Genomic DNA, 115,343 nt, shown 5'->3' on the forward strand with positions numbered 1-115,343 from the left:
GACGGCATGAAGATCGTGGTCCCTGGCAAGGAAGAGGTGGAAGCGGCGAAGGCCAGGGGAGAGATATCCCTACAGGCAGAGGCTTCATCCAACGTACAAAAAACCAAGGTGAATTTAAATACAGCCACCAAAGAGGAACTGATGACCCTGCGGGGAGTCGGAGAAGCTAAGGCAGCTGATATCCTTAAGTATCGGGAGAGCCAAGGCGGATTTCAGAAGATCGAGGATATTATGAAGATATCCGGCATCAAAGATGCGGCGTTTCAGAAAATAAAAGATGATATAACGGTTTGAAATAGAGGATAGAGGTGTAGTATGGCAAGCGTTTTAGTAGTTGATGATGAAAAACTCATCGTAAAAGGAATGAGATTCAGTCTGGAACAGGACGGTATGGAAGTGGACTGTGCCTATGACGGAGAGGAAGCCATTAATCTGGCAAAGCAGAAAGAGTATGATGTGGTCCTGTTGGATGTCATGCTTCCCAAATACGACGGATACGAAGTGTGTCAGGCCATCCGGGAATTTTCCGAGATGCCTATTATCATGCTTACAGCAAAAGGCAATGATATGGATAAGATCCTGGGCCTGGAATACGGTGCCGACGATTATATCACAAAGCCTTTTAATATTCTTGAGGTAAAGGCCAGGATTAAGGCTATCCTGCGCCGGAATTCAAAGAAGAACAAGCGGGATAACCAGGAAGACAGCCAGGTGATAAAAGAAGGCGATTTAAAGCTGGACCGGGACAGCAGGAGAGTGTTTATTGCTGAGAAAGAGATTAATTTAACTGCAAAGGAATTTGATCTTTTGGAACTTCTTACCTGCAATCCGGGTAAGGTTTACAGCAGGGAACAGCTTCTTACTTACGTATGGGGAAATAAAGCCATGGATACGGGGGATGTACGGACGGTAGACGTTCATGTAAGGCGTCTGCGGGAGAAAATTGAACCCAGTCCCAGCGATCCTAAATATGTGCATACCAAGTGGGGCGTAGGATATTATTTCCGCGTCTAGTAAAAAAAGAGGAGGATTTCTGACGGGTGACCGGGGAAATCCGCCTTTTCTTTAAATTTTGGGAAGAAAATTCCATAGATTAGAATCAATTTTGGAAACGGGGAAACGATAAGATGGATTACAGCATCAGAAGAGTAAAGAAAGAAGATTTGGACCGGGTCGTGGAAGTGGAGGCTCTTTGCTTTCCGCCGGAAGAGGCGGCAGGGAGGGAATCCATAAGGCAGAGAATCGATCAATTTCCTGAAAGCTTCCTTGTGGCAGAGCATTCTGACGGGACAATCATCGGTTTTATAAATGGCTGTGTTACAAATGGGAATACGATCTGTGACGAAATGTTTGAGAAAGCAGATTTTCATAATCCAGATGGCGCTTACCAAAGCGTGTTTGGACTTGATGTGATAAAAGAATGGCGGGGCCGGGGTGTTGCCGCTGCTCTTATGAAACGTTTTATTGAAGAAGCAGGGAAAAATGGCAGGAAAGGAATGATACTTACCTGCAAGGACAGGCTGATTCACTATTACGAAAAATTCGGATACAGGAACATGGGAGTGTCCGGATCTGTGCACGGAGGAGCCGTCTGGTATGACATGCGGCTTGATTTTATAGATACAGGGAAGTGAGGCACCGTCAATATGAAGAAAAGCCCCCAGGGAGAGCGGTGGAGACGGCTTGACAATACGGCAAAGATATTTCCGGTCATAGCAAGTGAGAATTTAAGCAATGTATTCAGGATTTCCGCAGTTTTAAAGGATGAGGTGGATCCGGGCACCCTGCAGCGGGCACTGGAAGAGATCCTTCCTCAGTTTGAGGGATTTTCGGTGAGGCTGCGTAGGGGATTTTTCTGGTATTATTTTGAGGACAATAAGAGGATGCCGGTCATTGAACGGGAAACGACTTACCCCTGCAAATTCATTGATCCTCACAGCAATCAGCTTTATTTGTTCCGGGTCACATATTTTGACAGGCGGATCAATCTGGAAGTGTTCCATGCGGTTACAGACGGCCTGGGAGCGGTGAACTTTTTAAAGGCCCTTGTTTACCGGTATCTGGATATTAAACGAAATTCCAGAACCGGTCATCGGACGTCTCAGAAGATATCATCAAATGTATCCATGAATGTGGAGGACAGTTACGTCCGTCATTATAAAAAGACCGAAAAGCGCAAATACAGCACCAGAAAAGCTTATCATCTGGCAGGAGAAGCCCTTCCTCTTGATGAGGAAAATGTTCTTCACGGTTATGTGGACTTAAAGATGCTTAAGACGGTTGCCAAAAGCTATGGGGTCAGCATCACCAGATTTTTGACGGCGGCCCTGATCTGGGCGATCTATCAGGAATATCTTGGTGGGAAGCCTTGTGAGGAATCCATCGGCATCAGCATTCCCATTAATTTGCGGACCTTTTTCGGCTCGGAGACGACCGCTAATTTTTTTGCTGTGACGCTTATTGATTTTTTATCCACCAGTGAGGAGCATACATTTACTGAGGTACTGGAAGCAGTAAGCAGCCAAATGGATTCAAAGATCACAAAGGAAAAGATGGAGCAAATCATTTCCTATAATGTTTCCAATGAAAAGAAGTGGTATCTGCGGGCCGCTCCCCTTTTTGTAAAATGGTGTGCGTTAAACCTGGTTTTCCGGAACAACGAGAAAGCCTACACCATGACACTTTCTAATATCGGTCCGATTGATATTGAAGAGGATTACAGGAAGGAAATCGAGCGGTTTACCATAATGATCGGAGTTTCCAAAAGACAGCCCATGAAATGTGCGGTCTGTTCCTATGGAGAAGAGGTCATTGTGACCTTTACTTCCGTATTTCAGGACACCAGGCTTCAGGATCGTTTTTTCGGTTTTCTTAGAGAGATGAAGATTCCGGTAAGTCTTGAGAGCAACGGCGTTCCGGATCGCCGGGATGATATGGGAAGGTATCCTCAAATCCGGTATGACCAGAAACGGCTTAAGAAGCTGGCAGCCATTTTTTATGGATTGTTGTTTTTTGTGGGGGCTATTTTAGGGGTTATTAATTATGCCACCTATTCCGGCTCTTTGTGGTCCATCATTGCAATCGGACTTATGGCCTATACGGCTCTTACGGTCGAATATTCCATTCTGCGCCATGCGAATCTGGCATCTAAGATCCTTATGCAGACGGTAGCTGCGCAGGTACTTTTAGTGGCTCTGGACCATTCGACGGGTTATAATGGCTGGTCAGTGAATTACGGAATTCCGAGCACCATTTTGTTTGCGGATCTATCAGTGGTTTTTTTGATACTGGTAAACCGGATGAACTGGCAGAGTTATTTTATGTATCAGATTGCTATTACAGTATTTAGCTTTATTCCTTTGATTTTATGGGCGGCCGGTCTTCTAACCAGGCCGTTTCTGGCCCTGTTCACTGTAACAGTGACGGTGATCATTCTTGCCGTTACCATTGTGCTTGGAGATAGAAGTGTGAAAACGGAACTGAAAAGGCGGTTTCATGTATAAAAAAGACGCCGGAAAAGGAGGGAGTTGTTGATGAGTCAAAGAAAAGTGAGCATAAGAGGAAATCTTGTAAGGGAAATGATGCAGAATGTAATGGAAACTTCTCTGAAACAGCCTATCCGGACCGGAGAACTGAGGAAAAATCCGGTGGAGCCTGCCTGGGTCCGCCCTGCAGGTTATGAATATGAAATTATAGAGCTGGAACATTTGAAAATGGAATATCTGCGTCCTGTGGGAGTGGTAACGGATCGGGTGATCTTACAGCTTCACGGCGGCGGATACATCGGGCCGATGAAGAACATTTACCGGAGATTTGCGGTCCGCTATTCCAAGCTGAGCTATGGAGGGGACGTTCTGACCCTTGACTACCGGGTGGCCCCGGAATATCCATTTCCGGCTGCTTTGGATGATGCAGTGGCAGCTTATCAATGGCTTATAGAAGAAAAAGGATACCGGCCGGAGCATATTGTGGTGGCCGGAGATTCTGCAGGAGGCGGATTAAGCCTGGCCTTAGGACTGTATCTGAAAGATCATGGAATTGCCCTTCCCGGAGGTTTTATCACCATGTCTGCCTGGACAGATTTAACTAACAGCGGGGAAAGCCATGTATCCAATTACGACATCGATCCGTTGTTTGGAAATTCTACAGATAATATGCTTTACAATTCAGAATATATCGGCGGAGAGGACCCTCACCTTCCTTATATTTCTCCGGTATTTGGGGAATATGGGGGTTTTCCACCTGTTCTTATGCAGGTTGGCAGCTATGAAGTGCTTCTTAGCGATACGCTGACTGTTGCTGACAAGTTAAAAAATGCAGGCGTGAAGCGGCAGGTTTCCGTTTATGAGGGAATGTTTCATGTATTTCAGATGGGACTGGACTTGATTCCCGAGAGCCGGGAAGCATGGGACGAGGTGGAGTCGTTTTTGCGGATCATTTTTCATATCAATGTCAAACCCGATGGAAAAGTGGTGCGGAAGGTGAAAACAAAGCACGCAAAGTCGGCAAGAGATATGGCTAAGCTTCTCATTGCCATGATGAAGAAAGAACTTGACACATAAAGGAGATACCAATGAAGATTACTTTGGTAACTGTTGGAAAAATAAAGGAGAAGTTTTATACAGATGCCATTGGGGAATACAGCAAACGCTTGAGCCGCTACTGCAAACTGGATATTGTACAGGTGGCTGATGAGAAAACACCAGACTCGGCCAGTGAGGCAGTTGAAAGACAGATAAAGGATAAAGAAGGGGAAAGAATCCTTTCTTCTATTAAAGACGGGGCTTATGTGATCGCGTTGGCCATTGACGGGGAAATGCTGGATTCGGTTGAACTGTCTGAGAAAATAAATGGGCTTGGAATCGGAGGAGTGAGCCAGATCGTATTTGTGATCGGGGGCTCTCTGGGACTTTCTGATGCTGTCTTAAGGCGGGCAGATTATAAGCTGAGCTTTTCTAAGATGACATTTCCGCATCAGCTGATGAGAGTTGTTTTACTGGAGCAGATTTACCGGAGCTATCGGATTATTAGTGGGGAGCCGTACCATAAATAAGCGGAGAAATTCGGAATGGATATGTAATTGATAAAGGAAAGAATTGGATTAAAAATCCTGTCAGAGCTTTTAACAGCTTTGATGGGATTTTTTGTTGCCCAACTTCTGGACAGGCGATAGATTATGATAGATTGGAAGAGATAGGGGAATTTACGTTCATAAATGTGAGGAATACCAGGCCATGATAAGAAAATCCGGGGTTGCCAATAGCAGGCAACCCCGGATTTTTTCTTTATGCCTAACGCACATTCTAGTAAGTCGCTAACATGATATTACTAAATTTCCATGAGGCAAGGCCCCCAACTTACATCTCACTCAATTCTGCCAAATCTTCCGTCCATTTCCGATAAACAACCAAAAGCCTTTCATACAACACATTGGCTTCCTTATCCGGAAGCAGGATATCTTCCGTCTGATGGATTTCCGTAATGCGGTCATATCCTTCCCACAGTCCGCACCCATTAGCCGCCAGTGCAGCAGCACCCAGAGAAGCGGCATTCTGGTCAATGTTGGTTTTTAAAACAGGCAGATTATAAACATCTGCAAAAATCTGCCGCCATACCGCACTTTTGCTCCCGCCCCCGCAGATCAGCATTTCTCCGTTTATGGAGGTCTTAGTCAGCAGGATATCAAGGGTACAGCGCAGGGCCATGGCAATGCCCTCCATGGATGCACGCACCAGATCTTCCCGGGTATTGTGAAGGGCCAATCCCATAAATCCGCCCCGAAGGCCGGAGGACGGCTCCTGGGCGCTTCCGCCTGCCAGGGAGGGATTAAACAGCACCCCATTGCTTCCGGCAGGGACACGTTCTGCCATCCGGTTCATGGCATCGTATGTATCCGTATCATCTGTAAAATCCCGGCAAAGGTTATCCCGGATCCAGCGGAAAGAGTTTCCGGCGGAGAAAATGGATACCGCGGAAGTATAATATCCTTTCTTTGCATGGGCAAATACAAAAGGCCTGGTTACCGGATCCACAACTGGTTTGGAAGAGGTAACGGCAATCCAGCTGGAAGATCCCAGGGACGTATACGCCACCCCTTCCGCCAGTCCCCTGGCGCCAAGGGCCATGCAGGTGTTATCCACTGCCCCGCAGGCAACCGGGGTTCCTTCCGCCAGGCCGGTCATCTGTGCCGCAGTCTGTGTAACCCTCCCGATGATGGAGTCGCTAGGCCGGATTTCCGGGAATATATCCGGACTGATACCTGCAGCATTCATAAACCTGGGTTCATAATCCCATGCAGTAAGATTGAATACGCCAAATCCCGACGCATAGGAGGGGTCCGTACACATGGTTCCGGTCAGCATATAGTTGATAAAGTCCTTGGAGCCCAGAATTTTGTAAACCCTGGAGTACAGTTCTGGCTGGTGCTTTTTCATCCACATCAATTTGGTAACTGTGTAGCATTCCGCCGGATCTCCATTTCCGGTGGTAAGATACCACTGGTCATAGTCCAGATCCTTAAATAACTCCACTGCTTCTTCCTCTGCCCGCATGTCGCACCAGATGGGCACCTGGTCCGCCAGCAGAGTTCCATTCCTGTCAAGAGGCACTGCCACCAGACTGTGGCCCGACAGGGCGACACCGGCGATATCCGCTGCATCAGATTCTGATTTGTCAAGAAGCTGCCTTGTTGCCTGACAGACATGATTCCACCAATCCATTGGGCGCTGTTCCACAAAGCGTTCTTTGGGAAATAAGGTGTCATACTGAATAAATACATCTGCCAGTGATGCCCCGTTTTCAGAGAAAAGTGAGGCTTTGATGCCTCCGGTACCCAAATCATAAGCAATTAATTTTTTCATACAATTATTCCTTCTCCTGTTATGTAGAAATTAAAATGGCCGCTCCATTATAAAATGGAATATAGAAAATCGCTGGTTATGGTATCTGCAGGGTACAGCCCCACCTGTTCCCCTGCTTTTAACAGCAGGATCCGGTCACACATGCCGATAAGCTCTGAGAAATCCGAGGAGATCAGTATGATGGAAGCGTTCCGGGACAATAGGGCATTGTAAATATTATAAAGCTCGCTTCTGGACATTAAATCTAAGTAGCTGGAAGGCTCATCAAAAATATAAAGCCGGGCCTCCTGGTGGAGGGAGCGGGCGATGAGCATCTTCTGCAGCTCTCCCCGGCTTAGCTGCTCCACAGGAACGTGGCAGGAGACTTTCCGTATATTCAGACGGTCCATGAAATCCCGGGCATATAAATCCAGCTTCTGGCCGGAAACCATATGAAAGCGCGCAGCCTTCCGGACATTGGAGGCTGTGATGTTGAAGCTTAAATCCTTTCCCGTAAAAAGGGTCTGACTTCCGCAATCCCCCGGAAGGAAGCTGATGGCTCCGGAGCGTTCCAGCACAGGCGCATAATACATATGGCCGGAGGTGATTTCCCGTTCTTTGGAAATGGCCTGGATCAAGGTCGTGCGGCCGGAGCCTACGATCCCTGCGATTCCTAAAATTTCCCCTTCCTGTAGGGAAAAAGAAATGTCATGGAGATTTCCGCTTGAAATATGGTCTGCGGCAAGCAGCAGCTTTCCGGGCGTATGGGGCAGCTTTGGATAGGAAAAGTCCTTTTTAAATGACAGCACCCGTTTTACAAATGCCTCGTCTCCAAGTTCCTTTCTGGAATAGGACTCCGTGATCTCTCCCTGTTCCATGACGGAGACGCAGTCACAGTGCCGGATCACGGCCGGGTATTCGTGGGAAATAAGTATGACACAGATATTTTTCTTTTTTAATTCTGTCAGAAGATTCATGATCCTTCTGGTTTCGTGGTTGGTCAGGGAAGCGGAGAATTCGTCCATAATCAGAATTTTTGGGCGACATAAAAGAACCCTGCCGATCTGAAGCAGGCATTTCTCCCCTTGGGATAAGCGGTCCACAGGCTGGTTTAATTCTAAATCCAGCCCCAGCTCCTTAAGGATGGAGCGGCAGACGGCTTCCTTTTTTTCTTTTGCCGGGTAAAACAAACGCTTATGGAAAATAAGCTCTTCGATACCCAGCAGAAGGTTGTCCATAATGCTTTTGCCTGAAAAAAGCTGAAGGGATTCCTGAAGCATATAGATCCCGTTTCTTTGGGCGCTTGTTATGCTGTGGATATCCAGCTGCCTGCCGTCTATCAGGATTTTCCCGCCAACTCTGGGAACGATGCCCGCAAGAATCCTGGTAAGAGTAGTTTTCCCCTCGCCGTTGCTTCCAACAATCGCAGTGATATCTCCGGAAGCTGCCTGGAAGTTGATATGGCTTTCCGGAAATTGCTTTGCACAGACATTTTCCATACGAATTACAAACTTATCCATAAACATTCCTCATGAAATTATATTAGCTTAAAGGTTTTAAATTATAGGAGGTGTATGCCCGTATTCCGTGTTCCATGTAGTACTGATGGTAATCCTGGGGAATCTTATTGTTGGTAACTATGGTAGAAATGCTGGTTAAATCCCCAAGACGGATAAAAGAACGCTGTTCAAACTTTTTGCTGTCCAGGCAGATGATTGCCTCATGGCAGCGGTCTGACACTGCCCTTATGATATCCACCACATTCATATCCGTAAGAGTATAGCCTCCTTCCATACTGGCTCCATCTACGGAAAAGAAAAACTTGCTTAAATAAATATGCTCCAGCTCCCGGTTTAAATCCTCCGGTATGGTATACATTCCGGAATTCTGCATCCGCCCGCCCAGAAACAGAAGCTGCACGGAAGCATTGCTTCCGAAAACATTGGCAACATAAAAATTGTTGGTCATTATATTTAAATTCTGCCGTTTGGACAGGGCCTTTGCAATATAGTAGCTGGTGGTGCCTGGGCCCAGGAAAATCCATTCCCGCTCCCGGACCAGTTGGGAAGCCACCAGTCCCAGCTCTTCCTTTTCCTTATCGTAAGGAATATTTAAGCCGTCCATCCGATCCGTATGAAGCTGCTCCTCTGGAAAGGCGGAGGCATTTAACGTAGCGCCTCCATGATTGCGGGTCAAAAAGCCACTTTTTTCCAGCTGCTCTAAATCGTTTCGAATTGTTACCTCTGTTACATTTAAAAGAGAGCTGAGAGTGGCAACGTCTATCTGTTTGCGCTCAAATATAATCTCTTTGATCCGCTGTATTCTTTCTGCTTTAAACATTTATGCCTCCTCCCGATAATAATTGTTTTCATTATTAAGATAGCATAAAAAACGAAAAAAATCAACAAAAAAAGAAAAAGATAAACGAAAATAATAAAAAATAAAAGCAAGAAAACAAAAGAAAATAGTTGAAAAACGAAAAAACGTATGTTATAATGACGAAAACGGGAAAGAAAAAGCGCATTTCTTTCCACTGTTTGGCCAAATTAGTATCGTTTTTGTTAAAAATTTGTCATGTTTGCATCTGATTTATGCAGAACAGTACAAAAGCACCGGGGCGTTGTTACAAGATTATTGGAAAGGTATTTAAGAAAGAGAGGGTTATTATGAGGAAAGCATTAGCAGTATTCATGGCATTGACAATGGCGGTTTCCATGAGCGGATGCCAGGCAGCGAATAAGGCGCCGGCAGAGAGTCCGGAAGGAACGGGTGTGACCACTGGGGAAGCAGCGAAAGAAGCAGGAGCAAAAGCAGAGACGGAAGCCGGAAAGAAATACAGGATCGGATTTGCCAACGCTTCCATATCCAACAGCTGGCGTGTAAAGATGAGGGACATGCTGGTGGAGGAATGCAACCGGCTGGGAGTGGAGCTGGTGGAAACAGATGCCCACGATGATGCCAACACCCAGAACAGCAACATTGAAGCCATGCTCCAGCAGAACCTGGATGCCATTTTGATTACTCCGTGTGTGGAAGACGCAGCAAATCCCGGCATTGAGGCGGCATTTGAGTCGGGAATTCCGGTAATCATCTTCGACCGCACCTGCACCACAGAGGATTACACCCATTTTGTAGGATATTCTGATAAGCAAAACGGTGCGGAATGCGCCAGGATGCTGGTGGAAGCCCTGACAGAACGCTACGGCGAGCCAAAGGGGAATATCATAGCTCTGGATACCATGGCAGGCTCCAGTACGGATAATTTCCAGAAAGAAGGGCAGGACTCCGTATTTTCCAAATATCCTAACATTAAGATCATCGCGAGACAGTATACGGATTTTGAGGTCAGCAAGGGTAAGAGCTTTATGGAAGACTGTCTGGCGAAGTTCGGGCCGGGAGAAATTGACGGATTCATTTCACAAGATGGCGGCGTTACTCTGGGGGCAGTGGATGCCATCCGGGAGGCAGGGAGAGACAAAGAGGGCATTGTCTTTACAAATGCGGACGGTATCAACGGCGTGGTGAAGATGATCAAGGATGGCAGCTGCGTGGGACTGACCCAGTTCCCCTGTGCAGCCAGCGTGGATGCCCTTCATGTGGCCATTGACTGCATCGATGGTCAGGGTCCAAAGGAGAAGGATGTCATGATGGACTCCATTGTTGTAACAAAGGACAATATGGGCCAGTACATGATTCCGGATGGGGATGATTATGACTGGACCTATTAATCAGGCAGTGACAGCAATAGTAAGCGTTACGCAGCAAAAACAGTCAGGATGACCAGGAGGGATACATAGATGAAAATCGGATTTTGCGTAGTAAACTACTCGGAAAAGCCACTGGAAGAGGTGGTAAAGCTCGCGGCAGACAATGGATACGACTGCGTGGAACTGCCCACTTATGTGGGCAACGGCCAGGTTGATGTGGAAGATATCCTAAAAAACAAGAAGGCAGGGGAAATCAAAAAGATGGTGGAAAGCCATGGCCTGACCATCGCCTCCTTAAGCAACCATGCGGATTCCCCTTTGATCATGGGACCTTACAGTGATGGGACCGTATCCTCCTGCAAGGGGACCAGGGAGGAGAAGATACTCTTTGGAACGGAAAGCATGATCCGCAGCGCACAGCTTGCAGCAGAGCTTTCTGTACCTGCTGTAGTGGCCTTTTCCGGCATGGAAAATTACGGACACATCAACGATTGGCCGGAGCCAAACGGCTGGAAATATGAAGAAGAGCAGTTTGCACTAAAATGGGGCAAAGTGCTTGATAAATACAAGGAATACGGCGTAAAGGTGGCGTTTGAACCGCATCCTAACAATGTGGTGTATGATACTCAGTCCGCACTAAGGCTTTTGGAGGTGGTGGATCATCATCCGGCCTTTGCCATCAATTTAGATCCGGCAAATATCCTGTTCTCCGGTGTGAACATCCAGACCTTTGTGGATGAACTGAGGGGAAGGATCGCGCTGGTTCATGCAAAGGACTGTGAAATCGTCCATCACAACCTGGCAAAGGGCGGGTTAAATATGTACATGCAGGATGGCTGGGGTCGTTTGGACCGCTCCTTCCGCTTCCGGATTCCCGGCTGGGGCGACGTGGATTGGAAGCGTTTGATCAGCGAGCTGTTCCTCACCGGATATGACGGCGTATTTAATTACGAACATGAAGATGTAATCATGAGCAGGGCAGACGGAGTGAAAAAGACCATAGAATTCCTGCGCCCCCTGATGATCGACGCTCCCTATGAAGGCCGCAGTGATGCGCTGTTTACAAAATAAAATCAGACATTTACAGAGCAAAGGAGAAAATATATGAGAAAAATGAGAGCACAAGTGCTGACCCAGCCGTATCACTATGAACTTTCAGAAGTTCCGGTACCGGAGATTTCTGAGGATGAAGTCCTGATTAAGATCAAATATTGCGGAATCTGCGGTTCTGACTGGGGTTCCTATACGGGAAAGTATGCGGATGAGGTGGCTTGCCTGCCGTTAATTACAGGCCACGAGTTCTATGGAACCATTGAAGAACTGGGTGCCAATGCACAGGGATTAAAGTTAGGAGACCGTGTTACCTGCGATATCTGCAAGCCATGCGGTACCTGCTATCATTGCCGCATCGGAGAGCCGCTTCTGTGTACGGAATTCAAACAGATCGGGATCCATGTAAACGGCGGGTTTGCAGAGTATGTAAAGGTACCGTGGAAAAATGTATATGTGGTGCCGGATGAAGTATCCGATGAGAAAGCGGCTTTTGTAGAGCCTTTGACCGCCTGCATTAATGCTTCAAGGAAAATGGACTGCGTCATGGGAAGAAGCGTGGTAGTAATCGGCGCCGGGCTTGGAATCCTCCATGCCTGTCTTGCAAAGCTTAGAGGCGCTGCGCCGGTGATCATCATTGACGGCAATGAGGACAGGCTTGCCATGGCTAAGGACATGGTGGCAGACTATGTAATCAACTTCAAGGAGACACCTGACGTAATAGCTGAGGTCATGAAGCTGACAAACGGCATAGGCGCCGATTTTGTTCTGGAAGCCGTAGGCAGCTCAAAGACCTATGAACAGGCATTCCAGATGGTGAGAAAAGGCGGAAAGGTAGAGGCTTTCGGAATCTGTGCAGATGACGATTACGCCAGTCTTCCTCCGGTGAAGTTCGTACTGGAGGAGAAAAAGGTCAGCGGAAGCTGCGCCGGCATTGGATACGACTGGGGCGACGTTCTGACCCTTCTCAAATATAACCGGGTAGATCCTACCCCTCTGATCTCTATGATTGTTCCCCTTGAGGAACTGGAAGACGCTGTCAATGAAATTCGCAGAAATCCGAAATTGGTCAAGGTTTTAGTAAGCCCAGAGGCCAAAGAGCGGGTTGTACTGTATCAGTAAACCGATAAGGGGGACATTTCAGTCATGAAACAAAAAAGTGCTTCGGGAATGGTGAAAAAAATATTAAACAATCCCATCAGCGGCCCCTATCTTGCGCTGATCATCCTGCTGCTGATTGCCAGCATGATTTCACCGATTTTTCCCACATTTAAAAATATTACAAACATCCTACGGCAGGCATCCATTGTGGGCGTGGTCAGCATTGGCATGACAATGGTACTGCTCATAGGAGGAATTGACCTTTCCGTCACCAGTATTATGGCGATTGCAGCCTGTGTGATGGCAAGAATGTCAGAGCCCTATGTGCAGGCCGGCGGTACCGGCATCTATTTAGGACCGGTGCTTCTGGTGATGTTATTCGGCTTTATCATCGGCCTGATTAACGGCAGTATCATTGTGTGCAGGGGGGTAGAGGCTTTCATCATCACCCTTGGCACGGGGCAGGTGCTGCGGGGACTTAATTACATATATACCAATGGAGCGCCGGGAGGCTCGGTTTCCCAGTTCTGGTCCAACTTTGGTTCCAAGTCCCTGGGAGGGATCATCCCCTATGCCGTGGTGCTGTATGCGGTCCTTATGATCATTTTCATGGTGCTGCTTCACAAGACGGTATTCGGGCGCCATATCTATGCCATAGGCAGCAATTCGGAGGCGGCCAGACTCTCCGGTGTAAAAGTGAAATTCCATAAAATTATGGCATACGGTCTTTGCGGCCTGACCGCATCCATCGCCGGCGTCATGCTGGCAGCCAGAGTCCGGGTAGGAGAGCCAAACGGCAGTACCGGCTATGATATGGACGCCATTGCGGCGGTGGTCATCGGCGGAACCTCCATGTCAGGAGGACGGGGGTCCCTAATCTGTACCCTGGCAGGCGTGCTGATCATGGCGGTAATGAACAACATACTGAATCTTTTGGGCGTGAATCCTTACCTACAAATCGTGATTAAAGGTCTGATTATACTGGTGGCGGTACTGATTCAGAAGAAAAACAAATAATGCAGGACTGCTATGAGAAAACAGAGGTGAGCATATGAGCGAATACGCATTGGAAATGCTTGACGTGACCAAAACATTTTCCAAAGTGACCGCTTTAAATCATGTGGACTTAAAGGTAAAGGAAGGAGAGATACACGCTCTCATCGGAGAAAATGGTGCAGGAAAATCTACCCTTATGAAGGTTCTGTCCGGGGTTTACCAGGCAGATTGTGGGACTGTGCGCATTTTTGGGGAAGAAATGCATTTTCATAACCCACAGGATGCCATTGATAAGGGAATTGCCATCATCTATCAGGAGTTAAGCCTTGTCCCTGATTTAAATGCGGTCGAGAATCTGATGCTGGGTCATGAGATTCATAAGAACCATTTTATAAAGAAAAAAGAGGAAGAAGAGTTTGCGAAAAAATGGCTGGATTATGTGAGTGCCGGGACCATCCCGGATTATCACACTCCGGTCCGCTGCCTAAGCGTTGCACAGCAGCAGATGATCGACATCGCAAAAGCAGTATCCTATCATGCCAAAATCATTATTATGGATGAGCCTACGGACAGTCTGACCCAGAAAGAAATTGATGTGCTGTTTCAGATTGTGAGAAAGCTTAAGCAGGATGGAATCACGGTGATTTACATATCCCACAGGCTGGAGGAGCTGTTTGAAATCTGTGACCGGATCACGGTACTTCGGGACGGTGCTTATGTGGACTGCGCAAATATTGCGGATGTGAATAAGGACTGGCTCATCGGAAAGATGATTGGCCGGGACCTAAAAGATACCTTTCCGCCCAGACGCCGGGTCCATTCAGAGGAAGTGGTGCTTGAGACCAGCAATTTATGCGGGGAACGGTTCCAAAATGTATCCTTCCGGCTTCATAAAGGGGAGATCCTGGGATTTTCCGGCCTGGTGGGCGCAGGAAGAACGGAGGTTATGCGTGCCATATTCGGGGCGGACAAAATCTGCTCCGGAGAAATGAAGCTTTTTGGTCAGACGGTGCATATGACCCACCCCTGTCAGGCGGTGGAACGTGGCATGGGATTTGCCACGGAGGACAGGAAAGCACAGGGGCTTTTCCTAAACCAGACAATTAAGGACAATATCGCAATCGCATCCCCAAAGCGGGTTTCTACCAAAGGCTTTGTAAGCGGAAAAGAAGAAGTAAAGCTTGCAAACCAGTATATGAAGGAGTTAAAAATTGCTGCGCCGGATATTCATAAGGTCTGTAAATTCCTCTCCGGAGGAAACCAGCAAAAGGTGGTGCTGTCCAAATGGCTGGCATCGGAATGCAGGATATTGATCCTTGATGAACCCACAAGAGGAATCGATGTAGGGGCAAAGTTTGAAATTTACTTACTGATGGACCAGCTGGCCAATGCGGGAGTCAGTATCATCATGATTTCTTCCGAAATGCCGGAGATCATGGCAGTATCAGACCGCATGATCGTAATGCACGAGGGGACTGTGACAGGGGAAATTACTCATGAAGATTATACGGAAGAAAATATTATGAAGCTTGCCAGCGGCGAAAAACGGAAAAAGGAGAGTTGACTTATGGGATACAAAGAGACATTATTTCAGCCGGTCATGATCGGCAGCAGGGAGTGTAAAAACCGGTTCTTCGCACAGCCCATGGAATGCGTGGATTCTGATGCAGAGGGAAATCCAACGGACCTGACCTATGAACGGTATGAAAACCTGTATAAGGGCCAGTTTGGCCTGGTGGATTTAGAGGCGATCACGGTAACCAATGAAAGCCGCGCCAGAAAGACCCAGCTGGAGATCATGCCCCGTAATGAAAAAGCCCTGGAAAAATTTATCCGCAGACTGAAAGAAGTAAATCCCGACGCACTGATTGTATTCCAGCTGACCCACTCAGGAGAGATCAGCGTGCCGGAGTTTTCCAGAAGGGTCTGTGTGAAACCGATGTACGGGCTGGGCGGTGACATCCTGACAGAGGAAGAAGTAGAAAATATCATGGACCAGTTTGCCCTGGCATCAAAGATCTGTCAGAATGTGGGCGCAGACGGCGTAGACATGAAGCTGTGTCATGGATATTTAGGTTCCCAGATTATCCGCCCTTATAATGACAGGGACTGGAAATACGGCGGCTCCTGGGAACGGCGTTCCGCTTTTGCATACGATCTCATGGAACGGATCCAGAAAGCGGTAAATTTTGACAAAAACTTCCTGATTGGTTCCAAAATGTCCATGTGGGAAGGCTTCCCCGGAGGCTTCGGTTCCGCAGGTCCGGACTCTCCGTTAATGGATATGACAGAGCCCATCGATTTAATTCAGGGGCTGGAGAAAATGGGAGCTTCCTATTTTGTGGAATCCTTAGGCAACGTCCACTGCAGCATGAGCTTTATGGAAGCAGCCACCAATGATCCTTACTTCTCTTATCTGCATATTTATTTTTCAGATTTAATGAAGAAAGCGCTGAAGCCGGAAACAGTTGTAATCGGTTCTCATTTTTCATCCTTCCGCGGAGGAAAGAACAAGCTTCTGTCCATTGAACCGGAGAAATCCTCCCTGTTTGCAATGGGAGCCAGATGCATTGAGGACGGCATGATGGATATGGTAGGTTTAGGGCGCCAGTCCTTTGCAGATCCTCTTACTCCTTTAAAGCTTAAGGAGGGCCGGGAACATGAGATCAAGTATTGTACCCAGTGCATGAACTGTGAAGAACTGATGATACGTCAGCAGCCGGTCGGCTGTGTGGCATTTAATAAACCGTATACCCAACGGTTTGTGGACATTCGTAAGACCATGGGAAAACTGACAGAGCTGCATACCTGATGTCTAACAGTTATATGGGATCCCGGAATTCCCAAAGAATCCGGCTGATCCATGATTCCGTTTATCTAAAAAATTTACATACAAAGAAAGGCAAAGAAAATGAAAGAATTAAGAAAAGACGTATTGACAGCAAAGGATATTGCTTACATGATGGACCCAAGTGTACTGAAATTGGATACGTCAATCAAAGATGTAGAAGCCATGGTAGAAGCATGTAAAAAGTATGATTTTGGCTCTTGCTTCTGCTGGCCATGCTATTACCCTGAGCTGGTGGAACTGTTAAAGGGAACAAACACTGCTTTCGGTACCTCCCTTGCATTCCCTTCCGGCCAGGAAACCACAGAAACAAAAGTATACCTGGCTCATGAGTTTATGAAGCTGGATCCGGTGGAAAATGATATGGTAATGAATGTAGGCTGGCTGAAAGCAGGACTTTATGACCTGGTACTTGAGGATATCAAGGCAGTTCGGGAAGCTACTAAGGGTACTTCTTTAAAGGTAATCATTGAAGCAATGCTCTTAACGGATGAAGAAATCATAAAAGCCAGTGAGCTTTGTATTGAAGGCGGCGCAGATTATGTCAAGACAGGAACCGGATTCTCCCAGAATCCTACGACCCTTCATCATGTAGAACTGATAAAGGCAACCGTAGGCGACCGTGCAAAGATTAAGGTTGCAGGCGGAGTCAGGGATTTAGACACACTTCTTAGAATGTATAAGAGGGGAGCATGCAGATTCGGTATCGGCTTAAGTAATGCAATTAAGATCATCGAGGAAGTGATTGCAATGGGACACGATATTGATATGTCAACAATTGATTAAAAGCTGATGAGAGGCTGTTGCAAAATAAACTGAATATGCCTGATATTGTATATAAGAAGTAATACGATTGCAAGAAAGCGCATATATCATAGTTTTGCAACAGCCTAAAGCTTTTTTAACCTCATCAGGTAAGTTGGGATATCAGCTATGAGGTTATGAGCAAGCAGCGCAGCGGATTGCGAATATCCGATTAATAAGGAGGAATGAAAACAATGGGAAAACTTACAGGTAAGACCGCATTGATTACAGGTGCTTCACGAGGCATTGGGGAGGGAATTGCAAAGGCGTTTGCAAAACATGGTGCAAAGCTGATCCTTCTTGATATTTCTAATGATGTAGACAGACTGACAGAGGAGCTAAAGGCAGAGGGAGCTTCCTGTGTGGCGGTACGGGCGGATGTCCGGGATCTTAAGGCAGTTGAGGCTGCGGTTGCAGAAGGCAAGCGTCAAATGGGAGATATTGATATCCTGGTGAATAATGCAGGAGTATGCAGACTGGGAAATTTCCTGGATATGAGCGAGGAAGACCGGGATTTCCATATTGATATCAACATAAAGGGTGTATGGAACGTAACCCAGACCGTGCTTCCGGAAATGGTGGAACGAAAGGATGGACGGATCGTTATCATGTCCTCCGTAACAGGGGATATGGTAGCTGACCCTGGTGAAACAGCGTATGCACTGTCAAAGGCAGCCCTGGTAGGGTTCACAAAATCCCTTGCAGTAGAATTTGCCGGATCCGGCATCCGTGTCAATGCCATATGTCCTGGATATGTGCGTACACCTATGGCAGAGAGCATTGCACAGCAGTCGAATCCCACTGATCCGGAGTCTGTGCTGACAGAGATGGCAAAAGCAATCCCCATGAGACGGCTGGCGGCTCCTATAGAGGTTGGAGAACTTGCGGCATTTTTAGCATCGGATGAATCCAGCTATCTGACTGGCACCCAGACGGTCATTGATGGGGGAAGCACTTTGCCGGAAAGTGTCAGTGTCGGGGTGTAGTTCATGATCATTTCAAAGGGAATTGTACTTCTTATGGCCTTGTTTCTGCTTGCAGGCGGCCTGGATAAAATCGCAGGCAACCGTTTGGGCCTTGGGGAAGAATTTGAAAACGGCTTCCATGCCCTGGGTCCTCTGGCCTTAACAATGGCAGGGCTTACCAGCTTGTCACCCCTGCTGGCCCGGTGGCTGTCCGGGGGAGTAGGAGCTCTGGCGGCAAAGGCAGGAATAAATCCTGCCATGGCCCCGGCGCTGCTGATACCGGTTGATACGGGCTGTTACCCCCTGGCCCATGCCATGACTTCTGATGGAGCGGCAGCCGATTTCGCTTCCCTTATCGTTGCCTCCATGCTGGGGGCAACGGTTACGTTCAGCGTGCCGGTGGCCTTATCGATTATTAGGAAAGAGGACTATGGCTGCATGGCTATGGGGACAATGGCAGGGCTTATCGCCCTTCCTGCCGGATGCTTTGTCGGTGGACTGATGATAGGGCTTCCTCCCGGAACCGTTTTATGGAATCTGCTCCCGGTGCTGGCGTTTGCTTTGATTCTGGCAGCAGGCCTGTTTCTTTTTCCCCAGAAGACCATTCGGTTCTTCGTATGGTTTGGCAGGGGTGTGGTGGCAGTCATTACCATGGCCCTTATTACAGCATGTATCCAGGAAGTGACCGGGTTCGTTGTGGTGGAAGGCATGGCCCCCTTAAAGGATTCCTTTATCATCCTTGGAAACATCGCGGTGATGCTGGCTGGTGCTTATCCCATGATGGCATGGATCCGAAAAAGACTGCTGAAGCCCCTAAAGAAAGCCGGCGGGTATCTTGGGGTGAATGAAACCGCTATGGCAGGCTTTCTGTCCACCTTGGCCAATAATGTCCCCATGATGGCAATGGTGAAGGATATGGATGACAGAGGAAAGGTATTAAACTTTGCCTTTGCCACCTGCGCCGCCTTTACCCTGGGGGATCATTTGGGCTTTTGCTCCGCTGTTGCGCCGGACCGGATCCTGGCCATGGTTTGCGGGAAAATGGCAGGCGGTATTCTGGCTGTAGCCATAGCTTCTATTTTGCCTGGGATGGGCCCGAAGAAGAGCGCTGTAAGACCTTCCGCCTGAATTCACGGATTTATATATATTTACTTTGCTTAAGGTGTATGCTATGATGAAAAAACTCGTCATAATAGATGGAGAGCAGCTTGAATGATTTATAGAGATGCTGTATATCAAATTTGAGCCGGACAGGATGAGAACCTGATGATGACATAATGGAGTAGAAAAACATGAAAAAAGCACTTATATTTGGTATTATCGGATCTTTCTTTTTTGCATTTACATTTGTGCTGAACCGTAGCATGCATCTGTCCGGAGGAAGCTGGATATGGAGTGCAAGCCTCCGCTACCTGTTTACTTTTCCAATTCTTGCTTTGATAGTGGGTAAACAGCACGGGTTTCAACAAGTCCATAAAGTTATAAGAAAGAATCTTTTAAATTGGCTTATATGGAGTACCGTAGGATTTGGCCTTTTTTACGCACCGATCTCTTATGCGGCCGATTATGGGGAATCCTGGTTGATTGCGGCATCTTGGCAGGTAACAATCGTAATGGGAATTTTACTATCTCCTGTATTCCACAAGCGCGTACCTATAAAAAATTTATGCATATCAGGATTTATTTTAATCGGAGTTTTTCTTTTACAGGTACATAATATTGCAGATTTGGATATTAAAATAACCCTTATGACGCTGCTTCCTATTCTTGTAGGGGCTGTCTCTTATCCTTTGGGAAACAGAAAAATCATGGAGGCAAGCGGGGACCAGCTATCTACAATCCAGCGAACTTACGGTATGACGTTATGCAGCCTTCCCTTCTGGTTCATTTTATCTGTACTCGGTCTGGTAAATGCCGGGGTACCTTCTGTAAGTCAGACGGTACAATCCTTCTGTGTCGCGGTTTTTTCCGGAGTGATCGCAACGTTGCTGTTTTTTAAAGCCACCGATTTGGTTAAGTCTAACCATAAGCAGCTTGCTGTGATAGAATCCACACAGTCGGGCGAGGTCATATTTACCTTACTGGGAGGCATCTGGCTTCTTGGGGATTCCCGGCCTGATGAATTGGGAATTCTCGGCATATCGTTTATTGTGTTTGGTATGATATTTAACAGTATGATTGTATCCTTTTCTAAAAAATCAGAGATTATTAACCCATAACGAAATAGTTTTACCTGCCAGCCTATGTACTTTTGCTGGCAGTTTTTATATTGATGTTTTGATCCGTAAGAACTTGAAAGTCTCTTAGTTGTCTGGTAATATTAGGAACAGATCATGTTGTTTGCAGCCGTCAAATGATAAAGAGGCTGAAGTAAAAGAGACGGCCGGGCATGGAAAGGAATAACAGCCGGGTATGCCCAAGATAAATAAAGATAGGAAAGGAATGGGCATATGAGCCAGAAACTTCTTACCCCCATCCTTCCGGAGGCGATGGATTTTGCTCTGGAAGATGTGGATGAATTATACCGCAGGAAAGAGCAGGAGGAAGCGGTAAGCGATGTTCTCATAAGAAATCTTCATGTAACAGAGGAAGATCTTTCCCACATGCGTTTTTCTGCCGTCATATTTGAAAACTGCATATTTCAGAATTGCAGCTTTGAAAAAGGAGAATTTACTGACGTAGCATTCCGGGCCTGCGACATATCCAACTGCAATTTTGAGGACAGCTATTTTAACCGGGTGGAATTTTCTTCCTCAAAGGGTATGGGAACAAAATTCTGCGGGAATACCATGCTCCATACCGTAATAAAAGACTGCAATTTCAACTATGCCAATTTCGATTCTTCCAGACTGGAGCACATCCGCTTTACTGATTCCCAGGTCCGGGGCGGATCCCTGACCCAGTGCCGCTGCAAGGCGTTTGAATGGAACCGGGCAAATCTGGAAAATGCCAGTTTTTTTAAGACTATGATGAAAGGAATGGATTTTACCGACAGCACCATACAGGGGTTGGTGATGTCTGATAACTGTGCGGAGATAAAGGGTGCCGTGGTGGACCTATACCAGGCGGCTGAACTGGCAAAATATCTTGGCATTATTATAAAAAACTGACCGTTTATTGCTCTAACACATTTCTGGATCAAACATGAGGTTTACAATGAACCTTTATGTGATAAAATGGTTATAATTATGTTGCAAGATAAGCGTTTATTTAAGGAGGCGAGCTTTTTTATGATGGAACCCTCAAAAGCTGCGTAGCACGGGTTATGCAGTTAAACTAAATAAGTAATTGTATAGCCTTTGCTATTCCTGACAGTAAAAATATGTTTGGGAGGCAGCGATGCGCTATCAGAAAGCGAATGAGATTTTACCGGAAGAGCTGGTGGAATTAATTCAGAATTATATAGACGGGGAGTATGTTTATATCCCCAGAAAACAGGAAAATAAACGAACCTGGGGTCAGAGGACAGGTGCAAGAGAGGAAAGAAAGCTCCGGGACTTATCCATCTATGAGGATTACCTTTCCGGCGTATGCGTGAGGCTTTTAGCGGAGCGCTATTATCTGTCCGAGAAAAGCATCCAAAGGATCGTGCTTCAGGAAAAGAAAAATAATAAGGCGGCGCATCAGTAAGAAAATGGTGTGCTGTCTTTTTTTTGTTCCATAAGAGAGTATGAGGTGGGAGAAAGAAAGAGGGCGTGTTACAGTTGTCGATAGTAACAATTGTAAAAATGGAGAAAGAACATGAATCGAAATTTACGAAGACAATGGATCGTAACGCCTGACCAGCTTCCAACTATTATAAGAAGATGCCCGAAATGTGGGAAAAAGACGGATTTTATAAACAGCGGAAAATTCAGGGTCAATGCCAATGGACGCCTCATAGATGTCTGGATGATTTACCGATGTGAACAATGTAATACTTCCTGGAATATGGCCATATGGGAGAGAAGATCGGCAGGCAGCCTGGAGAAAGAAGAATATGAGGGATTTTTAAATAATGATCCTGATCTGGCGGCAAAATACGGAAATGACAGGGATTTATTTGCGAGAAACAAGGCAGAAGCAGCTGCCTCAAAGGCGGAATATCACGTGACAACCGTTGATACTGCATTACCCTGCGGGGAGGATCATGCCATGGAGACCGAGATAAGAATTCCGCCTGGATTTGATTTGAGGGCAGATATTTTTTTAATGCAGCAGTTGTCCGTATCCAGGAGCAGGATAAAAAAGTGGTGTGAGGACGGGCTGATTCTAAGCAGTGGACAGGTATTGTCTCCGAAAGAGAAAATCAAGGACGGGATGCTTCTGCAGATAAAAAAGGAAGCCTACCGTTCGGAACAGGAAGAAGCTATTAAGATGATTCAGTATCATATGATCTAAACTCCTGCTTTTCAAGCTTTTTCTCGCCTGATCCGGTCCTTTTTGCCACAAGAAACAAAGTCGTAAAAATCGTATATCCGATCAATAATGCTCCTGCAGTCAGCCATAACCCGGATATAGCAATCCGGTCTACAAACAGACTGCAAAAAAGGGACGCACACATGGAGCCTGTCTGCAGAAGAAAAGAACCTAAAGAAAGAACACTTGCTCTGAAATACCCCGGAGTATATTGATTGATCAGGGTGTTTTCAGCAACACTTCCGGTTCCGAGGAGGAGATAAACACTGCCATATCCCAGGATAAAGAGCCAAGCATTTTTATGAAGAGCCAGAACAAGCAGGGCGCAGCCAAGGAAAAACCGGCTGATGCTGTAAATCCGCCATTGGCGGCCGGGAAATTTCTTTAACAGCCTTTGGCAGAAGGAATTACCCATCGCTGCCAGTATAAATCCGGCAAAGGACAGAATGCCCAAGACCCAGGTTCCTTCTGTATGTTTTGAAATCTTAAGATAAGCCGGCTGCCAGTAGGTCTCAATGGAGATGAGGAAAAAACCGGTAAACAGCATACCAGCCAGAATCAGAGGAAAGTCCTGTTTCGACAGGACTGTTTTTACGCCTCTCTTTATATGACTGGTGAGGGGAATCCTTTCTCCCCGGTGGCCGCAGATTTTATCCTCCCGGATGCCAAACAGGCAGAGTCCGAAGGTAACTGCTGTAAATACACCGCGGGTCAGTATATTTCCGGTGAAAGAATCTCCTATACAGGAAAGAAACCCTCCAAGGATACATCCGGCTGCAAGCCCGGCCTCTTCCAGAATGCCAAGGCGGGCAGCTACTGCAGGAAGGCAGGCTTCTCCCTTTTCTAACAGAGCCTGATCCACGATGAGGGCATCTAAGCTTCCGGTTGAAAAGGCTCTGCTGATTCCATTAAGAAGAATGTAAAACAACAGCCAAATCCAGTTGTCAGCAAACAGAAGCAGGATCAGAGACAGCATCTGACATGCACCGGAAATAAGGAAAACTGTCTTTCGCCCGTACAAATCCGCACAGATCCCGCTGGGAAGTTCGAAGCAAAGTACTGCAGCGGAATATGCAGCGATCAAAAGAGGCAGTGTCTTTAGATCAGCTCCCCGGTTTAAAAGAATTAAGTTCAACACTGGCAGAAGAATTCCCAGGGATGCATAATTGAGAAAAATAACCAGCTGCTTTGTCTTACTCATGAGGATTCTCCTCCGCATTGTAAAGAATAAACGCATATTCCCAGGGAGATTTTTCTTCAGAAGGAATGGCATGCCGGTCCAGATAATCCGTGATCATCATCAAAAGCTCTTTGCCTTCCCCTTCGGATAGATGTATGACACCGGTCAAGATATCCCCTAAATTCCACGTACTTTCCGGCTCGGCAGAATCGTAACGTTCCAGATACTTTTTTTTCTGAGTCAGAAATCCCTCATAGGTTCTTGCAATCTGCTCTTGGACCAGAACTTCCTTCTGCATATTGTTCTCATCGGGATGATCCAGTCCAATCTGGACATTGACATAGGTAGGTTTGTAATATCTGGCGGTAATTCCATTGATCATTTCAGTATGATCCAATTCCACGACTCCCAGCGAACTTAGTTTTTTAATATGATGCTGAACACTGGAAGGGGATATCTCCAGTTTATCCGACAGCTGCTTGGGTGTCATAGGGGTTTTGGACCGCCCCAATAGTCTAAGAAGTTTCTGCCTTACAGGATTCATGTAAATTTCCAGTTCCTTTTTTGTAGATAACGTAATTTTGTCCATATTCCTTTCTCTCCTTATTCTTGTTTTATCGTTACATTAATTGTAACATTACATATTATGTAACGTCAAGGGAAAAGTGAAAAAGGTCTTATAAGTTTTGCAAATACATATCTTAAGTATTGATGAAAGAGCAAATATGAATTAACATTTTTGGAAAAGCTACTTGACAATTAGGGAATAATATTATATTATAAATACAGTTGATAATGATAATTATTACTGATATTATTTATCAATAAGGTGAAGCGGATATTCTTCTTTCTCTTTGCCATAGTCAAAACATACACACAGCGATACAGCTGTTTTCGCGGGGGCTTGGCCACCACGGAAAAAGTACAGTTTCCGCCCATTTAAAAAGCGGAAATTCCTGATAAGTTCATATTAAACAAAATATAAAAATCATAGGAGGTAATTTATTATGTCATTAATCGGAAGCGAAGTAAAACCATTCAAAGCACAGGCTTATCATAACGGAAAGTTTGTTGAGGTCACAGAGGAAGACTTTAAGGGCAAGTGGAGCATCATCTGCTTTTACCCTGCAGACTTCACGTTTGTTTGCCCGACAGAGCTGGAAGATTTGCAGAACAATTATGAGACATTTAAGAATCTGGGAGCGGAAGTTTATTCCGTATCTACGGATACTCATTATACCCACAAGGCATGGCATGACAATTCAGAGGCTATACGAAAATTAACCTATGTTATGATTGGAGATCCTTCACACACAATTTCCCGTAATTTCGACGTACTGATCGAAGCAGATGGACTTGCGGACCGTGGTACTTTTATCGTTGACCCGGACGGCATCATTCAGTCAGTAGAGATCAATGCCGGAAACATTGGCCGTGATGCAAACATTCTTATTGATAAGATTAAGGCTGCCCAGTACGTGAGAAAGAATCCTGGCGAAGTTTGCCCGGCAAAATGGAAAGAGGGCGGAGCAACACTGAAACCAAGTCTTGATCTGGTAGGAAAAATTTAAGGAGTAAAGATTATGATGCTGGATGATGATATAAAGAAACAACTGGCTGAGTATCTCCAGCTTCTGGAAAACGATGTGCTGATCAAAATCAGCACAGGATCTGACAGTATATCAAACGACATGGCGGCTCTGATGGATGAGCTGACCGCACTGTCACCGAGAATAAAGACAGAACAGGTGAAACTGCCCAGAACACCCAGTTTTACCATTAACCGAATGGAAGAAGACTTTGGGGTCACTTTTGCAGGCATCCCTTTGGGCCATGAATTTACTTCCCTTGTACTGGCTCTTTTACAGGTAAGCGGGAGGCCCCCCAAAGTTGACGCTAAATTAATTGACCAGGTAAAGAGCATCAAAGGCGAATACCATTTTGAAACCTACATCAGCTTAAGCTGTCATAATTGCCCGGAGGTGGTGCAGGCCCTTAACTTAATGAGTGTTTTAAATCCTGGCATCACCCATACGATGATTGACGGTGCAGCCTTTAAAGAAGAGGCGGAGAGTAAAAATATTATGGCTGTGCCTACGGTTTTGTTAAACGGTGAGGAATTTGGCAGCGGGCGCATGACACTGGAAGAGATTCTTGGGAAATTAGGCAGCGGGCCTGATATGTCAGAATTTGAGAAGAAAGATCCGTTTGATATACTTGTTATCGGAGGCGGTCCCGCAGGAGCCAGTGCAGCCATTTATGCGGCGCGCAAAGGCATACGTACAGGGATTGTGGCGGAACGCTTCGGCGGTCAGGTAAGAGAGACACTGGGAATTGAGAATCTGATCAGTGTCGGATATACCGAAGGCCCCAGATTAGCAGAAGTTCTGGAGCAGCATGTTAGTAATTATGATGTAGATATTATGAGTGCACAGCGTGCCAGACGCTTGGAAAGAAAAGAACTCATTGAGGTGGAACTGGAAAACGGCGCTGTCTTAAAAAGCAAGGCGGTAATCCTTTCCACAGGAGCCCGCTGGAGAAATGTGGGGATACCGGGAGAGGAGGAATTCAAGAACAAAGGAGTTGCTTATTGCCCTCATTGTGACGGACCCCTTTACAAAGGAAAGCATGTGGCAGTAATTGGAGGCGGTAATTCAGGCATTGAAGCTGCAATTGACCTTGCAGGGATTGCCAGCCATGTAACGGTGTTTGAATTTATGCCTGAGCTGAAAGCGGATGACATACTACAGAAACGACTTTACAGTCTGTCTAATGTAACAGTCTTAAAGAATGTTCAAACAAAAGAAATTACCGGTACCGATAAGGTAAACGGAATTACCTATATGGAGCGTGAGTCCGGAGCAGTTCATCATATGGAATTGCAAGGAGTATTTGTTCAGATCGGTCTTATAGCCAATACAGACTGGCTGGGTGAAACCATTGAACGCAACCGCATTGGTGAGGTTATTGTTGATAGCCGCAATGCAACCAGCCTGCCGGGAGTTTTTGCAGCAGGAGACTGCACGGACAGTGCTTATAAACAGATTGTAATATCAATGGGATCCGGGGCCAGTGCTGCATTAAGTGCTTTTGATTATTTGATTCGAAATTGATTTTGAGTAAGGTGATACCTATGAAACCCGTAGCATCGGCGGTTATAAATTTGACTAGCCGGACTAGAAACGGTATAAAATACTTAACAAGAGAGCCGAAAGCCAGATGAACCTAGCCGCCGGTTGTATGTACTATAAAAATAGCGCCTTACTTTACCAGAGCAGGGGCGCTATTTTTTGTGCTTAACAAGTGCTGCCCGAAACCTTGACATGTCCTGCCTGTAACGGTATAATTTTACATGGACAGGATTGGAAAATGACTGGAGTGATTAATATGCAATATAGCGCATTAGAGCAGATGCTCATGAACTCAATAAAAGAAGTACAGATAAAATTAGGATATGAAAGAGAACCGATTCGCTTCTATTACCCTGAACGCGCACTGGTGAACATTCTGAAAATCCGCGAAGGCTCTCCTGAGGAGACAAAAGCAGCCATGGAAGGCTTTAAGGAATATGTGAAAGAGCGTTTGGGAGACATCAGGATCACAAAAAGTCAGGAACGCTTTTGCTTTGAGATTCCTCAGGAAGGAATCGAATACGTATATTACCATAAAAAAGACAATGGCTTCTTAAAAGAATTCATTGAAACCGTAGAAAAAACCAATACGACCTTAGAGGATATCTTGAAAGTCTTTCATAAATTCGCCGACGGCAAGGTTGCCTGCATAAAATCACAGGAAGAAGATTTTGATTACATTATATTTTTTGAGGATTCCTCGATAGACAATTACCGGTATTACATTAAATTTCATGGAAATCACGCCACATACCACAGATTCTTATCTGAAGATGCAGCGGATATGGGCATATAACGATAACATATCAGGAGAAAAGAACAATGCAGAGAAAAAGGTGGATTGCAACCCTGTTTACGGGCCTTATATTTATAGCCTCTAATAGTTTTACTGCAAAAGCAGATACGGCCGCCAATATGGTAATTCCCCTCGTGGCTCCGCCGCCTTTTGAGCAGCAGACTGGCCCTGGAGTAAGCGGGGGAAAAGAATTTTCCCAGACAGCGCCGGATATTTACACAGGTACAGGTGAACAGGTTGTGGCTTTTGCAAAGCAGTTTCTTGGAAATCCGTATGTGTATGGCGGGACAAGCCTTACATCAGGTGCAGACTGTTCCGGTTTTGTACTAAGCGTTTATAATCAGTTTGGCATTAATCTCCCAAGGACCTCCGAAGCCCAGGGAGAGGCAGGATTTGATGTGGGCGGAATCGAAAATGCCCGGCCAGGCGATGTGGTATATTACATCGGGCATACCGGGATTTACATAGGGCAGAATCAGCTGATCCATGCAAGCGGCCCAAAGGATGGAATTAAAATATCCGCTGTGGATTTTATGCCAATTGTATCAGTCAGAAGAATACTAGGGAATGAAACAAAATAAGGTAATCTTTGAGTTTATTCAGATGCTTCGTCAGAATCATCAGGAATAAGCTCTTTTTTTATGCACCGGCGTGATGGAATGCCTTTCACGAAGTCAAAAGTTTTTCAGTCATAATTTGTCCCACCACACATATATTGAGGTAAGAGGAGGGATGAAGGTGGAGAGGAAAGACGAGCTTATCAATATATTTTCCAGGAGCATAAGAGAAATTTTAAACCGGGTGACAATTGACTTTGACGAGGTACAGGAAATCAGGCTCCGGGTAGGGGCTCCTCTTTTAATGGTATACCGGAATGAAGAGTATTATGTGACTTCCAGGGGTTCTTTGAATAAGGAAGGAAAGGATGCCTATGTCGTCTCGAAAAATGAACTTAAGGAAACCATGGAGTACATGAGTAACTATTCTCTGTATGCTTTTGAGGAAGAGATGAAGCAGGGGTTCATTACCATTCAGGGAGGACATCGGATCGGAATCGCAGGAAAAACCATTTTAGACGAATCCGGGATTAAAACCATGAAATACATATCTTTTATCAACGTCCGGCTGTCCCATCAGGTAAGGGGCTGTGCCTCTGAGGTTTTGCCTTATCTTTATGAGGAAGGGAGAGAAATCTATCACACTCTGATCATTTCCCCTCCCAGATGCGGGAAGACCACTCTGCTGAGAGATTTGATCCGCCAGGTTTCCAACGGTTCTGAAGAGCATGCAGGCCTTACTGTGGGTGTGGTTGATGAACGTTCTGAGATTGGGGCCTGTTATCAGGGGATCCCTCAGAATGAACTGGGGATCCGTACCGATATCTTGGACTGCTGTCCAAAGGCAAGAGGAATGATGATGCTGATACGGACCATGTCCCCCAGGGTGATCGCCGTGGACGAGATCGGAAGCCGGGAGGATCTGGAAGCAATGGAATACGTAATGAACTGCGGCTGTAAGTTGATTGCTACGGTTCACGGAAACTCTATAGATGATTTAAAACAGAAGCCGATTTTAAGAAAGTTAGTAGAGGAGCGGATCTTTGAGAGGTATGTGGTCTTAAACAACTTAGGCAGGATCGGAAATATCGATCAGATTTATGACTCCAGGGGAACGCAGCTCTACAAGGCGCAGGTACATCAGATGGGAATACGGTGGGACAGGCAGGAGTGCATGGCTTATGGATAATACATGGCTGCGGATAATAGGTGCGCTTTTAGTCATTATATCATGCTCTGGCCTTGGGTTTTTTATGGCAGCCCAATGGAATGAGCATTTAAGGACTGTAGAAAAGCTTCGAAAAATGATTTTTTTATTAAAAGGCGAGATTGTTTATGCTAAATCCCCTCTAACTGAGGCCTTTGAACGGACCGGCAGAAAGGCTGGGGGCGAGATCGGTGTTTTGTTTGAAAACGTGTCGGAAAGACTTTCCGGACAACAGGGAGAAACCTTTTATACCATTTGGCAGGAGGAAATTGACAAGCTTCCTAAGGAGGTCTGCTTGTCCAAAGAGGACAAACAGAATTTAAAAGGTCTGGGAGAGCATCTGGGCTACTTAGACATGGACATGCAGGAACGGAATATCCTTTTATATCTGGAACAGCTGGACTTAACAATCGGTTATCTGAGAAAACATAAGCAGGAAAAGAGCCGCCTTTATACCAGCCTGGGTATCATGGGCGGTTTATTCCTAACAATCGTAATGTATTAAGGAGGATCGCATGGGAGTCAATTTGATTTTTAAAATTGCAGCAGTTGGAATCCTGGTTTCCGTCATCTGCCAGGTTTTAAAACACAGCGGACGGGAAGAACAGGCATTCTTAACAAGCCTTGCGGGGCTGATCCTGGTACTTTTCTGGCTGGTGCCTTATATTTATCAGTTGTTTGAATCTATTAAAAATTTGTTTGCATTGTAGGTGAGCGCATGACCGTAGTGACCATAGCCATAACAGGAATCGTTGCAGTGCTTTTAGCGGTTTCGTTAAAGGGGATGAAGGGGGAATATGGGACCTATCTGGTCATGGCGGCGGGCTTTTTTATCTTTTTTTACGGCATGGGAAAGCTCACCACCATTCTGGATACCATGAAGGAAATCCAGACCTATATTAAGATTAACAGCATTTATTTAACCACATTGGTAAAGATGATAGGAATTACCTATATTGCAGAATTTGCCGCAGGAATATGCAAGGATGCCGGATATGGAGCAGTAGGGACTCAGATTGAAATATTTGGAAAGCTTTCCGTTTTGGCGGTCAGCATGCCCATTCTCCTTGCGCTCATCGAGACACTGCAGGTATTTTTATCATGACGGGAGGGATAAGGACTATGAAAAGAACCGCCTTTTTCCTGCTGTGCCTTATTAGTTTAATGCTGCTGTTTTTTTGCAAGGACAGCCTGGGAGCGGAAGAAACTTCAGGAAAGGAAGCATCCGTTCCGGCGGATTTAAATCTGGAACAGTATGATTTAACGGATATCCAGAATTTCCTGGACCAATCAAAGGGGGACCAGGGCATGAACCTTTCCTTTAAAACGCTTATGAAGGATCTGATGGATGGAAAACTAAACGAGGTCATGGGACAGGTCGGTAAGGCACTAAAAGATCTGTTGGTGGGGGAAGTAAGAAACAGCGGGCATATGATGGGACAAATCATGGTTCTTGGAATCATTGGAGCAGTATTTTCCAATTTCTCCAGCGTATTTACCGGAAGCCAGATATCAGAAACCGGTTTTTTTGTCACCTACCTGCTTCTGTTTACCTATCTGGCGGCCAGCTTTTTCACAAGCGTAACTATTACGGGGAATGTGGTGGGGCAGATTCTGGATTTTACCAAAGTATTGATGCCTGCCTATTTCCTGGCGGCGGCATTTGCGGGAAGCAGTGCATCAGCCGCAGCTTCCTATGAGTTCACACTGTTTGTCATCGTTGTCGCTCAGTGGCTTTTGGGACAGGTACTTTTAGCACTCATAAGGGTCTATGCTCTTTTGGTCATGGCAGGCCATATTGCAAAGGAAGAAATGCTTTCAAAGCTTACGGAACTGTTGGAGCAGGTAGTTTCCTGGAGCTTAAAAACCCTGGTAGGAGTTGTACTTGGGTTTCATCTCATTCAGTCCATGGTTCTGCCTTATGTGGATTCCATGAAAACGGGAGCCATTCAGAAGCTGATCGGTGCCATTCCGGGAATCGGCCAAGGTGTTAATTCGGTTGCCCAAATGGTTCTTGGTTCCGGGGTACTTATCAAAAACACCATTGGTGCTGCCGGTATTATCGTACTTCTTATCCTTTCCGTGATTCCTCTGATTAAACTGGCGGTGCTCATGGTTTTATACCAGTGCGTTGCAGCTCTTTTGCAGCCGGTCTGTGATAAAAGGATCGTTTCCTGCATTTCAGAAATGGCCAAAGGCCATAAAATGCTGCTGTCTGTAGCGGCATCTGCAGTGATTCTCTTTGTTGTTACCATAGCGCTTGTATGCGCTTCTACCAATGTGACCTATTATACCGGGTGAGTGGCATGGACGAATTGTTTAGCTGGATACGTAATATAACCTATTACCTGATTTTTATAACTGTGGTGGGGAACCTCCTGCCAAATAAAAAATATGAAAAATACATAAAATTATTTGCTGGCATGGTACTGATTCTTTTGGTATTAAAACCAATTACAGGGGGCTTAAGGCTTGATGATACCCTGGCTTACTATTTTGAGTCAATAAGCCTTAAAAAGGAAGCCGGAGAGCTGACAGGGAAGCTTTCAGATATGGAAGGGAAAAGGCTGGAAAGCATGATTGCCAGATACGAAGAGGCGGTTGGAACGGATTTAAAATCCATGGCTGAGACCGACGGTTTTACCTGCAGGGAATCCAGGGCAGTGATTGACCAGAATCAGGAAAGCAGTACCTTTGGCCATGTGGTGCGGGTGACCATGATCCTGACACCGGGAGGAACCGGAGAAGAGGGAACAGATATTGCGGTTTCCGGTAATGGGAGTCCGCCTGTTAAAAAGGTACAGGAAGTGGAAGAAGTGAAAATAGCCGGCCAAGAACCGGAACAGAGTGAGGACAAGGGACTGGAGGGCGTGAGAAAACAGAAGCAGGAAGAAAATTCACGGCTTTCTGGTCTTAGAAGGCGGATTGCGGAATATTATGATTTGGAGGAACAGGATATTGAAATTCAAATGGAAGATGGGAAAGGATAAATGGCTGATCCTGCTGGCGGTTGGAATGATTATCCTGATCCTTACATTTCCCTCCGGTTCGGGTATGGCTGCCAGGGTAGAGAAGACAGCAGAAAGCAAAAACCAGACGGCACTGCAGAAAGGGATTGTGACAGAGCCTGCAGATGGGGAAGCGGCTGTTGCGGCAGGAGCAGACCGGACCTATGAGGAACAACTGGAGGCGAGGGTGAAGAGAATCTTAAAAACCGTGGATGGGGTCGGTCAGGTAGAGGTAATGATCGTACTGAAATCCTCAGAAGAGAAGGTACTCCGTGTCGATAAGGACAGTTCGGATTCATCTACTGAGGAAAAGGACAGCTCCGGGGGAACCAGAAAGATCACCAGCGCAGATCGCAAGGAAAACACGATTCTAACCGGTTCAGGAGAAAATACATCTCCCATTGTGGAGAAAGAGATACGTCCGGAAATAGAAGGAATCATCATCAGTGCCCAGGGCGGTGGCAGTCCTACGGTAAAAGCTGAAATTTCCGGTGCCATGGAAGCATTATTTAACCTGCCCCCACATAAAATAAAAGTATTAAAGAGGGTGGAATAAAAAGGAGTGTCATGTATGAGAAGTTGGAAAACAAGCAATGAGCCCAAAGTCCCTAGAACCCCAAAGAAAATGGATATGAAGAAACTATTCCGAAGAAACCAGATTATTATCACCACCTTAGCCGTTATGATAGCTGCTGCTGGATATTTAAACTATGCAGGAAAACAGGAGGCCGCTTCCGGGACAGACGTCTTCGAAGCTGGCATGACTGATATTTCTGAAGAAGATATTTTAGCGGAAAACCAGTCCCTTACCGGTAGTGATAATCAGGAAATTGCAAGCCTTGACCAGGATGCAGAGGATATTGATAAACTGGCGGCAGCAGAAACCGATGCGGCTTTGCAAAGTGATGGATCGGTGGACTTAGCGGCAAATGAGACACAGGCGGCCCAAACCGGCCTTGACAACCCTGGAGAAGCAGTGCTTACCAGCGGAATGAACGTATCAGAATACATATCCAGCGTACAGTTAAATCGTGAGCAGGTAAGGGCAAAGAATAAGGAAACCTTAATGAACTTAATCAACAATCCAAACATTGAAGAAGCAGCAAAACAGCAGGCCATTCAGGAAATGATCGATATGACGGCTGTTGCTGAAAGAGAAAATGCAGCGGAAACTCTGCTGCTTGCCAAAGGATTTGCAGATCCAGTAGTCAGCATTTCCAGCGGGAAAGTGGATGTTGTCATCAACGCCCCCAGCATTACTGATCCTCAGCGAGCTCAGATTGAGGACATCGTAAAGAGAAAAACGGAAGTGGGAGCGGAAAGTATCGTAATCACTCTTATGAAATTGGAAGAGTAAAAAGCCTTTGCAAACTGCAGACAGTTTTGCTATAATGATTCCAGAGCCTAAAGGTTATACAAATATGAGTACAGGAGGGAATTGCTGTGGCAGAAATGGAAAGCAGAAATACTCACAAGGTATATGAAAAAGATAAAATTGGCGAAGTACAAATTGCGGACGATGTGGTGGCCATCATCGCAGGTCTTGCAGCAACCGAGGTAGAAGGTGTAGATTCCATGGCCGGCAATATCACCAATGAGTTGGTGTCAAAGCTGGGCATGAAAAATTTATCCAAGGGCGTTAAGGTGGAGCTGACAGAAGAACATGTATCTGTGGACTTATCCTTAAACATCAAATACGGTTACAGCATACCTGCAGTCAGTGAGAAGGTTCAGGAAAAGGTGCAGAACGCCATTGAGAACATGACAGGCTTAACGGTTCTGGATGTAAACATCAAGATTGCCGGTGTAGCATTGGAAGAGAATAAATAGATGATAGGTCTATCGCGGGGGCGAACCGGGAAAAGGTTCATGCCCCCGCTTTTCTTTGTGTATAAAAAAATATATAGTTATTGACATGATTTGGGACTTATAAAGGGACAGGTGTTTTCATATATGATGGCTGATAAGGAGAAAGACCGCTACTCGCTGAGGGTAATGACTTTGCTTGGTCTGGTGGTATCGGTAATTATAGGGATATTCGCTTTAAACATTTATTACTTCAAAGAAGTGGAAAAAAGTCTGATAGAGCAGACTTACCAGGATTTAAAAACAGAGAATGATGAAGCATTTAACAATCTTCAGGGTATGATCCGGGAGAGATTTAAAATGCTGGAGGTATTTTCTGCATACAGTGATCTGCCGGAGAAATCGGAAAATGGCGTACGGATTGGAGTTTTCGATGGCAAGGAAATCATGTATTACAGGAATCATGAATCCCAGGCATTAAACGGAGAAAACAGCATTACCAGGCTGCCTTCGGAGGACTTTATTGGTCAGTCAGGAATCGTTCTGTCCGTTCCTGCGGTTAGGGATGGCCAGGCAAGGGGGGTGGTCTGTATGGTGTATACCGCTGAAGAACTGGGGAAATATCTAAACAGTACAGAGTTAAGCCCATATGGTGACAATCTGATTTTCACAAGGTCCGGAGAACTGGTAGTCTCGTGTCCCAGGTATGAAAATTATGCCAACGTTTATGATATACTGCAAACCATGGAATTTAGAGACGAACAGTCTTTTGAGAAGATGAAAAAGGCAGTGGGGAGCGGAACTTCCGGATATGCCGCCTATTATCACAAGGGCAGCGGGGAGCTTCTTTATTATCAGCCGGCGGGAGTTGAAGACTGGATGGTGGCAACCATGGTGAAATCAGAAAGTTATGAGAGCGCTCTTTACAAGATCAGAAAGCTGTCAAAAGTCTTTATTGCGAGCTCAACATTCATGGTGGTCTGTACGGTCCTTCTCATCGTTTGTATTATTTATTTACGTAAAAAGGAATCGAAACAGGCACAAAAGGATTATTTAACAGGTGTTTATAACAGAGAAACAGCTAGAAAATTGGTGGAGCAGAGACTGAAAGGCGGAGGAAAAAAGAGGTTTTATGCCTGCATGTTCCTTGATATTGATGATTTCAAGAAAATTAATGACACCTTCGGCCATCATAAGGGAGATTTGGTTTTAACTCAGGCAGGACAGATCTTAAGCGCCTGTACAAGAAAAGAGGATGTGATTGTCCGTTTTGGCGGAGATGAATTCTGCATCTGGCTGTATGGTTTAAGCGGAAGGAAACAGCCGGAGGCCATTGCGAGACGGATATTAAATGCGTTTCACGCTTCCGGAACCATACATGCAAGCATTGGAATCACCCTGGTAGGAGAGAATGAGACGGAATACGACGCCATTTTACGACGGGCTGATCAGGCATTATATCTGGCAAAGGGAAAAGGAAAAAATCAGTTTGCATTCCAGCTTTAAACCTTAAGGAAACCACAAGGTTTCCACTCCTTGAAAGTCCTTCTGATTTCGGGTATAATGAAGGTTAATGTTTTTAAAATTACTAAAAGGAGAAAAGCATGAATAAGCTTAGACTTGGAATTATTGGAAACGGTTATCTGGGAGAAATTATTGCCGGAGCATGGAGAGATGGTTTATTGCCTGAGTATGAGTTGGTGGGGATCGTCGGAAGGACAAAGGAAAAGACGGATGCCCTGACAAAGGAAATGGGATGCAGCTCCTGTGCAGGAATCGATGACCTGCTGAAATTAAAACCGGATTACATCGCCGAGGCGGCATCTGGGGATTCAGTAAGAGACATGGCGGAGAAGATCCTGGCAAATGGCTGTAATCTCATCGTGCTGTCCATTGGCGCTTTTGCGGACAAAGAATTTTATGAGAAAGTGAAGGCCACGGCCGTAAAACATAATACCAAGGTATATATCGCTTCAGGAGCGGTGGGCGGTTTTGATGTGCTTCGTACGGTTTCTCTCATGGGAGAGGCCACAGCCGGGATTGAGACAAGAAAAGGTCCGGGATCCTTAATGTATACACCTCTTTTTGAGGAACATTTAATGACCGATGAAGAAAGCACCATGGTGTTTGACGGAAATGCAATAGAGGCGATCGGTCTTCTTCCTACAAAAGTAAATGTTGCGGTAGCGTCTTCCCTGGCAACTATCGGTCCGGATAAAACCAGGGTGAACATTCATAGCGTTCCGGGAATGATTGGGGATGACCATAAGATCACTGCGGAAATTGAAGGCGTGAAGGCAGTTGTGGATATTTATTCAAGCACCAGTGCCATTGCCGGTTGGAGTGTTGTGGCTGTCCTGCAGAATATTGTGTCACCAATCGTTTTTTAACCTCATCAAGTAACTGCGATAGCAGCTATGAGGTTATGAGCAAGTAGCGAAGCGGATTGCGAATATAGAGCTTATAGGGAGCTTACAGGAGGATAAGAAGATGTTTGAGAAGTTGGTTGCCATAGAGCCGGTGAGTTTGGTAGAAGAAGCAGAGAAGGAGCTTTTCCGATATGCGAAACAGGTGGTGATGTATGAGGATATTCCCTGCGACGACGAGGAAATCATAAGGAGAATCGGAGATGCGGATGGGGTGCTTTTAAGCTATACCTCCAGAATCAGTCAATTTGTCTTTGAACGGTGTCCTAATATCAAATATGTGGGAATGTGCTGCAGCCTTTATTCAAAGGAGAGCGCTAACGTGGACATTGCCTACGCAGAACAGCATGGAATTACAGTTATGGGTATCCGCGATTACGGCGATGTTGGTGTGGTGGAATACGCAATCTGTGAACTGGTGCGCTTTCTTCATGGATACGACAGGCCTATGTGGAAGGATATGCCGGTAGAGATTACCGGATTAAAGGTAGGAATTGTGGGAATGGGTGTTTCCGGTGGTATGATCGCAAATGCTTTAAAGTTTCTTGGGGCAGATGTTTCCTATTACAGCAGAAGCAGAAAACCACAGTATGAGGAGAATGGAATTGGGTACCATCCATTAGGAGAGCTTTTGGAGAGCAGCGAAGTGGTATTTACCTGTTTGAATAAGAATGTGATCCTGCTCCGCGAAGAGGAATTCGAAAAGCTGGGAAATGGAAAAATCCTGTTTAATACGTCCATTGGGCCTGCCTTTGAACCGGAAGATTTGAAAAAATGGCTGAATTCCGGAGACAACCGGTTTGCCTGTGATACGGCAGGAGCTGCCGGGGACGTGGAGCTTATAAAACACCCCATGGTATTTTGTGTCAATGCATCGGCAGGGAGAACCAGGCAGGCCTTTGGGATTTTAAGCGAAAAGGTGCTTGATAATATCCGGAGGTTTTTGGAGAATAGCAAAATTTCTATTGTATAAAAAACCCTGGTAAGGTATAATAATTCCAAATGTCCAGCAAATCACCAATAGGAGGACCATGGAAAATGACCAGAAGTAAAATGCGCGAACACTGCTTTAAAATGCTCTTTTGTGCGGATTTTTATCCAGCAGAGGAGAAGACAGGGCAGCTTATACAATATTTTGAGGAACCAAAAGAAGATGATCTGAACGCAGAGGGCGTGGAAGAAATCATCCATGATGTAGACATGAGTGAAGAGAATGCTGCTTATTTAAGAGAAAGAGCAGAATCTATTATGATTAAGATCCCGGAGCTGGATTCAAAGATCAACGAAGTGGCCGAAGGATGGAAGACGAAACGTATGGGTAAGGCTGAACTTACCATTCTCCGCTTGGCTCTGTTTGAGATTTTATTTGATGAGGAAGTGCCGGAAAAAGTAGCCATCAATGAGGCTGTGGAACTGGCTAAAAAGTACGGCGGGAATGAAGCTCCGGCATTTATTAACGGAGTCCTGGCAAAGCTGGTGTAAGATATGGCAAGTGTGTATTCCGTTACTCAAGTCAATGCCTATATTAAGAATATGTTTGCCCAGGATTTCGCCTTAAACCGGATCTCCGTGAAGGGTGAAGTGTCCAACTGTAAGTACCATACCTCCGGCCATATTTACTTTACCTTAAAGGACGGGAAATCGTCTATGGCAGCAGTGATGTTTGCCGGGCACAGGAAGGGTCTTGCTTTTACGCTGGAGGAAGGTCAGCAGGTGGTAGTAAAGGGCAGCGTGGAGGTTTATGAGCGGGACGGAAGATACCAGCTCTATGCCCAGGAGATCACAAAAGAAGGAATCGGTGATCTGTTTGAAAGGTTCCAAAAACTGCGTGATGAACTGGAAGAAATGGGGATGTTTTCTCCTGAATATAAGAAACCGATTCCAAAGTACGGGACAACCGTAGGAATCGTAACGGCTCCTACCGGAGCGGCTATCCAGGATATTATAAATATATCGTCCAGACGCAATCCTTATGTACAGCTTTATCTCTACCCGGCGCTTGTCCAGGGAGAGAGCGCAAAGGAAAGCATTGTAAAGGGAATCGAAACCCTGGACCAGATGGGGCTTGATGTCCTGATCGTTGGAAGGGGCGGCGGTTCCATTGAAGATTTATGGGCATTTAATGAGGAAGTTGTGGCAAGGGCTGTTTTTAACTGCAGCACTCCTGTAATTTCTGCGGTAGGCCATGAGACGGATGTGACTATTACTGATTATGTGGCGGACATGCGTGCCCCCACACCATCTGCAGCCGCAGAGCTGGCTGTATTTGATTACAGTCAGTTTGAGGAGCAGATGGAAATGTATGGCCATACGCTCTTAAGGACCGTGGAAAGAAAGCTGGAACGCTACCGGTTTCATGGAAACCAATACGCTTTAAAGTTAAAATTATATGACCCTAAGCGCAGTATCCATGAATGCCGGCAAAGGCTTGTGGATATAGAGGACAAGCTAAAAAGCCTGATTCTCTCCAAAGCGGCCTCAGACCGGGCAAGGGTGGAAGAAGGACAACTTCGTATCAAACAGCTTATAGAAAAGCAGGCGGTCCGTGACAGACACAGACTGGAGATTTTCATCAGCCGCCTGGAAGCAGAATCCCCCCTAAAGAGGATGGGAGGCGGGTATGGTTTTGTAACTGATGGTAAAGACAAGCGGATTGATTCCGTAAAGCAGGTAAAAGCCGGTGACAGGATAGAGCTGAGGCTTAGGGATGGAAGCATGGAGGCGGTGGTTTCCCGTGTTGCCCCGGCAGAATTCGGCTTATTTAGCAGCCAGCAGGAAGGCATTCGTGGAGACAGGTAATAAGGAGAAACGGATTTATGGCGGCAAAAAAAGAAAAAACGATAGAAGAGACATTTGGAGAGCTGGAAGAGCTCATTAAAAAACTGGAAAGCGGAGAGTGCTCCCTGGAGGAATCCTTCCAGTATTATGAGACCGGTATGAAGCTGGTAAAGTTCTGCAATGAAAAAATAGATAACGTGGAAAAGAAGATTATCGTGTTAGAGGAAAATGGTGAGGAACATGAATTATAAAGATATGTTTTCAGCCCGCACAGAGGAAGTAAGGCTTGTTGTTGAATCATACCTGCCTCCTGTGGAGGGCCATCAGAGTACGGTGTTGGCGGCGATGGATTACAGCGTTCGCGCTGGAGGAAAGAGGCTTCGTCCTATGCTGATGGAGGAGACCTACCGCTTATTCGGCGGCCAGGGGAAAGAGATTGAGCCTTTTATGGCGGCGATTGAGATGATTCATACATCCTCCCTGATTCACGATGACCTTCCCTGCATGGATAATGATACCCTTCGCCGGGGACTTCCTACGGCATGGGTTAAATTTGGTTATGACATGGCAGTACTGGCGGGAGACGGTTTGCTGATTTACTCCATGGAGACAGCTGCAAAAGCACTTTCCATGACGGATCGGCCGGACCTGGTTGCCAGGTGCATGGGAATTTTAGCAGAAAAAACCGGAATTTTCGGAATGATAGGCGGTCAGACCGTTGATGTGGAACTGGCTGGTAAGCCTGTTCCAAGGGAAAAGCTTGATTTCATTTACCGGTTGAAGACCGGGGCGCTTTTAGAGGCTGCAATGATGATCGGAGCCGTTCTCGGCGGAGGGGATGAAAAACAACTGAAACTGGTGGAGAAGATGGCCTCCTGTCTGGGACTTGCATTTCAGATTCAGGATGATATCCTGGATTTGACCAGCAGTGCGGAGGTTCTTGGAAAGCATGTGCACAGTGATGAAAAGAACCATAAGACCACCTATGTAACCTTGGAGGGAATTGAAAAGGCGAAGCAGGATGTGGAGAGGATTTCGGAAGAAGCAATTTCCTGCCTCCATGAGCTTCCCGGGCAGAATGAGTTCCTGGAAGCACTGATTCGGATACTTGTGAACAGAGAAAAGTAAGTCGTTTAACGATAAGGCAAAAAAGGATCTGATAAGAATATGATGCTGGAACGAATAAACGGACCTGAGGATATCAAAAAACTGACAAAGCAGGAGCTTGATATTTTAAGTCAGGAAATCCGTGACTTTTTGGTAGGAAAGATAAGCATGACAGGCGGCCATCTGGCTTCCAATTTAGGAGTGGTGGAGCTGACGATGGCGATCTACCTGGCTTTTGACCTTCCAAAGGATAAGGTAATCTGGGATGTAGGGCATCAGTCTTACACTCATAAAATATTAAGCGGCAGGCGAGGGGAATTTGACGACCTGCGGCAATACGGCGGCATGAGCGGCTTTCCAAAGAGAAAGGAAAGTCCTTGTGATGCCTTTGATACCGGACACAGCTCTACTTCCATTTCAGCCGGACTGGGTCTTGCCCAGGCAAGAGATGTGCTGGGAGAGGATCATTTTGTGGTATCCGTAATCGGAGACGGCGCCTTAACAGGCGGCATGGCCTATGAAGCTTTAAACAATGCGGCCAGAATGGACAAGAATTTTATTATTATTCTCAATGACAACAATATGTCCATCTCAGAAAATGTAGGGGGCATGTCAACTTATTTAAACAGCATCCGTACCGGAGAAGGGTATCTGGACTTAAAAAAGCATGTGACTAACGTGCTGTCCCGGATTCCGGTTGTAGGAGAACAGATCATTGATAAGATCAGCAGGACAAAGAACGGCATTAAACAGCTGCTCATACCTGGAATGCTGTTTGAGAATATGGGGATAACCTATCTTGGTCCGGTGGACGGCCATAATATAAAGGCTCTTTCCAGGGCTCTGCGGGAAGCAAAGAAACTTCCTCATACTGTGCTGGTCCATGTGATCACCCAGAAAGGCAAGGGATATGCCCTGGCGGAGAGGAACCCTTCCAAGTTCCATGGAGTGGATCCTTTTGATATCATCACCGGGGAGCCGAAGAAAAAGAAGAATAATCCCAGCTATACGGATGTGTTTTCCAAAACCATCTGCCGTCTGGCTGAGCAAGATAAAAGAATCGTGGCGGTAACGGCAGCCATGCCGGATGGAACAGGTTTAAAGCGGTTTTCCCGCCTGTATCCTGACCGCTTTTTTGACGTTGGTATTGCAGAAGAGCATGCGGTGACTTCGGCGGCTGGAATGGCGGCAGGCGGCTTAAAGCCGGTTGTGGCCGTTTATTCGTCTTTTTTGCAGCGCGGCTTTGATCAGATCCTCCATGATGTGTGCATTCAGAATCTGCCTGTGGTCTTTGCCATAGACCGGGCAGGGCTTGTGGGAAGTGATGGGGAGACCCATCAGGGGATTTTTGACTTATCCTATTTGACTGCAATCCCTAATATGAGCGTGTTTGCGCCGAAAAACTTATGGGAGCTTATGGATGGGATGGAGTTTGCCCTATCCTACAATGGCCCATTTGCAGTGCGTTATCCAAGAGGAGAGGCTTACCAGGGCTTAAAGGGTTTTCGTGCTCCCATTGAATACGGTAAGGGAGAGATGCTCTATGAGGAAAAGGATATTGCACTTTTGGCAGTAGGAAGCATGGTGAGCACGGGAGAGCATGTAAGACAAAAACTTAAGGCAGAAGGATGGAATTGTTCTCTGGCCAACGGACGCTTTGTGAAGCCATTTGACCAGGAATTGGTGGATCGTCTGGCAAAGAATCATTGGCTGATAGCGATTATGGAAGAAAATGTCCTCCAGGGAGGTTTTGGTCCCGGGGTCACCGCCTATATCCATGAGCACCATCCACATGTAAAGGTTATCAATATCGCCTTACCGGATGCTTATGTGGAGCATGGCAACGTATCTCTGCTCCGGAAGGGGCTGGGGATTGACAGCAATTCTATTATATGGCGGCTCAAAAAGGAATATCTCGATACGGAGCGCCAGAACGCAGAATGGAAAAAAATTAAAGATAAAACAAGGGAAATGGAAAAGGCATGAAAGAACGGTTGGATGTGCTTTTAGTAAAACATGGACTGGCTGAATCCAGGGAAAAGGCTAAGGCTATCATTATGTCCGGGATCGTCTATGTAGACGGGGATAAGGAAGACAAAGCCGGTACCACATTTGAAGAAACTGCAAACATCGAGGTAAGAGGTAGCACCTTGCGATACGTAAGCCGTGGTGGTCTGAAGCTTGAAAAGGCCATGACTCATTTTGATGTAACGCTGGAAGGAAAAGTGTGCATGGATGTGGGCTCCTCCACAGGCGGTTTTACAGACTGCATGCTTCAGAACGGAGCCGTTAAGGTTTATGCAGTGGATGTGGGCCACGGTCAGCTTGCATGGAAGCTGAGGAACGATGATCGCGTGGTGTGTATGGAAAAGACCAATATCCGCTATGTTACTCCTGTGGATCTGGCCGACCAAATAGAATTTTCCTCTATTGATGTTTCCTTTATTTCCCTGACAAAGGTATTAGGACCTGTGAAAGCTCTCCTTACGGATGAAGGGGAAGTTGTTTGCCTTATAAAGCCCCAGTTTGAAGCCGGTCGGGAAAAAGTGGGAAAAAAAGGCGTGGTAAGGGAAAAATCCGTCCATCTGGAGGTGATCCAGATGATTATTTCCCATGCAATAAGCATTGGGTTTGAAGTGCTTCATCTGGAATACTCCCCTATTAAGGGGCCGGAAGGGAATATTGAGTATCTCCTTCACTTAAAAAATCATCAGTCAGGTGAGGCATGTCCGGAAAGTGGTCTTGACCCGGAACGGATCGTGAACGAGGCCCATGGGAATTTAACAGGAAACTAAAAGCCTGTTAGGAGCAAGCAGTAAAGCAGATTAAGAGTATCCTTGCAGGTAAGGAGTTATATTATGAAATATTTTTATGTAATCATGAATCCTGACAAAGAAGGGGCCAGGGAGACTGCGAAGGCCATTCGTGACTATCTTACCGGTCATGGGGCGGTCTGTCTGATCAGTGGAGAAGGCCAGGAAAAGCGGCAGGGGAAAAGCCATTATACCGATGCTGCCATGGTGCCGGAAGAGACGGAGTGCCTCATCACTTTAGGCGGAGACGGGACCCTTATACAGGCAGCCAGAGACTTAGCGGGACGGAATATCCCCATGATCGGAATCAATCGGGGTACCCTTGGGTACTTAACCCAGGTATCCCGCACGGAGGATATCAACGATGCTCTTTCTGCCCTTCTTGCCAATGATTATAAGCTGGAAGATCGGATGATGTTAGACGGATGTATTTACCGCAAGGGAACGGCTGTATGCCAGGATATTGCCTTAAATGAAATCGTCATAACCCGGAGCGAGCAATTAAAGATGCTTCAGTTTAAGGTTTATGTAAATCAGGAGTTTTTAAACGAATACCGGGCAGATGGGCTTATCGCAGCAACACCCACCGGCTCCACCGCTTACAATCTTTCCGCAGGAGGACCTATCATTGTTCCGGATTCCAAAATGGTGGTCCTGACGCCTATTTGCTCCCATGCCCTGGGAACAAGGAGCATCGTCCTTTCTGCAGATGACTGGATTCAGATAGAGATGACGGGAAAAAAGGGCGTAAGCCAAGCAGCGGTATTTGACGGAGATACGACAACGGAGCTTTATCCGGGAGATTGCATCGAAATACGCCGGTCAGATATTAAGACCATTCTGATAAAGCTGAAAAATATATCATTTTTAGATAACCTGCGCAACAAGATGGCTGGTATATAGGGAGGGGCACTATGAAACTGGAACGACACAGCAAGATTGTGGAACTTATTGGAAAGCACGAGATTGAAACCCAGGAGGAGCTGGCAGATTATTTGAATCAGGCAGGCTTTGCGGTCACTCAGGCGACGGTTTCCAGAGACATCAGAGAGCTGAAGCTGACTAAGGTTCAGTCTGAGTCAGGAAAGCAGAGGTATGTGGTACTTCAAAACCAGGGTTCTTTCAGCGACAAATATATCCGGATCCTGCGGGATGGCTTTTTATCTATGGACATGGCGCAGAATATTCTGGTAATTAAGACTGTATCCGGCATGGCAATGGCAGTGGCGGCGGCTCTTGATGCCCTTCATTTCGGTGAGATGGTGGGCTGCATTGCAGGAGACGATACCATCATGTGCGCCATTCGGAGCGCTGATGATACCATACTTATGATGGACAAACTAAAAAAACTCATTACGGGATAAAGGAGGCCGCCATGCTTTCAGAATTACACGTAAAGAACTTAGCCCTGATCGAAAAAGCCGATGTGGAATTTGGACAGGGCTTTAATGTCCTGACCGGTGAAACCGGAGCCGGTAAATCCATTATTATCGGTTCGGTTACCATTGCCCTGGGGGGCAAAACGCCAAAGGATATTATTAGAAAGGGTGCAGATTACGCCTATATTGAACTGATCTTTACGGTCAGTGACCCGGGGAAAGTCCGCCTGTTAAAGGCGTTTGATGTCTATCCGGATGGAGACGGCACAGTGATCATATCAAAGAAGATCATGCCCTCCAGAAGTTTAAGTAAAATCAATGATGAAACCGTCACTGCGGGAAAGCTGCGGGAAATCACGGGCCTTCTCATCGATATTCATGGACAGCATGAACATCAGTCTTTACTCTACAAATCAAAACATCTTGAGATCCTGGACCGCTACCAGGAGAAAAAGTCCCATGAGCTAAAAGAGAATATTGCAGATACCTATCGGGAATATGTCGGGTTAAAAGACCGTCTTTCCACCTTCCAGCTGGATGAGGAAGCCAGGCTCAGAGAAATGGACTTTATCCGCTACGAGATAGAAGAGATTGAAAATGCAGGGCTAAAGGAAGGGGAAAAGGAGGAACTGACCTCCAGATACCGTCTTTTTTTGAATGCAAAAAAAATATCCGAAAGCCTTTCCACCGCTTATTCTGCTGTGGATACGGATTTTATCAGCCGTGCTTTAAAAGCGGTGGAAACAGTTGCCTCCTATGATGACAGGCTTTCTGTCATAAGGGACCAACTTTTTGATGCCGATTCCATTTTAAGCGATATCAGCCGGGAAATAACTTCTTATATGGATGATATGTCCTTTGACGAAGATGAATACAGACAGATGGAAGAACGGCTTGATGTTCTACATAACCTTGAAGCCAAATATGGCGGAAGCTTAAGTCAGATATTTGTAAATCTGGAAGAGAAACAGAAACGCCTGGAAGAGTTGGAGGATTATGACGGGGCCAGGAAAAGAACAGCAGAAGAACTCCAAAAGGTCACAGACCGTCTGGAGCTTCTTTCCGTGCAATTATCCGAAATGAGAAAGCATACGGCCAAGGAACTGACAGAAAAAATAAGAGAAGGTCTTAAAGATTTAAATTTCATTGATGTGGAATTTTCCATGGAATTCTCACGCCTTGGCCACTATACAGCGAACGGCTTTGATGAGGCGGAATTTTTGATTTCAACGAACCCGGGAGAGTCTTTAAAGCCTTTGGGTATGGTAGCTTCCGGCGGTGAGCTGTCCAGAATCATGCTGGCCATTAAGACCGTGTTGGCGGATACCGATGACATACCGACTTTGATTTTTGATGAGATCGATACCGGAATCAGCGGACGTACGGCTCAGAAGGTATCGGAAAAGCTGGCCTATATTGCCGGGAACCATCAGGTGATCTGCATCACCCATCTGCCCCAGATCGCTGCAATGGCTGATTGCCATTACGAGATTGCCAAGGCGGTGGAAGAGGGCCGTACAGCCACTTCCATACACCCTTTAAGCGGGGAAGAGGTGGTAGAGGAGCTGGCAAGGCTTTTGGGTGGCGCAGAGATAACCGAGGCGGTGAGAGCCAATGCAAGGGAGATGAAGCGGCTGGCAAAAGAAGACAGACGTCCGGGAGAATGAGAACATGATTGGACTTGGAACACTGATAAATGTGGCGGGAATTGCGGCAGGAGGCTTGGGAGGCCTCCTCTTTGGGAAGAAGATGGAGGAGCGTTACCAACGTACGCTGATGAGTGGGGCAGGGATATGTGTGCTGTTTCTTGGAATTGAGGGCGTTATGGAAGAAATGCTGGTCATACGGCAGGGAGCGCTTGCCGGCAGAGGAACGATAATGCTCATCCTATCTTTTTTCATTGGATCGCTTCTTGGAGAGTGGATGAACATTGAGTCAGCCATGGAGCGGTTTGGAGAGTGGCTTAAAAGAATAACCAACAGCGGCGGCGATGCAAAGTTTGTAGACGGTTTTGTGACAGCCTCCCTTACGGTTTGCATCGGAGCCATGGCAGTGGTAGGTGCCATCAAGGATGGTATTTCCGGGGATTATTCAATTCTTGCTGCCAAAGCTCTTCTGGATTTAATCATCATTCTTGTCATGACTGTTTCTCTGGGAAAAGGCTGCATCTTTTCGGCTATTCCGGTAGCCCTGTTTCAGGGAACCATAACCCTTCTGGCAAGATTAATTGAACCCTTTATGACGGCTCAGGCTCTGTCTAATTTATCTTTGACCGGTTCCGTCCTGATCTTTTGCGTTGGTATGAATCTTATCTGGGGAAAGATGATAAAGGTCGCCAATCTGCTTCCGGCTATCTTTTTGGCAGTGGCTTTTGCTTTTATTCCTTAGGACCTGTCCATTGAGAAAGGAAAAATCATTGAAGGAATTTATTGCTGAATGTGTAAATATCTTAGGTAGTTTTTGCGGGAAGAGGGATGTTCCTGCATTGACACCAGAGGATTTAAGTAAGAAATATGGAATAGAACAAGCAGACGTAATGGTTCTTTTCGGCGGCAGCATTCTATGCGGCGGTGATATTCTGGCTCATGCAATGAAAAAAGGGATAGCAAAAAAATACATCATTGCAGGCGGGGCAGGTCATACAACGGAAACCCTGCGTATAAAAATGCATGAAGAATTCCCTGATATAGAAACAGCCGGTTTGCCGGAAGCAAAGATATTTGAAGCATATATCGAACACCGTTACGGATTAAAGGCAGATTATTTGGAATGTAATTCTACAAATTGCGGAAACAATATAACGTATCTTTTGGAACTGCTGAAGGGAAACAACATTTCTTTCAACAGCATGATACTTGCACAAGATGCCTCTATGCAGCACCGAATGGAAGCAGGGCTCCGGAAGTATGTTGCTGAAGATGTAATTATCATTAATTATGCCGTATACTGCGCACATGTGATTGTAAAAGATTCAGAACTTGCATTTGAAGAAGAGATATGGGGAATGTGGGATATGGACAGGTATATAACCCTGTTAATGGGCGAGATTCCCCGATTGTCAGACAATGCAGACGGATATGGGCCGAAAGGAAAAGGGTATATTTCTCATGTGGATATACCGAAAGAAGCAGAAGATGCTTTTGAAGAATTGAAAAGGGAATACGCTGATTTGGTTCGTGCAGCTAATCCTTTGTATGCGTCAGCAAGATAATCTTTTTACCTGTGCATTTACCGTTTTCGAATCTCATTTCTATTCATACAGATTTGAGTTGTGTCTTGGGGTATAAAATGCCGCATACCGCAAAAACATTATGTTTTTGCAGGAAGCGGCATCTTTTCATATCTGACCTCTTTGCTTGGATCATGCTTATTTTTTATTGAGCCTTTCTACGATTTCAAGATAACGTTTTGTTGCTAATGCACTTGGCGCCCCCTTTTTGCAGAAAGAGAGTTTTGCCAATTTAGGGACCACGCGCTCAACGATAATCTGACCGTCAACCGTTTTTGATTTCAAGCATTCAAATGCTTCCAGGAAACGGCTGTCATTCTTTGCCCGGTCATAAAAAGATAAAATATAGACATATTCAAACAGATTATAATTACGAAATGGATATTCAACCTGCATAAACAGCGTACCAATACCATAATGGCAAGGTCCCATGGGTTTCCGAATAACCCAATGTTCAAGCAAAAAATCTACCGCTTTATCAAGGGCCTGTTCTTTATTTAGATAATCACTGAAACGAAAGGCATCAAGTATATTCAGTGTAGGCTTCGGATTGGAATACTCCGTTTCTTCCCCATGTCCGTAGGAAAACTTATTGCAACGCCAGCCTCCGTCTTTGTATTGTGTATCCAATAGATGACGAAAGGTATTTTGAATTCGGTTATCAGAAACATACCCCAAATGACATAATACATTGGCAGCTATTGCCGTTTGACATGGAAGAATACTACCTTTGGGATATATTTTAAAACGCCCGTCTTCCTGCCATACACTGAAAATTAAATCAGCAGCAGCTTTTAAAACAGGATCTTCAGGCGGCATTCCAAGTTCCGATAAATAAAGCGCACAATCAAAAGTCGAAAACGGAGCTCCTTTCAAAAGTCGTTTATCAGGAGTTGCCCAAAGGTCAGCCCCATTGTCATGTCTATGAGATAATATCGTTTCTACATCTGATAAATATTCATTTTTCACCGCCATTTTATTGTCCTCCCCTACAACAACCCAAACTTTATGGTATAAAAACTAATTCAAACTCCTCGCATACGACTGGCATATCTTCATCAAATAATTTTCCGATTTCAGCCATTTCTTTACTGAAAAATTCATCGTGTACGTTTCTCCAATATTCCAATGAACCATCGCCTTCGCCTTCTTTCCCAGCATGTTCCTTGCGAACCTCCCTAAATGGAACAATATAAACTTTTGTTGTTTTAATAATACATACCGCTTCATTCTTTGAGTCGAGAATAACGCTGTAATCTCCGTTTTTTGGTAGTGCTTCGTTTTCCGCTTCGTATATAGGATATGCAGAGGCTGTCCCGGTCTTAATGCCTCTTAATACTAAATCTGCCAGTTCATCGGCAGCAGCACCAAACGCCCATGATTGATATTGCATTTCCTTAATTTGATTTTTTGACACAAATTTATTCCACATTTGTTCTGCATTCATTCTATTTTAATCACCTTTTCTTTCCGTATTTTTAAAACCGAAAAAGATAAACTCGCTTCGTATCAGTTTCTCCTTTATTAAAAGATTATACCGTATTTTCTACTTTAATTCTATACAATTTAGTCGTGTGTTCGCGTTATAAAAAAGTAAAAGGGGTTAGGGTTATCTGCAAAAAATTCTCAATCTATGCCATCTTTAATCATTTGTTTTGTTCACTTAATAATCATTTTTTATTGTTTAATCAATAAAAAAACGGAAATCATAAGAGTATAGAAAGAAAATATGTATGATTTCCTTTTTTAAAATTATTGAATTTAAATGTTCAGCCAAACGGTTCAAAAGGCTTTTATAGATTTTCATTCTATTGAAAAGCTGCCACCGTAAGAAAATAGTTACAACTAAAATATGACAGTGTGATTTAATTAATTTCTCACATACTAAGAGAGGAGCAAAAAAATTGTCTCCTTTCATTCACCTAAGGAGGTATGCGAGATGGGAAAAAATAAATTTCATAAATTTATAGTAAGAGCGTTCTGGATCAGCCTGATCTTTTGCATCGGATTTTCCTGGTTCTATATGAAGCGGGTAATTCCCGATAAGTTGAATATCGTTGCACAAGAAGAAGAGCAGTTTCATTTCTCCATGCCTTTTGATGTGACGCTGTCTTCCGACAGCGAGGAAGTGGTCTTAAATAACGGATCAAATATTCCTTCCGACAAGATCCATCTTCAGGTAAATCAGCCGTTTTCCGTGTATTCGGAGAACCAGGGAAGCTATAAGCTGGGACTAAAGCTGTTTGGATGGATCCAATTAAAGGACATACAGGTGAATGTAGTAGATACCAAGTATGCCATTCCTTGCGGCACGCCCATTGGAATCTACTTAAAATCCAACGGTATTATGGTAATCGGTACCGGAGATGTAACAAAAAGGGACGGAATGGTTGTTGAGCCGGCCTTCGGGATACTGCAATCAGGAGATTATATTGAAACCATTAATGGAACACCTCTTAAGGACAAGGAAACTCTGATGAATGAGCTGAGTAAAATTGGCGCTTCAGAAGCATTGTTAAAAATCAGACGAAACGGGGAAACCATTGATGTAAAAATGAATCCCACAGAAGCAGAAGACGGGACCTATAAGCTTGGCGTCTGGGTCAGAGATGATACTCAGGGAATTGGAACCATGACTTATGTGGACATGAACGGACAGTTCGGTGCATTGGGGCATGGAATCAGCGACAGTGATACCGGAAATGTGGTACAAATCACCAATGGAGCCCTTTATGAGACAGCGATTCTCGGAATTGAAAAAGGAACCTTTGGAAAGCCGGGAGTGATGAGCGGGATCATCTATTACGGACCAGGCTCCACCCTTGGAACGATTACCGCCAATACGGAAGAAGGAATATTTGGAAACGTAAATGACAGGTTTAAGCAGAGTATGGTGCAGGATGCCATTCCCATTGGCTACCGGCAGGATGTGAAGAAGGGAACGGCTTACATCCGAAGCGATGTTTCCGGAAAAGTGAGGGATTATGAGATTGAAATACAGCGTGTGGATTATTCCACCACTCATAAAAGCAAGGGAATGGTGATTAAGGTCACAGACCCGGATCTTCTGGCTTTGACCGGCGGAATCGTGCAGGGTATGTCAGGAAGCCCGATTATACAAGATGGGAAGTTAATTGGAGCCGTAACCCATGTGTTTATCCAGGACTCAACAAGAGGGTATGGGATATTCATTGAAAACATGATCAATCACTAAAACCAAAACCGGGAAAGAAAAGAACAGAATCGTAAATATTTACGACGCCGTTCTTTTCTTTTTCATATTTTTGCTTAAATAATAATAATTACAACGAATTTTATATAAAGTAGTGTGTTTTAGGCGGTTTTTAACAATAAATATACAGAATTAATTTTATTAATAGTCGAAATGTAGAAAATAAAGTTACAAAAAAGACATATTTTATAAAATGTGCTTTTCAAGGTAATTATAATGTGTTAATATAAGATTCGTGGGATGGAAAATTCAGGAACTTTTTTGCCGACAAGGAGTTTCAATTTTCAACACCGGTTGAGAATTTAAGGACCGGCAGGGTACCGAACCGGGGTAGGCCTTTTCGACCTTCGACGGATCAGAGGAAAAAAAATACTCTTGAAATCAACTGAAAAACCAGTTCCTTTTGTCGAATAATGCGATAGAATCCCGTTGCGGCATAACCTAGGGCAAGACTATAATGGCTTTACACTAGTTTTAATCTATTTAAATGAATCAGAAGGAGAGTATCAATATGTCAGAAATTAGTATTGCAATTGCGGATGATAACCTGCAGACATTGAATCTGCTGAATGATATACTGGAGGGAGAGGAGGATTTCCACGTAGTAGGAAGAGCGGATAATGGCGAAGACGCTTATAACATGATCCTCAAAACAAATCCTGATGTTGTCTTATTGGATGTGATTATGCCGAGAATGGATGGAATAACGGTTATGGAGCGGGTACGCGGTAATGGCGCTATTACAAAGATTCCATCATTTATCATGGTCACTGCAGCAGGAAGCGAGAATATTACTGAAGATGCTTTCCGAATGGGTGCAAATTACTACATAATGAAGCCGTTTAATAAGGATATTATCGTCGATAAGGTACGAAGGGTAGGGCAAAGAAAGTCGAAGACTCCAAGCCTTCAGGGGATGAAAAAAGTAAAACCTTATGTCAATAAAACGGAGTACATGGAACAGAACTTGGAAAATGATGTAACTCAAATGCTTCATGAAATAGGCATTCCTGCGCATATTAAGGGGTATCAGTATTTAAGGGATGCCATAGTTATCTCCGTACAGGATCAGGAGATGCTTACCTCTGTCACAAAGATCCTCTACCCCTCCATTGCAAAGAAACATCAGACAACTCCCAGCAGGGTGGAACGTGCGATTCGCCATGCCATAGAGGTGGCCTGGAGCAGGGGAAAGATGGATACCATCAATGAATTGTTTGGATATACGGTTAGCACCGGCAAAGGAAAACCTACGAATTCTGAGTTTATTGCTTTAATTGCCGATAAGATAAGACTGGACTATAAAAAACTTTCCTAATTTGTAAGATTTGATACTTCCTTATTTCTTTAAAATGCAGTATACTAATTAAAAATCGACAATACCCCAGCGGGAAAAGGATAAGGGAGGTTTTTGGATGAAGAAGATATTATTCGTTGCATCAGAGGCAGTACCTTTTATTAAAACAGGTGGTCTCGCAGATGTTGTGGGATCCCTTCCCAAATGCTTTGATAAAGAGTATTTCGATGTAAGAGTCATGATTCCCAAATACCTGTGTATCAAAGAAGAGCTGAGAAACCAGATGACTTATATTGACCATTTTTATATGGATTATCTGGGCCAAAACAAGTATGTGGGAATTCTTCAGTATGTTCATGAAGGCATTACCTTTTACTTTATTGATAACGAAGAATATTACAATGGTTCCAAGCCCTATGGAGACTGGTATAATGACCTGGAAAAGTTTTGCTTTTTCTCCAGAGCAGCCTTATCAGCGCTTCCGGTTATCGGATTCCAGCCGGAAGTAATTCACTGTCATGACTGGCAGACCGCCCTTATTCCTGTTTTATTAAAGGACCGGTTTCATGATGGAGAATTTTTCAGGAACATGAAATCAGTAATCACGATTCACAATTTAAAGTTCCAGGGCGTATGGGATGTAAAGACGATACAGAAGCTTACCTGTCTGCCGGATTATTATTTCACACCGGATAAGATGGAAGCATATAAAGATGGTAATCTGTTAAAGGGCGGTATTGTTTACGCCGATGCTATCACTACGGTCAGCGATACCTATGCGGAAGAAATAAAGATGCCGTTTTACGGGGAAGGGCTTGATGGCCTGATACGTGCACGGGCAGGCAACCTCCGGGGGATTGTAAACGGAATTGATTATGAAGAGTTTGATCCGGAAACGGATCCGCATATTGAAAAGAATTATAATTTAAAAAATTTCCGTAAGGAAAAGGTGAAGAACAAGCGGGCTTTGCAGCAGGAGCTTGGACTGAACCAGGATGAGAAAAAGTTTATAATTGGTATCGTTTCCAGATTGACGGACCAAAAGGGACTGGATTTAATCCAGTGTGTGATTGATGAGCTGTGCAGCGATGATATCCAGCTGGTAGTCCTTGGTACCGGAGAAGAACGGTATGAGAATATGTTCCGCCATTATGCGTGGAAATACCAGGATAAGGTTTCCGCTAATATCTATTATTCGGAGGCAATGTCCCATAAGATTTACGCCGCTTGCGATGCGTTCCTTATGCCGTCCCTGTTTGAGCCATGCGGACTGAGCCAGCTTATGGCTCTCCGGTACGGCACCGTACCCATTGTACGGGAAACCGGTGGTTTAAAAGATACGGTAGAGCCGTATAATGAGTTTGAGAACCGGGGAACCGGCTTCTCCTTCTCCAATTACAACGCTCACGAGATGTTAGGGATCATCCGGTACGCGGAGGGGGTTTACTACGATAAGAAGCGTGAGTGGAACAAGATTATAGACCGCGCCATGGCAAAGGATTACTCTTGGAAAACTTCAGCCATGAAATATCAGGAACTTTATGATTGGCTGATTGGCGACTAAGCGAGCCATGGATTAGGAAAGAAGCGTTAGAATAAGGATGGACAGCATGCATTTGACCCGAGAAGAAAAAGAAGAAGCAATTCGATGGGCAGAAGATTCTTCCTGGGTGGAACGGGAAGATTATTATGAAGATACGGATTACATGGAGTGTGTCAGGGACATTATAGAGAGTCCGGTATTCCAGTCCATGGATAATTATATGCAGCACGGCGACACGACCTGTAAGGCTCATTGCATTAAGGTTTCTTATATGGGCTACTGTATCTGCAGGAAGATGGGCTGGGAATATGCAGAAGTCGCAAGGGCCGGTCTGCTGCATGATTTGTTTTTGTATGATTGGCATACCCATGCAAAGGAAACTGGGGAGCATTTCCATGGTTACACTCATCCCAAGACTGCACTAAATAATGCAGTGAAATATTTTGATTTAACAGAAAAAGAGAAAGATATGATTTTACGCCATATGTGGCCGTTAACACCTATCCCCCCAAAGAGCCGGGAGGGTATGGTGATCATTTATTCAGATAAATTTTGCGGTCTGATTGAAACAATGGCTAGAGTCAAGCGTTGGATCTTATTTGGATTTGGAAAGAAAAGCGCTGCATAATACGGAGGAAACCATGACATTTTGGGAAGATTTACTTGGGAATCAGGTTTTGATTACTGCAGTTGCCGGTTGGCTGGTTGCACAGGTTTTAAAAACGATTATTGACCTGGCCCTTAACAAAAACTTTAATCCGGAGAGGCTTGTGGGATCTGGGGGAATGCCCAGTTCCCATTCCTCAACGGTATGTGCGTTGACAACCGCCGCCATGTACCGCTATGGCGTCGGTTCTTTTGAGTTTGCGGTCAGCTTTGTCCTATCCATGATTGTTATGTATGATGCCATGGGAGTGCGCAGGGAGACTGGAAAGCAGGCCAAGCTGTTAAACAGCATTCTGCTGGAAAATCCATTTGAACTTAGTGGAGAGATATTACAGGAAAGATTAAAGGAATATGTAGGACATACTCCGCTTCAGGTGGCAGCAGGAGCAATTTTAGGAATCTTGCTGGCGCTTTTTATCGCTCAGTATTATTAATCAAATACTGCAGAAAGCTTAAATCTAAGGGAATAAAGAAGAAAGTTTTCTGGGAATCGTAAGAAAATAGTCCTTGATTTCTTAAGATATCCATTATATACTTTAACAAGTTCAAAAATTGTTAAAATTGGAGGTAAAATGGATATGTCAATTTATCATAGGATAAACTGTTTTTTCCTATTCAGTTTGCTTGGATACCTTCTTGAATGCTCCGTACTCAGTTATGAGAATAAAAGGCCTGTGCTGAATCGAGGATTTGGACATGGACCGTTCTGTATCATCTATGGATTTGGTGCCACGGGAGCGATGATCCTGCTTAAGCCTCTTTCAGGCAATCCGGTTCATCTTTATTTCGCATCTATGGCTATGGCAACCTTTATGGAGCTTTTGACAGCTCATATGATGATTAGGCTGTTCGGTTCCTTCTGGTGGGATTATAGCCGGAAATTGTTTAATTACAAAGGGATCATTTGTATGGAAAGCAGCATTGCATGGGGATTTCTGGGGATTTTCTATTTCCGATTCCTAAACGGATTTGTCAATCAGATGGCAGGAATGATTCCAGAGGATTTTGAGCGATTGGTGGCAATGAGCCTTTTGATTTTTTATATGGCAGATTTTATATATACCATGAGGATGCAGCTTCGGGATGACTGCGACGATGATGATGCGTCCATGATCGGGCGATTGAAAGTTTATTGATGATTGGCGGGATTCGATATGGGTCCCGCTTATTTGCTATTTTATACTATAATGAGCAAAGTGGCGCTTTCGCGTCATTTGACATGGAGGTTAGAGATGAATAAGATAGAAAGGCTTGTGTTGGCTTCCGCTTCACCAAGAAGGAAAGAGCTTCTGGCTCAGATTGGGATAGCACCGGAAATCGTGCCAAGCACCATAGAGGAGAAGATTACCACAAACGTGCCGGAAGAGGCGGTGATGGAGCTGTCCCGCCAGAAGGCGGAAGACGTGGCAAGCCGCCAGCAGCCAGGGACTTATGTCATCGGCGCGGACACCGTAGTTGCAGCAGGCGGTGAAATTCTGGGTAAGCCGGACTGCCACGAGGATGCTTACCGAATGATCGCCCTGATTGAAGGAAAAACCCATCAGGTTTACACAGGGGTTACCCTGGTGTATTGCGGAGGTCATGGGAATAAGGTCAGGACATTTGTGGAAAGGACCGATGTTCATCTCTATCCCATGTCTGAAGGGGAGATAAGAACCTATGCAGACAGTGCGGATCCTATGGATAAAGCCGGTGCTTATGGGATACAGGGAAAATTCGCTGCTTTCATTAAAGGGATTGACGGCGATTATAATAATGTAGTAGGATTGCCTGTAGGACGTGTGTACCAGGAGATGAAGCTGATGTTTGAACAGGAGGATAAAGAATGATTAAACTGATTGCATCGGATATTGACGGGACTCTTGTGCCGGATGGAAGCCACGAGCTGAATCCTGAGCTTTATGATGTGATATTAAAACTGCGGGCAAAGGGAATCCAGTTCGCCGCTGCCAGCGGACGCCAGTGGCTCAGCATTGAATCCATATTTGAACCCATCAAGGAAAAGGTATTCTATCTTTCGGATAACGGTGCCTATGTGGGCTGTCATGGAAGGAGCCTGTATGTCAACACCATTGAGCGTAAGACGATTATGGATATGGTACAGGATGTACGGAATATGGATGGACTTGATGTCATGATCTGCGGACCCGATGTGATTTATACAGAGACAGACAACCAGGAATTCCTGGATTGGATGGTAAATGGCTACAAGTTCCATGTGAAGCAGGTAGAGGATTTGACCAGGGTGGAATCAGAATTCATCAAGATCTCTGTGTACCGCAAGACAGATGTGGAGGCCCATACCAGAACCTTACGGGAAAAATATGCGGACCGCTTAAAGATGACCATAGCAGGAGATATGTGGATGGACTGCATGAGACCGGGAATCAACAAGGGGCAGGCCGTAAAACTCCTTCAGGACAGCCTAGGGATCAAGCCGGAGGAAACTATGGCATTTGGCGATCAGTTAAATGACATTGAGATGTTAAAGCAGGCATATTACAGCTTTGCCGTAGGAAACGCCAGGGAAGAGGTAAAAGCGGCAGCCAGATTTCGGACGGACACGAACGTAAACGACGGGGTCCTGAAAATACTGAAGCTGCTTTAAGCAGCGTGAAATGAGGGATGCTCATGAAAGGACAATTTAAAATTACGGGAAAAGTCCTTATTGCTGCTGCTGCGGCAATTGTCATGCTGTCCGGGTGCAGGGCTGATATCCCCCTTGTTTCTGAATCTTTGGAGACAAAGGCATATACGCTGCCCCAATCCATGGTGATCGTGGCTACGGAGAGGAACCGGTATCAGCAGATTTATACCAATCAGATCTGGGGAGTGAACTTACCAGGTGATCAGACCTTTGAAACCTATCTGGTGGATCAGGTGAAGGAATTCCTTCAGGAAATGAAAATGATGAATCTCCTGGCCAAGAATAAGGGAGTTACCCTGACCAGTGCTGAAAAGGAAGAAGTCCGTAAAGCGTCGGAAGAATATTTCTCTTCCTTGACTAAGGAAGATATCTCCTACATGGGAGCCTCAGAAACGGATGTGAGGACCATGTATGAAGAATATTACCTGTCTAATAAGGTAGTGGATGAACTGACAAAGGATATGAACCTGGAGATAAGCGACAGTGAAGCCAAGGTGATCCAGGTGGATCAGATCGTTGTGTCTGATGGGGATGTAGCTGCGGCTGTGCTTTTAAAGGCAGAAGCCGAGGGTGCCGATTTTTCCACACTTGCCAGGGAATATTCAGAAAGCCCGGTCATCACATGCAAAATCGGCAGAGGGGAGAATCCAGGCCCTTACGAGGATGCTGCTTTTTCTCTTTCTGCAGGCCAGATCAGTCAGGTAGTGGAGGACAAGGGCAAATATTATATTATCCGGTGTGTAAACGATTATGATCAAGACGCCACCCAGGAGAGGAAAGCCGGACTATACCGCAAACGGAAGAAGGAAGTTTTTGATCAGATCTATTCCCAGTTTAAGAAAGATAATCCGATTACTTTCAGCAATGAGATATGGAAAGATGTAAAATTCTCCAAAGATGACAGAACAACTACCACAAACTTTTTTGAAATCTATAAGAAGTATTTTTCTGACTAACCATAGGGGAAGGATGGGGAAAACTACAGATGAAACCGGAAGAATATGATAGGATGAGAGGACGCAGCCGCAGCCGCAGGCGCAGAAGAAACCGGGGGCGGGAGATCCTGGTTGGCTTTTTGCGACTCCTGCTTGCCCTGTTTCTGTTGATCTGCCTGACGGTTGGGGGCGTGTTTGGCTACCGGTATTGGGAGGGTAATAAGACTTCTGAGACTCCTTTGGAAACCAGCCGGGAAGTGGCGCCGGAAACCATGGGGGAATCGCATTAAAGCGAAGGGGAAATCAGAGAGATGATTTCCCCTTTTTTGGATTGTTAGAGGAGAAAAAGGTTATTTAAGTTACTCAAACAGGTATTATTTTTCGCGGGAGGGCTACCAGAGGATATTTTATTTCAATATAGGTGAGTAAATATGATATACATTAAATCTGTTTATTTTAATAAGAAAAAGACGTATAATGATTCTGAATATGAGTTTCATATACCTGCAATAAAACAATTAACTGAACAAAAAGAATTGAAATTTACTTCAGATGTTACTTTTTTTGTGGGTGAGAATGGAGCAGGAAAGTCTACTCTTTTAGAAAGCCTGGCCATTGCTTATGGATTTAATCCGGAAGGCGGGACAAGAAACTTTAGTTTCTCGACGAAAGATACACATTCTCAATTATCAGATTATTTAGTGTTATCAAAAAGCCATGTTCAGGCAAGAGATGGTTTCTTTTATAGGGCAGAGAGCTTTTATAATGTATCTACAAATATTGATGAGTTTGATGTTTCTTTATTAGATAGTTATGGAGGAATATCTTTGCACGAACAGTCCCATGGAGAAGGTTTTCTTTCGCTGATAAAGAATCGTTTTGGTGGTAATGGACTTTATATTTTGGATGAACCAGAAGCAGCGCTTTCACCTTCCAGACAGATGAGTCTGATTTGCCTGATAGATCAGTTAGTTGAGAGAAATTCACAATTTATCATTGCAACACATTCTCCTATTTTAATGGCATTTCCCAATGCAACGATATATCAAATTGATGATAAGGGATTTAAAACTGTTACACTAGAGGAAACAGAACATTACATTATTACAAAAGCTTTTACAAATAATTATAAAATGATGATTTCTGAGCTTCTTGAATAGCATAATTATGTAAAGTAAAATTAAGTAAGTTAGGTCTGGAAGCCTGTTTTATGGCTGGACTCGATTTTAATTTATGAGCCGGGCTTTGAAAAGCCCGGCTCCCATTTCATTGGTTCAGTTCTGAAAAATTCAATTTTAATTTCTGATTCAATTCCCCCTGAACAAAATTCTCAAAGCAAACTTCATCTTGCGGAAGAATCACATCTGCATAATCCATCACTGCCTCTGCGGTAGGCTTTATGCTGGAAGAAGTGCTGCTTTGAATCATAACAAAGAGAGCAGGTTCAGCCACCAGCCGTACGCTGTTGGATTCGCATAGAACAAGGGCGTTCTTTGGAACCAGTTTTAATGCCTCCTCTAACGCCTCTCTTAAATTTTCCTTATAGGCCCGGATGAGATAGACCTGATTTGCTCCGGCTTTTTTTAAAAGCATGGTATCTTTTGTTCCGGTGCCGGTCTCCGGCGTGATGTCAAAGGAGCCTTTCAGTCCCTGGCAGATCCCGCAGCCCTTGCCTCCTCTGGGGCATATATCCCCATGGTCCCTTATGGTTATCAGCTTGAATGCAACAACCGGTAATACATCCTTAAATGCATGGATAATCTGCAGCGACAGGGTTGTTTTTCCGCTGTTCCGTCCCGTTGCTCCGATCAGTATCATGTGTCTGGCTTGCAGAAGTGTTTTATTCTCTGTACTCATATATACTCCGTTTTTCATAAACTGCTGCACTTTTTTTGTAAGACCAATAACATTCTGTGCAAAATTATTTTTATTATAACACGTTCCTAACATGGGTACAACATGGAAAGCATGTGGAAAATCATCGAAAATACGTGATATATTTAACAAGTAATCTACTCTCTTTAAGAAGTCTATTGCTTCGGCAGCCGGGAGTCCAGGATACTTTGTCTTAATTCTAATAGCAGATATAATGAAAAAATAAGGCATTCTGTGTATCAATGACACAATTGTTTGTATTGCCAGAAAAAAGTTGTGGAAGCAAGGAGAGGAAATTGAGAAAAACATAACAAAAATAATACGGTTTTATGTATTATAAACAAAATAAAATACAACCGTTATACTAATTTGTACATATTGACACATGCCCGATGGAGTGTTAATATAAAAAACAACCTAAAATTATTTTATTACCTAAAAAAATTTTTTAGGTATCAATGTCCGGTGAGTTTCATAAAAAACAAAAACAGGAGGTGATATCTTTCAAAAGTGCAGATAAAAAAATCGAAAATGTAACAGCCGCCATTTTATGCGGAGGAAAAAGCCGGAGAATGGGGTTTGACAAAGCATTTTTGATGGATGATGAGCAATATTTGCTGCTGCAGACAGTGGGGAAACTGCAAAGCCTGTTTGAACAGGTGGTTCTGGTCAGCAATACGAAAGCCAAGTTTGAAGGCCGGACGGATTTTACAGAGTTTCGCATATTAGAAGATCACTACATGGAAAAGGGACCCATGGGCGGGATAAGTACTGCTTTAGAGCGGGCTCAGACGGAATATGTTTTTATTATGGCCTGCGATATGCCTTTACCGGATATTGGGCTGATCGGCCGGATGTACCGGAAGCTGGAAGAGGAACAGGTCTTGGTTTGCAGTCATCAGGGGAAATTAGAGCCTTTGCTCGCCTTTTACCATCAGTCCTGCCTTCCTATTTTTAAAAAACAAATGGAGATAGGAGAGCTCAAGCCTCGCAGTGCTTTTCCGGCCCTGAATGTGGGGCATTATTGCTTAAGTGATACGGAAATGAACGCTATCGTAAATTTAAACACACCGGAAGATGTGCAAGATTGGAACCAGAAAACAACAAAAAAATGAATGGAGTTACATAGGGGGGAACATGGGATTTTTTAGTCCGGCAGAAGTATTGGATATTTTGGGAGATAAGGCCCAAATGAAAAAGAAGTTGTCTTTTATAAAATTGTTTTTACTTTCTATTCTTGGCGGTTCATTTATCGCAGAAGGCTTTTTGGCCTGCATACGTGTACAGGGAACAATGCCTGCCCAGTGGGGGAGCTTTGCAACATTTCTGGGAGGCTGTCTTTTTCCCATAGGGCTCATGGCGATTGTGCTGGTTGGAGGAGAATTAGCCACCGGAAATATGATGACCATGGCGATAGGCCTGTATCAGAAAAAGATATCGTTTTGGGATTTAACTTATAACTGGGTGGTGGTCATGGCAGGAAATATGGTTGGAAGCATAATTGTGGCCTACTCCTTCGGTCATTTTGTGGGACTGACGGAAGGCGCCTTTTTGGTCAAAACCATGGCTGTAGCCAACTCTAAGATCAGCGATCCGCCTATGGTGGCACTGGTTTCAGCTATCGGCTGCAACATCTTTGTATGCATGGCTGTATGGTTTGCGACCAGCGCCAAGGATTTTACCGCAAAGATGGCGGGAATGTGGTTCCCTATTATGATTTTTGTGGTCTTGGGATTTCAGCATGTGGTGGCAAACGCTTTTGTCATTCCGGCAGCAATCTTTTCCGGTGAGTCTTCGATCACGTGGTTTAATTACCTGCAGAATACGGTGTTTGTCTTTATCGGAAACGCCATTGGCGGAGCATTAGTTTTTGCCCTTCCCTGTTTCTGTATGTATGGGCAGAAAGAGAATGTCGAAACGGAATGTGAAGTAAAATTAAATGAAAGAAAGGGTAACTTCAATGGATACAAGGGTAAGGGAAGAAAAGCTGAGGATCATCCGACAGGATGGAGCGAAGCAGGAAAACATTTTGGAAATTTTAATTGATCTTCAATTTGCTTCAGAAGAAGGCTATATTGACAAAGAAACTGCGGCCATGGTAGCAGAAGAGCTGCATATGACCGAAACCAGGGTTTATGAGATTGTCAGCTATTATGCGATGTTAAAGGATAAGCCTCAGGCTAAATATGTCCTTAAGATCTGCAACAGCTCACCCTGTCATTTCTCCCGCTCGGAAGAGGTGTGTTTATCCTTGGAGAAAAAGCTTGGCGTACCCATGGGCAAGACGACAGATGACGGCCTTTTTGCGTACCACTATATTCCGTGCGTAGGTGCCTGCGACATTGGTCCGGTCATTAAGATCAAGGATACGGTATTCGGCAATCTAAACGATGAAAAAATATCTGCTTTGATTGATGACCTGCGAAGAGGAAAAATAGCCGTATAGGCTGAAAGGGGGAAACACAATGGCAATGAAAGAACCGGTCCTTTTAAAACGGGTGGGAAAAATGACGGATTCCACTTCCGTTGATGAATATATTACATACGGCGGTTTTGCAGCACTGCATAAAGCCGTTTCAATGGACAGAGAGGATATTTTAGGAGAACTGGATACCGCTTTGCTTCGGGGAAGAGGCGGGGCAGCCTATCCCTTAGGCCGTAAATGGCGCCATTTATACGGCAGCACCGATACTCCAAAATACATTGTCTGCAATGCGGACGAAGGGGAACCTGGCACTTTTAAGGATAAGCTGCTGTTAGAAAAGGATCCTCTAAGCATTATTGAAGGCATGCTGATTGCGGGATATGTATTCGGTTCCAACGACGGTTACATTTATATCAGGGGGGAATACCGCCATATCCAGGCAGTGTTCCATCAGGCGGTAAGCAATGCTCTGGCAGCCGGATATCTGGGAAATAAGATTATGGGGATTGACGGCTTTGACTTTCATCTCCACATTGTTTCCGGCGGCGGCGCTTATGTCTGCGGTGAGAACTCGGCGCTTCTTAATTCGGTTGAGGGCAAAACCGGGCGTCCAAGGGTGAAACCTCCCCATCTGGCTGATGTGGGACTTTACCTAAAGCCAACGCTGGTCAACAATGTGGAATCCTTTGCCTGTGTTCCTGCTGTCATCAATATGGGCGGAGAAGCCTTCTTACAGCTTGGTACAAAGGATGGGGGCGGAACCAAGCTCATCTGTTTATCCGGGCATATTAAAAACAGAGGGATTTATGAGATCCCTCTTGGCACACCCCTTGATGAGATTCTCTACAGTGAGGAGTACGGAGGCGGTACCTCCACAGGGAGGCCCATTAAATTCTGCCATTTTGGAGGTCAATCCGGCCCCATTGGAACCAGTGGGCAGATCAAGGGCTGCCTGTATGATTACGGAGACTTCTGGTCCCATAAGCTGGCAGTGGGATCCGGCGCCATCGTGGTAATGGATGACAGCGTAAGCGTTGTAGACTATATCACAAGTGTCATGGAATTTTTCGTTCATGAGTCCTGCGGTAAATGTACGCCCTGCCGGCTGGGAACCACGCGGCTTTTAGAGCTGCTTCAGAATTTACAGCATCATAAGGGCAGGCCGGGGGATCTTGAAAGACTTGAAAAGATGCTGGAACATATTACTTATTTGTCCGCATGCGGACTTGGCCAATCGGTATCAGTTTCTGTGAATTCTGCCTTAGCCGGCTACAGAGATGAATTCGAAGCCTGTATCAGTTAATGGAGAAGGAGGAGAATACTGTGTTAGAAACAGAGAAAAACAACTCTATGATTGAACTGGAAATCGACGGGCACGCCATTTCCGTACAAAAGGGAACCACCATATTGGAAGCCTGTAAAACACTGGATATTGAGATTCCTACTCTTTGCCATATGAAAGAACTGGCACCGGACGGATCCTGCCGGATGTGCGTGGTGGAAATCGAGGGCGGACGAAAGGGAGGTCTGGTCCCTTCCTGCTCTGAGCACTGTGCTCCCGGAATGAAAGTATCCACCAGATCGGAACGGGTGGTGGAGTCCCGTCGGTTTATCCTGGACCTTCTTTTGAGTAATCATGTGCTAAGCTGTTTTGATTGTGCATCCAACGGGGAATGCAGGCTCCAGGATTACTGTCTGGAATACGGTGTGGAAAAAACCAGTTTTCCCTATGGAAAGAGGGTCGGGACGAATGAAGTGGACAGCAGCAATCCTTTCTTTTCCTTCCATCCGGAAAAATGTATTATGTGCCGGCGCTGCACCAGAGTATGTCAGCAGCTGCAGGGGCGTGATGTGATCAGCATTTCCAACCGCGGTTTTGATGCCCGCATGAGTCCCAGCTATCAGCTTCCCTGGAGAGAGTCCATGTGTGAATCCTGCGGAAACTGTGTGTCAAACTGCCCCACAGGGGCTCTTTCCTCTAAGGATCAGCAGAGGCATTACAGGGCCTGGGAGGTTAAAAAGGTGCGGACTACCTGCCCTCATTGTGCCACAGGATGCCAAATGGATCTTCTGGTGAAGAACAACCGGATCGTGGGTGTTGATCCGGCTGACGGGCCGTCAAATAGGGGGCTTTTGTGCGTAAAAGGCAAGTTCGGCTCCTATAAGTTCATTCATTCCGGAGACCGTCTCACTCATCCGCTTATCAAGCGCGACGGGAAATTTGAGAAGGCAAGCTGGGACGAAGCCCTGGACTTAATTGCCAGCCGGTTTACAGAAATAAGAAAGAAGTATGGAGCAGATGCCAATGCCGGTTTTTCCTGCTCCCGGGCTCCCAATGAGGACAATTACATTTTTCAGAAAATGATGAGAGCCGCTTTTGGAACCAACAATGTTGATAACTGCGCAAGAGTCTGTCACTCCGCCTCGGTCCATGGCCTGGCTACGACCCTGGGTTCCGGAGCGATGACAAACCCCATCCGGGACATTACGGAAGATGTTGACCTTATTTTACTTATTGGCTCCAATCCTACCGAAGCCCACCCCGTGGTTGGCACACAGATCCGGCAGGCAATCAGGAGGGGCACGCAGATCATTGTTGTGGATCCGCGTAAGATCGATTTAGTTAAGGATGCGGTCATTCATATGCCCATCAAAGCAGGGACCAATATCGCTTTTGCCAATGCAATGATTCATGTCATCATAGAGGAAGGCCTTGCGGACATGGACTATATTAGGGAACGGACCGAAGGATTTGAGGAGCTTGCTGAAATTGTAAAAGATTATACACCGGAAAAGGTAGCAGAGATCTGCCACATTGATGCAGAGGATATCCGCAAAGCCGCAAGGATGTACGCCAGGGCAAAAAAAGCTCCTATTATTTACTGCCTGGGAGTCACAGAGCATTCCACGGGAACTGAAGGTGTTATGAGCTTATCCAATCTGGCAATGGTGGTGGGGAAAATAGGAAAATCAGGCTGCGGCATCAACCCTCTCAGAGGGCAGAATAATGTACAGGGTGCCTGTGACATGGGATGTATGCCTTACGATTTCCCTGGATACCAAAAGGTGGCAAACAAAGAGGTCCGGGAAAAATTTGAAAGAGTATGGGGGGTTCCTTTAAGTGAAACCACCGGACTCATGTCCACCCAGGTGCTGCCGGAAGCCATAGAAGGGAAGATCAAGGGGCTTTACATTTTCGGAGAAGACCCCATGGTTACGGATCTGGATACGGGCCACGTTGCCAAATCCCTGGAAAGTCTGGACTTTCTTGTGGTGCAGGAGTTGTTTATGACAGAAACGGCCCAGTATGCTGATGTGATCCTTCCCGGAACCAGCTATGGGGAAAAGGAGGGAACTTTCAGCAATACGGAACGCCGGGTGCAGAGAGTACGCAAAGCAGTGACTCTGGAAGGGGAAATGCGCCTGGATACGGACATCTTTTATGACGTGATGAACCGTATGGGCTATTCTTGCGAGAAAAAAACAGCAGCTGAGATCATGGATGAAATTGCCAGCGTAACGCCGGCTTTTGGAGGCATCAGCTTTGAGAGACTGGACCGGGGGGAAACGCTTCAGTGGCCCTGCCTGGATAAGGAAAGCAAAGGTACTTATATTATGCACGTTGGTAAATTTTCACGTGGACTTGGTTATTTTTATCCGGCAAAGTACCGGCCATCCAAGGAACTTCCTGACAACGATTATCCGTTTATGATGGTCACAGGCCGCATGCTCTATCACTACAATACCAGAGCCATGACAGGCAGAACCGAAGGTTTAAATGAAATCTGCGGAGATTCCTATATAGAGATCAACCAGGGAGATGCAGCCATGTTGGGAATTAGGGATGGAGACAAAGTCAAAGTATCCTCCCGCCGGGGAGAAATTGAATCCCGGGCTGTGGTAGGAGATAAAATGATGCCTTCGGAAGTATTCATGACCTTCCATTTCGCAGATGGAAACGTAAATAAAATCACGAATTTTGTGATCGACGATATCGCCCGCATTCCGGAATACAAGGTGTGTGCGGTGTCTGTAAAACGAGCTTAATCCTGTCATTTAAGAAAAGGGGCTGCAACCTGTTATTACGCAGCAGCCCCTTTGTCCTTTATATCGTTATATAAGGAGGGAGGAGCCTTATTGATTGAATTAGAAGAAGCCGTTAACCGATTGGTGAGCAGCGTTAAAATAGAAACAAAGACAGAAAAGCTGGACATTTTATCTGCCTATGGAAGAATTTGTGCAGAGGATGTGACAGCGCCTTTTCCTGTTCCCCATTTCCCCAAATCAGGAATGGATGGGTATGCGGTCAGAAGTCAGGATACAAAAGGTGCTTCAAAGGAAACACCAATCCATTTTCAAGTGGTTGGTGAAATATGTGCAGGGGATTATCTTTCCATTCAGGCAAAACCATGTACAGCGGTCCGGGTAATGACCGGTGCCGTGGTTCCGGAAGGCTATGACTGTGTGATACGTCAGGAAGATACGGATTATGGCCAGGAGCAGGCGGAGATCTATGTGGAGGGAAGACCCTGGCAGAACTATTGCAGGATCGGAGAGGACATACAAGCCGGAACGTGCATCATTCCCCGGCAGGCCCGTTTGGGCGCAGGGCATATCGGTGTGTTAGCCAGTTTGGGAATTCGGGAAATTGCGGTGCTTAATGAGCCGAAGGTGGGCATAATCTCAACGGGGAATGAGCTTGTACCGCTCACCAGTCCCTTGGGAAAGGTAGGGGTGTATCCCAGCAGTGCCTATGCCATTGCCGCCCAGTTAAAAGCTCTGGGAGTCCAGGTTTCTTTTCTGGAAATCTGCTCTGATGATGCCCAAAGGTTTTCCAGTATGTTGGAAGAGAGAATCAGTCAGGCAGATGTGATCATAACCACCGGCGCACTTTCCGTGGGAAAGAAGGATTTTCTTCCGGAGGCATTGGAAACAATGGGGGCTGAGCGGCTTTTTCATGGAGTGAATATGCGGCCGGGCACGCCTGTCATGGCGAACCGATACAAGGAGAAGCTCATCCTAAGCTTATCCGGCTACCCTTTTGCTGCCATGGTTAATTTCCGGCTGTTCTTTTGGCCTGTTCTGGCCAAGTTGGTTGGTGATGATTCTCTTTCCTGGAAAAAAACAAGGTGTATGGTGGCAGAGGGAAATACCAATGTGGCAAAAAGGAGGCGGTTTGTCCAGGCATTCAGCGATGAGACAGGCGTCCATATTTTAGACAAAAACCACCATTCCTCCGTTTTATCCGAAATGCTCCGTTCAAACTGCATCATTGACCAGAAACAGGGAACGGTTATTTCACCGGGGGATATGGTGGATATTATCTATTGGAAACAGGATTGGTAAAATTACGCCTGGAAAAATGCCTCTGCCAGATGAACAAGGGCTTCCTGGTCCTTTGTACCCATGATCTCCCTTGCGGAGTGCATGGCCAGTATGGGCACACCTGCATCTACCGTCCGCATAGTAAGAAGGGCGGAAGAAATGCTTCCCAAAGTGGAGCCGCCTTTTACATCGGAGCGGTTAGAGAACTTTTTATAAGGAATATTATTTGTCCGGCAGATTCCTTCAATGACTGCGGTGCTGGTAGCGTCGGTGGCATAGGCCTGGCTGGACGCCAGTTTAATGGCGACTCCGTCACCCATGAGGATCTGGTTCTTAATATCGCATTTTTCCCCGTGGTTGGGGTGAATGGCATGGGCCACGTCTAAAGACAGTAAAAAGCCGCTCAGCAAAACATTTAGGAATGTTTCCCTGGTATATCCCAGAGATAAGCAAATCTTTTCAAGAATGCGTTCCATCAGGGCGGAAGCGGCTCCCTGCTTGGTATGGCTTCCGATTTCCTCATTGTCGTACAGGGCGATGGCATGAATGCTGTTTTTGCAAGGTCCGGTCATAATACCGCTTAAGCAGGCCTGTACGGAAGTTAAGTTATCCAGACGGGGAGAAGAGTAGAACTCATTTTGTAAGCCTAATAGTGTTCCCTGCTCCCAGTTGTAGATGTAGATTTCATAATCCAGAATATCTTCCTTTTTTACACCTGCCTCTTTTGCCAGAGCTTCTAAGAAAAAGTCTTCCTTACTTAACTCATCGGTGATCCGGGCTATGAGGGGAAGCATGTCGATCTGTGCATTGATGGCAACTCCATCGTTGGCATCCCGGTTCATGTGGATCGCTAAGTTGGGGACCGTAAGGATGGGACGTGAAAAGTCTACAAAAATGGTTTCAGGCTTCATGGGGGATGCTCCGGCTACGGAGACCTTTCCAGCCATGGATAAGGGGCGGTCAAACCAGGTCCCTAAAAGGGGACCTCCGTATACCTCCACGTTAAGCTTTCCGTATTCCAGAGAAGTGACTTCAGGGGAGGGTTTTACCTTCAGGCATGGCCAGTCCGTATGGGATGCCGCCAGCTTAAGGGCCGGTATTTCGCCTAACTCTTCTCCCACGGTAAATGCGACCAGGGTGGAATCAAAGACATTTATGTAGTATGACCCGCCCTGCTGTAATTTCCAGGGTTCGACCAGGGACAGCTCCTTAAATCCTGCGGACAATAGCTGGTCCGCTGCCGCCATGATACAGTGGTATGGAGATACGGATGCGGCGATCAGCGTCTCTAACTGCTTGATGTGATTCATATGATTTCCTCTTTTCTGCCTGTGTTTTTGGGGGCATGATGGTATGCCTGCAGGGCGACTTTTCTTTTTTGCCTGTGTTTTTAAGGGCATGATGTTGCTTGGCGAGTCCGCAGTGCAAGCCAGGGAATCCTGGGGATTCCCTGGCTCGCGGGCATTCGCCCTATAAAACAGGGTGTAAATAAATTTTCTTACGTGCGGGCACGACGAAAATTTGTTTGCACCCTGTTTTACACTGCTCATTGCTTACGCAAAAATAGTATACCACAGAAAAAAACGGTTTGGAATAGTGAAGATCAAGGGAAATCCTGCGTTGACAGTCTGGGATGATCCGGTGTATAGTTAACGGATAGAGATTATAAAATGGGGAGAAGTTGTCATGATCGCACTGAAAATTGAGGACCTCAAGCTCTTTACCTCCAAGCTGTTCGTAGGGGAAGTGTTTGACCAGTTCCTTGCAAAGGAAGCTGTTATTGTTACCTTTAATACATTTACCATTGATGGGTCGATACGTTCTGCCTATTACTCCAAAGAGGAACTGGAGGAGATGAACACCGGACAGCTTTCTACCTGGGCCATGATGAAGCCTTTTTGTTTTTCCTTAATTAAAGGAAAAAGACTTCCCGTAAGTTTCCGGATCATCCTGCAGATGTCAAAGGAAGGAACAGAGCGCTTTCTTGCCTCCCGCCAGATTGCTTTTACATCCGACCAGGTAAAGGGACTGTACATCAATATCCGTTATGAGGACGATAAGCTTTTCTGCGTGACAGGAACCTCGGTTTCTGTCTTTACTCTGGATAAGACCTTGGATGAGGAATGGGATCAGGCATTTAAAGGATTTTTAAAACAAAATGAGATTCCATTCCTGGAAGAATAGGATTATTAGCACTCGATTTAATTGAGTGCTGATTTTCTATTGACATTTCCATAACTGCGTATTAAAATATTCTTTGCAGGTAAAATTTGTGAGAATTCCATGGAAACATGGAAATGAAATAGAATAAAGAGTAAGGAGTGTTCTGATATGGCAAAAACAGGTAGTTTGACAATTAACAGCGAAAATATTTTCCCAATTATTAAAAAATGGTTGTATTCTGACCATGACATTTTCTACCGTGAGCTTGTTTCCAATGGCTGCGATGCCATTACAAAGCTTAAGAAGCTGGAAATTATGGGAGAATGGCAGAAGCCAGAGGATCTTAATTTTAAGATCGAGATCATTACAGATTCCAATGAAAAGTCCATTACCTTTAAGGACAACGGCCTTGGAATGACCATGGAAGAAGTGGATGAGTACATCAACCAGATCGCTTTCTCCGGCGCACAGGATTTCCTTGAAAAATATAAGGACAAGGCCAATGAAGATCAGATCATCGGCCACTTTGGACTTGGTTTTTATTCCGCATTCATGGTAGCTGACAAGGTTACCATTGATACCTTATCCTATAAGGAAGGGGCTTCTGCGGTTCACTGGGAGTCTGACGGCGGTACGGAATATGAGATGGAAGAAGGGGACAAGGCAGAGTTTGGTACCACTATTAAGCTGTACCTTAATGAAGAAAGCCTGGAGTTCTGCAACGAGTACCGCGCAAAAGAGGTCCTTGACAAATACTGTTCCTTTATGCCGGTGGCAATTTATTTATCCAGTTCTTCTTCAGAGCCTCAGTATGAGACCATTGAAAAGGATGAGCTGACCGATAAGGACACTGTAATTGAGACCATCATCGAGGAAGCAAAGACAGAGGAAACGGAGAACGAAAACGGCGAAAAGGAAGTCGTTGAAGTATCTCCTGCCAAAGAAAAATATAAGATTAAAAAGCGTCCGGTGCCTGTCAATGATGTCAATCCTCTGTGGAATAAGCATCCCAACGAATGTACAGAGGAAGAGTATAAGTCCTTCTACCGCAAGGTATTTAATGACTACAAGGAACCCTTATTCTGGATTCATTTAAATATGGATTATCCTTTTAACTTAAAGGGAATCCTTTACTTCCCCAAGCTGAATTTAAATTATGACAGCCTGGAAGGAACTATTAAGCTGTATAACAGCCAGGTATTTATTGCTGATAATATTAAGGAAGTTATTCCAGAATTCCTGATGCTGTTAAAAGGCGTGATCGATTGTCCGGATCTGCCGCTTAACGTATCCAGAAGTGCCCTTCAAAACGATGGCTTTGTGAAGAAGATTTCCGACTACATCACAAAGAAGGTTGCAGATAAATTAACCGGTATGTTTAAAACAGACCGTGAGAATTATGAGAAATACTGGGATGACATCAACCCATTTATTAAATTCGGCTGCTTAAAAGACGAAAAGTTCGCAGAGAAGATCAATGATTCCCTCCTGTTTAAGAACTTGGACGGCAAGTATTTAACCCTTTCTGATTGTCTGGAGGAGAATAAGGAGAAGCATGAGAACAGTGTATTCTATATCTCCGATGAAAAAGAGCAGAGCCAGTACATCAACATGTTTAAAGAGGCAGGCATGGATGCGGTTTATTTAACCCATAATATTGACAGCCCATTTGTTGGCTATCTGGAACAAAAGAATGAGAATGTTAAGTTCTTATGCATTAATTCAGATTTATCCGATATCTTCAAGGAAGAAGTAAAGGAAGAAGATAAGGAAGCCATGAAGGCAGATGCAGAAGCCCTGACCGAGCTGTTTTGCAAAGCATTAAACAAAGAACATCTGGATGTAAAGGTGGAGAAGTTAAAGAACGGAAATGTATCTTCCATGATTACCGTATCTGAGGAATCCCGCCGTATGCAGGAGATGATGAAGATGTATACGATGCCGGGAATGGATCCTTCCATGTTTGGCGCAGGCGGTGAGACTCTGGTTCTTAACTACAACAATAAGCTGGTGCAGTATATTCTTGGACACAAAGACGGAGCCCACACAAACGCCATCTGTGAACAGCTATATGATCTGGCGGCTCTCAGCCATGGTTCTCTGACATCGGAGCGAATGACGAAATTTATTGCCAGAAGCAATGAGCTGATGCTTGTGATGGCAGAGGTATAGACGTAATCCTTGGATTTAGGGATATCTTTTTTTGACCGATTGTGCTATATTAGATGCATGATTTAAAATTGGCAGGGGAAAATACCTTAGGGGGTAACCTGCCCCCGCTTATTGGGCATGGACCGATTACCCAAATAGCACGGGCATGGAAAGGAGAAACTTAAATGAAGGAAAAGACTATGAAGATAAGGAAGGCGATGCTGCGTCTGATGATAGCTCTCATGCTGGGCATATTCGCAGGAGCTGTACCTGGAGCCGCACTTGTGTCTCATGCAGATACAGTTGTTGCTTCAGAAGCCAACCTACCGGCAGAAGGAACATCTGATGACTTTAGCGTGACCTTTTTAATATGGTTTTTCGGGGGAATTACGCTTCTGATCTTATTTGTTGTCGTAGTGGTAGTTTGTTCCAGCATAAGCGCAGTAGGAGTATTTGACGCGCAGGGAGAGGAATAATATCTGATGGTAAGATAAGGACTTGTACCTTGGAAGTTTCCTGGTATAAGTCCTTTTTTATTAAAAAACTATAATTAAGATTTAATCTCATGGCCGCCGGATCATGTCAAATTATTCTATTGACATCCGGGTCTGGTTTCTCTATAATATATGGTAATGAATACTACATGATAAGTTTTTCGCCAGGAGGAAGGATAGAGATATGAGCTATAAAATCATTGGGGACAGCTGCCTGGATCTTACGGCAGATCTAAAGAAGGATCCTCACTTTCAGATAATTCCCCTTACTTTACAAGTGGGAAATACTCACGTAATCGATGACGAGACCTTTGACCAAAAGAGTTTTTTGGAGCTGGTAAAAAGCAGCAGCGAGTGTCCTAAAACAGCATGTCCGTCACCGGAACTATATAAAGAAGCCTTTGAATGCGATGTGGACCAGATTTTTGTGATTACTTTGTCCGAGCATTTAAGCGGAAGCTATAACAGTGCGGTTCTGGGAAAAAGACTTTATGAAGAAGAACATGGGAATGATGGGAAAAAGATTGCAGTACTAGGTTCAGATTCTGCTTCTTCCGGACAGCTGAATATTGCTCTTTATATCCAGTCCCTTTGCCAGGCCTCCCTGCCTTTTGAAGAGATTGAAGAGAAGGCAAAGACTTTCATCAAGAATATGAAGACCTATTTTGTTCTGGAAAGTCTGGATACTTTAAGAAAGAATGGACGCCTTACCGGTCTTCAGGCATTTTTTGCCACAGCCTTAAACATTAAGCCGGTTATGGGAGCTACTTCCGGCGTAATCATTAAGCTGGACCAGGCAAGAGGGATCAATAAAGCGCTGACCCGCATGGTGGAGATTGCCCTTAAGGACGGAGGAGATACCAGAGATAAGGTTCTGGCAATTGCTCATTGTAATAATCCGGAACGGGCTGAGTTCGTAAAACAAGAAATGTTAAAGCATGCTGTATTTAAGGATGTGATTATTGTAGGAACAGCTGGAGTTGCTACGGTATATGCCAATGACGGCGGAATTATCTTGACACTTTAAGAAAATGCCCATCCTGTCGGCCAACGGGATGGGCTGTGTCCGTAAGGACATTTTATATCAATAACGAGAGCATCCACTTTTTGAGTGAATGCTTTCTTTCTGTCTTTACTATCATCTAACCTATCTAAATTTCAAGTGATTTTCAACTCCCTTACATTTTCCCAATTTTCCAAGAGAAAACTTGCTTTTGTCAGTTCAAAGATTTTACCGTTTAATCTGTATACAAAAGGGAATATTTGACAAATCCTTGGAACCAGTGTAATATAAAAAAATGGAATAAAATCCAGAGAAATATGAAAGAAAAGTTATGGAAAACCTCAAGGTTTTTGTGGAAAAAGTAATGAAAAATGAAAACCTATGTGGAAATAGTCAACAATCAGGAGGAGTAGATGAAGAAAAAAAGTGGGCTGATGAAGATTCTGATTTTCCTACCCATAGTGCTGTTTGTTTTGCTTATTGGGTGGATCGGCGTAAGCGAATGGAATGGAACGCAGGCCGTTCCAAGAGAAAACCTGACCCAGTCAGAGCCTGAGGCATCAGTGGAAACGGAAGTTCTGACGGTGGAAGAGTCCCAGTCACAGGAAGAAACCGCTCCAACGGAGGAAGAAACAGAGCAAAAATCAGCCGTTCAGCTCCTCTTTGCAGGCGATATATTACTATCTAGTCATGTTATGATGGCTTATGATAAGTCTGGGAGCATGGAAGGTGTCCTGGACGAAGGATATCGGGGCGAAATTAGCAGTGCGGATATCTTTATGGCCAACCAGGAGTTTCCTTTCAGCGACAGGGGCTCTGCGGCACCGGATAAGCAGTTTACATTCCGCCTGCCGCCATCCAAGGTCTCCCTGATGAATGAAATCGGAGTTGACATCGTTACCCTGGCCAATAACCATTCCCTTGATTATGGAACAGATGCCCTTGTGGATACCTGTACAGCTCTGGATGGAGCCGGTATTAAGTACGTGGGGGCAGGCCCTAATATGGAACGGGCCAAACAGCTTGAGAAAATAGAAGTGAATGGAAAGACCATTGGCTTTCTGGGAGCGTCCAAGGTTTACCCCGATACCAACTGGGTGGCGGGCAGCAATAAACCTGGCATGGTAAGCGGTTATGATCCAACCATCCTTCTGGAAGAAATAAAAAAGGCAAAAGAAAGCTGTGATTATCTTGTGGTTTACGTCCACTGGGGCGTGGAGCGGGATGAGAAGCCCCAGGAACATCAGAGGATCTTAGGCAAACAGATTATTGATGCAGGGGCTGATCTGGTGATCGGAAGCCATCCCCATGTGCTTCAGGGAATAGAATATTACAATGGCAAGCCTATCTGCTACAGTCTTGGCAATTTCATCTTTGGTAGCAGCATTCCAAAGACCGCCCTGATGCGGGCCCAGGTGGATTTTGACCAGGGAAGCACCACCTTGTCACTGGTCCCGGGTACATCAAAGGCAGGATATACCAGAGAGCTGACCCAGGAAGGAGAAATCCGGGAATTTTATCAGTATTTCCAGGGGATATCATTTGGCGTGACGATCGATGAAAACGGCGTCGTCCACAATAACAGCAATTAAAATCAGACGAGGTATCTGTCACCCTGGCAGATGCCTCGTTCTTTTAGACGCTTTGCCAAAGTGCCGAGGACCAGTTTTTTGTTGCCGCTCCATAAAGGAGCCAGGAGCAGTTTTTTCGGCCCATCTCCGCTGATCCGGTGTATGACCACCTGGGGCGGAAGAAGGGCGATGCAGTCAATCACCAGGTCAGTGTATTCTTCTAAGGTATAGACAGGAACCAGGCCTTTATCATATTCTTCGGCAAGGTCCGTTCCTTTTAACACATGAAGAAGCTGAAGCTTGATTCCGTCGATTCCATGTTCTCCCAGATGGCCCAGATAGTTTACAGTTTCAAGAACCATATCTCTCGTCTCTCCAGGAAGCCCTAAAATGACATGAGCGATGACCGTAAGACCGGCTTCTTTTAAATTCTGGTAGGCTTCAAAGAAAGTATGGAGCGGATATCCTCTGCGGATATGATCGGCTGTGGACTCATGGATGGTCTGAAGCCCCAGTTCTACCCAGACAGGCTTGATTTTGTTTAAGCTTTTTAACAGATTCAGGACATCAGGCGGAAGGCAGTCGGGACGGGTGGCAATGGAAAGGACCGCCACATCTGGATGGCAGATGGCCTGGGTAAATAACTCTTCCAGATAGGATACGGGAGCATACGTGTTTGTATAAGACTGAAAATAGGCGATGAAACGGCCTTCTCCGGTCTTTATTTTACTCTGGATTCTTTCGCGGGCAGATTCGATCTGCTCCGTAACGGAGGAATGGAGGGTTAAGGATTCCGCAAACTCTCCAGAACCTCCGCCGCTGCAGAAAATGCATCCCCCGGTTCCCAGGGTCCCATCCCGGTTAGGACAGGTCATACCGCCGTCAAGGGCCAGTTTATAGACTTTTTGTCCGTATTGTTTCTTCATTTCATAGTCTAGGGAATGATAAGGTTTTTCGTTCCAGAACATGGTTTCCTCTTTTCTGTCCGTGCTTATTTTTGATTGTTTCATTATACGGGGCTCCCGGATGACCTGTCAAATTATTTTATAGGTTTTCGTAAAATATTATATTGTGAAATCTTTGGCATCTATGATATACTCGTAGCAATGACAAAGCTTTGTCAATGAATAGGGAAAAGTGTGCCCAGCCCAAAATCGTGGGCAGTAAATTCGGAAAAGGAGAGCAAGTGACATGAAGATAATTGATACGATTCAGCTGCTGGAGTCTAAAGAGTCAGAAAAGCTTATGACTGCTTTATATGGAAAAGAGGCAGTTAAGGAGAATATTGAACGTTATCAGAGCCTTATAAGAAACTTCCAGAAGAAATTTCCGGAGGATGACGTAATGCTGTTTTCTTCGCCGGGGCGCACGGAGATCAGTGGAAACCATACCGATCATAACCACGGAAAAGTGCTGGCTGGAAGTATTAATCTGGATTGTGTGGGAGTAGCTGCAAAAAACAACAGCAGAAAAGTGAATATTATCAGTGAAACTTATAACCAGAACTTTGAGATTGATCTGGATGACTTAGCTCCAAGCGATAAGAAGGCAGGAACCATTGATCTGGTGAAAGGTCTTTTAAAGGGCTTTTTAGAGGGCGGATATGAGATCGGCGGCTTTGATGCCATCGTAACCAGCAATGTCATCAGTGCGGCAGGTGTCAGCTCCTCAGCTTCCTTTGAGATGCTGCTCTGCTCTATTTTAAATACATTTTTTAATCATAGCGCCATGGATGCCGTGGCATATGCCCATATCGGCAAGTTTTCCGAAAATGTGTATTGGGACAAGGCTTCCGGCCTTTTAGACCAGATGGCATGTGCAGTAGGGGGACTTATTACCATTGATTTTAAGGACCCGGCAGTTCCGGTTGTAGAGAAGATTGATTTTGATTTTGGTTCAAAAAACCACAGCCTTATTATTGTCAATACAGGAAAGGGTCATGCGGATTTAAGTGCTGATTATTCCTCAGTTCCGGCAGAGATGAAAAAGGTTGCAGAATTCTTTGGTAAAGAAGTCTGCGCTGAAATCACGGAAAAAGAGGTCATTGACAATTTACAGGAAATCAGGGATTTTGCCGGTGACCGTTCTGTCCTTCGGGCCCTCCATTTCTTTGAAGAGAATAAGAGAGTAGAAGCAGAAGTGGCAGCTTTAAAAGAAAACCGGTTTGAGGACTTTTTAAAGAAAATCACCGAATCTGGTAATTCCTCATGGAAATGGCTTCAGAACTGCTTTACCAACACCAGCTTCCAGGAGCAGGGAATCACCATTGCCCTGGCTCTTACGGAACTTTTCCTGGCAGAGAAAAATACAGGTGCATGCAGGATCCATGGCGGCGGGTTTGCCGGTGTCATCATGACCATGCTGCCCAATGAGCTGGTAGAAGAATATATTTCCTATATCGAGAAAGCCATGGGAGAGGGCAATGCTTACCGAATGAGCATCAGGCCATATGGAGCCATCTGCTTCAATGAGATAATCAATCAATAATAATTGTAAATTCTGCCAAAATGGAGTAAAATATAATAAAGAAACGTTAGAATAGAACGTGGGCAGAAGGAGGCATTATGATAGAAAAGAAAAATCTGGTCATCACCATAGGAAGACAGTACGGCAGCGGCGGCCGAATCGTGGGAAAAGCCCTTGCAGAGGAGCTGGGAATTCATTTTTATGATGAAGAGATTTTGTCCATAACTTCGGAGCAAAGCGCCGTTGGGGAGGTATTTTTCCGTCTGGCGGATGAAAAGGCGGGAAGTAATCTGCTTTACAAGATCGTAAGCGGCTTAAAGCCCCAGCTTGGGAAACCTTCTACGGATGCGGACATTGTGAAACCGGAGAATCTGTTCCGTTTCCAGTCCCAGGTCATTAAAGAGCTGGCTTCTGAAGAGTCCTGCATCATTGCCGGACGGTGTGGAGATTACATCTTAGGCCGTGAGAAGGAAGAGTTCCCAGGCCTGGTAAAGATCTTTGTTTATGCAGACACTGAGACCCTCATCAAGCGCACCATGGAGGTGGATAAGATTGATGAAAAGGAAGCCACAAAGCGGGTGAAGAAGATTAACCGGGAGCGGAAGGAGTATTACCGCTACTATACCGGCGGAAACTGGGAAGATTGGAATAATTATGATCTGATTATCAATACCAGCAGCATTGACCTAGAGCAGACAGCGAAGCTGATTAAGGATTATATTAAGCTTAGAGGAATTGAGCTATAAAGGAACGCATAAAACGGCGGCTTTGATTATGATTTCAAAGCCGCCGTTTCCATGTCCAGACTGATTTATCATTTGATTAGTTTTCATGTTTCTTGGAGGTTTCCGGTACCAGTGCAGACAAGGCGCTATCTAAATCCTCCTTAAAATAAACCATGTTTCCCTTGTTGCATTCATAGATAAAATCCCTTAGACTTTTGCTGGTATAGTGTGAAAAGTCTCCTACGATTCCAAGTTTAAAATGGTAATTTGAAAATTTCTGCAGGATTTCCCCAGCTAAACCTGTTTTAAGATCAAAAAAGCTTTCATCAAGGTTTTCTTTATACAGGATCATGCCAATGCAATTAGAGTTGTATTGGGATGTAGCCATTATATCAAGGATATCTTGAGCGTTGGTTATTTTCTCGTCCTTATCAACAATGGCAATATTCTGGTTTCTTATTGTTTTAATATTCATTTAAGCCCTTCTTTCTCTAGAAATGGAACTGCGATATCTAATACATTTGTCAGTATATGCCCGCAGCCTCGAAGAATGTGGGTTTCAGCCATTGGAGCCAGGGCAGCAAGCCTGCATGCTGTTTCATGAGCATCAATGGTAACATCATTTTCACCAGCGATCAGAAGAACAGGCATGGTAAGTCTTTGTAATCTACTATCTGCAAAAACTGGCAGTGCATCAGTCATAGGAATGAAATTTTGCACGATCAGCATAATAAAATCTTTTGCCTTTTGAGGTATATCACTTTCGCCAATAATGGAATCGTCAAACGTCTCTGATTTATTTTTATCCCGGGAAACATATTCCTCTGACTTAGAAATAAACTCCGGACGGATTGGAGTGATACCTGATGGAGAGATTAAAATAAGTTTTGCCACATATTCAGGAAATGCTGTTGAGAATTTCAGAGCCATCCATGCGCCAAATGAATTTCCCATGATGATTATGCGGCGAATCTGTAATTTATCCAGGACTTCTTTCAACCATAATGCATATTCATCGGCAGCGGGGTCATACCTATTTTCCTCACTGTTACCAGCCTCTCCAATTATATCGATGGCGAATACATGATAAGCTTTTGATAATGCAAAGATTTCCGTCGCCCAGAAAGCATTGTTGCTGCATGAGCCGTGGAGCAGCAAAAGAGGAGGGTTTTCCTGAAGTCCGCATTCAAGTACAAAGGTCTTTCCGTATATGGTATCCACATAACGCTGCATAGCTGGAAATTGACTTAATATTTGATTGTAAAAAGATAATACTCTTTCTTTCCCTTCCTGGGATTTGAATACCTTGTTTTGTATAGGCGTCATTAATAATCCTCCTGTCTAATAGTTTCAACCAATTCCATTATTAACTGAATAATTGCTTGTGCAAATTGGATGTTCCCCCATATGGTGACACGTACTTTGCATTCTGATTCCAAAAACTGCGCATGCATGGTCGGATGGCCATATTCTGGTAGATTGGTATTCAGTGCGGCAGTAACGGTATTCATAATACGAATGGCATCATCCATTCCCTTAACATCGATATCAATTACGGAAGACACCTTTATTTCATAGTCGGAATTTTTATTCAAAGGGATGGTTACCTTTCCGGCTTGTGGTTTTGTGTTTTCCATAAAAACACTTAAGTCATGTCCGGTCACTCTCCAGCTTTTTCCGATCTTTCCCGCCTGCAGTTTCCCTTCCCTGATGTAGCGTTGAATTGTCTTTGGGTGGATATTCAGCATTTCCGATATTTGTTCTACTGTATAATATTTTTCTTTCATATCAATTACTCCTTATTATTACTATAATGCTCTATATAAGTAATAATAAGACATAATAAGGAATGTGTCAAGCGCTTTCTCAGTATTTTTATTATGTAAGTAAAAAAATGGTGCGTTGTTCCATAACCTTTTATGTATGTAAGACAGTTGTTACGGCAGATTTGGTCCCTTTCAATCGGCGGAAAACAAATCGAGGGAACGGGTAATGTATAGAGTATGGTGCAGATGGAAAAGGATTTCAAAGAACCAGAATCTTTTACTGCAATCCAAATGCGCCCTATCAGTAAGCGGAAATAGAGGTAGGCTATGAATTCTTAAGAAGGGTATTGCCAAAGGGAAAAAGCTTTGATGAACTGATGCGTTGTCAAACTGATGTGTATCATATCAATTCCTATAGAAAAAAGCTGTATGGGAAAAGTCCGTATGAAGCATTCTATTTTTATTATGGAAAAGACCTGACTGATAAATTAGGATGACACGAGGTTGCCGCCAGCAGCATCAATTTAATACAATTGAGCGTCAATTGAGCAACAAGGACAACTTCGGTATGAGCCAAGACAAATTCGGAGCAAAAGATGTCAAAATCATAACATTGACGCCCCGATCATTGATGGATATAGCTATATTTATGCTGGGAAAATGGTCAAAAAAATTATATAATGGGATGTCTACAACTTATTGATACCTATATACAAGACAGGAGAAGACTAATGAGATCAAAGCAAAAAAAATTGTTTACTATTTTCGTACTGTTCACAGTACTGTTCATTCTGGGAGCAGCTCAGGTGTTTGCGAAAGAGGATGCCATACCGTCCATTAACCTGGAGGTCATTCTCCAGAGTGATGGCTCTGCTGTCATAACGGAGATCTGGGATGTGCGCGGTGTATCCAGCGGCACCGAATATTACAAGGCTCTGAATAACATGGATGGGATGAGCGTCCATTCCCTTGCTGTATGGGACGAGTCGGGAACGCAATACAAAACATTGGACGGCTGGAACACAAAACTCTCCAGAGAGGAAAAGTCCGGCACCTGCGGCATCCTGAAAACCTCCGATGGATATGAACTCTGTTGGGGCATTGGCAGCTATGGTAACCATCAATATACCATTCAATATACCGTAGAGGGATTGGTAAAAGATTATGGGGACTATGCAGGGTTCTATCATCAGTTTATCTCGGAGCTTTCAAACGCTCCGGAATCAGCTTATATTAAAATCCGGATGGCGGATACAAGTCTGACGGCAAACAACGCCCGCATCTGGGCATATGGCTTTACAGGGGAAGCCGAGATCGGGAGCGACGGCAGCCTGAATGTTTTTTCTTCTGAAGCTTTGGGAGGCGGAGACTATGTAAATGTGCTCTGCCGCTTTGACAGAAGCTTATTCCCGCTGGCCTCCGCAGCCGACATGTCTTTTGAAAAGTTGCAGGAATCCGCAGAAAATAAAAACTCTGATACGGCTTTATATATCGTCCTTGCTGTTTTAGGGGCGGTTATTGTCATGACCGTCATTCCAGTTGTTTTCTTTTCTTCACGATACAAGCTGGCAGACGGTACAGCCGTGCGCCTTCCCGGAAAGAAACAAATAGACACAAACTGGTCGGTTCCTTTTGGCGCCAGCATTCCTGCTGTATATTCCGCCATGCTGCTGTTACGCAAAGGCATTTCCTGTGAAAAGCTTATGGGCGCGTATCTTATCCGTTGGCAGGAGGCGGGCTATATCCGCATAGAACGGGAAAGTGATCGAACCATAAAAAGGTCTAAAGAAGAAGCTATCATATTTAGCCCGGATAAAATACCAGATCCAGGGGTGGAGCGGTCGCTGTACGACATCTTAACCGACGATATCGACCATAACGGCTTTCTTTGGACCTCTGACATCGAAAAGCGGGCGGATACGCTTTATAAGAAGCTCACTGCATGGGCGGCAGAAGTGAAACGTGAAGGCGAAAAAGTATTAATCCGCTCAGGGGCGGCGGCAACGAATATAAAGGGCACTGTCCGGTTTACTGTATCGGGTTTTGAGCAGGCTGTCAAGCTACTGGGGTTCCGGAAATACCTGATGGAATTGCGCATGCAAAGGGAAGACAGACCGGTTCCGGGAGAGCTTTGGGGGGATTATCTTGTATTCGCCACCTTGTTTAACGTCGGAGAGCAGGTCCTAGAAAGCATGAAAGCCCTCGACCCCGCATATTTTGATACCTTCGCAGGTATGTACGGCTGCAACGCCTTCAACATGATATACCTTGTGACCATGACCAATCATATTTCGAGTGCTGCTACGCCAACCCAAAACACGGACGGGATCGGCGGTGCCGCAGGTTCGGTCGGTGGTGGAGGTTTCTCCGGTGGAGGCGGCGGAGGCAGCCGGTAACAGGACGCTGAGCTGGAACATTTTCAAAAGTGAGATTAAGACTATATGCGAAAAATCGGTGAAAGCAAGACAAAGTGCAGGAACAGGAAAGATTATCAGTCTTTGGCCGCATGATGAAGGATAGGCGGGTCCCGTATATATTCCGGACCCGCCTATTTACTAAACTCATCATTTTATGCCTGTATCTATTCCATAGCTTTCTATTCTAAATAAATAAATTCACATTGGATTCTTCCGCATCCCCCAGATAAGCGCCTACGCCTCCAAGTTCCACTCCGTCGATAAGTTCCTCAGCCTGGATTCCCATGACATCCATGCTCATGGTGCAGGCCACAATTTTCACACCGGATTTCATAGCTTTTTGGATCAGGGTTTCCAGTGAATCCACATTTTTATCATTCATGATTTTTTTCATCATGGCGGTTCCCATGCCGCCCATATTCATTTTCGATAATTTTAACTTTTTGCTGCCTCTGGGGAGCATGAATCCAAACATGGATTCCACCAGTGATTTGCGAACCGGCTGTTTTTCCGACTTTCTTAATGCAGTCAATCCCCAGAAGGTAAAGAACATGGTAACAGGTCTGCCCATGGCAGCAGCGCCATTGGCAATGATAAAGCTTGCCAAAACCTTGTCAAGATCACCAGAAAATACGATGATGGTCTTTCCTTCGGCTGCTTCGACTTTTTCTGGGGCAACCGGAGTTCCTTTCTTTACCAGGGCTACGTAATCCTTTCCTCGGAGTTCACAGGCCATTAGTTCATTTCCGGTACGTCTGCACCAGGCGCCGATGTCCCGGGTAAAACCAGGATCAGAGGCAGAAACCTCCATGACTGCTCCATCCGGCATCTCCTTCATGGTTTCAAACACCTTCATGATGGGGCCGGGGCACTGCATTCCGCTGCAGTCTAAGCGCATGGCAGAGGTGGGGATATTTTTTGTTTCCATCTGGCCGCTGTCGGAATAAACAGTTTGTTCAGAGGGCAGAACTCCGTCAGCCGTATAATGGGTAGACTGATAGAATCTAGCACCGCCGGGGTAAAGCTTGACATTATGAAATCCGTTCTGCATCAGGAGGCGGGCAGCGTTGTAAGCCCGGACTCCAATGGCGCAGAAGACGATGATTTTCCTTGAAGGATCCAGCTCTTTTAAGCGGCTTCTTAATTGTCCCAGAGGAATATGCTTTGCATTTGGCAGGGAAAAGGCCATTAACTCTGCATCCTCTCTGACATCAAGCAGTACTGTCTCCGGGTTTTGCTCCACAGCGTCCCAGGCTGAAAATGCAACCTTTCCCGTGATCAGGTTTTCAGCCACAAAGCCAGCCATGTTGACCGGATCTTTTGCAGAGGAGAAGGGAGGGGCGTAGGCGAGCTCCAGGCTCTTTAAGTCAGAGATCCCTGCACCAAGGCGAATGGCCACTGCCAGAGTGTCGATCCGTTTATCAACTCCGTCCCGGCCTACGATCTGAGCACCGAATATCTTTTTTCCATCGGCGGAGAAAAGAAGCTTCAAGGTTATAGGTACGGCACCGGGATAGTAGCCTGCATGGGAATTTTGGGTGATGATGATGCTTTCATAATCACTTCCCTTTTGAAGGCCTCTCTTGATCAGTGCCTTTTCATTAGCTCCGGTGGAAGCAACAGCTAAATCAAATACTTTTGCAACGGACGTTCCCTGGGTTTTATTATAGGTTTCCTGAGCTCCTGCAATATTATTGGCTGCAATGCGCCCTTGTTTGTTGGCAGGTCCTGCAAGAGGGATCATTGTCGGTTCCTGGAATATAAGGTCGTCGACCTGTATCACATCTCCTACAGCATAGATATCCGGATCTGAAGTTTTTAAATATTCATCTACCACAATGCCGCCGCGCTCATTGACGGAAAGACCGGCTGCCTTTGCCAGCTCGCTGTTTGGTCGTACACCGATGGAGAGGATGACCAGTTCTGCGGAAAGGGTTTTACCGCTTTTTAATGTAATGGCCACAGATCCATCCTGATCTTCAAACCCAGCGACACCGTCGCCCAAATGAAGGTCTACCCCGTTTTGCAGGATGTTCTCATGGAGCAACTGGGCCATTTCGTAGTCCACAGGCGTCATAACCTGGTCCAGCATTTCAATGAGGGAAACTGAAAGACCTGCGTGACGGAGGTTTTCAGCCATTTCAAGGCCAATAAAGCCTCCGCCGATGACAGCGGCTGTTTTAATTTTGTTTTCTTTAATAAGAGCGCGGATGCGGTCAGTATCAGGAACTGTCCAAAGCGTCTGGATACGGGAAGATCCGATTCCAGGAATGGGTGGGCGGACCGGTGAAGAACCAGTGGAAATGACTAAGGTGTCATAGGTTTCTTCATAGGTTTCCCCGGAATCCAGCCTGCGGACCGTGATTTTTTTATTCTCCTTATCAATGGAGGTAACTTCGTTTTTTACCCTGACATCAATATCATATTTCTTTTTCATGGCTTCCGGCGACTGCAGTAACAATGCATCTCTGGATTTAATCACATCTCCTACATGATAAGGAAGGCCGCAGTTGGCGTAGGAAATGTATTCCCCTCGTTCCAGCATAATGATATTTGCCTCCTCATCAAGCCTGCGCAGCCTGGCTGCACAGCTGGCTCCTCCGGCGACTCCGCCGATAATTACAATTTTCTTCATAATATGCCTCCTGCTATATTTTTAAAATTACGATTGATCACATGTTGTTTCGTTCAGTATAAACAAGAATTTAAAAGATGTCTGTGATTGAGTCACATAACAGTCAGTGTTCTGTGGCAACGTTTATTCGCTTCTATAAATTAGGAAAACCTAGGATTTTAAATTTTGCACAATTAAATTTTGCGAAACCATTGACAAATGCAGAATAACGTTTTATGATAAAATTAGATTTAATAAATATTATTTTGCATAATACAAGAAGGAGGTACATGAAATGTCTGTTTATGATTTTACAGTGAAAGAGATGGATGGCACAGAGAAACCCATATCCGATTTTGCAGGCAAGGTGTTACTGATCGTCAATACTGCAACGGTTTGCGGGTTCACTCCCCAGTATACGGACTTACAGTCCATGTATGACGAGTATGCCGACAAAGGATTTGAGATTCTTGATTTTCCATGCAACCAGTTTGGAAATCAGGCGCCTGGTGACAACGATGAAATTCATTCCTTTTGTACCGGACGCTTTGGAGTCACCTTCCCCCAGTTTGCTAAGATTGATGTAAATGGAGAGAATGCGATTCCTCTGTACCGTTACCTGGTAAAAGAAAAGGGCTTTGAAGGCTTTGACCCTGGACATGAGCTGACGTCCCGTCTGGAACAAAAGTTTGAGAATCTAAATCCCAATTATAAAAATGAACCGGATATTAAGTGGAATTTCACTAAATTCCTTGTGGATCGCCAGGGAAATGTGGTCAGACGTTTTGAGCCGACCGCGGATATGAATTATGTAAAAGAATGTGTAAAGAATTTATTGTGAAAAAACGTGACGAGGATCGCATAGGGAGAGAAGTAATGGATTATGATAAATTAAAACTAGAGAACCAGCTTTGCTTTCCGCTTTATGCCTGTTCCCGTGAGATCATCAAATGGTATAAACCATTCCTTGATGAGATCGGTTTAACTTATACTCAGTATATCGCTATGATGGTATTATGGGAGAGAAAGCAGGTCACCATTAAGAAAATGGGAGAGCTTTTGTATTTGGACAGCGGCACCCTGACCCCTTTGCTGAAAAAGATGGAAGCTGCCGGCCTGCTCAGACGAAGCCGTGCCAAGAATGATGAGAGAAGTGTGATCGTTGAACTGACGGAAAAGGGAGAGCAGCTAAAAGACCAGGCTGTGACCATCCCTGACCGGATCTCCCAATGTGTTCCTGTAAATAAAGAGGAGTTCAAAACCTTATACCGGCTTCTGTACCAGATTTTAGGCCAGACCGACCCAACAAAAGCACCCCCGCGTGAATCCTGATTTGCGCGAGGGTGCTCTTGCATTCATGCCTTTGCCATATAAAAGGGTTACCAGGAAAGGTTACAGCAATTAGAAGCTGTAAAGTCCATGTTATAAAATTCGCCGATCCCCTGAGGAAAGGTAAAAATGTTGAGCGGATCATATTTCTCCTTTACCTTTTTTAATCTGCAGACATGGGTGCCATAATATTCTTCAAGATAGCAGGGAAGGCATGCATAGGGGAAATTTACATAGGAGCCGTTGGTAACTGACTTCAAATAGCAGAATTTATCAGCTACCCAGGCGGCATTATTGCATCGGTTGTCTTCAAATACGGTGTCAAGCCAGACAATAAAGTGGGCATCGCGGTAGAAAAATGCGGTTTCATCCACATCCACCTCCGCCACCCTGCCTCCCAGGGCATAAAAGGAAATGCTGGCATAAACGGAGCCTTCGGCCCGTTCTTTGATTAGCCCGGCAATATTAAAGCTTTCGCAGCTGCTAAAGTCCCGTACAGCAAAACGGCTTGCTGATTTGAACCTTTCAAAAGGAGGGTAAAAGTCTCCGATAATTGTAACAGCTTCCAGGAATGTCACGTATTTTAAACTGTATTTTACACCCCCAAGCTCAAGGAGGGGAGCAATGATTCCGAAGGCTACTTCAGGAGGTCCATAAAAGATACCTCTCGCGATAATCGCAAGTCCTTCGAGAAGATCATTGTAGATCCTTGAGATCAGGGTTACCCTCTGATCGGCATCTTTCAGCCAGTCCTGCCAGGTCAGCAGAAACGAAGCCTGTTTTTCCTGGTCAGCATGGGGATATCTTATGTCAATGAGTGTAACTTTATTTACCTTCTGGGGAAGGCGGAATGTCATGGAAACGATAACGCCAAAGTTTCCTCCCCCCGCTCCCCGGCAGGCCCAAAATAAATCGGAGTTTTCCTGTGAGTTGGCATTCACGATGCGGCCTTCGTAATTGACCATACGGATTTCCAAAAGATTGTCGCATCCAAGGCCAAAGTAGCGGCAGGAGAGTCCGAAGCCTCCGCCTAAGGCATATCCGCCTACCCCAACCGAAGGGCAGGTCCCGCCAGGGAAGGGGTAACCTTTTGATGAGACGAATTCGTATAACTGCTTGTTTGTTACGCCTCCCTGAACGTAAAGCAAATGGGCGTTTTCATCTATGGCAAGCTGGTTCATTTCACTTAAGTCAATATCAAGTATATCATCTCCAGTGGAGTAGCCTTCATAATTATGACCTCCGTTTCGGATCCGCAGGCAGACGTGGTTTCTTCGGGACCACAAGACAGCATTGCTGACATCTTCCTGGTTCTGGCAGTAAACAATGGCCAGGGGGAATTTTTGCACTGCTCTGTTATATACTTGTCTTAGTACATGATAACAAGGGTCGTCTGGAGTTACAACGCGACCGGTAAGCCCGTTAAAATTACAGGTGTTCATGAGGATTGCCTCCTTTCCTAATAACATGTTATTAAAAAGGAGGACATTTGGTTCGGACGCAGCTTATCAGTAAATTTTGTTAAGATCCAGGAACAGTTTGGCGATCTCAGGGTCAAACTGTGTTCCGGAACAGCGTTTGATTTCTTCCATTGCATCCAGGCTGTCCATTGCCTCGCGGTAAGCCAGATTGCTTGTCATGGCATCAAAGGCATCGGCAACTGCCAGAATGCGGCATAGCAGTGGAATTTCAGGTCCTTTTAAGCCTCTGGGATAGCCGGACCCATCCCATCGTTCATGGTGGGAGAGTATATACTCGGATACCGTAGAGAGCTCAGGAGTGTTCTGGGCGATGCGGTAACCGATTTCCGGATGGCGTTTCATCTCTTTCCATTCCTCGTCGTTTAAGGGGCCGGGCTTCTTTAAGATCTCCATACTGATTCCGACCTTTCCGATATCGTGGAGCATGGATAAAAGAGATAAATCATTTTTTTCTTCAGGAGCCAGGTCCAGCTTTTGAGCCATTGCAATACAATAGGTTTCAATTCTTAATGTATGTTCTTCCGTTTCCATGCTCTTTTCATGCAGAGTGGCCAGAAGGGTATTTATGATTCGGTTTCGGTAGCTTTTTCCTTCTAAGAGCTTTTTATGATACATTTGTTCTTCCGCTTTTTGCAATACCTGATGAAGATTTTCATATACGCTGTATTTTACATCAAATCCCAGGGATACGCTGATCTGCAGGGGAAGTCGGTCATTTAACTTAAAATGTTCCTCCAGCTTCTGTATGATATCCTGGGCACCGGCGGTATCGGTTTTCGGCAGCAGGATCAGGAATTCGTCTCCGCCCCATCTGCCTGCAATTCCGTTTTTGGGTAAGGCATGCTGAAATATTTTCGCAACTTCCCTTAAAAGGAGATCCCCTGTTTTGTGGCCAAAAACGTCATTGGTAACCTTTAGACCATTTACATCTCCCATGATTACCGTAATGGGCAGTATGGAGGCCCTGTCGATCCGGATCATTTCCTCCTCCATGTACCTGCGGTTAAAGATTTCAGTCAATGAATCATGATAGCTTAAGTACATGATTCTCCGCTGCTGTTTCTTTTCGTGGCTTACGTCGTGAAAGACCATGACAACGCCGTATGTATGTCCCGTGTTATCCTTGATTGGTGCAGCGCTGTCTGTGATGGGTATAAAGTCTCCCTGTCTGCTTAATAGAACGGTATGATTGGCAAATTCCACGATCTTTCCTGTTTTAAGTACTGCGCGGATCGGGTTTGAGATAGCTTCTCCAGAGGTCTCATTTCTTAAATCAAAGATTTCCTCAAAGGGCCTTCCGTATGCAGTCTCATTATTCCAGCCTGTGATTTCCTGTGCGGCCTGATTTAGATAGGTTACTTTTCCTTCGTTATCGGTGGTAACAACGCCATCTCCAATGGAGTTAAGAGTTACGCTTAAAAGTTCCTTGTCCCAATAAAGGTCGTATCTGAATTTTTCCCGGTCTGATACGTCAAAAATGATGGAGAAGAGCCGGCTTTTCCCTTCATAGGTGATTTGGCTGGAATATACGTCTACCATTTTGATTTCTCCGTCTTTTAAACGGTGGGAAAACAGGGAATAAGGTCTTTCATTATTGAGAGCCTGAACGCGCATAAGTTCGATGGCATCATTAGGAGTTTCACTGATATCCTGTATATGCATAGTTAAAATTTCTTCCCCGGTATAGCCATAAAATCTTAGGGCAGATGGGTTGGCATTGAGTATTTTCCCGGAATTTATGTCAATGATCAGCATGACTGCAGAGTGCTCCGTAAACATTGAGTTTAAGTTTTCAAGGAGCTGCTCCTTGTCTTCCTGCAGCTTTTTTAATTCTGTAATATCAATGCGTGATCCGATAATATAGGAGACATCATGGTTTTCGTTGACGGGAGTAAGCCGCACCAGCCAATTCCTGAGATTTCCATTAAATTCTACGGTTTCCTCGTACATGATGGTTTCCCCGGAGGCGATACATTTCATATATCCCTCCTGCAGAATACTGCCCACGTCATCCCCCATTGCTTCTACGGGCGTCTTTCCTTCCATAAGTGGAGTGGTCATTCCAGTCAGTCTCTGATGGACCATATTGTTCCGGATATAGCGGAATTCTCCATTTTTATATTCCAGAAAAAACAAACCATCCTGGGTGCTGTTAAAAAAAGTATCGATATCACGGCTTAGCTTTTCATTTTTCTCTCTTTGAAAATCCAATTCTCCATTAATTTCCGTGATGTCGTCAAAAACAGCCGCCAGTCCGTTCGATGTGGGATTGTAAACCGTAACCTTAAAGCAGTGTTCCCCAATGATTACGGTGAAAGGCTTGTCTTTTTCTGCATTCCCTAAGCGTTCATGAAACGTACGCCATGCGGGGGCTTCTGCTTGATCTTTCAGAAGCAGGGATACGTTTTCATGCAATGCTTTTTCTTTGTCAAGGCCCCAGAGATCAAAAAAGGCATCATTTGCTTCTGAAAGAACATATTCCCGTTTGTGTTCCGTACTTCCAAAGATAATTTCATAGTAGGCATAGCCTAACGGCATCTGCATGAAAATTTTTTCTGTTTCCTCTTTTACCATTACAGGACCCCCTTTACGCAATTTTAATAGGTAAATGTTAAAACGCACCTATTTGTAATAAAATAATATCAAAAGTTTTTTTATTAAGCAATTCATATTTTATGATTTCTTACAAGAATTTCCACTTTTCAACATGATTTCCTTAATTTTTCTGAATTTTCTCCCCAAAACTTGACAGATAATGCCATGAACAGGAAGGAAATTTATAAACCGGCGAATACCGATTTCCGGCGTTCCGTTTTGTCAATATTTTACAAAAATATAATTTTTATGGGCTGACAGGTACTATTTTAATTTTTAAATCATAAAATATGGAAAATTGCTTAATCGAAAGGCAGTAATCATATGACTCCTTGCCCTGAAGGATTGCTCTCCTACACGATACAATCCGGTGATACACTATGGCTTATTTCGCAGCGCTTTCGTACTACCGTAGAGGAAATTATGGTTGTAAATCCTGGAATAACCCCCAATAATCTGATGGTTGGGCAGGTAATCTGCGTTCCCCAAGGAAGCAGGAACCGTAATATGCCATCACAGGCGGGGCCCCAAACCCAGCCAATGACTCAACCTATGACCCAGCCTCAGACCCAGCCAATGACTCAACCTATGACTCAGCCTCAGACCCAGCCAATGAACCGGCAGACCCAGCCCATGACCGGGCCCCAGACCCAGCCTATGACAGGGCCCCAGACCCAACCTATGACAGGACCCCAGACCCAGCCCATGACAGGGCCCCAGACCCAGCCCATGACCGGGCCCCAGACCCAGCCCATGACCGGACCCCAGACCCAGCCTATGACAGGACCCATGACTCAACCTCAGCGCAGGCCCCAGACTCAGCCGCAGACATCTGTTCCGGAAGATGGTATGAATAACTGTTCAGGAACGATGCAATCTTATACAATTCAAGCCGGAGATAACCTGTGGCTTATTTCGCGGCGCCATTCCATATCCATTGACGAAATCATGGAGGCGAATCCAGGCCTAAACCCGAATCGTCTGTTTATTGGTCAGGTTATCTGTATTCCACAGGCGGGTGGAAGCCGTAATATGCCTCAACAAGCCCAGCCTATGACTCAGCCCCAGACCCAGCCAATGACCGGGCCCCAGACCCAGCCTATGACGCAGCCTCAGACACAGCCTATGAATCAGCCTATGTCCCAATCTGTTATAGAGGAGGACCGGAGGCGTAGAAACATGAGGACCAGATGTCCGGAAGGATTACATCCCTATACAGTTCAGGCCGGTGATACCTTATGGCTTATTTCACAGCGTCATTGTACGACTGTAGAAGCTATTATGGAGGCTAACCAGGGTATTACTCCTAGTAATCTATATGTTGGCCAGGTAATCTGCGTTCCTCGGACAGCAGAATGCGCAACGCCTGAAAGACCGCAAAACCGACCACGCCCTGAAGAAGGACGGAGAGAAGAACGCACGGAAGAAGAGCGGAGAAGAGAACGCACGGAGGAAGAGCGGAGAAGAGAGCGCACGGAAGAAGAGCGAAGAAGGGAACGCCCTGAAGTGGGACGGAGAAGAGAACGCCCTGAGAACCTCTGCCCAGGAGGATTACATTCTTATATCATTGAGGCAAATGATACCCTATGGATTATTGCACAACGTTTTCAGACTACTGTAGAGGCGATCATGTCTGTAAATCCAGGGATTAATCCAACAAATCTGTTTGTTGGTCAGGTGATTTGCATCCCATTTGGACACAGGCAGCCACCAATTTGCCCGCCTTCCCAGCCAGTGCCACTGCCGCAGCCAATGCCACAGCCGCAGCCAATGCCAATGCCGCAGCCAATGCCGCAGCCACAGCCAATGCCGCAGCCACAGCCGATGCCGCAGCCGCAGCCAATGCCGCAGCCGATGCCGCAGCCACAGCCAATGCCGCAGCCTCGACCACTGCCGCAGCCGCAGCCAATGCCGCAGCCGCAGCCAATGCCAATGCCGCAGCCAATGCCGCAGCCAATGCCAATGCCGCAGCCACAGCCAATGCCACAGCCACAGCCAACTGCCCCCGCTTGTATCACCGAGACGGAACAAAATGTAAGTAATTATCTTAGGTTTTTATGGTTACAGCATGTATACTGGACGAGAATGGTTATTGAGGGCGTAGCTTTTGATCTTCCGAGTGTAAAATTCACAACAGATCGTCTCCTTCAGAATCCTAAAGATTTTGAAGAAGTATTGGTATCGTTCTATGGGCAGGATACAGCCGCAAAATTCACAGAGCTGTTGACAACTCACCTTACTACTGCCAATGAACTTGTTATGGCGATGAAGGAAGGCAACGTTGATTCTGCCTCCGATGCGGAAAAACGCTGGTATGAAAACGCAGATCAGATTGCAACCTTCCTATCCAATATTAATCCTAATTGGTCGGTCGATGACTGGCAGGAAATGCTTTATAATCACCTGGCAATGACAAAGACGGAAGCCAATGATATTCTAACACAGAGTTATGAAGACAGCATCAATATATTCGCAGACATTGAGAGAGGCGCTCTGGAAATGGCCGACGTCATGACACAGGGGATCGTACAACAGTTCATGCAGTTTTTCAGATAGTTCCAGTTAAATAAACGAGGGTATTCCAAAAGTCTATGAATGTCTTTTGGGATGCCCTCTTTTTTTCTTTAGGATAGCAGTACGAACATGTTTGTGGTAAAATACCCATAAGACTTCGGAAGCATCGTTTGATACTGCGGCCGTCAAATCGTGGCAAAAGAACTGCATAGATTGGGAGAGAAAATGACAATCAGGGAATATGATTCAAAAGATATTGAGGAAATGACAGTATTGTTTTATGATACGGTCCATAAAATATGCTCCAGGGACTACACAAAGGAGCAGCTTGATGCGTGGTCAGCAAAAGACATTGACAGGGCTGCCTGGGACTGTTCATTTTTGGAGCATTATACGCTTGTGGCCGAGAAAAACGGTATGGTCGTCGGATTTGGGGATATGGATAGCACCGGCTATCTTGACCGCCTCTATGTCCATAAGGACTATCAGGGGGAGGGAATTGCAACCGCCCTTTGTGACCGGCTGGAAGCAGGTCACCCTGCTGGTCCGGTGACAACACATGCTTCCATAACTGCGAAGCCGTTTTTTGAATCTCGCGGGTATCGGGTTATCAAGGAACAGCAGGTAGAACGAAAAGGCGTTATTTTATCAAATTATGTGATGCAGAAATTCTGATAGAGGTAACTCTACGGAGCGTAGATTGAAAACCCCACGACGAACAACTACAATGATATGCGGAGAAGAAACTCTTAATCTAAGAAAGATGGTGAAACAAAATGGATAAGTCTTCAAGAAAAGCTCTGAAAGAGCAATATCAAAATAGAAAAATAGTCGGGGGCGTATATTGTATTAAATGCAAGGATAGGGATGAAGTATGGTTCCGGGCAACTGAAGATATGCAGGGGGCAAAAAACCGGTTTCATTTTTTTGTGTCAACGGATTCATGTCCTGAACCAAGTATGATGGATGCATGGAAGGAGACCGGGGCAGCCGGATTTTCCTTTGAAGTTATTGAAGAACTAGAAAGAAATGAAACACAGTCGGATCGTGAATTTTCTGACGATGTTAATACACTTTTGGAATTGTGGCTGGAAAAGAATCAAAAACCGGATCCTTAATTCCAGATATGGAGGTAAAGCATGGAAACCAGCAGAGTAGGCAGCATAATCCGCACCTTACGCCAGGAGCTCCGTATGACACAAAGGGAACTCGCGGATAAAATGAACCTTAGCGATAAAACCATTTCCAAGTGGGAGAGGGGCCTGGGTCTGCCTGATATTTCTCTTATACCGGAGCTTTCCCGTATTTTAGGGATTGAGATCATGAATTTACTTGCCGGTGATATGACTCCCAACAATTTTGCAGGAGGTAATATGAAAAATACAAAATATTTCGTTTGTCCCACATGTCAGAATATAACGCTCTGCACGGGAGAGGCGGAAGTCTCATGCTGCGGCAAAAAATTAGCAGCTCAGACATTGAAAAAAGCCGAAGAAGGCGAGAGACTGACTGTACACCTGGCAGAAGATGACTGGTATATCACCAGTGAACACCCAATGGATAAAGAGCATTACATTTCCTTTGTGGCTTTGGCTTCAGGGGACCGTCTCCAGATCATTAAGCAATATCCGGAATGGAATTTAAATGTGCGCATTCCCAAACGGGAACGTGGAATGCTGATATGGTACAGTACGGATTATGGATTACGGTACCAATTGTTAAATAAGAGATCATAACGGACAGCGGCGACTCCGTCGTTATGCCGTTTATATAGCATATCGTTACCGGCAATTGTAGAAGAAAAGCGTAGGGAGGCTCAATGCCCCCTGCGCTTTTCCTTACGTCTTTCCTGCCGCAGTTCAAATTGGCGTTCTTTCTCAGCTTCCCGCTGTTCACGGGAACGGGATTTGCGTTCCGATTTTACCTGCTCCTGTTGAAGCTTCAAAGCCTGCTGCGCCTTTGTTCCAACCCCGTTGTCATGCAGATGTTTCTCAATGTCCCTCTGCATTCTCTTGGGATTGATGCGCCGTTCAGTTATTGGTGATACTTCCAGAGATTGGCTAAACCGAAGCCTGTTATAGTTTTTGAGTATGAAATCGTAGATCTCGTAGTCTTTTGGTTCAGCTCCAAATGTGATTTTGCATGCTTCATATTTGCCTTCAAATTCACGCTCACAGATGCCTACCCAAAAGGGTTCCTCAAAGAATACAGTCAGCCTGGAACCAGTCTTTCTCATGATGAATTCCTCCTTTTAAATGCCTTACAAAGAACGGACAACCAAGGAGGCAGGTTACTGACAGCTTTCACTGCGTCCGGACTACCAACCGGAACTGTGTTTTTATCTTTGCATTATATATTTTAACACTTATAGTTTCATGTTACATCACTTTTTTGCATCTTTTTATCAGCTTTACTGCTTCATACCAGAATACTGCAAAAACAGCAATGCCTATAGCAGTGAAAAGCATGGCTGGAGCCAGCGGAGCCAGTTTTAAAAACGTATTTAATGGAGAATACAAAATAATCCCCAGCATTGCAACTGTTCCAAAGATCGCTGCCCACATTACTTTATCTTTTACAAGACGTTTTATGGACTGAATTGCAAAATCGTGGTCTGAGCTGTTGACCTGTACCAGGAACAGATTGGAAAGCATAATGATGGTAAGCCCCATGGCACGGGCTGTGGGTGCGTTTGCTTCATTTCCGTCAAGTAAGGTATAATAGGTGCCGAATGAAACGGCAAATATAATCAGACCCTGCAGGACGCTTTTAAAGAGAAGGGCCGGAGTGAGCATCTTTTCTTTCGGATCACGCGGCTTTCGCGTCATTATATCCATTTCAGCAGGCTGCCGCTCCAGCACAATGGAGCAGGTCGGGTCAATTAACAGCTCCATAAGCACAACATGCAGCGGCATGAGCAGAAGTGCAGCGGGATCGATGCCAAGCATAGGTGCTAGCAGGGAAGCAAATGCAATCGGGATGTGGATGGTAAATACATAGCCTACCGCTTTGCGGATGTTGTCATAAATACGTCTGCCATCCTTCACGGTCTCCACGATCGTGGTAAAATTATCATCCATCAGGATCAGACCGGCTGCTTCACGGGAAACCTCACTGCCCCGCTTTCCCATGGCAATACCAATATCGGCGTATTTCATTGCAGGAGCATCATTCACCCCATCACCGGTCATGGCAACAATCTCTCCGTTTTCCTTAAATGCCTTGACGATCCGCATTTTGTGTTCCGGTACAACACGGGAGAAGATCGAAACATCTTTAACTTTATCACGAAGCTCTTCATCACTCATTTCATTAAGCATATCCCCAGTAATGATATGGTCGCTGTCAGGCATATTGATTTTCTTAGCAATGGAAGAAGCGGTAATGCCATTGTCACCCGTAATCATCACCACACGGATACCGGCCTTGCTGCAGACGGCTATGTCTGCTTTTACACTTTCCCGGGGTGGATCGGCAAGCCCGATCAAGCCGCAAAATATCAAGGAACAGCCGGTGATCTCAGCCGGAATCTCTGCTTCACTTTGGGGGTTAGCAGCAGCGACTGCAATGACACGAAGACCTTCCATGGACATTTCCATGATTTTATTATCTACGGTTTCTCTTTCTTCATTGCTGAGATTACAGATGGTCAGAATCCGTTCAGGAGAACCTTTTGCTGCAATGATCAGCTCACCGTTTCGTCGCCAGATATGTCCCATCATTTTAAGCTCATTGGTAAATGCATATTCGCTGACCAGTTCTCCGCTAAAAAGATGCTCTCCTGTGATGCCAAGATTGCTGCAATGGGAAAGCATGGCTTTTTCCATGGGATCATAAGCGTCTGTTTCACAGCCAAGTCCCATGGTCTCACATAATGCATAATCATTTCCATCCAGTGCCCATACATCCTGCACTGTCATTTGATTCATAGTAATGGTACCTGTTTTATCAACACAAAGGACTGATATCGCACCCAATGTTTCCACAGAGGGCAGCTTACGCACCAAAGACTGCTTTTTAGCAAGCCTCCAAGCACCCATAGAAAGAAAAACAGTAAGGATAACCGGGAATTCCTCAGGTATCATTGCCATGGCAAGGGTAATGCCGGATAGAATGCTTTCAATCAGCCGGTCGTGAAATGCATGGTCCGGAATATTGAACCATGTGAATAATGCCACAAGGGCAAACAGCACTGCAGCGATTCCCGCACATAGCTTAACAAGACTGCGGGTTTGTTTTTGCAAAGGAGTATCTTCATTAGGAGCTGCGGCCACATTTGCACCGATCTTTCCGTATTCTGTGGCAGCGCCAATTTTATCTACACAAATAGTTGCCGTGCCCTGGGTGACCAGGGTACCTGCATAACAATAGTCCCGGCGCCAGTAGTCTTCAGATGAATCAGTTTGATCTTTTGACAGCTTCCATATCCCCTCCGCCTCACAGAGAAAGGAGGATTCATCTGCGCATAACTTCCAAACACCCTCTGCTTCGCCGGTGAGAGAGGATTCATCTACGCATAGGTCGTTACACTTGACTATCATGCCGTCTGCTGGGATTTTAACGCCCTCACAGATAGTCATTAAATCACCGGGAACAAGATCAACACTGGCAATGGTCTGTTCACCGCCATCGCGGATTACCGTCACATGAGGAGCAGATAAATCCTTCAGCGCATGAAGTGTTTTGTCGGTTTTCCACTCTTGTATCACATCAATGCTGATAATGCCCACTACAAAGACAAGCATGATGGTACCGTCCCTGGGTTCACCCAGAATAAAATAGATGATTGCAGCAACAATCAGCAGCAAAAACATTGGCTCACAGATAATGTGAAAGACCTTCTTAAAAAAGCTCTCCATTTTCTGCGGTGTCAATTCGTTTTTGCCATATTGTTCCTGCAATCGCTTTGCCTCGGCAGATGTTAAACCCGCCATGTTCCATTTGTTGTTTGTCATAAAAGTTACCTCCGTTTTAGCCTTTCGGCGTTCGTTTGATAGCTCTATGGCACTCCATTTTCGGGGTCTTTGTTCCATTTTTGTATAAAAAAATACACCTATGGAACACACATTATGAAAACAAGAAAATGTTCTCATAACCGGATGGACGACGCAAAAATGCGCCTTTTTATGAGGAGTTAAAAAGATAACAACTCATAGACCATACTACTGTCCCACAGATGTGCAGTCATTGCAATCTGTTGCCACTTATTAGGCGGCCCGGCCCCATGACCTTTGTAAAAAGGTTCATCGCCTGCTCAGTTTGTACCGTTGATCTCGCATCCACAATTGGATGTAATGCAGTGCAAAGAGATTACAGAACATTATATGCACAGTTTGTTCGTTTGTCAACCAAGATGTGGAATATTTAATGAAATTATTTTTTTGTGTAAGATTATGAGTATCATGAGAATTTATCGAACATTAAACAGAGGAATACCTTAGCTTGTATCTGAATTGAAAAAGTCATTTCGTATAAATTGGCACACTGAAAAAGCGATTTTAATAGTTAAAATGATGATGATATTTTAAAAACTCATAAGTTATTTTAAAAAATTAATATAATTGACAATAAAAAAAGTGAAAAAAATGTTGACTTAAAAAAACAGGCATGTTAATATTTATTCAATAATTAAAGGGGTGCTGACAGACAAAAAGCAAACCCAAATCAAAAGCAAATAGAAGAAAGCTAGTTAATATTATATCAGGAAGCAAAGTTGGATCGTGAATATGGCTTGAACATATACGAAACCTGCTTGGTTCCGGGGATTTTTATCCCTGGAATCAGGTGGGTTTTCTTTTTTGGGGGGATCAGGAAGATGAAGATTGTCAAATTTTTAAACAATAATGCCGCACTGGTCTTAGACGGACAGGAGCGGGAACTGGTAGTCATGGGAAAAGGAATCGCTCATTTATCCCATAAAAATGAGGAGATATCACGTGAAATGATTGATAAAATTTTCATTTTAGATGATCGCTCACAGCTTGATCAGTATACCCAGCTGTTTTCGGAAATACCGGGTGCGATTTTTGAATTGGCCGGCCGTTTTGTTTCAAAAGCCAAAGAGGACTTAAACCGTACCTTACAGAATTCTCTTGTTATATCCCTGGCAGACCATTTAAACAGCATGGTTGTGCGTGGGAAGCTGGGGGCTTACCTGGAGAACAGAATGCTTTGGGATATCCGGAAGATGTATCAGGATGAATTCCGGTTGAGCAGGGAGCTGGTGGCAGAATTTAATAAGCTTTATGATACCTTGTATGATGATCATGAAGCGGCAACTCTTGCCATGCATTTTGTCAATGCAGAATTGGAATCCGGCATGGAGCATGCAGGGAAGATAACAAAACTCATTGGTGAGATTTTAAACATAGTGAAATATCATTTTTTAATAGATTATGACGAAGAAAGTTATGCCTATTACCGCTTTGTAACTCACTTGCGTGTTCTGGCTCAACGGATATTCCAGGGGTCTCAATTAAATGATGCCGATATGAGTGAGATATTAAAAGATCACTTAAGCGAACGGTACGAAGATACGTTTCAGTGTGTAAAAAAAATCAGGGATTTTTTTTGGATCCATTATCAATATTGCTTTACAGAGCAGGAAGGATTATATCTGGCGATCCATATCATAAAGATCCTTGATGGCAACATAAAAACAAACTAGAAAGGGGAGATTTGCCATGGGAAAATATGAGGAACTGGCAAAGAAAATTGTCAAAGAAGTTGGAGGGAAAGATAATATTGCGTCTTTGACCCATTGTATTACCCGCCTTCGTTTTCAGTTAAAGGATGAGAGCAAGGCACACGATGATATCCTAAAGAAAATGGATGGAGTCGTTACGGTTATGAAAAGCGGCGGACAATACCAGGTGGTTATCGGCAATCATGTACCTGCCGTTTACGAAGAGGTTTGCCAGGCGGCGGGAATCAGCAGCGAAGGAGGGGCAGCTGCGGATGCGGGCAATAAAAAACTGTTTGATAAGCTGATTGATACGATCAGTGGCTGCTTCCAGCCATTCTTAGGGATTCTCTCAGCAGGAGGTATCATAAAGGGTATATGCGCACTTTTGGTATTTCTCGGCGTTTTTTCCACTACGTCAGGCACCTATGCAATGCTTAATGCCATCGGTGATTCTGTGTTCCAGTTTATGCCTATCATCATTGGTTTTACTGCAGCGGGTAAATTTAATGTAAACCGGATGACGGGCATGGCCCTTGGTGCGGCCCTGTGTTATCCGGGCATCCAGTTATCTGCCCTGTCAGGAGGAGACGTCCTTGGCGTGCTGTTTGAAGGAAGCGTTTTCCACAGCGCTTATTACTTAAAGGCGTTTGGGGTGCCCTGGGTAGCGAATGACTATTTAAGCAGTGTCATTCCGGTTATTATTGTGGTCTGGTTTGCAAGCTATGTACAGAAGTTTGCAAAAAAAGTAATTCCGGAGATGCTTCAAAACTTTTTCGTTCCTTTTGTTGTTATGCTTGTATCCATGGTTGCGGGATTTTTGGTGATAGGGCCGGTAATATCCATCCTGACAAGTTTCTTAAACTCAGGATTTTCTGCCCTCTTTGCAGCTTCTCCTATCTTATTCGGTATTCTGACGGGATTCTTCTGGCAGGTATTGGTTATTTTTGGCCTTCATTGGGCTTTGATTCCTTTGGCATTCATTCAGTTGGCTGAACTGGGATATATCAACGTATTAAGCGGTATGTATGGCGCAAGCTTTGCACAGACTGCCTGTGTGCTTGCCATGTACTTTAAACTCAAGGATAAGAAAACAAAATCACTTTGCATTCCCGCCGTTGTTTCTGGTATCTGTGGTGTGACGGAGCCTGCAATTTATGGTATTACCCTTCCGAAAAAGCTGCCCTTTATTTACTCCATGATCGGTGGTGCGGTAGGCGGAGCTATTATGACTACGATGAATGCAGCTTCTTATACCATGGGCGGTCTTGGAATCTTTGGGGTGGTAAACTATATTAATACTGCAACAGGGGATGCAAGCGGAATGGTTACTTCCTTTATCTGTATTGCCGTTTCTTCCCTGGTTGGATTTTTACTTACTTTCTTCTTCTGGAATGATAAGGAGACGCCGGCAGAGGATGGTGAGGGAACTGACGCATCGGCAGGGACACAAGATAGTCCAGCAAAGCTTCTTTCCATAGAGGTTCTTTCTCCGGTAGAAGGTGATATTATTCCATTGGAAAATCTGGAAGATGCTGCATTCTCCAGCGGTACTTTGGGTAAGGGGATCGCGGTAAAGCCATCAAAAGGAGTTATTGTTTCTCCGGCAGACGGTGTGATCAGTGCCTTTTTTCATACAAAACATGCTTTGGGCATCAAAGCTGACAATGGTTTGGAGATTTTGATTCACGTTGGAATGGATACCATAAGATTAGAGGGCGAAGGCTTCACTGCAAAGGCCGAGCAGGGGCAGAGAGTAAAAAAAGGCCAGGTCTTATTGGAGTTTGATATTGATTTTATTCATTCGAAAGGATATTCATTGGTGACACCGGTATTGATTACAAATTTAAGTGAACTTGACAGTATGATTTTGTGGAAAGACAAGAAGGTCACTACAGAAGATTGTCTGATCGGAATTGAGAGAGCAGCTGCCCTTTCATGATCTTTGTGTCCCATACCATGGGCAGATAAATATATAGGAAAGGAGTTATCGTATGGCGTTTAGAGAGGATTTTTTATGGGGCGGTGCAACTGCTGCCAACCAATGCGAAGGAGGATATGCAGAGGGAGGCAGGGGACTTGCCAATGTGGATATGGTTCCGCATGGCAAAGACCGCTGGGCTGTCGTTACCGGAGAAAAGAAAATGTTTGACTTTGATGAGGAACACTATTACCCGGCAAAAAAGTCGATTGATATGTATCATCATTATCTTGATGATATAAAATTATTTGGGGAAATGGGCTTTAAAACCTATCGTCTTTCCATGGCATGGAGCAGAATCTTTCCTAACGGGGATGATGAACTTCCTAATGAGGAAGGATTGAAATTTTATGAAACCATTTTTAAAGAGTGCCGTAAGTATGGCATTGAACCCCTTGTTACATTGGTACATTTTGACTGTCCTATGCATTTGATCACAGAATACGGCGGCTGGAGGAACAGAAAGGTTATCGACTTTTTTGTAAATTACTGTAAAACCGTATTTACCCGTTACAAAGGACTGGTAAAGTATTGGCTTACTTTTAATGAAATCAACATGATTCTCCATGGCCCCTTTATGGCGGCAGGATTATATTTTGAAGAGGGGGAAGACAGAACTCAGATTCAGTACCAGGCAGCTCATCATGAACTGGTTGCCAGCGCTTTGGCAGTCCAAATGGCTCATGAGATCGATCCGCAGAACAAGGTGGGCTGTATGCTGGCGGCGGGACAATATTACCCCTTCACCTGCAAGCCTCAGGATGTATGGGCGGCAATTGAAAGTGACAGAGAGGGATATTTCTTCGTTGATGTGCAGGCAAGGGGCGAGTACCCTGATTATGCCTGGAAACGCTTTGAAAGAGAGAAAATCAATTTGAATATCACAGAAGGTGATCTGGAAATATTGAAAGAATCGCCTGTTGACTTCATTTCTTTTTCTTATTATTCGTCGAGAGTAGCCAGCGGGGATCCAACGGCTGCAGGGACTACCGAAGGCAATGTATTTGCTTCCCTGAAAAATCCTTATCTGGAAGCCAGCCAGTGGGGCTGGCAGATCGATCCTCTGGGACTTCGAATTACTCTCAATGCTTTGTATGACCGTTACCAAAAACCGCTGTTTATTGTGGAAAATGGTTTAGGTGCGAAAGATGTGGCTGATGAAAATGGATATGTGGAAGACGACTACCGCATTGACTATTTAAAATCCCACATTGAGGCCATGAAAGATGCGGTTGAAATTGATGGCGTGGATTTAATGGGATATACGCCCTGGGGCTGTATTGATTTAGTAAGTGCTTCCACCGGAGAAATGAGCAAACGGTATGGCTTTATTTATGTAGACCTGGATGATTCGGGAAATGGAACCGGAAAACGATTCAGGAAAAAATCTTTTTATTGGTATAAGAAAGTTATTGCTGCTAATGGGGAGGATCTGACCTATTAAAACCGGATGGAATGCTGCCATGCCCGTCAAGAGGGAGCGGGCCGGCAGCGATCCGGCGGGAATGATCAAAAGGAGTATATAATAATAATAAGGATGAGGAATAAAGAATGAAAAAATTTACAGGATATATGTCAGCGTTTTTACTGGGAACCATGATTTTAACAGGATGCCAGACGTCATCTGTGAAGCAGCTGGAAACGGCAGTATCAAAGACTGAGACGGCAGTAACAAAGAATGAAACAGAGAAAGCATCTGCAGAAGAGTCTGCGGAAGCGATTGATACGGTGACACTTTATATTACACGTCATGGTAAGACCATGTTAAATACTTCAGACCGATCACAGGGCTGGATCGATGCACCGCTTACACCCGCCGGTATAGAAGTGGCAAGCGCATTGGGACGGGGTTTAAAATTAGAGGGAGTTGAATTTGACGCTGTGTATACAAGCGATAGCGGGCGGGCCATTGAAACGGCAGAAATTATTCTGAAAGAAAAGGGCCAGAATCTGGAGATTCATAAAGACAAAAGGCTCAGGGAGTTTAACTTTGGTACTTATGAAGGTATGCCAAATGATGAAATGTGGGGAGCAATTGCAGCAGCGCAGGGCATGACACTGGAGGATATGATGGCTTCCATGCAGACAGGAAGTTTTATGGACACGGTAGCACCATTTGCAGATACTCTGGCACAGCTGGATAAGGATAAGGCAGCAGAAGAGGGCAATTGGCCTGCGGAAGATATAGCCTCAATAAAGGACCGTTTACAGGCGGCATTTAGCGATATCGTAAAGGAGTCCATGGACAAAGGCTATACGGAGGTTCTTGTAGTTTCTCACGGATTAAGCATCGGAACTTTTCTTTCTACAGTCGATGCTGATGCTAAAGTGCCGTCAGCAGGGCTTAAAAATGCTAGTGTATCGAAAGTGGTTGTCAAAGATGGCAAATACACGGTTGAAACGGTAAATGATTTGTCTTATGCTGAAAGAGGAAAATGATTATAAAAAGAAATGATCATAAAAGGGAAGATGGGATGGAATAAACCTCACCTTGCTTTGTATCACATTTTAAGCTATACTGGTGTTGCTTTATACTATAACAGGCAAAGGAAACGTGATTTACATGGACATAGAGATTAAGCATAAAACAGCAATTCCCCGCTATCAGCAAATTGCCGTAGAGGTGGCGGCCCGGATCGCCAATGGGGAATATGAGGTAGGTGAGAAGATTTACGCCCGTTCCTCTCTGGCCAGCCAGTACAGCGTATCTCCGGAAACCGCCCGGCGGGCGATTTGTATACTTAGCGATCTTGGGATCGTGTCCACTGAAAAGGGCAATGGAATCATCATTAAGTCCCCCAAAAAAGCAGCGGAGTACATCCAGCAAAACAGTAAGCGTCAAACCATCGATACCATCAAAGAGAATCTTTTAAAGAGTGTCAGCCGCCAAAAACAGGAAATGGATTATTTAAATGACTGCCTGAAGGATCTGATAGAAGCTTCCGTTCATTTCCGGTCAATGAATCCGTTTATGCCGTTTGAGATACGGATTACCAGGGATTGCGTCCATTTAAATAAGACGGTAACGGAGATTCAATTCTGGCAGCGGACAGGGGCTACGGTGATTGCAGTCAGCAGGAATGATACAGTCATGAAATCCCCTGGACCATACGTTGCTCTTTCGGAAAATGATACCATATATTTCATCACACAGGACGACACTCCTGATCATGTAAGAGAATTTTTATATCCGTCCAAATAAGAATTTCACCATAACGCTTGAGGCCAGTTTGCTTCAGGCGTTTTTTTTGAAATTTGACAAAGTGACAACTTTATAATATAATTAAGTTGTTACTTCGCTAAAAAGGAGGGAGATATATGATACAATTTGAACGTATTTCCAAACGTTATAAGACAAAGCAGGTTCTTAATGAAATTACATTTACGATAAATAGCGGTAGTCTGGTTGCTATTATTGGTGAGAGTGGTTGCGGAAAGACCACACTCTTAAAAATGATCAACCGGCTGATCAAGCCCACATCGGGTACGATCTCCATTGACGGGAAAAGCATCGGCAGCATGGATGAAGTAGCGCTGCGTCGGAAAATCGGATATGTGATCCAGCAGACAGGACTGTTTCCCCATATGACAGTTAAGGAAAATATAGAGCTTATTCCAAAGCTTGAAAAGATGTCAACCAAAGATGTGGAAGACAATACAAAGAAGCTGATGCAGATGGTAGGACTTGACTGTGATGAGTTTTTGAATCGTTATCCAACGGAGCTTAGCGGTGGGCAGCAGCAGCGTGTCGGCGTTGCCAGAGCCTTTGCCACGGATCCGGATATTATCCTGATGGATGAGCCTTTTTCGGCTCTGGATCCCATGACACGATCAGATCTTCAGGATGAGCTGGTGCAGCTGCATGCGAAGTTAAAGAAGACGATTGTTTTTGTAACACATGACATGGATGAAGCCATTAAGATTGCAGATATGATCTGCATCATGAAAGATGGTGATATTCTGCAATATGACACGCCGGAGAATATCTTAAACAATCCTGTGGATGAGTTTGTTTCAAACTTTGTAGGAAAAAACAGGATCTGGTCTTCACCGGAATACATCAAGGTTTCTGATATTATGATCGAACAGCCTGTCACAGCCACCAAAGACTTATCTGTCTTAAAATGCATTGAAAAGATGCGCAGGAACAAAGTCGACAGCCTGCTCGTGGTGGATCGGGACAGCCGTCAACTGATCGGGATTGTCAAGGCCAGTAAATTAAGAGGCATTGAGGACAGAACCCAGTTGGCAGAACAATTTATGTATGAGGACTTTCCTAGCCTTTTACCAGAACAATGCATACTGGATGCACTGAAAATAGTGACCGAAAACCAGGTGTCAACGGTTCCGGTTGTGGATGATCAAAAGCGTCTTAAGGGACTCATTACACGGAGCAGTCTGGTGACGACCCTGAGTCAGCAATATTTTGACTATGAAGGAGGAGAGTCTGAATGAATTTTTGGAATTATATAATAAGTAATTATCCCCAGATCCTTTCACTATTGATCGAGCATCTGAAGCTGACTGCCGTATCGGTGGGCTTGGCTATTCTGATCGGGGTACCCCTTGGTATTTTTATTTCCTTTGCGGCGAAAGCCAGTAAACCGATCTTAGCAGTCGCAAATGTGATTCAGGCAATTCCCAGTATGGCACTGCTTGGTTTTATGATCCCCCTATTGGGAATCGGTGTCATTCCTGCAATTGTTGCAGTCGTTCTATATTCTCTTCTTCCCATTATTAAGAATACCTATACTGGAATTGATAATATTAATCCCCAGACGCTGGAGGCTGCCAAAGGAATCGGATTGACGCCCTTTCAGGTGCTGACAAAGGTGCAGATTCCCCTTGCTCTTCCTGTTATTATGGCAGGAGTGCGGATCGCTTCTGTTACAGCAGTAGGGCTGATGACCATGGCTGCGTTTATTGGTGCAGGAGGACTGGGATATCTGGTATTTTCCGGGATACGTACGGTAAACAACAATCAAATTCTGGCTGGTGCCATTCCTGCCTGTTTGTTGGCACTGATGGTAGACTTTCTGATTGGTCTTACAGAAAAGCTGGTAACTCCGGTCAGCCTTCAAAAGGGTGATGCCTCGGTTAAGAAAAAAAGCAGGAATATCCAAAAGGCAATGCTGGGAGCGGCTGCAATGCTAGTTGCGGCTATATTTCTTTTCACATCCGTTGGCAGTGTATCAGGGGAGGCCCGTACCCTATCAGTTGGCTCAAAAGATTTTACGGAACAAGAGATTCTTGGGAATATGGTAGCAGATTTAATAGAAGACAGAACGGATATCACAGTAAACAGAAAGCTGAGTCTGGGAGGGTCACAGGTGTGCTTTGCAGCAATGAAGACTGGAGATATTGATCTTTATATAGACTACAGCGGTACCTCATACACTGATATCCTCAAACATCCGCCGATCAGTGATATGGAGCAGGTGTATCAGACGGTAAAGGAAGAGTATAAGGAGCAGCTTAATCTGGAAGTGCTTAAGCAGATGAGCTTTAATAATACTTATACATTGGCTGTAACGAAAGATATGGCTGAGAAGTATCATTTGGATAAAATAAGTGATCTTGCCAAAATAAGCGATACCTTAACATCCGGTACTACGTTTGAATTCTCCAACCGGGAGGATGGATTGTCCGGACTTCAGAAAACATATGGTTTCCAAATAGGAAAACGCCTTACTTTAGATTCTGCTCCCCGTTATACGGCTTTGGGAAGCGGTGAGGTGGATGTCATTGATGCTTTCTCCACTGACGGATTATTAAAAAAGTTCGACTTAAAAACTCTGGAAGATGATAAAAACTTTTTCCCGCCCTATTTTGCCATTCCGGTTATTCGGGCGGAAGCTTTGGAGAAATACCCGGAAATTGCCGGAATCATGGAAGAATTGGCACCGTTTTTAACCAATGAAGTTATGATTGAACTGAACTACAAAGTGGATGAATTACAGCAGACACCTGCTGCAGTCTCCCAGGAATTTCTGAAAGAGAATGGATTGATATCATGATTTATGGGGTTCTGCTTTTTGCTTTTCTATCCTTTGTTTTTACTTCTCCCAAGTGTCGCTGGCTGATGAGCGCTGACCAGCCTCTGTCCCTAAGGGAAGAAAGAATCGGTTTAATGTTTGGACGGTATATGCGGGATGTGGCAGTTGTAATGCTGCTTTTATGGTCGCTTGGAACTTTGCGCATTCCCTGGGTATATGCGATTGCAGGATGTGTGTTTATCCTGCGTACATTGAGTTTTCTCATTCATATGGCTCAGGTTTTTATAAATGATTAAATGCTGTCCGGAAAGAAGTTAAATATATCGAACAAGAGCCGTTGCATCGGAAAGAAGATGCAATGGCTCTTTTATATTTTGAACAGCAACAGCAATAGAGTATAGCCTATAGTTCTGACAAGTAAATGCAGTAGTCTAAAATAACATTCCCTTGTTCATCTTTCTCGGAAAATCTCGGACAGTTATACCTTTCGAAAAAATAAATCCTTTTTTCATTATCGTCCTGAAAATTACCCATGCCATGTTCCTGAAATTTAGCAATACACTCATCGTGCATGCCATAGATGCTGCCGTCATCCTCTTTGCCTTTTATCCAGCATACACCGATGCTGCCCTCATCCAAATCTATAAAATCATAGCCGTCGGGGACAGATGTTTCAGGTGGAAGGAACATGCCGATCCAGTATTCAAAAGTGTTTTCAATATTGCTGCTGTTGCAGCGCATAAAACCCAGATAACTGTTTTCAATATTCGGGTCACCATTAAGCTTTTCAAGCTCCCCAAACCAGCCGTTTCGAAACCATTCCATCCATTTGTGGCCAAATCCGCCAGATCTGTCAGCGTTGGTATAGCATTTCCCAATAAAACGCAATGAGGGTAAATGCTCTTTATAGACTTTAATAATCTCTGCCATTTTTATTCCCCCTATTTTACGACTTTTTATAACCTTATTTTAACAGAAATCCGCCAGAATACAATATAGCAGTCTGAAAAAAAATGGAAGAAACTGCTCTGATCAGACACGTACCCAATGCTGCCGTATTTATTTGACAGGAACTCAAATAGTCAATATAATGAGAGCAAGATAAAGGGCGGTGATATTAAGTGCGAAGCTTTATACTAAATACAAAGATGATTTCTCCGCCTCAAACAAGGAAAAGAAAGATGAAACATTGTTTGAGGCATATTGTATATATCAGTTTCATCGACAACCGAAATAAAAGGCGTATAATGCCTTGTTTTGTCGTGCCTCAATAAAGAACAGGAGGTAATGAAATGTCAAATATTCATACTGTAAATAACAGGAATGATAAAGAAATAAATGATTTACTAAATATCTGGGAATCTGCAGTTGCAGCTACTCATACGTTTTTATCAGAAGATGACATCCAGGCGATCAAACCGGAGGTTGTAATGGGATTAAAAGAAATTGAACATTTGTATTGTTATTATGAAGATGATACTCCTCATGGTTTCATAGGTGTAGCCGATGATAAAGTTGAGATGCTGTTTATCCATGATAAGGCCAGAGGAAAAGGAATTGGAAAGAAGCTTATCCGTTATGCTGTTGATAATTTAGATGTAAAATATGTTGATGTAAATGAACAGAATGATCAGGGCATAGGATTTTATAAACACATGGGTTTTCATGTCATTAACAGGTCAGAGGTTGATGAACAAGGCAGACCATTTCCAATACTGCATCTTAAATTAAGTGACGGTTAAATAGTAACAGATTGATAAGAAAAAGGCGAAGAACCATGCAGGGGATCGCCTTTTTTGCCTAATATCTGATTTATAATTCAACAGCATGATGTAACTATATTTCCATAAAGATCTATTCTATATCATTGCAAAGAAGTAAAAATGGTGATAGAATATAGTTGACACACTCATATATTAACTGTGTCATATATATGATGGAAAGGTAAAATTATGTCTGATAATTATATTCGGGTATCTGGAGCAAGGGAACGGAATCTAAAAAATATTGATGTTCTGATACCCAAAAAAGAAATTACGGTTTTTACAGGAGTATCCGGTTCTGGTAAATCGTCACTCGTATTTGATACAATAGCAGCAGAATCCCAAAGGCAATTAAATGAAACCTACACCAGTTTTATCCGTCACCGTATGCCCCATTACGGAAAACCTGATGTGGATATGATCGAAAATTTATCGGTAGCTTTTATAATCAACCAAAAACGGTTGGGTGGTAATGCACGGTCAACAGTGGGCACGATTACAGATATTTATTCTTTATTGCGTCTGTTGTTTTCACGAATTGGAAAACCTTTTGCCGGATATTCCGACGTTTTTTCATTCAATAATCCGGCTGGAATGTGCAGCTGCTGTCAGGGCTTAGGAAAGATGGAAGCAGTTGATATTGAACGTCTGTTAGATAAAAATAAATCTTTAAATGAGGGAGCAATCCGTTTTCCTACTTTTGAACCCGGCGGCTGGCGGCTAACCCGATATATTTATTCTGGATTTTTTGATAATGATAAAAAAATTAAAGAATATTCCGCCGAAGAACTGGATCTGCTTCTTTATGCTGACGGCATTAAGGTGAAAGATCCTCTTCCCGAATGGCCTAAAACTTCATTATATGAGGGGGTGGTTCCACGGATCGAGCGGAGCTTTCTCAAAAAAGAGGATGGCGAAAAAGTTAGATACAGCAAAGAAATTGAGGGCTTTATCATAAAGCAGGATTGTCCCCACTGCCATGGGACACGCCTTAATGACAGAGTATTATCCTGCAAAGTGAACGGTAAAAATATAGCGGAATGCACTGATATGCAGATAAACGAACTATTAGAATTTATCCAGTTAATCAATGCTCCAGTGGCGGCAGCAATCGTTTCAGAATTAGAGAATCGTCTGCGGCAAATGGTATCCATTGGATTGGGCTATTTAAGTTTAAGCAGACAAACCTCCACTCTATCGGGCGGGGAATCTCAAAGAATCAAGATAGTTTGCCAGCTGGGCAGCAGCTTAACAGACCTTACTTATATTTTTGACGAGCCCAGTATAGGACTGCACCCTCACGATATAAGCAAGATCAATGACCTTATGAAACTTTTACGTGACAAAGGCAATACCGTACTTATCGTGGAGCATGACCCTGATATTATAAAGATTGCAGACCAAGTGATTGATATGGGGCCTGGCGCGGGAATCCATGGGGGTGAAATCGTATATCAGGGGAGCTTACAAGGGTTAAAAGCATCGGGTACATTGACAGGGAAGTATCTGTCTTACCGGCCTGAATTAAAAGCTGGCACATGTACCCCGAAAGGCTGGCTTTCCATTCACAATGCAACACTGCACAATTTGAAGAACCTTTCAGTTGAAATACCCAAAGGAGTAATGACGGTTGTGACAGGGGTTGCCGGTTCAGGAAAAAGTACGCTTATCAATCAGGTGCTGCCCCGATTTTATCCCGATACTGTTTTTATCGACCAAAAGGGAATACAAGCTTCAAAGCGTTCCAACATAGCAACCTTTACAGGTATCTTTGATATGATCAGAAAACTATTTGCAAAAAGTAACGGTGTCAGCGCCTCCCTGTTCAGTTTCAATTCCCAAGGCGCATGTCCTGCTTGTAAAGGCTTAGGTGTTACCTATACAGATTTAGCATTTATGGATACCATTGTTACAGTATGTGAAGAATGTCACGGGAACCGTTATACCGACGAAGTGCTTGGGTATAAGCTAAGAGGAAAAAATATTGGTGAAATACTTAAAATGACCGTATCGGAGGCCTTGGAATTTTTTCGGGAAGAAGAAATTAGAACAGTGCTGAAAAGGCTTTCAGATGTTGGAATTACCTATATTTCTTTGGGGCAGCCCTTGAACACACTTTCAGGAGGGGAATTGCAGCGGATCAAACTGGCTTCCGAGCTTTTAAACGGAGGGAAAATTTATGTTTTGGATGAACCCTCAACAGGCCTGCATATGGCTGACATAAAACAGTTGATTGGTATAATGAATCGTCTTGTAGAACAAAATTCCACCCTTATTGTAATAGAGCATAATTTGGATATTATTTGCCAGGCAGACTGGATTATTGATTTAGGCCCATATGCCGGACAGCATGGCGGTAAAATTATGTTTACAGGGCTGCCGGAAGATTTAATTAATTGTAAAGATTCCCTGACAGGAAAATCCCTGAAAAAATATATGAATAAAATATAGGAGATCGGCTTTATGGCAGTAAAAGAATTAGAAGAAAATTATGTCCCTTTTCAGTGTATGATTGTATCTGATTCAAACAAATTTAACGTAGAAGGTGTTTCAACTGCACAGTACTATATCCTTGATACGTTGAGCAATCAAGGGCCAAAAACAACGAAAGAGCTTGCCGAAATGAAAGGAATCTCGCAGTCGGGTATTTCAAAATTGACGAAACGGCTGATGGAAAAAAATTATATCGTACAGGAAAGGCAGCTTAATGACCGCCGTTCCTATAAAATTATACTGACCAGTGAAGGAAAAGCTTTTTTAAACCGTGTCGATGATTTTGGAAATGAAATCATGAACTTAATTGAAGAAGCATTAACGACAGAGGAAGTAAAAGCCTTTTCAATGATGTGCAAAAAAATCACCAGCTTGTATGCTGAAAAAACATGATTGCTTAAGTGGGAAGAGAAGGAGGGTGGTTATATGAATTATATCTTTACCAACAGCATGAAAGAGGATAATGCATTACGGCGCAGTTATAACCGTTTAGCTGAAAAAACCTTTGGACTGTCTTTTGAAGAATTTTTTCAGAATGGATATTGGACAGATAAATATATTCCATATTCCTTGATTGATGATGGAAAGGTAATTGCCAATGCATCTGTGAATATTTTAAAAGCCTTTTATAATGGGCAGGAAAAACGATGCATCCAGATTGGCACCGTTATGACGGACTCCGATTATAGAAACCAGGGGTTATCCAGATATTTAATAGAAAGAATTTTAAGTGAATGGAAAGAAACATGCGATACCATGTATCTGTTTGCCAATGACAGTGTTCTTGATTTTTACCCTAAATTTGGTTTTGTAAAAGCCGTTGAATACCAATGCAGCAGTCCTATCACTCCAACAAAAGGGTGCGTAAGGAAACTTGACATGAGCCATGCAAGTGATCGTGAATTCTTGAAGCGGTATTACTCGAAATCCAACCCATACTCTGCGCTTGCAATAAAGGATAACTATGAATTGCTTATGTTTTATTGTACTTCATTGATGAAAGATTGTGTGTACTTTCTGGAAGATTTTGATGCTGTAATAATTGCTTCAAATAAAAATGAGATTTTAACTTGTTATGATATTTTTAGCGACGGGAATCATGCTATGATTGAAATGGTATCAAGAGTAGCAGAGTCTCAAATACGCACTGTAGTTTTTGGCTTCACTCCTGCAGAACATGCAGCTTTTCATTCACGAATTCTCGAGGAAGAGGATACAACTCTTTTTGTTCTTAAAGGAAAGGATAATTGGTTTGTGAATCATCAAATGATGTTTCCAGTTTTATCACATGCATAATTAAATCAAAGCAAGAGCAACGATGATGTATCATAGGGAATTATGAGATGTAACTAATTAAAAGAACAAAGGAGAATCTTACATGAGCCAAAATATATATGACAATGAAGTGTTTTTTAAAGAGTATATGAAATTAAGGGGCGAAAAAAGCTATAATGATTTATTGGAACAACCTGCAATGAACAAATTATTGCCGGATATCAAGGGGAAAACAATTTTAGACATAGGATGCGGATATGGACATAATAGCTTTTCATTTGCACAAAATGGAGCTAAAAAAGTAGTCGGTATCGATCTTTCTCAAAAGATGCTTGAAATAGCAGAAAAGGAATTCTCACACCCGAACGTTGAATACTGTCGTATGGACATGTCAGAATTATCTGCATTAACACAGAAATTTGATTTGGTGTACAGTTCACTTGCCTTTCATTACGCAGAAAATTTTCAAAAACTTATGGAAGATATATACTCGCTTTTAAATGAGGGCGGGTACTTGATCTATTCGCAGGAACATCCCATTGTAACAGCCACCTTGGATTGTAAAGGTCATCATAACGTGGATGAGAACGGAAACTTTATTTCTTATACTTTTTCTGACTATGGGAAAAGCGGCCAGCGTGTTGGCCCGTGGTTTGTGGATGATGTAATTAACTACCATCGTTCCATGGGAGAAATCATATCAACAATAGCTCATACAGGCTTTATTCTTAAAGATGTGGTAGAGCCGGCACCTGAGCCCTGGGCTATAAAGGAAAAGCCGGATTTGGTGAAAGAATTTATTAAGCCTACGTTTCTGGTTATAAAAGCAAAAAAGTAATCATCTTATTTAATTAGTGAAACAATTAGCTGAGGAGGTCAAATGTTAGCTTATAGAACTTTAAATGATGCAAATATAGAAACACTTCACGAAGCATTTCAGAATGCATTTTCCGATTATCAGGTTGAAATGAATTTACCCATTGAAACATTCAAACAAATGCTGCAAAGAAGAGGATATGCTCCGGAGATATCCATAGGTGCGTTTAAAGATGATCGATTGGTTGGTTTCGTTCTAAATGGACTTCGAAATTTAAACGGAAAGACAACGGTGTATGACATTGGAACAGGCGTTATCATTGATTACAGAAGACAAGGTGTCACAAGTAACATGCTTTTGAATGTCAAAGAAGTGCTTAAACAAAAACAAATAGAACAGTATTTACTTGAGGTTATTCAGTCCAATACGTCTGCACTTCAATTGTACAAAAAAGAGGGATTCAAGATTCGAAGGAATTTTTCCTGCTTTAAAATAGACAAAAAAAGTTATGCTCCTGTGAATAACCATAAAGTTGAGCACGCGGATCAGATGGCGTGGGAACAATTAAAAGAATTTTGGGATTTTGAACCTTCATGGCAAAATTCAATTGATTCGGTGAATGCGGTTTCAAAAGAATTTCTATATTCTATTGTACATTATGATAATACAATTGCTGGATATGGTATTATTAATAAAAAGACAGGAGATATCCCTCAAATTGCAGTAAAAAAAGTTTATAGAGGGAACGGAATTGGAAGAAGCATTGTTACTGATTTAATCGAAAATACGGAATCTCAAAAAATTAGTATCCTTAACGTAGATGATGAATCGAAATGCATGAAAGATTTTTTGATAAAATTAGGGTTTGAACCTACTGTGAGTCAGTATGAGATGATTTTGCACATAGGATAGGAATGATGATTTGTGCGCGGAGGAGGCCATATATGAGATATAAGCATATTGTTTTTGATATTGAC

General features: G+C 44.5%; 111 protein-coding genes and 1 riboswitch (2 of these 112 cut by a window edge). Of the genes, 92 read left to right on the top strand and 19 right to left on the bottom strand.

Annotation, left to right across the window (positions count from 1 at the left end; genetic code table 11):
- The 6 genes from ACHZES_RS19835 to rlmH form a co-directional block, all read left to right on the top strand.
- Window positions 1-294 carry the final stretch of a helix-hairpin-helix domain-containing protein gene (locus ACHZES_RS19835; RefSeq protein WP_395546351.1) on the top strand. Its footprint begins 381 nt before the window's first position, so 294 of the gene's 675 nt are visible here — the last part of the coding sequence; the start codon falls outside the window, past its left edge; the stop codon is at window positions 292-294.
- A gap of 21 nt (window positions 295-315) precedes the next feature.
- A complete protein-coding gene (locus tag ACHZES_RS19840) occupies window positions 316-1,014 on the top strand; it encodes a response regulator transcription factor (protein ID WP_038277025.1) in 699 nt (232 codons plus the stop codon).
- A 113-nt stretch (window positions 1,015-1,127) separates the two neighbouring features.
- Window positions 1,128-1,634 (top strand): GNAT family N-acetyltransferase, encoded by a 507-nt coding sequence (locus ACHZES_RS19845; protein ID WP_395546352.1) that lies wholly within the window; start codon window positions 1,128-1,130, stop codon window positions 1,632-1,634.
- 12 nt (window positions 1,635-1,646) lie between these two features.
- Window positions 1,647-3,503 carry a DUF6320 domain-containing protein gene (locus ACHZES_RS19850; RefSeq protein ID WP_395546353.1) on the top strand — a complete coding sequence of 619 codons (1,857 nt, stop codon included), beginning with the start codon at window positions 1,647-1,649 and terminating at the stop codon, window positions 3,501-3,503.
- Window positions 3,504-3,533: 30 nt separating this feature from the next.
- Complete coding sequence (locus tag ACHZES_RS19855) at window positions 3,534-4,562, top strand: alpha/beta hydrolase (protein WP_395546354.1); 1,029 nt, start codon at window positions 3,534-3,536, stop codon at window positions 4,560-4,562.
- 11 nt (window positions 4,563-4,573) lie between these two features.
- A complete protein-coding gene (gene rlmH, locus ACHZES_RS19860; protein ID WP_395546355.1) occupies window positions 4,574-5,053 on the top strand; it encodes a 23S rRNA (pseudouridine(1915)-N(3))-methyltransferase RlmH in 480 nt (159 codons plus the stop codon).
- Between the two features lie 304 nt (window positions 5,054-5,357).
- On the opposite strand, the gene ACHZES_RS19865 is transcribed toward rlmH, so the two are convergent.
- Genes ACHZES_RS19865 through ACHZES_RS19875 form a run of 3 tightly spaced genes read right to left on the bottom strand, consistent with a single transcriptional unit; the run spans window position 5,358 to window position 9,179 of the window.
- Window positions 5,358-6,860: an FGGY-family carbohydrate kinase gene (locus ACHZES_RS19865; RefSeq protein WP_395546356.1), complete on the bottom strand. Its 1,503-nt coding sequence runs from the start codon at window positions 6,858-6,860 to the stop codon at window positions 5,358-5,360.
- 47 nt (window positions 6,861-6,907) lie between these two features.
- Entirely contained in the window at window positions 6,908-8,359 is a 1,452-nt protein-coding gene (locus ACHZES_RS19870; protein WP_395546357.1) for an ATP-binding cassette domain-containing protein, read from the bottom strand.
- A gap of 22 nt (window positions 8,360-8,381) precedes the next feature.
- Window positions 8,382-9,179: a DeoR/GlpR family DNA-binding transcription regulator gene (locus tag ACHZES_RS19875; protein WP_025234626.1), complete on the bottom strand. Its 798-nt coding sequence runs from the start codon at window positions 9,177-9,179 to the stop codon at window positions 8,382-8,384.
- 326 nt (window positions 9,180-9,505) lie between these two features.
- Here ACHZES_RS19875 and ACHZES_RS19880 point away from each other — a divergent pair, with 326 nt between their 5' ends.
- From ACHZES_RS19880 to ACHZES_RS19940, 13 genes are all read left to right on the top strand, one after another.
- On the top strand, window positions 9,506-10,567 hold the full coding sequence (locus tag ACHZES_RS19880) for a substrate-binding domain-containing protein (RefSeq protein ID WP_395546358.1): 1,062 nt from the start codon (window positions 9,506-9,508) through the stop codon (window positions 10,565-10,567).
- A gap of 69 nt (window positions 10,568-10,636) precedes the next feature.
- Complete coding sequence (locus ACHZES_RS19885; RefSeq protein ID WP_395546359.1) at window positions 10,637-11,617, top strand: sugar phosphate isomerase/epimerase family protein; 981 nt, start codon at window positions 10,637-10,639, stop codon at window positions 11,615-11,617.
- 33 nt (window positions 11,618-11,650) lie between these two features.
- On the top strand, window positions 11,651-12,718 hold the full coding sequence (locus tag ACHZES_RS19890) for a zinc-binding dehydrogenase (protein ID WP_395546360.1): 1,068 nt from the start codon (window positions 11,651-11,653) through the stop codon (window positions 12,716-12,718).
- A 24-nt stretch (window positions 12,719-12,742) separates the two neighbouring features.
- Window positions 12,743-13,714, top strand: a complete 972-nt coding sequence (locus ACHZES_RS19895; RefSeq protein ID WP_395546361.1) for an ABC transporter permease — start codon at window positions 12,743-12,745, stop codon at window positions 13,712-13,714.
- 34 nt (window positions 13,715-13,748) lie between these two features.
- Complete coding sequence (locus ACHZES_RS19900) at window positions 13,749-15,257, top strand: sugar ABC transporter ATP-binding protein (protein ID WP_395546362.1); 1,509 nt, start codon at window positions 13,749-13,751, stop codon at window positions 15,255-15,257.
- A gap of 3 nt (window positions 15,258-15,260) precedes the next feature.
- On the top strand, window positions 15,261-16,505 hold the full coding sequence (locus ACHZES_RS19905; RefSeq protein WP_038277043.1) for a 2,4-dienoyl-CoA reductase: 1,245 nt from the start codon (window positions 15,261-15,263) through the stop codon (window positions 16,503-16,505).
- Between the two features lie 99 nt (window positions 16,506-16,604).
- Window positions 16,605-17,327 carry a deoxyribose-phosphate aldolase gene (deoC, locus tag ACHZES_RS19910; protein ID WP_051834906.1) on the top strand — a complete coding sequence of 241 codons (723 nt, stop codon included), beginning with the start codon at window positions 16,605-16,607 and terminating at the stop codon, window positions 17,325-17,327.
- Window positions 17,328-17,539: 212 nt separating this feature from the next.
- Window positions 17,540-18,331: an SDR family oxidoreductase UcpA gene (gene ucpA / locus ACHZES_RS19915; RefSeq protein ID WP_025234618.1), complete on the top strand. Its 792-nt coding sequence runs from the start codon at window positions 17,540-17,542 to the stop codon at window positions 18,329-18,331.
- Window positions 18,332-18,334: 3 nt separating this feature from the next.
- The gene (locus ACHZES_RS19920; protein WP_395546363.1) at window positions 18,335-19,438 is read left to right on the top strand and encodes an ethanolamine utilization protein EutH; all 1,104 of its coding nucleotides are present in this window, start codon (window positions 18,335-18,337) and stop codon (window positions 19,436-19,438) included.
- A gap of 164 nt (window positions 19,439-19,602) precedes the next feature.
- Window positions 19,603-20,529 carry a multidrug resistance efflux transporter family protein gene (locus ACHZES_RS19925; RefSeq protein ID WP_395546364.1) on the top strand — a complete coding sequence of 309 codons (927 nt, stop codon included), beginning with the start codon at window positions 19,603-19,605 and terminating at the stop codon, window positions 20,527-20,529.
- A 231-nt stretch (window positions 20,530-20,760) separates the two neighbouring features.
- The gene (locus tag ACHZES_RS19930; RefSeq protein ID WP_395546365.1) at window positions 20,761-21,420 is read left to right on the top strand and encodes a pentapeptide repeat-containing protein; all 660 of its coding nucleotides are present in this window, start codon (window positions 20,761-20,763) and stop codon (window positions 21,418-21,420) included.
- Window positions 21,421-21,649: 229 nt separating this feature from the next.
- Window positions 21,650-21,940 (top strand): CD3324 family protein, encoded by a 291-nt coding sequence (locus ACHZES_RS19935; RefSeq protein ID WP_038277054.1) that lies wholly within the window; start codon window positions 21,650-21,652, stop codon window positions 21,938-21,940.
- Between the two features lie 111 nt (window positions 21,941-22,051).
- On the top strand, window positions 22,052-22,690 hold the full coding sequence (locus tag ACHZES_RS19940) for a DUF1062 domain-containing protein (protein WP_051834908.1): 639 nt from the start codon (window positions 22,052-22,054) through the stop codon (window positions 22,688-22,690).
- On the opposite strand, the gene ACHZES_RS19945 is transcribed toward ACHZES_RS19940, so the two are convergent.
- Both ACHZES_RS19945 and ACHZES_RS19950 read right to left on the bottom strand, forming a co-directional pair.
- A complete protein-coding gene (locus ACHZES_RS19945; RefSeq protein ID WP_395546366.1) occupies window positions 22,662-23,909 on the bottom strand; it encodes an MFS transporter in 1,248 nt (415 codons plus the stop codon). The genes ACHZES_RS19940 and ACHZES_RS19945 overlap by 29 nt on opposite strands.
- Entirely contained in the window at window positions 23,902-24,477 is a 576-nt protein-coding gene (locus ACHZES_RS19950; protein WP_154523140.1) for a helix-turn-helix domain-containing protein, read from the bottom strand. Before ACHZES_RS19950 ends, ACHZES_RS19945 begins: the two co-directional genes overlap by 8 nt.
- Window positions 24,478-24,895: 418 nt before the next feature.
- On the opposite strand from ACHZES_RS19950, the gene ahpC reads away from it, so the two are divergent.
- The 27 genes from ahpC to ACHZES_RS20085 all read left to right on the top strand — a co-directional run bounded on the left by ahpC (window position 24,896) and on the right by ACHZES_RS20085 (window position 48,107).
- Window positions 24,896-25,459, top strand: a complete 564-nt coding sequence (ahpC, locus tag ACHZES_RS19955; protein WP_038277060.1) for an alkyl hydroperoxide reductase subunit C — start codon at window positions 24,896-24,898, stop codon at window positions 25,457-25,459.
- A gap of 12 nt (window positions 25,460-25,471) precedes the next feature.
- Window positions 25,472-27,001, top strand: coding sequence for an alkyl hydroperoxide reductase subunit F (gene ahpF, locus ACHZES_RS19960; RefSeq protein WP_154523143.1), 1,530 nt, complete (start codon window positions 25,472-25,474; stop codon window positions 26,999-27,001).
- Window positions 27,002-27,275: 274 nt separating this feature from the next.
- Window positions 27,276-27,815 carry a DUF3877 family protein gene (locus ACHZES_RS19965; protein ID WP_038277063.1) on the top strand — a complete coding sequence of 180 codons (540 nt, stop codon included), beginning with the start codon at window positions 27,276-27,278 and terminating at the stop codon, window positions 27,813-27,815.
- A 26-nt stretch (window positions 27,816-27,841) separates the two neighbouring features.
- Window positions 27,842-28,396, top strand: a complete 555-nt coding sequence (locus ACHZES_RS19970) for a C40 family peptidase (RefSeq protein WP_051834910.1) — start codon at window positions 27,842-27,844, stop codon at window positions 28,394-28,396.
- A gap of 157 nt (window positions 28,397-28,553) precedes the next feature.
- On the top strand, window positions 28,554-29,561 hold the full coding sequence (gene spoIIIAA / locus ACHZES_RS19975; RefSeq protein ID WP_395546367.1) for a stage III sporulation protein AA: 1,008 nt from the start codon (window positions 28,554-28,556) through the stop codon (window positions 29,559-29,561).
- On the top strand, window positions 29,554-30,084 hold the full coding sequence (locus tag ACHZES_RS19980; protein ID WP_395546368.1) for a stage III sporulation protein AB: 531 nt from the start codon (window positions 29,554-29,556) through the stop codon (window positions 30,082-30,084). The genes spoIIIAA and ACHZES_RS19980 overlap by 8 nt, the downstream gene beginning before the upstream one ends.
- Window positions 30,085-30,094: 10 nt before the next feature.
- Window positions 30,095-30,289 carry a stage III sporulation protein AC gene (gene spoIIIAC / locus ACHZES_RS19985; RefSeq protein ID WP_013273849.1) on the top strand — a complete coding sequence of 65 codons (195 nt, stop codon included), beginning with the start codon at window positions 30,095-30,097 and terminating at the stop codon, window positions 30,287-30,289.
- An 8-nt stretch (window positions 30,290-30,297) separates the two neighbouring features.
- On the top strand, window positions 30,298-30,684 hold the full coding sequence (gene spoIIIAD, locus ACHZES_RS19990) for a stage III sporulation protein AD (RefSeq protein ID WP_038277071.1): 387 nt from the start codon (window positions 30,298-30,300) through the stop codon (window positions 30,682-30,684).
- A gap of 17 nt (window positions 30,685-30,701) precedes the next feature.
- The gene (locus ACHZES_RS19995) at window positions 30,702-31,880 is read left to right on the top strand and encodes a stage III sporulation protein AE (protein WP_395546369.1); all 1,179 of its coding nucleotides are present in this window, start codon (window positions 30,702-30,704) and stop codon (window positions 31,878-31,880) included.
- 5 nt (window positions 31,881-31,885) lie between these two features.
- Complete coding sequence (locus ACHZES_RS20000) at window positions 31,886-32,569, top strand: stage III sporulation protein AF (protein WP_154523152.1); 684 nt, start codon at window positions 31,886-31,888, stop codon at window positions 32,567-32,569.
- On the top strand, window positions 32,517-33,143 hold the full coding sequence (locus tag ACHZES_RS20005; protein ID WP_038277074.1) for a stage III sporulation protein AG: 627 nt from the start codon (window positions 32,517-32,519) through the stop codon (window positions 33,141-33,143). Before ACHZES_RS20000 ends, ACHZES_RS20005 begins: the two co-directional genes overlap by 53 nt.
- 15 nt (window positions 33,144-33,158) lie before the next feature.
- The gene (locus ACHZES_RS20010) at window positions 33,159-33,944 is read left to right on the top strand and encodes a SpoIIIAH-like family protein (protein WP_195841115.1); all 786 of its coding nucleotides are present in this window, start codon (window positions 33,159-33,161) and stop codon (window positions 33,942-33,944) included.
- Window positions 33,945-34,039: 95 nt separating this feature from the next.
- Window positions 34,040-34,417 carry an Asp23/Gls24 family envelope stress response protein gene (locus ACHZES_RS20015; protein ID WP_038277412.1) on the top strand — a complete coding sequence of 126 codons (378 nt, stop codon included), beginning with the start codon at window positions 34,040-34,042 and terminating at the stop codon, window positions 34,415-34,417.
- A gap of 123 nt (window positions 34,418-34,540) precedes the next feature.
- Window positions 34,541-35,899, top strand: coding sequence for a sensor domain-containing diguanylate cyclase (locus ACHZES_RS20020; protein WP_038277075.1), 1,359 nt, complete (start codon window positions 34,541-34,543; stop codon window positions 35,897-35,899).
- 98 nt (window positions 35,900-35,997) lie between these two features.
- Entirely contained in the window at window positions 35,998-36,783 is a 786-nt protein-coding gene (locus ACHZES_RS20025) for an aspartate dehydrogenase domain-containing protein (protein WP_395546370.1), read from the top strand.
- A 100-nt stretch (window positions 36,784-36,883) separates the two neighbouring features.
- Window positions 36,884-37,792 carry an NAD(P)-dependent oxidoreductase gene (locus ACHZES_RS20030; RefSeq protein WP_154523158.1) on the top strand — a complete coding sequence of 303 codons (909 nt, stop codon included), beginning with the start codon at window positions 36,884-36,886 and terminating at the stop codon, window positions 37,790-37,792.
- A gap of 65 nt (window positions 37,793-37,857) precedes the next feature.
- Entirely contained in the window at window positions 37,858-38,301 is a 444-nt protein-coding gene (gene nusB / locus ACHZES_RS20035; RefSeq protein WP_038277081.1) for a transcription antitermination factor NusB, read from the top strand.
- Window positions 38,302-38,304: 3 nt separating this feature from the next.
- On the top strand, window positions 38,305-39,618 hold the full coding sequence (xseA, locus tag ACHZES_RS20040; RefSeq protein WP_395546371.1) for an exodeoxyribonuclease VII large subunit: 1,314 nt from the start codon (window positions 38,305-38,307) through the stop codon (window positions 39,616-39,618).
- A gap of 17 nt (window positions 39,619-39,635) precedes the next feature.
- On the top strand, window positions 39,636-39,848 hold the full coding sequence (xseB, locus tag ACHZES_RS20045; RefSeq protein ID WP_038277086.1) for an exodeoxyribonuclease VII small subunit: 213 nt from the start codon (window positions 39,636-39,638) through the stop codon (window positions 39,846-39,848).
- Window positions 39,838-40,725 carry a polyprenyl synthetase family protein gene (locus tag ACHZES_RS20050; RefSeq protein WP_154523164.1) on the top strand — a complete coding sequence of 296 codons (888 nt, stop codon included), beginning with the start codon at window positions 39,838-39,840 and terminating at the stop codon, window positions 40,723-40,725. The genes xseB and ACHZES_RS20050 overlap by 11 nt, the downstream gene beginning before the upstream one ends.
- 39 nt (window positions 40,726-40,764) lie before the next feature.
- Window positions 40,765-42,690 carry a 1-deoxy-D-xylulose-5-phosphate synthase gene (dxs, locus tag ACHZES_RS20055; protein WP_154523167.1) on the top strand — a complete coding sequence of 642 codons (1,926 nt, stop codon included), beginning with the start codon at window positions 40,765-40,767 and terminating at the stop codon, window positions 42,688-42,690.
- Window positions 42,687-43,499 (top strand): TlyA family RNA methyltransferase, encoded by an 813-nt coding sequence (locus ACHZES_RS20060; protein ID WP_038277091.1) that lies wholly within the window; start codon window positions 42,687-42,689, stop codon window positions 43,497-43,499. The genes dxs and ACHZES_RS20060 overlap by 4 nt, the downstream gene beginning before the upstream one ends.
- A 63-nt stretch (window positions 43,500-43,562) precedes the next feature.
- A complete protein-coding gene (locus ACHZES_RS20065) occupies window positions 43,563-44,420 on the top strand; it encodes an NAD(+)/NADH kinase (RefSeq protein WP_038277093.1) in 858 nt (285 codons plus the stop codon).
- 11 nt (window positions 44,421-44,431) lie between these two features.
- Window positions 44,432-44,881, top strand: coding sequence for an arginine repressor (gene argR, locus ACHZES_RS20070; RefSeq protein ID WP_038277094.1), 450 nt, complete (start codon window positions 44,432-44,434; stop codon window positions 44,879-44,881).
- A gap of 11 nt (window positions 44,882-44,892) precedes the next feature.
- Window positions 44,893-46,563, top strand: a complete 1,671-nt coding sequence (gene recN, locus ACHZES_RS20075) for a DNA repair protein RecN (RefSeq protein WP_038277095.1) — start codon at window positions 44,893-44,895, stop codon at window positions 46,561-46,563.
- A 4-nt stretch (window positions 46,564-46,567) separates the two neighbouring features.
- A complete protein-coding gene (locus ACHZES_RS20080) occupies window positions 46,568-47,284 on the top strand; it encodes a DUF554 domain-containing protein (protein ID WP_038277097.1) in 717 nt (238 codons plus the stop codon).
- A gap of 28 nt (window positions 47,285-47,312) precedes the next feature.
- Window positions 47,313-48,107, top strand: a complete 795-nt coding sequence (locus tag ACHZES_RS20085) for a YdcF family protein (RefSeq protein WP_395546372.1) — start codon at window positions 47,313-47,315, stop codon at window positions 48,105-48,107.
- 156 nt (window positions 48,108-48,263) lie between these two features.
- On the opposite strand, the gene ACHZES_RS20090 is transcribed toward ACHZES_RS20085, so the two are convergent.
- Both ACHZES_RS20090 and ACHZES_RS20095 read right to left on the bottom strand, forming a co-directional pair.
- Window positions 48,264-49,100 (bottom strand): prenyltransferase, encoded by an 837-nt coding sequence (locus tag ACHZES_RS20090; protein WP_395546373.1) that lies wholly within the window; start codon window positions 49,098-49,100, stop codon window positions 48,264-48,266.
- Window positions 49,101-49,131: 31 nt separating this feature from the next.
- A complete protein-coding gene (locus tag ACHZES_RS20095; protein ID WP_038277103.1) occupies window positions 49,132-49,572 on the bottom strand; it encodes an ASCH domain-containing protein in 441 nt (146 codons plus the stop codon).
- 492 nt (window positions 49,573-50,064) lie between these two features.
- Here ACHZES_RS20095 and spoIVB point away from each other — a divergent pair, with 492 nt between their 5' ends.
- The 11 genes from spoIVB to ACHZES_RS20150 all read left to right on the top strand — a co-directional run bounded on the left by spoIVB (window position 50,065) and on the right by ACHZES_RS20150 (window position 59,605).
- On the top strand, window positions 50,065-51,339 hold the full coding sequence (spoIVB, locus tag ACHZES_RS20100; protein ID WP_154523176.1) for a SpoIVB peptidase: 1,275 nt from the start codon (window positions 50,065-50,067) through the stop codon (window positions 51,337-51,339).
- A 529-nt stretch (window positions 51,340-51,868) separates the two neighbouring features.
- Complete coding sequence (gene spo0A / locus ACHZES_RS20105) at window positions 51,869-52,675, top strand: sporulation transcription factor Spo0A (protein WP_038277109.1); 807 nt, start codon at window positions 51,869-51,871, stop codon at window positions 52,673-52,675.
- Window positions 52,676-52,772: 97 nt separating this feature from the next.
- Window positions 52,773-54,218, top strand: coding sequence for a glycogen synthase GlgA (gene glgA / locus ACHZES_RS20110; protein ID WP_395546374.1), 1,446 nt, complete (start codon window positions 52,773-52,775; stop codon window positions 54,216-54,218).
- Between the two features lie 37 nt (window positions 54,219-54,255).
- Complete coding sequence (locus ACHZES_RS20115) at window positions 54,256-54,825, top strand: HD family phosphohydrolase (protein ID WP_154523182.1); 570 nt, start codon at window positions 54,256-54,258, stop codon at window positions 54,823-54,825.
- A 13-nt stretch (window positions 54,826-54,838) separates the two neighbouring features.
- On the top strand, window positions 54,839-55,297 hold the full coding sequence (locus ACHZES_RS20120; protein ID WP_038277115.1) for a divergent PAP2 family protein: 459 nt from the start codon (window positions 54,839-54,841) through the stop codon (window positions 55,295-55,297).
- Window positions 55,298-55,441: 144 nt separating this feature from the next.
- A complete protein-coding gene (locus tag ACHZES_RS20125) occupies window positions 55,442-55,999 on the top strand; it encodes a putative ABC transporter permease (RefSeq protein WP_395546375.1) in 558 nt (185 codons plus the stop codon).
- Window positions 56,000-56,095: 96 nt separating this feature from the next.
- On the top strand, window positions 56,096-56,692 hold the full coding sequence (locus ACHZES_RS20130) for a Maf family protein (RefSeq protein ID WP_395546376.1): 597 nt from the start codon (window positions 56,096-56,098) through the stop codon (window positions 56,690-56,692).
- Entirely contained in the window at window positions 56,689-57,471 is a 783-nt protein-coding gene (locus ACHZES_RS20135; protein ID WP_038277119.1) for an HAD family hydrolase, read from the top strand. The genes ACHZES_RS20130 and ACHZES_RS20135 overlap by 4 nt, the downstream gene beginning before the upstream one ends.
- 23 nt (window positions 57,472-57,494) lie before the next feature.
- Window positions 57,495-58,466, top strand: coding sequence for a peptidylprolyl isomerase (locus ACHZES_RS20140; protein WP_154523185.1), 972 nt, complete (start codon window positions 57,495-57,497; stop codon window positions 58,464-58,466).
- Window positions 58,467-58,495: 29 nt separating this feature from the next.
- Window positions 58,496-58,735 (top strand): hypothetical protein, encoded by a 240-nt coding sequence (locus ACHZES_RS20145; RefSeq protein WP_038277122.1) that lies wholly within the window; start codon window positions 58,496-58,498, stop codon window positions 58,733-58,735.
- A gap of 141 nt (window positions 58,736-58,876) precedes the next feature.
- Window positions 58,877-59,605, top strand: a complete 729-nt coding sequence (locus ACHZES_RS20150) for an AAA family ATPase (RefSeq protein WP_395546377.1) — start codon at window positions 58,877-58,879, stop codon at window positions 59,603-59,605.
- 106 nt (window positions 59,606-59,711) lie between these two features.
- Here ACHZES_RS20150 and ACHZES_RS20155 read toward each other — a convergent pair whose 3' ends face one another.
- Window positions 59,712-60,320 carry a hypothetical protein gene (locus ACHZES_RS20155; protein ID WP_395546378.1) on the bottom strand — a complete coding sequence of 203 codons (609 nt, stop codon included), beginning with the start codon at window positions 60,318-60,320 and terminating at the stop codon, window positions 59,712-59,714.
- Window positions 60,321-60,778: 458 nt separating this feature from the next.
- Between ACHZES_RS20155 and ACHZES_RS20160 the strand changes: the two genes are divergently transcribed.
- The 6 genes from ACHZES_RS20160 to glp all read left to right on the top strand — a co-directional run bounded on the left by ACHZES_RS20160 (window position 60,779) and on the right by glp (window position 68,091).
- Complete coding sequence (locus tag ACHZES_RS20160; protein WP_395546379.1) at window positions 60,779-61,435, top strand: molybdenum cofactor guanylyltransferase; 657 nt, start codon at window positions 60,779-60,781, stop codon at window positions 61,433-61,435.
- Between the two features lie 22 nt (window positions 61,436-61,457).
- Window positions 61,458-62,366, top strand: coding sequence for a formate/nitrite transporter family protein (locus ACHZES_RS20165; protein ID WP_395546380.1), 909 nt, complete (start codon window positions 61,458-61,460; stop codon window positions 62,364-62,366).
- Complete coding sequence (locus tag ACHZES_RS20170; RefSeq protein ID WP_286173365.1) at window positions 62,350-62,766, top strand: NAD(P)H-dependent oxidoreductase subunit E; 417 nt, start codon at window positions 62,350-62,352, stop codon at window positions 62,764-62,766. Before ACHZES_RS20165 ends, ACHZES_RS20170 begins: the two co-directional genes overlap by 17 nt.
- A gap of 19 nt (window positions 62,767-62,785) precedes the next feature.
- The gene (locus tag ACHZES_RS20175) at window positions 62,786-64,048 is read left to right on the top strand and encodes an NADH-quinone oxidoreductase subunit F (RefSeq protein WP_395546381.1); all 1,263 of its coding nucleotides are present in this window, start codon (window positions 62,786-62,788) and stop codon (window positions 64,046-64,048) included.
- Window positions 64,049-64,095: 47 nt separating this feature from the next.
- Window positions 64,096-66,792 (top strand): formate dehydrogenase subunit alpha, encoded by a 2,697-nt coding sequence (gene fdhF, locus ACHZES_RS20180; protein WP_395546917.1) that lies wholly within the window; start codon window positions 64,096-64,098, stop codon window positions 66,790-66,792.
- Between the two features lie 90 nt (window positions 66,793-66,882).
- Window positions 66,883-68,091: a gephyrin-like molybdotransferase Glp gene (glp, locus tag ACHZES_RS20185; protein ID WP_395546382.1), complete on the top strand. Its 1,209-nt coding sequence runs from the start codon at window positions 66,883-66,885 to the stop codon at window positions 68,089-68,091.
- Window positions 68,092-68,093: 2 nt separating this feature from the next.
- On the opposite strand, the gene ACHZES_RS20190 is transcribed toward glp, so the two are convergent.
- Entirely contained in the window at window positions 68,094-69,380 is a 1,287-nt protein-coding gene (locus ACHZES_RS20190; protein ID WP_395546383.1) for a M18 family aminopeptidase, read from the bottom strand.
- A gap of 376 nt (window positions 69,381-69,756) precedes the next feature.
- Between ACHZES_RS20190 and ACHZES_RS20195 the strand changes: the two genes are divergently transcribed.
- From ACHZES_RS20195 to ACHZES_RS20215, 5 genes are all read left to right on the top strand, one after another.
- Window positions 69,757-70,254: a DUF5721 family protein gene (locus tag ACHZES_RS20195; RefSeq protein ID WP_038277136.1), complete on the top strand. Its 498-nt coding sequence runs from the start codon at window positions 69,757-69,759 to the stop codon at window positions 70,252-70,254.
- A gap of 147 nt (window positions 70,255-70,401) precedes the next feature.
- The gene (gene htpG, locus ACHZES_RS20200; RefSeq protein ID WP_038277138.1) at window positions 70,402-72,405 is read left to right on the top strand and encodes a molecular chaperone HtpG; all 2,004 of its coding nucleotides are present in this window, start codon (window positions 70,402-70,404) and stop codon (window positions 72,403-72,405) included.
- Window positions 72,406-72,569: 164 nt separating this feature from the next.
- Window positions 72,570-72,860 (top strand): sulfate transporter, encoded by a 291-nt coding sequence (locus ACHZES_RS20205; RefSeq protein ID WP_395546384.1) that lies wholly within the window; start codon window positions 72,570-72,572, stop codon window positions 72,858-72,860.
- A gap of 202 nt (window positions 72,861-73,062) precedes the next feature.
- Window positions 73,063-73,905 (top strand): DegV family protein, encoded by an 843-nt coding sequence (locus tag ACHZES_RS20210; RefSeq protein WP_038277141.1) that lies wholly within the window; start codon window positions 73,063-73,065, stop codon window positions 73,903-73,905.
- Between the two features lie 389 nt (window positions 73,906-74,294).
- Window positions 74,295-75,473: a CapA family protein gene (locus ACHZES_RS20215; RefSeq protein WP_395546385.1), complete on the top strand. Its 1,179-nt coding sequence runs from the start codon at window positions 74,295-74,297 to the stop codon at window positions 75,471-75,473.
- A gap of 2 nt (window positions 75,474-75,475) precedes the next feature.
- Here ACHZES_RS20215 and ACHZES_RS20220 read toward each other — a convergent pair whose 3' ends face one another.
- Window positions 75,476-76,420, bottom strand: coding sequence for a TIGR01212 family radical SAM protein (locus ACHZES_RS20220; protein ID WP_395546918.1), 945 nt, complete (start codon window positions 76,418-76,420; stop codon window positions 75,476-75,478).
- A gap of 223 nt (window positions 76,421-76,643) precedes the next feature.
- Between ACHZES_RS20220 and ACHZES_RS20225 the strand changes: the two genes are divergently transcribed.
- On the top strand, window positions 76,644-77,939 hold the full coding sequence (locus ACHZES_RS20225) for a galactokinase (RefSeq protein WP_395546386.1): 1,296 nt from the start codon (window positions 76,644-76,646) through the stop codon (window positions 77,937-77,939).
- Window positions 77,940-78,016: 77 nt separating this feature from the next.
- Window positions 78,017-78,664: an AAA family ATPase gene (locus tag ACHZES_RS20230; RefSeq protein ID WP_038277147.1), complete on the top strand. Its 648-nt coding sequence runs from the start codon at window positions 78,017-78,019 to the stop codon at window positions 78,662-78,664.
- A 76-nt stretch (window positions 78,665-78,740) separates the two neighbouring features.
- On the opposite strand, the gene ACHZES_RS20235 is transcribed toward ACHZES_RS20230, so the two are convergent.
- Genes ACHZES_RS20235 through ACHZES_RS20245 form a run of 3 tightly spaced genes read right to left on the bottom strand, consistent with a single transcriptional unit; the run spans window position 78,741 to window position 80,430 of the window.
- Window positions 78,741-79,118 carry a DUF4180 domain-containing protein gene (locus ACHZES_RS20235; RefSeq protein ID WP_395546387.1) on the bottom strand — a complete coding sequence of 126 codons (378 nt, stop codon included), beginning with the start codon at window positions 79,116-79,118 and terminating at the stop codon, window positions 78,741-78,743.
- Window positions 79,115-79,969 carry an alpha/beta fold hydrolase gene (locus ACHZES_RS20240; RefSeq protein WP_395546388.1) on the bottom strand — a complete coding sequence of 285 codons (855 nt, stop codon included), beginning with the start codon at window positions 79,967-79,969 and terminating at the stop codon, window positions 79,115-79,117. The genes ACHZES_RS20235 and ACHZES_RS20240 overlap by 4 nt, the downstream gene beginning before the upstream one ends.
- Window positions 79,969-80,430, bottom strand: coding sequence for a helix-turn-helix domain-containing protein (locus tag ACHZES_RS20245; protein WP_395546389.1), 462 nt, complete (start codon window positions 80,428-80,430; stop codon window positions 79,969-79,971). Before ACHZES_RS20245 ends, ACHZES_RS20240 begins: the two co-directional genes overlap by 1 nt.
- A gap of 710 nt (window positions 80,431-81,140) precedes the next feature.
- Here ACHZES_RS20245 and ACHZES_RS20250 point away from each other — a divergent pair.
- Window positions 81,141-82,805 (top strand): DUF2207 domain-containing protein, encoded by a 1,665-nt coding sequence (locus ACHZES_RS20250; RefSeq protein WP_395546390.1) that lies wholly within the window; start codon window positions 81,141-81,143, stop codon window positions 82,803-82,805.
- Between the two features lie 205 nt (window positions 82,806-83,010).
- Here ACHZES_RS20250 and ACHZES_RS20255 read toward each other — a convergent pair whose 3' ends face one another.
- Entirely contained in the window at window positions 83,011-85,461 is a 2,451-nt protein-coding gene (locus tag ACHZES_RS20255) for an FAD-dependent oxidoreductase (RefSeq protein ID WP_395546391.1), read from the bottom strand.
- A gap of 274 nt (window positions 85,462-85,735) precedes the next feature.
- Here ACHZES_RS20255 and ACHZES_RS20260 point away from each other — a divergent pair, with 274 nt between their 5' ends.
- Entirely contained in the window at window positions 85,736-86,281 is a 546-nt protein-coding gene (locus ACHZES_RS20260) for a glutathione peroxidase (protein ID WP_395546392.1), read from the top strand.
- Window positions 86,282-86,316: 35 nt separating this feature from the next.
- The gene (locus tag ACHZES_RS20265; protein ID WP_395546393.1) at window positions 86,317-86,772 is read left to right on the top strand and encodes a MarR family winged helix-turn-helix transcriptional regulator; all 456 of its coding nucleotides are present in this window, start codon (window positions 86,317-86,319) and stop codon (window positions 86,770-86,772) included.
- A gap of 47 nt (window positions 86,773-86,819) precedes the next feature.
- Here ACHZES_RS20265 and ACHZES_RS20270 read toward each other — a convergent pair whose 3' ends face one another.
- Both ACHZES_RS20270 and ACHZES_RS20275 read right to left on the bottom strand, forming a co-directional pair.
- Window positions 86,820-88,211 (bottom strand): FAD-binding oxidoreductase, encoded by a 1,392-nt coding sequence (locus tag ACHZES_RS20270; protein WP_395546395.1) that lies wholly within the window; start codon window positions 88,209-88,211, stop codon window positions 86,820-86,822.
- 66 nt (window positions 88,212-88,277) lie between these two features.
- Window positions 88,278-90,824: a PAS domain S-box protein gene (locus ACHZES_RS20275; RefSeq protein WP_395546397.1), complete on the bottom strand. Its 2,547-nt coding sequence runs from the start codon at window positions 90,822-90,824 to the stop codon at window positions 88,278-88,280.
- A 345-nt stretch (window positions 90,825-91,169) separates the two neighbouring features.
- Here ACHZES_RS20275 and ACHZES_RS20280 point away from each other — a divergent pair, with 345 nt between their 5' ends.
- The 4 genes from ACHZES_RS20280 to ACHZES_RS20295 all read left to right on the top strand — a co-directional run bounded on the left by ACHZES_RS20280 (window position 91,170) and on the right by ACHZES_RS20295 (window position 95,095).
- Window positions 91,170-93,401 carry a LysM peptidoglycan-binding domain-containing protein gene (locus ACHZES_RS20280; protein ID WP_395546398.1) on the top strand — a complete coding sequence of 744 codons (2,232 nt, stop codon included), beginning with the start codon at window positions 91,170-91,172 and terminating at the stop codon, window positions 93,399-93,401.
- A gap of 183 nt (window positions 93,402-93,584) precedes the next feature.
- Window positions 93,585-94,034 (top strand): GNAT family N-acetyltransferase, encoded by a 450-nt coding sequence (locus tag ACHZES_RS20285; protein WP_395546919.1) that lies wholly within the window; start codon window positions 93,585-93,587, stop codon window positions 94,032-94,034.
- A gap of 101 nt (window positions 94,035-94,135) precedes the next feature.
- Window positions 94,136-94,477: a GIY-YIG nuclease family protein gene (locus ACHZES_RS20290; protein WP_038277169.1), complete on the top strand. Its 342-nt coding sequence runs from the start codon at window positions 94,136-94,138 to the stop codon at window positions 94,475-94,477.
- A 21-nt stretch (window positions 94,478-94,498) separates the two neighbouring features.
- Complete coding sequence (locus ACHZES_RS20295) at window positions 94,499-95,095, top strand: helix-turn-helix domain-containing protein (RefSeq protein WP_038277170.1); 597 nt, start codon at window positions 94,499-94,501, stop codon at window positions 95,093-95,095.
- A gap of 80 nt (window positions 95,096-95,175) precedes the next feature.
- Here the strand turns inward: ACHZES_RS20295 and ACHZES_RS20300 are convergent, their stop codons facing one another.
- Together ACHZES_RS20300 and ACHZES_RS20305 are read right to left on the bottom strand one after the other, a co-directional pair.
- Complete coding sequence (locus tag ACHZES_RS20300; RefSeq protein ID WP_395546400.1) at window positions 95,176-95,595, bottom strand: YjdF family protein; 420 nt, start codon at window positions 95,593-95,595, stop codon at window positions 95,176-95,178.
- 142 nt (window positions 95,596-95,737) lie between these two features.
- The gene (locus tag ACHZES_RS20305) at window positions 95,738-98,314 is read right to left on the bottom strand and encodes a cation-translocating P-type ATPase (RefSeq protein WP_395546401.1); all 2,577 of its coding nucleotides are present in this window, start codon (window positions 98,312-98,314) and stop codon (window positions 95,738-95,740) included.
- A 208-nt stretch (window positions 98,315-98,522) separates the two neighbouring features.
- Window positions 98,523-98,627: riboswitch (NiCo riboswitch) on the bottom strand.
- Between the two features lie 547 nt (window positions 98,628-99,174).
- Here ACHZES_RS20305 and ACHZES_RS20310 point away from each other — a divergent pair.
- From ACHZES_RS20310 to ACHZES_RS20345, 8 genes are all read left to right on the top strand, one after another.
- Window positions 99,175-100,026: a PRD domain-containing protein gene (locus ACHZES_RS20310; RefSeq protein ID WP_395546402.1), complete on the top strand. Its 852-nt coding sequence runs from the start codon at window positions 99,175-99,177 to the stop codon at window positions 100,024-100,026.
- A gap of 16 nt (window positions 100,027-100,042) precedes the next feature.
- On the top strand, window positions 100,043-101,983 hold the full coding sequence (locus ACHZES_RS20315) for a beta-glucoside-specific PTS transporter subunit IIABC (RefSeq protein ID WP_395546404.1): 1,941 nt from the start codon (window positions 100,043-100,045) through the stop codon (window positions 101,981-101,983).
- 52 nt (window positions 101,984-102,035) lie between these two features.
- Entirely contained in the window at window positions 102,036-103,466 is a 1,431-nt protein-coding gene (locus tag ACHZES_RS20320; protein ID WP_395546405.1) for a 6-phospho-beta-glucosidase, read from the top strand.
- Window positions 103,467-103,573: 107 nt separating this feature from the next.
- Entirely contained in the window at window positions 103,574-104,461 is an 888-nt protein-coding gene (locus ACHZES_RS20325; protein ID WP_395546406.1) for a histidine phosphatase family protein, read from the top strand.
- Between the two features lie 124 nt (window positions 104,462-104,585).
- Window positions 104,586-105,224, top strand: a complete 639-nt coding sequence (locus ACHZES_RS20330; protein ID WP_051834929.1) for a GntR family transcriptional regulator — start codon at window positions 104,586-104,588, stop codon at window positions 105,222-105,224.
- Window positions 105,225-105,340: 116 nt separating this feature from the next.
- The gene (locus tag ACHZES_RS20335; protein ID WP_395546408.1) at window positions 105,341-106,477 is read left to right on the top strand and encodes an ABC transporter ATP-binding protein; all 1,137 of its coding nucleotides are present in this window, start codon (window positions 105,341-105,343) and stop codon (window positions 106,475-106,477) included.
- Window positions 106,474-108,039, top strand: coding sequence for a glycine betaine ABC transporter substrate-binding protein (locus ACHZES_RS20340; RefSeq protein ID WP_395546409.1), 1,566 nt, complete (start codon window positions 106,474-106,476; stop codon window positions 108,037-108,039). Before ACHZES_RS20335 ends, ACHZES_RS20340 begins: the two co-directional genes overlap by 4 nt.
- Window positions 108,036-108,314 (top strand): hypothetical protein, encoded by a 279-nt coding sequence (locus ACHZES_RS20345; protein ID WP_404820262.1) that lies wholly within the window; start codon window positions 108,036-108,038, stop codon window positions 108,312-108,314. Before ACHZES_RS20340 ends, ACHZES_RS20345 begins: the two co-directional genes overlap by 4 nt.
- Window positions 108,315-108,420: 106 nt before the next feature.
- Here the strand turns inward: ACHZES_RS20345 and ACHZES_RS20350 are convergent, their stop codons facing one another.
- Window positions 108,421-108,948: a hypothetical protein gene (locus ACHZES_RS20350; RefSeq protein ID WP_395546412.1), complete on the bottom strand. Its 528-nt coding sequence runs from the start codon at window positions 108,946-108,948 to the stop codon at window positions 108,421-108,423.
- Window positions 108,949-109,310: 362 nt separating this feature from the next.
- Between ACHZES_RS20350 and ACHZES_RS20355 the strand changes: the two genes are divergently transcribed.
- The 7 genes from ACHZES_RS20355 to ACHZES_RS20385 all read left to right on the top strand — a co-directional run.
- Window positions 109,311-109,760 (top strand): acetyltransferase, encoded by a 450-nt coding sequence (locus ACHZES_RS20355; protein WP_395546414.1) that lies wholly within the window; start codon window positions 109,311-109,313, stop codon window positions 109,758-109,760.
- A 210-nt stretch (window positions 109,761-109,970) separates the two neighbouring features.
- Window positions 109,971-112,232 (top strand): ATP-binding cassette domain-containing protein, encoded by a 2,262-nt coding sequence (locus tag ACHZES_RS20360; protein WP_395546415.1) that lies wholly within the window; start codon window positions 109,971-109,973, stop codon window positions 112,230-112,232.
- Between the two features lie 12 nt (window positions 112,233-112,244).
- A complete protein-coding gene (locus ACHZES_RS20365; protein ID WP_395546417.1) occupies window positions 112,245-112,667 on the top strand; it encodes a MarR family winged helix-turn-helix transcriptional regulator in 423 nt (140 codons plus the stop codon).
- A 57-nt stretch (window positions 112,668-112,724) separates the two neighbouring features.
- Entirely contained in the window at window positions 112,725-113,570 is an 846-nt protein-coding gene (locus tag ACHZES_RS20370; protein ID WP_395546418.1) for a GNAT family N-acetyltransferase, read from the top strand.
- Between the two features lie 109 nt (window positions 113,571-113,679).
- Window positions 113,680-114,387 (top strand): class I SAM-dependent methyltransferase, encoded by a 708-nt coding sequence (locus tag ACHZES_RS20375; protein WP_395546419.1) that lies wholly within the window; start codon window positions 113,680-113,682, stop codon window positions 114,385-114,387.
- Between the two features lie 42 nt (window positions 114,388-114,429).
- Entirely contained in the window at window positions 114,430-115,278 is an 849-nt protein-coding gene (locus ACHZES_RS20380; protein ID WP_395546421.1) for a GNAT family N-acetyltransferase, read from the top strand.
- Window positions 115,279-115,310: 32 nt separating this feature from the next.
- Window positions 115,311-115,343, top strand: partial view of an HAD family hydrolase gene (locus ACHZES_RS20385; RefSeq protein ID WP_395546422.1) — the 5' portion only. Its footprint extends 597 nt past the window's final position; the window shows 33 of its 630 coding nt (coding positions 1-33); it begins with the start codon at window positions 115,311-115,313; its stop codon lies off the right edge, out of view.

The organism is Lacrimispora sanguinis (assembly GCF_044987295.1).
GTDB lineage: Bacteria > Bacillota > Clostridia > Lachnospirales > Lachnospiraceae > Lacrimispora > Lacrimispora celerecrescens_B.

Excerpts from the sequence above, each read along its gene's own strand:
- ACHZES_RS19840 (WP_038277025.1), top strand. The coding sequence starts at position 316 with ATGGCAAGCGTTTTAGTAGTTGATGATGAAAAACTCATCGTAAAAGGA.
- ACHZES_RS19845 (WP_395546352.1), top strand. The coding sequence starts at position 1,128 with ATGGATTACAGCATCAGAAGAGTAAAGAAAGAAGATTTGGACCGGGTC.
- ACHZES_RS19850 (WP_395546353.1), top strand. The coding sequence starts at position 1,647 with ATGAAGAAAAGCCCCCAGGGAGAGCGGTGGAGACGGCTTGACAATACG.
- ACHZES_RS19855 (WP_395546354.1), top strand. The coding sequence starts at position 3,534 with ATGAGTCAAAGAAAAGTGAGCATAAGAGGAAATCTTGTAAGGGAAATG.
- rlmH (WP_395546355.1), top strand. The coding sequence starts at position 4,574 with ATGAAGATTACTTTGGTAACTGTTGGAAAAATAAAGGAGAAGTTTTAT.
- ACHZES_RS19865 (WP_395546356.1), bottom strand. The coding sequence starts at position 6,860 with ATGAAAAAATTAATTGCTTATGATTTGGGTACCGGAGGCATCAAAGCC.
- ACHZES_RS19870 (WP_395546357.1), bottom strand. The coding sequence starts at position 8,359 with ATGGATAAGTTTGTAATTCGTATGGAAAATGTCTGTGCAAAGCAATTT.
- ACHZES_RS19875 (WP_025234626.1), bottom strand. The coding sequence starts at position 9,179 with ATGTTTAAAGCAGAAAGAATACAGCGGATCAAAGAGATTATATTTGAG.
- ACHZES_RS19880 (WP_395546358.1), top strand. The coding sequence starts at position 9,506 with ATGAGGAAAGCATTAGCAGTATTCATGGCATTGACAATGGCGGTTTCC.
- ACHZES_RS19885 (WP_395546359.1), top strand. The coding sequence starts at position 10,637 with ATGAAAATCGGATTTTGCGTAGTAAACTACTCGGAAAAGCCACTGGAA.
- ACHZES_RS19890 (WP_395546360.1), top strand. The coding sequence starts at position 11,651 with ATGAGAAAAATGAGAGCACAAGTGCTGACCCAGCCGTATCACTATGAA.
- ACHZES_RS19895 (WP_395546361.1), top strand. The coding sequence starts at position 12,743 with ATGAAACAAAAAAGTGCTTCGGGAATGGTGAAAAAAATATTAAACAAT.
- ACHZES_RS19900 (WP_395546362.1), top strand. The coding sequence starts at position 13,749 with ATGAGCGAATACGCATTGGAAATGCTTGACGTGACCAAAACATTTTCC.
- ACHZES_RS19905 (WP_038277043.1), top strand. The coding sequence starts at position 15,261 with ATGGGATACAAAGAGACATTATTTCAGCCGGTCATGATCGGCAGCAGG.
- deoC (WP_051834906.1), top strand. The coding sequence starts at position 16,605 with ATGAAAGAATTAAGAAAAGACGTATTGACAGCAAAGGATATTGCTTAC.
- ucpA (WP_025234618.1), top strand. The coding sequence starts at position 17,540 with ATGGGAAAACTTACAGGTAAGACCGCATTGATTACAGGTGCTTCACGA.
- ACHZES_RS19920 (WP_395546363.1), top strand. The coding sequence starts at position 18,335 with ATGATCATTTCAAAGGGAATTGTACTTCTTATGGCCTTGTTTCTGCTT.
- ACHZES_RS19925 (WP_395546364.1), top strand. The coding sequence starts at position 19,603 with ATGAAAAAAGCACTTATATTTGGTATTATCGGATCTTTCTTTTTTGCA.
- ACHZES_RS19930 (WP_395546365.1), top strand. The coding sequence starts at position 20,761 with ATGAGCCAGAAACTTCTTACCCCCATCCTTCCGGAGGCGATGGATTTT.
- ACHZES_RS19935 (WP_038277054.1), top strand. The coding sequence starts at position 21,650 with ATGCGCTATCAGAAAGCGAATGAGATTTTACCGGAAGAGCTGGTGGAA.
- ACHZES_RS19940 (WP_051834908.1), top strand. The coding sequence starts at position 22,052 with ATGAATCGAAATTTACGAAGACAATGGATCGTAACGCCTGACCAGCTT.
- ACHZES_RS19945 (WP_395546366.1), bottom strand. The coding sequence starts at position 23,909 with ATGAGTAAGACAAAGCAGCTGGTTATTTTTCTCAATTATGCATCCCTG.
- ACHZES_RS19950 (WP_154523140.1), bottom strand. The coding sequence starts at position 24,477 with ATGGACAAAATTACGTTATCTACAAAAAAGGAACTGGAAATTTACATG.
- ahpC (WP_038277060.1), top strand. The coding sequence starts at position 24,896 with ATGTCATTAATCGGAAGCGAAGTAAAACCATTCAAAGCACAGGCTTAT.
- ahpF (WP_154523143.1), top strand. The coding sequence starts at position 25,472 with ATGATGCTGGATGATGATATAAAGAAACAACTGGCTGAGTATCTCCAG.
- ACHZES_RS19965 (WP_038277063.1), top strand. The coding sequence starts at position 27,276 with ATGCAATATAGCGCATTAGAGCAGATGCTCATGAACTCAATAAAAGAA.
- ACHZES_RS19970 (WP_051834910.1), top strand. The coding sequence starts at position 27,842 with ATGCAGAGAAAAAGGTGGATTGCAACCCTGTTTACGGGCCTTATATTT.
- ACHZES_RS19980 (WP_395546368.1), top strand. The coding sequence starts at position 29,554 with ATGGATAATACATGGCTGCGGATAATAGGTGCGCTTTTAGTCATTATA.
- spoIIIAC (WP_013273849.1), top strand. The coding sequence starts at position 30,095 with ATGGGAGTCAATTTGATTTTTAAAATTGCAGCAGTTGGAATCCTGGTT.
- spoIIIAD (WP_038277071.1), top strand. The coding sequence starts at position 30,298 with ATGACCGTAGTGACCATAGCCATAACAGGAATCGTTGCAGTGCTTTTA.
- ACHZES_RS19995 (WP_395546369.1), top strand. The coding sequence starts at position 30,702 with ATGAAAAGAACCGCCTTTTTCCTGCTGTGCCTTATTAGTTTAATGCTG.
- ACHZES_RS20000 (WP_154523152.1), top strand. The coding sequence starts at position 31,886 with ATGGACGAATTGTTTAGCTGGATACGTAATATAACCTATTACCTGATT.
- ACHZES_RS20005 (WP_038277074.1), top strand. The coding sequence starts at position 32,517 with ATGATTTGGAGGAACAGGATATTGAAATTCAAATGGAAGATGGGAAAG.
- ACHZES_RS20010 (WP_195841115.1), top strand. The coding sequence starts at position 33,159 with ATGAGAAGTTGGAAAACAAGCAATGAGCCCAAAGTCCCTAGAACCCCA.
- ACHZES_RS20015 (WP_038277412.1), top strand. The coding sequence starts at position 34,040 with ATGGAAAGCAGAAATACTCACAAGGTATATGAAAAAGATAAAATTGGC.
- ACHZES_RS20020 (WP_038277075.1), top strand. The coding sequence starts at position 34,541 with ATGATGGCTGATAAGGAGAAAGACCGCTACTCGCTGAGGGTAATGACT.
- ACHZES_RS20025 (WP_395546370.1), top strand. The coding sequence starts at position 35,998 with ATGAATAAGCTTAGACTTGGAATTATTGGAAACGGTTATCTGGGAGAA.
- ACHZES_RS20030 (WP_154523158.1), top strand. The coding sequence starts at position 36,884 with ATGTTTGAGAAGTTGGTTGCCATAGAGCCGGTGAGTTTGGTAGAAGAA.
- nusB (WP_038277081.1), top strand. The coding sequence starts at position 37,858 with ATGACCAGAAGTAAAATGCGCGAACACTGCTTTAAAATGCTCTTTTGT.
- xseA (WP_395546371.1), top strand. The coding sequence starts at position 38,305 with ATGGCAAGTGTGTATTCCGTTACTCAAGTCAATGCCTATATTAAGAAT.
- xseB (WP_038277086.1), top strand. The coding sequence starts at position 39,636 with ATGGCGGCAAAAAAAGAAAAAACGATAGAAGAGACATTTGGAGAGCTG.
- ACHZES_RS20050 (WP_154523164.1), top strand. The coding sequence starts at position 39,838 with ATGAATTATAAAGATATGTTTTCAGCCCGCACAGAGGAAGTAAGGCTT.
- dxs (WP_154523167.1), top strand. The coding sequence starts at position 40,765 with ATGATGCTGGAACGAATAAACGGACCTGAGGATATCAAAAAACTGACA.
- ACHZES_RS20060 (WP_038277091.1), top strand. The coding sequence starts at position 42,687 with ATGAAAGAACGGTTGGATGTGCTTTTAGTAAAACATGGACTGGCTGAA.
- ACHZES_RS20065 (WP_038277093.1), top strand. The coding sequence starts at position 43,563 with ATGAAATATTTTTATGTAATCATGAATCCTGACAAAGAAGGGGCCAGG.
- argR (WP_038277094.1), top strand. The coding sequence starts at position 44,432 with ATGAAACTGGAACGACACAGCAAGATTGTGGAACTTATTGGAAAGCAC.
- recN (WP_038277095.1), top strand. The coding sequence starts at position 44,893 with ATGCTTTCAGAATTACACGTAAAGAACTTAGCCCTGATCGAAAAAGCC.
- ACHZES_RS20080 (WP_038277097.1), top strand. The coding sequence starts at position 46,568 with ATGATTGGACTTGGAACACTGATAAATGTGGCGGGAATTGCGGCAGGA.
- ACHZES_RS20090 (WP_395546373.1), bottom strand. The coding sequence starts at position 49,100 with ATGGCGGTGAAAAATGAATATTTATCAGATGTAGAAACGATATTATCT.
- ACHZES_RS20095 (WP_038277103.1), bottom strand. The coding sequence starts at position 49,572 with ATGAATGCAGAACAAATGTGGAATAAATTTGTGTCAAAAAATCAAATT.
- spoIVB (WP_154523176.1), top strand. The coding sequence starts at position 50,065 with ATGGGAAAAAATAAATTTCATAAATTTATAGTAAGAGCGTTCTGGATC.
- spo0A (WP_038277109.1), top strand. The coding sequence starts at position 51,869 with ATGTCAGAAATTAGTATTGCAATTGCGGATGATAACCTGCAGACATTG.
- glgA (WP_395546374.1), top strand. The coding sequence starts at position 52,773 with ATGAAGAAGATATTATTCGTTGCATCAGAGGCAGTACCTTTTATTAAA.
- ACHZES_RS20115 (WP_154523182.1), top strand. The coding sequence starts at position 54,256 with ATGGACAGCATGCATTTGACCCGAGAAGAAAAAGAAGAAGCAATTCGA.
- ACHZES_RS20120 (WP_038277115.1), top strand. The coding sequence starts at position 54,839 with ATGACATTTTGGGAAGATTTACTTGGGAATCAGGTTTTGATTACTGCA.
- ACHZES_RS20125 (WP_395546375.1), top strand. The coding sequence starts at position 55,442 with ATGTCAATTTATCATAGGATAAACTGTTTTTTCCTATTCAGTTTGCTT.
- ACHZES_RS20130 (WP_395546376.1), top strand. The coding sequence starts at position 56,096 with ATGAATAAGATAGAAAGGCTTGTGTTGGCTTCCGCTTCACCAAGAAGG.
- ACHZES_RS20135 (WP_038277119.1), top strand. The coding sequence starts at position 56,689 with ATGATTAAACTGATTGCATCGGATATTGACGGGACTCTTGTGCCGGAT.
- ACHZES_RS20140 (WP_154523185.1), top strand. The coding sequence starts at position 57,495 with ATGAAAGGACAATTTAAAATTACGGGAAAAGTCCTTATTGCTGCTGCT.
- ACHZES_RS20145 (WP_038277122.1), top strand. The coding sequence starts at position 58,496 with ATGAAACCGGAAGAATATGATAGGATGAGAGGACGCAGCCGCAGCCGC.
- ACHZES_RS20150 (WP_395546377.1), top strand. The coding sequence starts at position 58,877 with ATGATATACATTAAATCTGTTTATTTTAATAAGAAAAAGACGTATAAT.
- ACHZES_RS20155 (WP_395546378.1), bottom strand. The coding sequence starts at position 60,320 with ATGAAAAACGGAGTATATATGAGTACAGAGAATAAAACACTTCTGCAA.
- ACHZES_RS20160 (WP_395546379.1), top strand. The coding sequence starts at position 60,779 with ATGTCCGGTGAGTTTCATAAAAAACAAAAACAGGAGGTGATATCTTTC.
- ACHZES_RS20165 (WP_395546380.1), top strand. The coding sequence starts at position 61,458 with ATGGGATTTTTTAGTCCGGCAGAAGTATTGGATATTTTGGGAGATAAG.
- ACHZES_RS20175 (WP_395546381.1), top strand. The coding sequence starts at position 62,786 with ATGGCAATGAAAGAACCGGTCCTTTTAAAACGGGTGGGAAAAATGACG.
- fdhF (WP_395546917.1), top strand. The coding sequence starts at position 64,096 with ATGATTGAACTGGAAATCGACGGGCACGCCATTTCCGTACAAAAGGGA.
- ACHZES_RS20190 (WP_395546383.1), bottom strand. The coding sequence starts at position 69,380 with ATGAATCACATCAAGCAGTTAGAGACGCTGATCGCCGCATCCGTATCT.
- ACHZES_RS20195 (WP_038277136.1), top strand. The coding sequence starts at position 69,757 with ATGATCGCACTGAAAATTGAGGACCTCAAGCTCTTTACCTCCAAGCTG.
- htpG (WP_038277138.1), top strand. The coding sequence starts at position 70,402 with ATGGCAAAAACAGGTAGTTTGACAATTAACAGCGAAAATATTTTCCCA.
- ACHZES_RS20205 (WP_395546384.1), top strand. The coding sequence starts at position 72,570 with ATGAAGGAAAAGACTATGAAGATAAGGAAGGCGATGCTGCGTCTGATG.
- ACHZES_RS20210 (WP_038277141.1), top strand. The coding sequence starts at position 73,063 with ATGAGCTATAAAATCATTGGGGACAGCTGCCTGGATCTTACGGCAGAT.
- ACHZES_RS20215 (WP_395546385.1), top strand. The coding sequence starts at position 74,295 with ATGAAGAAAAAAAGTGGGCTGATGAAGATTCTGATTTTCCTACCCATA.
- ACHZES_RS20220 (WP_395546918.1), bottom strand. The coding sequence starts at position 76,420 with ATGTTCTGGAACGAAAAACCTTATCATTCCCTAGACTATGAAATGAAG.
- ACHZES_RS20225 (WP_395546386.1), top strand. The coding sequence starts at position 76,644 with ATGAAGATAATTGATACGATTCAGCTGCTGGAGTCTAAAGAGTCAGAA.
- ACHZES_RS20230 (WP_038277147.1), top strand. The coding sequence starts at position 78,017 with ATGATAGAAAAGAAAAATCTGGTCATCACCATAGGAAGACAGTACGGC.
- ACHZES_RS20235 (WP_395546387.1), bottom strand. The coding sequence starts at position 79,118 with ATGAATATTAAAACAATAAGAAACCAGAATATTGCCATTGTTGATAAG.
- ACHZES_RS20240 (WP_395546388.1), bottom strand. The coding sequence starts at position 79,969 with ATGACGCCTATACAAAACAAGGTATTCAAATCCCAGGAAGGGAAAGAA.
- ACHZES_RS20245 (WP_395546389.1), bottom strand. The coding sequence starts at position 80,430 with ATGAAAGAAAAATATTATACAGTAGAACAAATATCGGAAATGCTGAAT.
- ACHZES_RS20250 (WP_395546390.1), top strand. The coding sequence starts at position 81,141 with ATGAGATCAAAGCAAAAAAAATTGTTTACTATTTTCGTACTGTTCACA.
- ACHZES_RS20255 (WP_395546391.1), bottom strand. The coding sequence starts at position 85,461 with ATGAAGAAAATTGTAATTATCGGCGGAGTCGCCGGAGGAGCCAGCTGT.
- ACHZES_RS20260 (WP_395546392.1), top strand. The coding sequence starts at position 85,736 with ATGTCTGTTTATGATTTTACAGTGAAAGAGATGGATGGCACAGAGAAA.
- ACHZES_RS20265 (WP_395546393.1), top strand. The coding sequence starts at position 86,317 with ATGGATTATGATAAATTAAAACTAGAGAACCAGCTTTGCTTTCCGCTT.
- ACHZES_RS20270 (WP_395546395.1), bottom strand. The coding sequence starts at position 88,211 with ATGAACACCTGTAATTTTAACGGGCTTACCGGTCGCGTTGTAACTCCA.
- ACHZES_RS20275 (WP_395546397.1), bottom strand. The coding sequence starts at position 90,824 with ATGGTAAAAGAGGAAACAGAAAAAATTTTCATGCAGATGCCGTTAGGC.
- ACHZES_RS20280 (WP_395546398.1), top strand. The coding sequence starts at position 91,170 with ATGACTCCTTGCCCTGAAGGATTGCTCTCCTACACGATACAATCCGGT.
- ACHZES_RS20285 (WP_395546919.1), top strand. The coding sequence starts at position 93,585 with ATGACAATCAGGGAATATGATTCAAAAGATATTGAGGAAATGACAGTA.
- ACHZES_RS20290 (WP_038277169.1), top strand. The coding sequence starts at position 94,136 with ATGGATAAGTCTTCAAGAAAAGCTCTGAAAGAGCAATATCAAAATAGA.
- ACHZES_RS20295 (WP_038277170.1), top strand. The coding sequence starts at position 94,499 with ATGGAAACCAGCAGAGTAGGCAGCATAATCCGCACCTTACGCCAGGAG.
- ACHZES_RS20300 (WP_395546400.1), bottom strand. The coding sequence starts at position 95,595 with ATGAGAAAGACTGGTTCCAGGCTGACTGTATTCTTTGAGGAACCCTTT.
- ACHZES_RS20305 (WP_395546401.1), bottom strand. The coding sequence starts at position 98,314 with ATGACAAACAACAAATGGAACATGGCGGGTTTAACATCTGCCGAGGCA.
- ACHZES_RS20310 (WP_395546402.1), top strand. The coding sequence starts at position 99,175 with ATGAAGATTGTCAAATTTTTAAACAATAATGCCGCACTGGTCTTAGAC.
- ACHZES_RS20315 (WP_395546404.1), top strand. The coding sequence starts at position 100,043 with ATGGGAAAATATGAGGAACTGGCAAAGAAAATTGTCAAAGAAGTTGGA.
- ACHZES_RS20320 (WP_395546405.1), top strand. The coding sequence starts at position 102,036 with ATGGCGTTTAGAGAGGATTTTTTATGGGGCGGTGCAACTGCTGCCAAC.
- ACHZES_RS20325 (WP_395546406.1), top strand. The coding sequence starts at position 103,574 with ATGAAAAAATTTACAGGATATATGTCAGCGTTTTTACTGGGAACCATG.
- ACHZES_RS20330 (WP_051834929.1), top strand. The coding sequence starts at position 104,586 with ATGGACATAGAGATTAAGCATAAAACAGCAATTCCCCGCTATCAGCAA.
- ACHZES_RS20335 (WP_395546408.1), top strand. The coding sequence starts at position 105,341 with ATGATACAATTTGAACGTATTTCCAAACGTTATAAGACAAAGCAGGTT.
- ACHZES_RS20340 (WP_395546409.1), top strand. The coding sequence starts at position 106,474 with ATGAATTTTTGGAATTATATAATAAGTAATTATCCCCAGATCCTTTCA.
- ACHZES_RS20345 (WP_404820262.1), top strand. The coding sequence starts at position 108,036 with ATGATTTATGGGGTTCTGCTTTTTGCTTTTCTATCCTTTGTTTTTACT.
- ACHZES_RS20350 (WP_395546412.1), bottom strand. The coding sequence starts at position 108,948 with ATGGCAGAGATTATTAAAGTCTATAAAGAGCATTTACCCTCATTGCGT.
- ACHZES_RS20355 (WP_395546414.1), top strand. The coding sequence starts at position 109,311 with ATGTCAAATATTCATACTGTAAATAACAGGAATGATAAAGAAATAAAT.
- ACHZES_RS20360 (WP_395546415.1), top strand. The coding sequence starts at position 109,971 with ATGTCTGATAATTATATTCGGGTATCTGGAGCAAGGGAACGGAATCTA.
- ACHZES_RS20365 (WP_395546417.1), top strand. The coding sequence starts at position 112,245 with ATGGCAGTAAAAGAATTAGAAGAAAATTATGTCCCTTTTCAGTGTATG.
- ACHZES_RS20370 (WP_395546418.1), top strand. The coding sequence starts at position 112,725 with ATGAAAGAGGATAATGCATTACGGCGCAGTTATAACCGTTTAGCTGAA.
- ACHZES_RS20380 (WP_395546421.1), top strand. The coding sequence starts at position 114,430 with ATGTTAGCTTATAGAACTTTAAATGATGCAAATATAGAAACACTTCAC.